Source organism: Flectobacillus longus (assembly GCF_030056705.1).
In the GTDB taxonomy this organism is placed as follows: Bacteria; Bacteroidota; Bacteroidia; order Cytophagales; family Spirosomataceae; genus Flectobacillus; species Flectobacillus longus.
Map to the genome: position 1 here is coordinate 115,343 of NZ_JASHIC010000012.1, position 93,671 is coordinate 209,013.

76 protein-coding genes and 1 other RNA gene (1 of these 77 cut by a window edge) are annotated in these 93,671 nt (G+C 36.8%); 30 read left to right on the top strand and 47 right to left on the bottom strand.

What is annotated here, in order from left to right; translation table 11 throughout:
* A protein-coding gene (locus QM491_RS10310; RefSeq protein ID WP_283327411.1) for a murein L,D-transpeptidase catalytic domain family protein crosses the window boundary here: on the bottom strand, positions 1-159 show its 5' end (the start). It extends 423 nt beyond the left edge of the window; only the first 159 of its 582 coding nucleotides appear in the window; the start codon lies at positions 157-159; its stop codon lies off the left edge, out of view.
* Between the two features lie 328 nt (positions 160-487).
* On the opposite strand from QM491_RS10310, the gene QM491_RS10315 reads away from it, so the two are divergent.
* From QM491_RS10315 to QM491_RS10345, 7 genes are all read left to right on the top strand, one after another.
* Complete coding sequence (locus QM491_RS10315) at positions 488-1,240, top strand: LOG family protein (protein WP_283327412.1); 753 nt, start codon at positions 488-490, stop codon at positions 1,238-1,240.
* A gap of 71 nt (positions 1,241-1,311) precedes the next feature.
* A complete protein-coding gene (locus QM491_RS10320) occupies positions 1,312-2,133 on the top strand; it encodes a universal stress protein (protein WP_283327413.1) in 822 nt (273 codons plus the stop codon).
* Between the two features lie 162 nt (positions 2,134-2,295).
* A complete protein-coding gene (locus QM491_RS10325) occupies positions 2,296-3,750 on the top strand; it encodes an APC family permease (protein WP_283327414.1) in 1,455 nt (484 codons plus the stop codon).
* Positions 3,751-3,928: 178 nt separating this feature from the next.
* The gene (locus QM491_RS10330) at positions 3,929-4,414 is read left to right on the top strand and encodes a YchJ family protein (RefSeq protein WP_283327415.1); all 486 of its coding nucleotides are present in this window, start codon (positions 3,929-3,931) and stop codon (positions 4,412-4,414) included.
* Positions 4,415-4,610: 196 nt separating this feature from the next.
* Positions 4,611-4,895: a putative quinol monooxygenase gene (locus tag QM491_RS10335; RefSeq protein WP_283327416.1), complete on the top strand. Its 285-nt coding sequence runs from the start codon at positions 4,611-4,613 to the stop codon at positions 4,893-4,895.
* Between the two features lie 78 nt (positions 4,896-4,973).
* A complete protein-coding gene (locus QM491_RS10340; protein ID WP_283327417.1) occupies positions 4,974-6,230 on the top strand; it encodes a serine hydrolase domain-containing protein in 1,257 nt (418 codons plus the stop codon).
* A 105-nt stretch (positions 6,231-6,335) separates the two neighbouring features.
* Positions 6,336-7,043, top strand: coding sequence for an SDR family oxidoreductase (locus QM491_RS10345; protein WP_283327418.1), 708 nt, complete (start codon positions 6,336-6,338; stop codon positions 7,041-7,043).
* An 83-nt stretch (positions 7,044-7,126) separates the two neighbouring features.
* Here the strand turns inward: QM491_RS10345 and QM491_RS10350 are convergent, their stop codons facing one another.
* The 5 genes from QM491_RS10350 to QM491_RS10370 all read right to left on the bottom strand — a co-directional run bounded on the left by QM491_RS10350 (position 7,127) and on the right by QM491_RS10370 (position 14,072).
* Positions 7,127-8,707 carry a hypothetical protein gene (locus QM491_RS10350; protein ID WP_283327419.1) on the bottom strand — a complete coding sequence of 527 codons (1,581 nt, stop codon included), beginning with the start codon at positions 8,705-8,707 and terminating at the stop codon, positions 7,127-7,129.
* Between the two features lie 246 nt (positions 8,708-8,953).
* Entirely contained in the window at positions 8,954-10,543 is a 1,590-nt protein-coding gene (locus tag QM491_RS10355) for a glycosyltransferase family 39 protein (RefSeq protein ID WP_283327420.1), read from the bottom strand.
* Between the two features lie 178 nt (positions 10,544-10,721).
* Positions 10,722-11,906 (bottom strand): class I SAM-dependent methyltransferase, encoded by a 1,185-nt coding sequence (locus tag QM491_RS10360; protein ID WP_283327421.1) that lies wholly within the window; start codon positions 11,904-11,906, stop codon positions 10,722-10,724.
* Positions 11,907-12,002: 96 nt separating this feature from the next.
* Positions 12,003-12,923 (bottom strand): alpha/beta hydrolase, encoded by a 921-nt coding sequence (locus QM491_RS10365; RefSeq protein WP_283327422.1) that lies wholly within the window; start codon positions 12,921-12,923, stop codon positions 12,003-12,005.
* A gap of 243 nt (positions 12,924-13,166) precedes the next feature.
* The gene (locus tag QM491_RS10370) at positions 13,167-14,072 is read right to left on the bottom strand and encodes an EamA family transporter (RefSeq protein ID WP_283327423.1); all 906 of its coding nucleotides are present in this window, start codon (positions 14,070-14,072) and stop codon (positions 13,167-13,169) included.
* Positions 14,073-14,226: 154 nt separating this feature from the next.
* Between QM491_RS10370 and QM491_RS10375 the strand changes: the two genes are divergently transcribed.
* The 3 genes from QM491_RS10375 to QM491_RS10385 all read left to right on the top strand — a co-directional run bounded on the left by QM491_RS10375 (position 14,227) and on the right by QM491_RS10385 (position 19,327).
* Positions 14,227-16,659 carry a zinc-dependent metalloprotease gene (locus QM491_RS10375; RefSeq protein ID WP_283327424.1) on the top strand — a complete coding sequence of 811 codons (2,433 nt, stop codon included), beginning with the start codon at positions 14,227-14,229 and terminating at the stop codon, positions 16,657-16,659.
* 344 nt (positions 16,660-17,003) lie between these two features.
* Complete coding sequence (locus tag QM491_RS10380) at positions 17,004-17,744, top strand: DUF6515 family protein (protein WP_283327425.1); 741 nt, start codon at positions 17,004-17,006, stop codon at positions 17,742-17,744.
* 311 nt (positions 17,745-18,055) lie between these two features.
* Entirely contained in the window at positions 18,056-19,327 is a 1,272-nt protein-coding gene (locus QM491_RS10385) for a sterol desaturase family protein (protein ID WP_283327426.1), read from the top strand.
* Positions 19,328-19,395: 68 nt separating this feature from the next.
* Here QM491_RS10385 and QM491_RS10390 read toward each other — a convergent pair whose 3' ends face one another.
* The gene (locus QM491_RS10390) at positions 19,396-20,694 is read right to left on the bottom strand and encodes an acetyl-CoA hydrolase/transferase family protein (protein WP_283327427.1); all 1,299 of its coding nucleotides are present in this window, start codon (positions 20,692-20,694) and stop codon (positions 19,396-19,398) included.
* Positions 20,695-20,907: 213 nt separating this feature from the next.
* Between QM491_RS10390 and QM491_RS10395 the strand changes: the two genes are divergently transcribed.
* Together QM491_RS10395 and QM491_RS10400 are read left to right on the top strand one after the other, a co-directional pair.
* Complete coding sequence (locus QM491_RS10395) at positions 20,908-21,132, top strand: hypothetical protein (protein ID WP_095162737.1); 225 nt, start codon at positions 20,908-20,910, stop codon at positions 21,130-21,132.
* Positions 21,133-21,135: 3 nt separating this feature from the next.
* Positions 21,136-22,233 (top strand): serine hydrolase domain-containing protein, encoded by a 1,098-nt coding sequence (locus QM491_RS10400; RefSeq protein WP_283327428.1) that lies wholly within the window; start codon positions 21,136-21,138, stop codon positions 22,231-22,233.
* Between the two features lie 4 nt (positions 22,234-22,237).
* Here the strand turns inward: QM491_RS10400 and QM491_RS10405 are convergent, their stop codons facing one another.
* The gene (locus QM491_RS10405; RefSeq protein WP_283327429.1) at positions 22,238-23,083 is read right to left on the bottom strand and encodes an AraC family transcriptional regulator; all 846 of its coding nucleotides are present in this window, start codon (positions 23,081-23,083) and stop codon (positions 22,238-22,240) included.
* Positions 23,084-23,381: 298 nt separating this feature from the next.
* On the opposite strand from QM491_RS10405, the gene QM491_RS10410 reads away from it, so the two are divergent.
* The 3 genes from QM491_RS10410 (at position 23,382) to QM491_RS10420 (ending at position 27,370) form a co-directional block, all read left to right on the top strand.
* Positions 23,382-24,644: an MFS transporter gene (locus tag QM491_RS10410; protein ID WP_283327430.1), complete on the top strand. Its 1,263-nt coding sequence runs from the start codon at positions 23,382-23,384 to the stop codon at positions 24,642-24,644.
* 27 nt (positions 24,645-24,671) lie between these two features.
* Complete coding sequence (gene treF, locus QM491_RS10415) at positions 24,672-26,174, top strand: alpha,alpha-trehalase TreF (RefSeq protein WP_283327431.1); 1,503 nt, start codon at positions 24,672-24,674, stop codon at positions 26,172-26,174.
* Between the two features lie 242 nt (positions 26,175-26,416).
* A complete protein-coding gene (locus tag QM491_RS10420; RefSeq protein ID WP_283327432.1) occupies positions 26,417-27,370 on the top strand; it encodes a hypothetical protein in 954 nt (317 codons plus the stop codon).
* Positions 27,371-28,280: 910 nt separating this feature from the next.
* Here QM491_RS10420 and trmD read toward each other — a convergent pair.
* The 18 genes from trmD to fabG all read right to left on the bottom strand — a co-directional run bounded on the left by trmD (position 28,281) and on the right by fabG (position 46,561).
* Positions 28,281-28,967, bottom strand: a complete 687-nt coding sequence (gene trmD, locus QM491_RS10425; RefSeq protein WP_283327433.1) for a tRNA (guanosine(37)-N1)-methyltransferase TrmD — start codon at positions 28,965-28,967, stop codon at positions 28,281-28,283.
* An 18-nt stretch (positions 28,968-28,985) separates the two neighbouring features.
* The gene (gene rimM / locus QM491_RS10430) at positions 28,986-29,513 is read right to left on the bottom strand and encodes a ribosome maturation factor RimM (RefSeq protein WP_283327434.1); all 528 of its coding nucleotides are present in this window, start codon (positions 29,511-29,513) and stop codon (positions 28,986-28,988) included.
* 140 nt (positions 29,514-29,653) lie between these two features.
* Positions 29,654-30,175, bottom strand: a complete 522-nt coding sequence (locus QM491_RS10435; protein ID WP_283327435.1) for a 30S ribosomal protein S16 — start codon at positions 30,173-30,175, stop codon at positions 29,654-29,656.
* Between the two features lie 233 nt (positions 30,176-30,408).
* Positions 30,409-30,805, bottom strand: an RNA gene (rnpB, locus tag QM491_RS10440) — RNase P RNA component class A.
* Positions 30,806-30,878: 73 nt separating this feature from the next.
* Positions 30,879-32,291: a DUF4403 family protein gene (locus QM491_RS10445; RefSeq protein WP_283327436.1), complete on the bottom strand. Its 1,413-nt coding sequence runs from the start codon at positions 32,289-32,291 to the stop codon at positions 30,879-30,881.
* Between the two features lie 37 nt (positions 32,292-32,328).
* Complete coding sequence (locus tag QM491_RS10450; RefSeq protein ID WP_283327437.1) at positions 32,329-33,321, bottom strand: Smr/MutS family protein; 993 nt, start codon at positions 33,319-33,321, stop codon at positions 32,329-32,331.
* 123 nt (positions 33,322-33,444) lie between these two features.
* On the bottom strand, positions 33,445-34,329 hold the full coding sequence (locus tag QM491_RS10455) for a DUF2279 domain-containing protein (RefSeq protein ID WP_283327438.1): 885 nt from the start codon (positions 34,327-34,329) through the stop codon (positions 33,445-33,447).
* Between the two features lie 117 nt (positions 34,330-34,446).
* Entirely contained in the window at positions 34,447-35,517 is a 1,071-nt protein-coding gene (leuB, locus tag QM491_RS10460) for a 3-isopropylmalate dehydrogenase (RefSeq protein WP_283327439.1), read from the bottom strand.
* 62 nt (positions 35,518-35,579) lie between these two features.
* Complete coding sequence (locus QM491_RS10465; RefSeq protein WP_283327440.1) at positions 35,580-35,939, bottom strand: four helix bundle protein; 360 nt, start codon at positions 35,937-35,939, stop codon at positions 35,580-35,582.
* Between the two features lie 74 nt (positions 35,940-36,013).
* Positions 36,014-37,528 carry a hydroxymethylglutaryl-CoA lyase-like TIM-barrel protein gene (locus QM491_RS10470; protein ID WP_283327441.1) on the bottom strand — a complete coding sequence of 505 codons (1,515 nt, stop codon included), beginning with the start codon at positions 37,526-37,528 and terminating at the stop codon, positions 36,014-36,016.
* 89 nt (positions 37,529-37,617) lie between these two features.
* Complete coding sequence (leuD, locus tag QM491_RS10475) at positions 37,618-38,214, bottom strand: 3-isopropylmalate dehydratase small subunit (RefSeq protein ID WP_283327442.1); 597 nt, start codon at positions 38,212-38,214, stop codon at positions 37,618-37,620.
* A gap of 73 nt (positions 38,215-38,287) precedes the next feature.
* Positions 38,288-38,638: a four helix bundle protein gene (locus QM491_RS10480; RefSeq protein WP_283327443.1), complete on the bottom strand. Its 351-nt coding sequence runs from the start codon at positions 38,636-38,638 to the stop codon at positions 38,288-38,290.
* 64 nt (positions 38,639-38,702) lie between these two features.
* Positions 38,703-40,106, bottom strand: a complete 1,404-nt coding sequence (gene leuC, locus QM491_RS10485; RefSeq protein ID WP_283327444.1) for a 3-isopropylmalate dehydratase large subunit — start codon at positions 40,104-40,106, stop codon at positions 38,703-38,705.
* 714 nt (positions 40,107-40,820) lie between these two features.
* Entirely contained in the window at positions 40,821-41,225 is a 405-nt protein-coding gene (locus tag QM491_RS10490) for a hypothetical protein (RefSeq protein ID WP_283327445.1), read from the bottom strand.
* Positions 41,215-42,363, bottom strand: a complete 1,149-nt coding sequence (locus QM491_RS10495) for a hypothetical protein (RefSeq protein ID WP_283327446.1) — start codon at positions 42,361-42,363, stop codon at positions 41,215-41,217. Before QM491_RS10495 ends, QM491_RS10490 begins: the two co-directional genes overlap by 11 nt.
* A gap of 29 nt (positions 42,364-42,392) precedes the next feature.
* Positions 42,393-42,758, bottom strand: a complete 366-nt coding sequence (locus QM491_RS10500; RefSeq protein ID WP_283327447.1) for a hypothetical protein — start codon at positions 42,756-42,758, stop codon at positions 42,393-42,395.
* A 685-nt stretch (positions 42,759-43,443) separates the two neighbouring features.
* Positions 43,444-45,528: a vWA domain-containing protein gene (locus QM491_RS10505; RefSeq protein WP_283327448.1), complete on the bottom strand. Its 2,085-nt coding sequence runs from the start codon at positions 45,526-45,528 to the stop codon at positions 43,444-43,446.
* Positions 45,529-45,814: 286 nt separating this feature from the next.
* Positions 45,815-46,561, bottom strand: a complete 747-nt coding sequence (gene fabG, locus QM491_RS10510; RefSeq protein ID WP_283327449.1) for a 3-oxoacyl-[acyl-carrier-protein] reductase — start codon at positions 46,559-46,561, stop codon at positions 45,815-45,817.
* A gap of 428 nt (positions 46,562-46,989) precedes the next feature.
* On the opposite strand from fabG, the gene QM491_RS10515 reads away from it, so the two are divergent.
* On the top strand, positions 46,990-48,855 hold the full coding sequence (locus QM491_RS10515) for a WG repeat-containing protein (protein ID WP_283327450.1): 1,866 nt from the start codon (positions 46,990-46,992) through the stop codon (positions 48,853-48,855).
* Positions 48,856-48,973: 118 nt separating this feature from the next.
* Here QM491_RS10515 and QM491_RS10520 read toward each other — a convergent pair whose 3' ends face one another.
* Positions 48,974-51,520, bottom strand: coding sequence for an ATP-dependent Clp protease ATP-binding subunit (locus QM491_RS10520; RefSeq protein ID WP_283327451.1), 2,547 nt, complete (start codon positions 51,518-51,520; stop codon positions 48,974-48,976).
* A 95-nt stretch (positions 51,521-51,615) separates the two neighbouring features.
* Positions 51,616-52,224, bottom strand: coding sequence for a WbqC family protein (locus QM491_RS10525; protein ID WP_283327452.1), 609 nt, complete (start codon positions 52,222-52,224; stop codon positions 51,616-51,618).
* 216 nt (positions 52,225-52,440) lie between these two features.
* On the opposite strand from QM491_RS10525, the gene QM491_RS10530 reads away from it, so the two are divergent.
* Positions 52,441-53,286 carry a lysophospholipid acyltransferase family protein gene (locus tag QM491_RS10530; RefSeq protein WP_283327453.1) on the top strand — a complete coding sequence of 282 codons (846 nt, stop codon included), beginning with the start codon at positions 52,441-52,443 and terminating at the stop codon, positions 53,284-53,286.
* A gap of 74 nt (positions 53,287-53,360) precedes the next feature.
* On the opposite strand, the gene QM491_RS10535 is transcribed toward QM491_RS10530, so the two are convergent.
* Both QM491_RS10535 and folP read right to left on the bottom strand, forming a co-directional pair.
* Positions 53,361-54,605 (bottom strand): tetratricopeptide repeat protein, encoded by a 1,245-nt coding sequence (locus tag QM491_RS10535; protein WP_283327454.1) that lies wholly within the window; start codon positions 54,603-54,605, stop codon positions 53,361-53,363.
* 98 nt (positions 54,606-54,703) lie between these two features.
* Positions 54,704-55,540: a dihydropteroate synthase gene (gene folP, locus QM491_RS10540; protein ID WP_283327455.1), complete on the bottom strand. Its 837-nt coding sequence runs from the start codon at positions 55,538-55,540 to the stop codon at positions 54,704-54,706.
* 214 nt (positions 55,541-55,754) lie between these two features.
* Here folP and QM491_RS10545 point away from each other — a divergent pair, with 214 nt between their 5' ends.
* The 3 genes from QM491_RS10545 (at position 55,755) to QM491_RS10555 (ending at position 58,308) form a co-directional block, all read left to right on the top strand.
* Positions 55,755-56,315 (top strand): DUF1599 domain-containing protein, encoded by a 561-nt coding sequence (locus tag QM491_RS10545; protein WP_283327456.1) that lies wholly within the window; start codon positions 55,755-55,757, stop codon positions 56,313-56,315.
* Positions 56,316-56,648: 333 nt separating this feature from the next.
* Positions 56,649-57,749, top strand: coding sequence for a BT_3928 family protein (locus tag QM491_RS10550; RefSeq protein WP_283327457.1), 1,101 nt, complete (start codon positions 56,649-56,651; stop codon positions 57,747-57,749).
* A 34-nt stretch (positions 57,750-57,783) separates the two neighbouring features.
* Complete coding sequence (locus QM491_RS10555; RefSeq protein ID WP_283327458.1) at positions 57,784-58,308, top strand: shikimate kinase; 525 nt, start codon at positions 57,784-57,786, stop codon at positions 58,306-58,308.
* A gap of 51 nt (positions 58,309-58,359) precedes the next feature.
* Here the strand turns inward: QM491_RS10555 and QM491_RS10560 are convergent, their stop codons facing one another.
* Together QM491_RS10560 and QM491_RS10565 are read right to left on the bottom strand one after the other, a co-directional pair.
* Positions 58,360-60,012, bottom strand: coding sequence for a hypothetical protein (locus tag QM491_RS10560; RefSeq protein WP_283327459.1), 1,653 nt, complete (start codon positions 60,010-60,012; stop codon positions 58,360-58,362).
* Positions 60,013-60,178: 166 nt separating this feature from the next.
* Entirely contained in the window at positions 60,179-61,258 is a 1,080-nt protein-coding gene (locus tag QM491_RS10565; protein ID WP_283327460.1) for a hypothetical protein, read from the bottom strand.
* A gap of 431 nt (positions 61,259-61,689) precedes the next feature.
* Between QM491_RS10565 and proS the strand changes: the two genes are divergently transcribed.
* The gene (gene proS, locus QM491_RS10570) at positions 61,690-63,168 is read left to right on the top strand and encodes a proline--tRNA ligase (protein ID WP_283327461.1); all 1,479 of its coding nucleotides are present in this window, start codon (positions 61,690-61,692) and stop codon (positions 63,166-63,168) included.
* Positions 63,169-63,433: 265 nt separating this feature from the next.
* Here proS and QM491_RS10575 read toward each other — a convergent pair whose 3' ends face one another.
* The 8 genes from QM491_RS10575 to QM491_RS10610 all read right to left on the bottom strand — a co-directional run bounded on the left by QM491_RS10575 (position 63,434) and on the right by QM491_RS10610 (position 76,334).
* A complete protein-coding gene (locus tag QM491_RS10575) occupies positions 63,434-65,041 on the bottom strand; it encodes a family 16 glycosylhydrolase (protein ID WP_283327462.1) in 1,608 nt (535 codons plus the stop codon).
* Positions 65,042-65,162: 121 nt separating this feature from the next.
* Positions 65,163-66,743 (bottom strand): PKD domain-containing protein, encoded by a 1,581-nt coding sequence (locus tag QM491_RS10580; protein WP_283327463.1) that lies wholly within the window; start codon positions 66,741-66,743, stop codon positions 65,163-65,165.
* A gap of 28 nt (positions 66,744-66,771) precedes the next feature.
* Positions 66,772-68,271, bottom strand: coding sequence for a RagB/SusD family nutrient uptake outer membrane protein (locus QM491_RS10585; protein ID WP_283327464.1), 1,500 nt, complete (start codon positions 68,269-68,271; stop codon positions 66,772-66,774).
* A 47-nt stretch (positions 68,272-68,318) separates the two neighbouring features.
* Complete coding sequence (locus QM491_RS10590) at positions 68,319-71,768, bottom strand: SusC/RagA family TonB-linked outer membrane protein (protein ID WP_283327465.1); 3,450 nt, start codon at positions 71,766-71,768, stop codon at positions 68,319-68,321.
* A gap of 247 nt (positions 71,769-72,015) precedes the next feature.
* Positions 72,016-73,128, bottom strand: coding sequence for a FecR family protein (locus QM491_RS10595; RefSeq protein ID WP_283327466.1), 1,113 nt, complete (start codon positions 73,126-73,128; stop codon positions 72,016-72,018).
* 107 nt (positions 73,129-73,235) lie between these two features.
* Positions 73,236-73,898: an RNA polymerase sigma factor gene (locus QM491_RS10600; RefSeq protein ID WP_283327467.1), complete on the bottom strand. Its 663-nt coding sequence runs from the start codon at positions 73,896-73,898 to the stop codon at positions 73,236-73,238.
* A 396-nt stretch (positions 73,899-74,294) separates the two neighbouring features.
* The gene (locus tag QM491_RS10605; protein ID WP_283327468.1) at positions 74,295-75,038 is read right to left on the bottom strand and encodes a LytR/AlgR family response regulator transcription factor; all 744 of its coding nucleotides are present in this window, start codon (positions 75,036-75,038) and stop codon (positions 74,295-74,297) included.
* A gap of 165 nt (positions 75,039-75,203) precedes the next feature.
* A complete protein-coding gene (locus QM491_RS10610; RefSeq protein ID WP_283327469.1) occupies positions 75,204-76,334 on the bottom strand; it encodes a sensor histidine kinase in 1,131 nt (376 codons plus the stop codon).
* A gap of 724 nt (positions 76,335-77,058) precedes the next feature.
* On the opposite strand from QM491_RS10610, the gene QM491_RS10615 reads away from it, so the two are divergent.
* Positions 77,059-79,260 carry a carbohydrate binding family 9 domain-containing protein gene (locus QM491_RS10615; RefSeq protein ID WP_283327470.1) on the top strand — a complete coding sequence of 734 codons (2,202 nt, stop codon included), beginning with the start codon at positions 77,059-77,061 and terminating at the stop codon, positions 79,258-79,260.
* A gap of 85 nt (positions 79,261-79,345) precedes the next feature.
* On the top strand, positions 79,346-79,702 hold the full coding sequence (locus QM491_RS10620; protein WP_283327471.1) for a glyoxalase: 357 nt from the start codon (positions 79,346-79,348) through the stop codon (positions 79,700-79,702).
* Here QM491_RS10620 and QM491_RS10625 read toward each other — a convergent pair.
* Positions 79,678-80,532, bottom strand: coding sequence for a DMT family transporter (locus QM491_RS10625; RefSeq protein WP_283327472.1), 855 nt, complete (start codon positions 80,530-80,532; stop codon positions 79,678-79,680). The genes QM491_RS10620 and QM491_RS10625 overlap by 25 nt on opposite strands.
* A gap of 120 nt (positions 80,533-80,652) precedes the next feature.
* Here QM491_RS10625 and QM491_RS10630 point away from each other — a divergent pair, with 120 nt between their 5' ends.
* Positions 80,653-81,687 (top strand): threonine aldolase family protein, encoded by a 1,035-nt coding sequence (locus tag QM491_RS10630; protein ID WP_283327473.1) that lies wholly within the window; start codon positions 80,653-80,655, stop codon positions 81,685-81,687.
* A gap of 84 nt (positions 81,688-81,771) precedes the next feature.
* Here QM491_RS10630 and QM491_RS10635 read toward each other — a convergent pair whose 3' ends face one another.
* Positions 81,772-82,809, bottom strand: coding sequence for a UDP-glucose--hexose-1-phosphate uridylyltransferase (locus tag QM491_RS10635; protein WP_283327474.1), 1,038 nt, complete (start codon positions 82,807-82,809; stop codon positions 81,772-81,774).
* 83 nt (positions 82,810-82,892) lie between these two features.
* Positions 82,893-84,044 carry a galactokinase gene (gene galK, locus QM491_RS10640; protein WP_283327475.1) on the bottom strand — a complete coding sequence of 384 codons (1,152 nt, stop codon included), beginning with the start codon at positions 84,042-84,044 and terminating at the stop codon, positions 82,893-82,895.
* Positions 84,045-84,431: 387 nt separating this feature from the next.
* Here galK and QM491_RS10645 point away from each other — a divergent pair, with 387 nt between their 5' ends.
* Positions 84,432-85,439: a LacI family DNA-binding transcriptional regulator gene (locus tag QM491_RS10645; protein ID WP_283327476.1), complete on the top strand. Its 1,008-nt coding sequence runs from the start codon at positions 84,432-84,434 to the stop codon at positions 85,437-85,439.
* 178 nt (positions 85,440-85,617) lie between these two features.
* On the opposite strand, the gene QM491_RS10650 is transcribed toward QM491_RS10645, so the two are convergent.
* Positions 85,618-86,253 carry an AlbA family DNA-binding domain-containing protein gene (locus QM491_RS10650; RefSeq protein ID WP_283327477.1) on the bottom strand — a complete coding sequence of 212 codons (636 nt, stop codon included), beginning with the start codon at positions 86,251-86,253 and terminating at the stop codon, positions 85,618-85,620.
* 311 nt (positions 86,254-86,564) lie between these two features.
* Here QM491_RS10650 and QM491_RS10655 point away from each other — a divergent pair, with 311 nt between their 5' ends.
* Positions 86,565-87,530: a phytanoyl-CoA dioxygenase family protein gene (locus QM491_RS10655; RefSeq protein WP_283327478.1), complete on the top strand. Its 966-nt coding sequence runs from the start codon at positions 86,565-86,567 to the stop codon at positions 87,528-87,530.
* A gap of 171 nt (positions 87,531-87,701) precedes the next feature.
* Here the strand turns inward: QM491_RS10655 and QM491_RS10660 are convergent, their stop codons facing one another.
* The 3 genes from QM491_RS10660 to QM491_RS10670 form a co-directional block, all read right to left on the bottom strand.
* Positions 87,702-88,595 (bottom strand): exonuclease domain-containing protein, encoded by an 894-nt coding sequence (locus QM491_RS10660; protein ID WP_283327479.1) that lies wholly within the window; start codon positions 88,593-88,595, stop codon positions 87,702-87,704.
* Positions 88,592-88,912 carry a hypothetical protein gene (locus tag QM491_RS10665; protein WP_283327480.1) on the bottom strand — a complete coding sequence of 107 codons (321 nt, stop codon included), beginning with the start codon at positions 88,910-88,912 and terminating at the stop codon, positions 88,592-88,594. Before QM491_RS10665 ends, QM491_RS10660 begins: the two co-directional genes overlap by 4 nt.
* 126 nt (positions 88,913-89,038) lie before the next feature.
* Positions 89,039-89,428 carry a helix-turn-helix domain-containing protein gene (locus QM491_RS10670; protein WP_283327481.1) on the bottom strand — a complete coding sequence of 130 codons (390 nt, stop codon included), beginning with the start codon at positions 89,426-89,428 and terminating at the stop codon, positions 89,039-89,041.
* 98 nt (positions 89,429-89,526) lie between these two features.
* Between QM491_RS10670 and QM491_RS10675 the strand changes: the two genes are divergently transcribed.
* From QM491_RS10675 to QM491_RS10690, 4 genes are read left to right on the top strand one after another with little or no spacing between them, the layout of a single operon-like run.
* Complete coding sequence (locus tag QM491_RS10675) at positions 89,527-89,820, top strand: hypothetical protein (RefSeq protein WP_283327482.1); 294 nt, start codon at positions 89,527-89,529, stop codon at positions 89,818-89,820.
* A 15-nt stretch (positions 89,821-89,835) separates the two neighbouring features.
* Positions 89,836-90,132 (top strand): hypothetical protein, encoded by a 297-nt coding sequence (locus QM491_RS10680; protein ID WP_283327483.1) that lies wholly within the window; start codon positions 89,836-89,838, stop codon positions 90,130-90,132.
* The gene (locus QM491_RS10685) at positions 90,129-90,401 is read left to right on the top strand and encodes a hypothetical protein (RefSeq protein WP_283327484.1); all 273 of its coding nucleotides are present in this window, start codon (positions 90,129-90,131) and stop codon (positions 90,399-90,401) included. The genes QM491_RS10680 and QM491_RS10685 overlap by 4 nt, the downstream gene beginning before the upstream one ends.
* Positions 90,402-90,403: 2 nt before the next feature.
* Entirely contained in the window at positions 90,404-93,382 is a 2,979-nt protein-coding gene (locus QM491_RS10690) for a primase-helicase family protein (RefSeq protein ID WP_283327485.1), read from the top strand.
* Positions 93,383-93,671: the final 289 nt, after the last annotated feature.

Consider the following 93,671-nt stretch of genomic DNA (forward strand, 5'->3'; position numbering starts at 1 on the left):
AATACAAGCTATTTTCTTCCCTCGGATTCTAGCATCAGACTGTTGCATTTGCTGCAATTTTTCAGCGACAATTTTAGGAAGTAAAAAAGTATGTTCATCTCTTTTAGCATCAACTTTTCCCCAATTTAAAAGCAAGGTCATCAACAAAAAAACATTCATAGATATGAGTGGTATATAGTAAATATAAATCTGATTTTCAGCAGGTTATTCTTAGCTAACTAGCGCAATCTTACTCTTCCTTTCTATAAATACTAAAACGGATTTCGGAAATTGTAATTTTGCTCGATTACTAAATTACATAACGGAAATACACTACCTTTCATTTACAATCATCAAAGTTTTTCTACAAATAATGATATAAATCAACTCAACTATTGACTGCAATCAAGAACAAGACTGAGAGATTAAGATATTTTTGACAAAAGGCAATTAGAAAAATTAAACCCAGATCCCTAAATACTCTATTTCACTCATAAAAACCAATCCCATGTCAAAATCTGAACATTGTTTTCTGACCCACAAAAACTCACGATGGCATGAGTTAAAATATGTTTTGAAAGTACTTGCCGAGTTTATTAGAGGCTTTCGAGTATTACATTTTGTAGGTCCATGTGCTACCGTATTTGGCTCTGCTCGCTTACAAGAAGGTACGCCATATTATGAACAAGCTCGTAAAATTGGCGCTATATTAGCCAATATGGGCTTTACTGTCATGACTGGCGGAGGTGGTGGAATCATGGAGGCAGCCAATCGTGGAGCCAAAGAAGCGGGTGGATTATCCGTTGGATGTAATATCATACTGCCTCACGAGCAAGCCCCAAATCCTTATCTGGATAAAGTGGTCGAGTTTGATTTTTTCTTCGTTCGAAAAGTCCTTTTAAGCAAATATTCATATTGCTTCATCGTCATGCCAGGAGGTTTTGGTACACTCGACGAAATGTTTGAAGCTATAACTTTGATACAAACTCATAAAATGAGTCCATTTCCGATTGTACTATTTGGCAAGGAGTTTTATCAAAAACTTTATGAACAAATTGTAGCAATGGAAAAAGCAGGCACCATTTCGCCAGAGGACCTTTCTCTATTTTTAATTACAGATTCTTTGGAAGAAGCTCAAGCACATATCCATCAAAATGCGGTAGAAGCCTTTGGTTTAAATACTTACAAACATCTAAAACCTTGGAGTTTATTGCTTGAAAAAAGAGTTAATCGCATAAAAAATCATGACATTAAACAGTAAGGCTCCTAACGAGCCTCATTCATAGAAAGCCAAAATCTTGTCAAATTTGTATCAACAAAACAACAAACTCTATGAAAACAGTTGTAGTACCTACCGACTTTAGTGATACAGCTCAAAAAGCGCTTGTATTTGCTAGTACCGTGGCTCAAAACCTTAACCTTGACTTGGTGCTATTGCATGTGTTTAATCTTACTGGGTCTTTGCCTTATGAATCCCCTTCTCAAATCGAGCAGGAAATCCATGAAGCTCAGAAAGCCTCAGATAAACAGTTAGTCACGGTCAAAAGTCAGTACTTAAAGGACTTCAAAAATGAAGTAAAGCTTTTGAGTATCTATGGCGTTATTTCAGATGTAATAGAGCAGGTAGCCCAACAGGTAAACGCCGAGTTTATCGTTATGGGCACTAGAGGCGCTAAGGATATTTGGAGCAACATCATAGGAAGTAATACTTTTCAGGTAGTAAAAAATTCAATTTGCCCTGTATTTGTCATCCCAGATACTGCCCATATCCAAGACATGAAGCATATTATTTATGCCTCAGATTATACGAATAATGAAGTTACAATTGTCAGAAAAATTATTGATATAGCAGAACGTTTTAAAGCCAAAACTAATATTCTTCACATACATGATGTTGAGGAATCTAATTTGGCAGACGACGAAGCCTTAGGGGATTGGTTATTGACTTTTTTTGAAAATGAAAATATCGAAAGCCACCTTACCTTGGGTAGTAATCCCATCGAAGGAATTGAGAATTATCTTCAGAAAAATCAAGGAGACTTGTTGGTATTGGCCATGAAAGACCGAGGCTTCTTTGATAACCTTTTTCATACTAGCGTGACAAAGCATTTTATTCAGGACTTTAACATGCCCCTGCTAGTATTACCTAAATAATTCATTTTGTTGCATTTCCTTACTTTGTTCCCATAAAATCTATAGCTCATTTTGGCATATTTGTCGGAATGAGCTTTTATTTTGTCGAATAAGACACCTATCTATACGTTTTGGCGGTATAAGCCCTCTTGTTTGGTTGAAGGTTTTTTCTTTTCTTTGAGTATGGAAAAAAATCAACAACTAAAGAAAGAAATAGGATTGCTAGATGCCAGTATGATTGTGATTGGCTCTATGATTGGTTCGGGGATTTTCATCGTTTCGGCAGATGTAACTCGCAACCTTGGTTCGCCAGGATACCTCCTCCTCACTTGGATTATTACTGGTATTATTACGCTCATTTCTGCCTTATCGTATGGCGAACTCGCAGGCATGATGCCCAACGCTGGCGGACAATACGTATATCTTCGTGAGGCATATAATCCCTTAGTAGGTTTTTTGTTCGGATGGACTACCTTTTTGGTTATCGAAACTGGTACGATTGCCGCAGTGGCAGTGGCTTTTGCCAAATACACTGGCGTACTCCTCCCCGACCTGATCAACGACCAACCTTTCTTGGGTTTCTTTAGTACACAACAATTCTTAGCTATTGCGCTTATTGCATTTCTTACCTTTATCAATCTCAAAGGTGTTAAAAATGCTAAAATCGTCCAACTCATTTTCACTGTAACCAAAATCGGTGCTTTGCTTGGCTTAGCTGTCGTAGGTATTATCGTAGGGCTAAATCCAGACAAAGGCGTATGGGCAATTAATGCGATCGACTTCTGGAGTCCTGTTAAAATTATTTGGGAAAAAGGAAAAATCATTGACTACGAATATCTATCGGGTATTGGCCTTTGGTCTGCTGTTGGTTTGGCGTTGATTGGACCATTATTTTCATCATCAGCATGGAATAACGTTACTTATATCGCTGGCGAAATGAAAAATCCTAAAAGAGATATTCCTCTCTCTTTGCTATATGGAACTTTGACCGTGAGTGCTCTCTACATTTTAGCCAATGTGGCCTATTTGATGTTACTGCCAGTACAGGGTCATCCAAATGCACCTGATACACTTTCAAGAGGTATCATGTTTGCCACCAACGACCGAGTAGGAACGGCTGCTGCCGAGATGATTTTCGGGAATCCTGCCGCTATTATTATGGCAGTATTCATCATGATTTCGACTTTCGGGTGTAACAATGGTATCATTCTTTCGGGTGCTCGTGTATATTATGCCATGGCAAAAAATGGCTTATTTTTCAAAAAAGCAGGCGAAATAAATAAAAATGGCGTCCCAGGATTTTCATTAATTATTCAAGGAGTTTGGGCATCATTATTATGTTTATCAGGCACTTATGGTGATTTATTAGATTATACAGTATTCTCGATTCTGGTATTTTATATCTTGACTATCGGTGGCGTATTTATTCTAAGAAAAAAACAACCAGATACTCCGCGTCCTTACAAAGCTTTTGGTTATCCATTGATTCCTGCAATCTATTTGGTTTTTGCAGCAGGACTTTGTATTAACTTATTGATTTACAAACCTATTCCTTCGTGGGCGGGTGTTGGTATTGTAGCTTTAGGCATTCCTGTTTTCTATATTTGGAAAAAAATGGAAAAGAAAACGGAAGAGTAGTTTAAAAATTCCTTTCGAAGAAAATTGAAGCGCCATAGGTATGACAAGATACAGTTGATTCTGTGATTTGTGATATCTATGGCGCTTTTCGTATTTCTAAAAACATCTCGATACCTAGTCATAAAATCTCAAGGGATACTATCTTTGTATTTATTCAAAACATATTTCCATTGCCCCAATGTCACTAGCCGAATTATGCCCTTGCGGCTCTCAAAAAGCATATACTGAATGTTGCGAGCCTTTTATTGAAGGTAAAGAATTTGCACCGACCGCAGAACAATTGATGCGTTCCAGATATACCGCTTATAACAAAATAAAAGTTGACTATCTTGTCGAAACCACCCATCCAAGCCGAAGAAGTGATTTTGACCCGTCGTCAATTCGTGAATGGGCTACCGAAAATACTTGGATTAAACTCGAAGTACTTTCTACCAAAAACGGAAAAAGTACTGATACTCAAGGAGAAGTGGAGTTTAGAGCTTCTTTTAAAGATGCTGATGGAATTGCTCGCACGCATTACGAATATTCAAGTTTTGTAAAAGAACAAAATCGCTGGTACTACGTATTAGGTAAATTTCAACCACCTGCCAATCAAAAAATCGATCGTAATGCACCATGTCCTTGCGGAAGCGGAAAGAAATATAAAAAATGCTGTGGAAAATAGATAGAAGTGCAAAATTATGAGTTGTGAATCTACATTTTTTAATTGTCAACACTTTATATCTGTAATTGATTTTTTTGTCTGATTGAGCTTTCGGCAAAATATTCCCATTCTTTCTCAGGAACACTTTTAAGCATTTGGCTTAGGGCATAAAGCCTACAGCGTAGAAATACAATTTTACTAAAAAACCAACCAACTTATGTTAACCGTTATCGCAAAAATTACTGCACAAAAAGGCAAAGAAGAAATCGCTAAACAAGCTTTATTGGGACTTATTACTCCTACTGTTGCAGAAGAAGGATGTATTGATTATGTATTGCACCAATCTAACGAAGATGCTACGATTTTCTATTTTTACGAAAACTGGGAAAGTCAAGAGCATTTAGATAAACACTTGGCAAATACCCATTTAGTAGAATTTGGCAAAACATCTGGAGAGTTTTTGGCAGGTCCTGCTGAGCTAATTTTAGCTACAAAATTATAATTTATTGGTCAAAGAGATTTTCTCTTTGACCTAATTACCTCTCACTAAATCAAACACATAATCTCTCGATACTATAACATGAAAAAGCTCTTCTTTTTTTACCTATTTCTCTTTACAATTACTGTTTTTGCTCAAAAACCTCAACAATTTACTTCGGGTATAGCTCCCGAAAAAGTAGGAATGTCTACTGAGCGTTTAAATAGAATAGAGCAATTACTCAATCGAAAAATCGCAGAAAAACGCATCCCTGGTGCAGTGGTATTAGCCGCTCGTCATGGGCAGCTGGTATTACATAAGGCATACGGAATGAATGATATCGAAGCCCGAAAAGTCCAAAAAACGGATGATATTTTTCGTATCATGTCTATGTCAAAAGCAGCCACTTCGGTGGCAGTCATGATGCTTTATGAAGAAGGTCTATTTAGCTTAGACGACCCTATTTCTAAATATATTCCTGCTTTTAAAAATGGTCAAATTGTCGACCAAATCAATCCTCAAGATAGTACTTACACCGCTCATCCTGCCAAAAAAGAAATTACGATTCGACATTTATTGAGCCATACTGCGGGTATTCCTTATCAAAATGCTTTGTACGGAAAGGCTAAAATTCCTTATTATTTTTCTACTCAAAACGAAACGATTGCCGAAACAATGAATCGCTTGGGGGCTTTACCTAAGTTTCATGAACCAGGTGAAAAATTCACTTATGGACTCAATACCGACGTTTTGGGCTATTTTGTCGAAGTCGTTTCAGGAATGCCTTTTGACCAATTTCTGAAGAAAAAAATATTCGAGCCTCTAGGCATGAATGATACGGGTTTTTATATCGACGATGCCAAGAAAAATCGACTAGTGACAGTTTATGAAGAAATAGGAAAAGAAAAAGGCATTACACCAAAGCCTCGTTCACAATGGACTGATTATCCTATTTCGGGCGAAAGAAAATACTTTTCTGGCGGTGCTGGTTTAACTTCTACGGCTTTAGATTATGCCAAACTTTGCCAAATGCTCTTGAACGGCGGTACTTTTAACAACACTCGCTTGTTGAGTCGCAAAACCGTCGAGCTAATGACTACCAACCAAATTGGCGAACTAAGCATCAGAGATAATACCAATAAATTTGGCTTAGGATTTGAAATTTATACCCAAAAAGGAAAAGCATCTTTGCCAAGTTCGGAAGGAGCCTTCGAATGGGGCGGTATGTATTACACGCACTATACCATCGACCCAAAAGAGGATTTATTATTGGTTGTAATGTTTCAAGTTTGGCCGAAAAAAGACGGAGGAATTGAAAAACAGGTACAGCAAATGATTTATCAGTCGATTATTGACTAAACTATTTTGTCGAAATATCAGTTCTAAAAGGGTTATCACACAAGGTTATTGGGTAGTGATTTTATTACGAGAAGCTACCCAAAAATCTATATCCCAACAAAAATTATGTCTGAAATCAAAACTGCATTTATTACAGGAGGTTCGAAAGGTATTGGCTACGGAATCGCCGAAGTATTAATCAAAGAAGGTATCAAAGTTGCTATCACCAGTCGTTCGTTGGCTGGCGCCGAGGAAGCTGCCGCAAAACTAAACGAAATCAAAGAAGGATACGCACTGGGCTTGGAATCAGATGTAAGAAGTCTTGCCTCACAAGAATCCGCAGTGGCGAAAGTATTAGCCACTTGGGGAAGAATCGACTATGTAATTGCCAATGCTGGTGTAGGTCACTTTGCTCCTGTTCAGGACTTGACCGAAGAACAATGGCAAGAAACAATTGACATCAACTTGACGGGTGTATTCTTTACCACAAAAGCTACACTTGAGGCCTTAAAAGTTACACAAGGATATTTTATTTCTATTTCGAGCTTGGCAGGAACTAATTTCTTTGCCAAAGGAACCGCTTATAATGCCAGCAAATTTGGTTTGGTAGGATTTACACAGGCGCTTATGATGGACGTGCGCAGCGAGGGTATCAAAGTGACAACGATTATGCCAGGGTCGGTAGCAACGTATTTCAATGGTCATACACCAAATGAACAAGATGCTTGGAAAATCCAACCAGAGGATATTGGTCAAATCGTTGCAGACCTAATCAAACTTCCTGCACGTACTTTACCAAGTAAAATCGAAGTAAGACCAACATCACCGAAGTAATATTTAGTGATTGAGTGTTTGAGCGAATGAGTGATTTTTTAGTTATTCACTCAAACGCTAAATCGCTCAATCACTCAATTTATTTACCAATTCGTCTCCACGGCTTTTCTATTATCAGCCTCTATGGTAACGCTCTGCTGAGTATTCAAAATACGTTTTTGAGTATCTTCGACTGCCAAAATAGCTAGTTTATAAGTACCTGCATCAAATTCGAATGTTGGAATTTGGTTTTCAAAATAAGGCCCAAAAACTGCATGCCCTCCTATCAATAACCTCGTACCTGCTTTTACCGAACGAAGTGGGAAAACATATACTCGTTTTGAAGACTTAGCAATCAAATACACTCCATTATCAGGGTCGAGCCAAGGAAAATGAAAATCGCCAACACCACGAATCACGACATTGCCATCTTGCACTTTGGCTTCTTCTAATTTGATTTGTGGATCATGACTAAAGTCGTTGGCCAACAAAATAGGCGTTAAACTACTAAATACTGTCTCAGGATTATAGTATCTAAACTGCGTTGGACTATTAGTTTTCCCTGACAAATCTTCATACGTCCAATTGAACATACTGCAAATCAACCCCTTGTAATGATAATCTATTTGTGAAATGCTCTGCCAAAATCCGTTGACATAGGTCAAAATTGAAAACGGAAGTGCTAACAAAAACATACTCCAACGATGCTTTTCTTCTAGCACTCGCAACAGCCAAACATACATCGTAATCACAAACAAAAGACTGTAAATCTTGTATCTGCTCGTCAAGATGGTTGGCATTCCGTATCCCACAACCCTCGTCCATGCGACCATAAAAGATGATAAAACAATCAATAATATGGTTGCTAAAACAAAAACAGGCCAGTTTTTAGGAGTAGAATATTTTTTCAATCTAAAATCAAAAGGAATATTTCTGACAACACAAATCAACGCTAGCATTAACAAGATACCTCCCAACAAAATCGCCTTTATAGTTCGTGCCGAAATCGTTGAATCGAGTGATACATCAGCGGCACTTCCAGCAAAAGAAACAAAAGCTAAAAGTACCTTTTTCAAGTCTGACAAGGTAGCCGAAGGTGTTGCTGGAGGTTTCTGGTAACTCGCAAAATAGAGATAAGCAAGCCCTAGTCCTACCAGAACCAAGATTCCAAAATTTTTCCACTGCTGTTTCAACAATAAAAAACCACCCATAATTGCTAAGGTAACAAAGCCATTTCCACTGGTAAACACTGAAATCGATACCAATACCAGCGCACTGATGAGTCTTTCTTCCTCTAATTCCCAAAATGCCCAAAGACTTAGGAAAACAATTCCAAAATTTTGGATAGAAGCCATTCCCCAATAGGTATTTTCCTGATTAATCGAGGTTAATAGTATCCAAGGAAGCGGTAAAAAGTACAAAAGTGATATTTTATTTTTCTTGAAATAAGCAGCATATATCCCCAACACACCGACTAACAGGATATTGCCAAACCACATTAACCATTTGTAATTAATACTTCCATAAATCCCATAAACCAACAAAAACCAAATACGAGTAAGTCCAATTCGGTGTTCGTTATGTTGTGCAAAAATGCTAGCAACTCTTTCTGTCCAAGTTTTACTTTCTTGGAATTTTACTAAAAAACCCTTCAGTCCGTGGTCGTCCACGTAAGGTATATTCATGCCATAAAGCTCAATCAATAGGAAATACAGTAGAATGGGTAAGATTAGTAAACCCCAAAACCAAAATTTCGACAGGACTTTTTGTTCTTTCACTATCTATAAATTTTAATATTTTGAAAATGCTTTCTAAGATAAAAGGGTGATTAATTTTAGTAATTATACAACTGTTGCATTTTATTCTGAATGTAAAATATTGATTATCGAAACTACACTCATAATTAACAACTCAAAACTCATCACTACTGCTTAGTATCGGTATTTCATGCCCTCAAAATTGAACAATACGATGGTTTGTCCATTTCTTTTCAATAAAACTCTATCTGTTTCTTCAAAGGCAATTCGCTGGGTATAGGTTGCATCTTTGGGAAGATATAAGTTTACCAACTGTGCATCATGATTATCAAACTCGCCCTTAGGACGGTCAATAGCCTTGCTAAAGCCATTTGCATAGACCGAAGGGTAAACAATAGTATCGCCAGGCATATACATCGACTTGATTTTATCTGCTACCATGATATAAGGATTCGCCCCACGATTGTGCGAGCTCGTGTACTTTTGTTGTCCGTCGGCATAAAAATGCTTAATAATTCTAGCAAAAGAATACAATTGCATCAATAATATAACAGCAAAGCCTGTCAGTAGTATTCTATGGTTTTCAAACATTTTGACCAAAAACCAAGCCATCAAAATCGATACAAATGGTAAACCAAAACTGGTATATCTAAAATAAAAACCTGTCATTACACCTGCTTTATAGGCAGAGACTACAGAGAAAACGAAAGGAATAAATACAATTAATCCTACAAAGATAAACAACTGACAATCAATCATTTTAGCTTTTTTCAAAATCACAAATGTAACTACTAACAAAAAACTAATAACTAATATTACAGCGACTTTATTACCAAATTTTTCGTACCAACCATTCGTAAAAATAAAATAGTCTGACACAATTGAAGTTCCACGGGTAAATAGATTTTTGGCAGAAGCCAAATCAATAAAACCTTGATAAGAAGCAGCAAGCTTAGGATTTTTCAGAATAGAATTGTACAAATTAGTAGCATCCTTAATATACAAAAGTGCATATTGACCAGGTCCTTTGGTCATCCAAAGTCCAAAAGGAATAGCCATAATACCATAACAAATCATAAAACTACGAAGCTTCAACCACGTGCGGTCGGCTATGAGCCAATACAAACCATGCACCAGAAAAACTGTGAAAGTGAGGTAGTTAGAAAATATAGTTAGGATAATCGAAACGGTATAGGCAACATAATACTTTAGCGAACTTTTACCATTTACCATAATTTGTAAAAAGTAATAAGACGCCATTGTACCAAAGAAAATACAGGTAGTATAAAAGCGAGCTTGCTGACTAAAAATAATGTAAAACGGTTCGATAGCCGCCAAAAATGCAGCAATCAAAGCGATTTTATCATTCTTAAAAATATTGCGTCCAATCAAAAAGATAAATAGAATTGTGAGTAGGTTATAGATAGCAGAAACACTTCTTAAAGCACCATCCGAATGACCGAACAAATGCCCAAAGATATTCATCGTGATTAAATGAACCGTTGCGTTTCCGCTGGTATCGCCACGTGCGTTGGCATCCAACAAATCAGCAATAGTTTTAGGTTGCCAGAAATCTCGTGGTGTAAATGTTTTGTCAGGTGCCATCAAGGCTTTTTTCCCGCCAATGTTTACATTTCCGACGGCCACCATGATTCCTTGCTTTTCATCGCCAAAAATTCCATAGTTATTGATATGGTAAAAGCGTAGGACTGTTGCAAAAACAAAAATGAATAGGAAGGCGATATTTGCAGTATTCTTAGACATTTATTTCTATTTTGAGGTCAATGGATTTTAATTGTATGGGTAATATATTTAATAACACAGGAATGCTGTAGGCTAAAAGTTGAAAAGTATTTCTCATGAAATAATTTAAGTTTTTTTGCCTAATGCCTACGTCTTAAAGCCTAAAGCATATTAATGTAATTTTATTTTGCATTAATGCCTATAAACTCAATTGAGTAAGCTTTTCTAAATGGTGATAATCGATACCAAAATAGGCTTTGGTCTGCGCAATTTCTTGCAAAATTTCTTCTTGACGTTTTGGATTAATACCAGATTTAATACCTACAACCAAAACGTTTTTGGGCGTGTGTGCATCTGAGATAAATTCAAAAACTTTGGTTTTGTAACCAAAATATTCTAAAATCAATGCACGAATTCCATCTGTTACCATTTCGGCTTGTCGTTCGAGAAAGATGCCGTATTTGGTCAAAAACTTCAATTCATTTTGTGCTTTGTTTTTTTCTATTTCTCTTCTGATTTGTTTGTGGCAACAAGGTGCTACAACAATCAACTCGGCACTAGATTGTAATCCTTTATAAATGGCATCATCAGTAGCGGTATCACAAGCGTGTAAGGCTATCAACATACTGATGTCTTTTTGCTCATAGTCCAAAATGGTTCCTTGTGTAAAACTCAATCCTTCAAATCCTGCTTTATGAGCAAATTGATTGCATAAATCAACCATATCCTGACGATATTCCACTCCCTGAACTTGAGTTTTTAAGCCTAAAGTATTGTGTAAATAATCGTACAAAGCAAAGGTCAAATACCCTTTTCCTGAACCCATATCTACCACTTTGTGTAAGTTTTCGATAGCTGAATCTTTAATCAAAGAACTCAAAATCTCTACATAGTGATTGATTTGACGGTATTTATCTTGAGCATTTTTGAAAACATTACCTTGCTCATCTGTAATTTTCAAATCTACCAGATAGGCTTTTTCTGTTGGCTTTATCAATCTTTTCTTTTCTTTGTCATGCTCCAAAGATGGTTTTGCTATCACACTTGCTGCTTTTTGCTTAAGGATAACTTTTCCATTTTTCAGTGCCTCATATTGCCAATCAGACTCGGTACTCATGAGTGTTGCTACTTTAAAACCTTCTTCCAGCCATTCAGCAATGGATTTGTAGCCCTCCGCCAAATCGAAGTTTTTAACAATATCCTTGGTTTTATATCGAAAAGTAAACGCTAGTTTTTCAATGTTTTTAATTAAAACTAAACGTATATAAATGTTCTTCAAAGCAGGCTCATTGCCCTGATAATTGCCCAAAGAGACTTTTACCAAAGACTTTTGCTCAACTGCCTGTTGAATTTGTTCACAAAATTGTGCTATCTGATTTTTCACTAGAATCGTCTTTAAACTTTCAAAGTGCAAAGATACAAAAATAGCCTCGGATTGAGGCTATTTTTGTACTTATCAAAGAAGCTGTTTGATAAATGGTTATTTTTTCAACCATCCATTTGAATCCATCCAACTTTTCAAACGTTCAAACCATTTATCTGGAGTAGTTTTATTATTCAGTCCAAATCCGTGTCCACCTTTAGGATAAATATGTAGTTCGGCAGGGACTTTCTTTTCTACCAAAGCATCATAAAATCTCAAAGAATTCTGCACTGGAACACCGCCATCGTCTTGCGCATGAACCAAAAAACACGGAGGCGTTTGTGGTGTCACCTGCAATTCGTTAGAATACAACGCAACCAAACTTTCTGATGGATTTTTGCCAATCAATTGTTCCTGTGAACCTCTATGTCCAAAAGGTTTCATTGTGATTACAGGATATAATAATACTGCAAAATCAGGTCGTACATTGCTTTTATCAGCTAATTCGCCTACAGGTTGGGCAAAATGTGTTGCTGTTGTTGCTGCCAAATGTCCACCTGCCGAGAAGCCTAAAATACCCACACGATTGGGATTAACACCAAAAGATTCAGCCTTCGAACGCACGAATCTCAAAGCTTGTTGCGCATCCTGTAAAGGAGCAATTGTTCTGTCGACCTGTTTGGTTGAATCAGGAATACGGTATTTTAAAACAAAGGCTGTCACGCCAATTTTGTTTAACTCCTTTGCCACATCAGAGCCTTCGTGCGATGCAGCCAAAATACGATATCCTCCGCCTGGAAACACAATAACAGCTGTCCCATTGTCCGTTTCTTTTGGCGCAGGATAGACAGTGATAGAGGGTATTGAAACCTCTGAAATCCTCAAAATACCGTTTGCATCAGTTGCTGAGCTTTCTGTGTTTTTGTGGGGTTTGGTATTTGGAACCTTTCCTTCATACAAAGGAAACTCCTGAGTTTGTGCTTGTGCCACTTGCATCATGGTCGCTAAACAAATAGAAAATAAAACTCTTTTGATCATAGGTAAATGAAAGTTATTGGTTAACGGATTATCAGTTATCTGAATAGACTCATAATCAAAATGATTCAATAAATAGAAGTACAGGATTATTATTAATTTAATCTACCCTTAAATAAATGTTTGAGGAAATAGCGGTAAGGTTAGTGAGCGCCTATACTCTGGCTTTCTATCTATCTTTACCAGTATTTTAAACGATATTTCATATAAAATCTACTCGTACTTTTTGCCTTCAGAAAAGAGAAGCTATTTTCTTTTTGAAGTAGTAATCAATGCAACTGCTGTTACAATAATTCCACCTGCGACAATCATCAAAGGATGTAACTCCTCTCCTGCTAATAACCATCCCAACAACATTGCTACCAACGGATTGACATAAGTATAGGTAGACACTAAAGTTGGCGGAGCCACCTTGATAAGCCAATTAAATACGTTAAAGGCTACGATTGAGCCAATGACAATCAGATATAGTAAAGCAAAAATAGCCGTTGAGGTCACTTCTATTTGAGCAAAATGTTGAAAATCACCTAAAAAGAAGCTTATTATTAAAGACAAACCTCCTCCAATCATCATTTGAATACCAGATACTTGTGGTGTAGAATAAGGCAATTTGGCTTTTTTGAGAATGACCATACTCGCGTTAAAAGCGATCGTTGCAATAAACATCAATACGACGCCATACATATAATATTGCTCGTAACCTTTGAGCGCCAACTTTTTTAGACTAATCAAAATACCCACCCCAACGATACCCAATAGCGAGCCTAAAATGACTTTAGGCTGTGGTTTTTCAATATTAGAAAACCATAACATTAGCACCAACACCACAGGACCTAATGCTGAAAACAGCGCCGCATAACTCGACGGAATCCATTTGCCTGCAATCGTAAAAAACCCATTTCCCAAGGTAATCATTAATGTACCTGTGAGTGTCATGGTGAGTAAGTGTTTTTTACTAGGCTTAGTATATTTTTTAGTAAGTATTGCCCAGATAAATAGAATCGTTCCAGCACACATGTTACGAATGCCCGAACCCATAACTGGTGGAAAACTTTGCACCATGAAACGAATTGCCAAATAGGTAGAGCCCCAAACAAAATAAAGGATACCCAACCCTCCCCAAATTTTTAGCTGTTGATTTTGTTCTTTCATCTTGCGAAGTTGGTGATTTTTCTGGAAAGTTTGTGAATTCTTATGCTGGCTGTTTATATTTACTCAAATGAATTTTTTCAAGAACGCCACTTCGCTAAAACATTCATTTGGTCATTACCTGCTAAATTGTATTTTTCAACAAACTACCTTTCGCATGAAAAAAATTTCACTATTGAGTATTTTATTGTTTCTAGTAAGTTTTACTTATTCGTCTCTTGCTCAAAAACTTCCGAGTATCTCCGAAAAAACCAAAGGTCTTAAGAAATATGAAGGCTTCTTACCTTTTTATTGGGATGAAGATGCAGGAAAAATCTGGTTACAAATCGACAAGTTCGATAAAGAATTTTTGTATTATTCTTCGTTGCCTGCTGGATTAGGTTCTAATGATATTGGCTTAGACCGTGGATTATTAGGCGATGAAAAAGTAGTATTTTTCCAGAAAATAGGTCGTAAAATTCTGCTTACGCAACCAAACTACAAGTATCGTGCGCTAACCAATGATGCTAACGAAAAACGTGCCGTGCAGCAATCATTTGCTTCATCAACTATTTGGGGATTCGTGGCAGAAGCAGAAGAAGATGGAAAAGTTTTGGTTGATGCCACAGATTTCTTAATGAGCGATGTTACGGGTATTGCCGACCGTATAAAAGGAATGAAGCAAGGGAGTTATTCTCTTGACAAATCTCGTTCTGCGATGTATTTGACCAATACAAAAAACTTCCCTCTCAACTCTGAATTTGAAGTTACCATGACTTTTGTAGGTGGAGAAGATGCAGGAGAGTTTGTTCGCTCGGTTGCCCCAAGCCAAGAAGCATTGACATTACGTGTGCACCATAGTTTTTTGCAATTGCCTGATTCAGACTATAAGCCAAGAGTATTTGATCCTCGCTCAAGCTTCAATGCTATTTCTTATTTCGATTATTCGACGCCTGTATCTGAGCCCATCGACAAGTATTATATCGTTCGTCATAGATTAAAGAAAAAAGACCCGAAAGCTAAAGTTTCAGAAGCGGTTGAACCCATCATTTATTATCTCGACAACGGTACGCCAGAACCCATTCGTTCTGCCTTGATGGAAGGTGCACAATGGTGGAATCAAGCGTATGAGGCGGCTGGTTACAAAAATGCCTTCCAAGTTAAATTATTGCCAGACGATGCCGACCCAATGGATGCACGTTATAATGTCATCAACTGGGTACACCGTAGCACTCGTGGCTGGTCTTATGGTGCTTCTATTATCGACCCACGTACAGGTGAAATTATCAAAGGTCATGTAACATTAGGCTCATTGCGTGTTCGTCAGGATTATTTGATTGCACAAGGTTTGTTATCTCCATTTGAAAAGGGTGAAAAACTCGACCCTGAAAAAGACCCAATGCTCAAAATGGCATTGACTCGTTTGAAGCAATTAGCTGCGCATGAAGTAGGACATACCTTAGGTTTGATGCACAACTACTCGGCAAGTATCAACAACAGAGCTTCGGTAATGGATTATCCTCACCCAACAGTCAAACTCAATAGCAAAGGAGAAGTAGACCTTTCTGATGCTTATGCTTTGGGTATCGGTGATTGGGATAAATATTCTATTACGTTTGGGTACCAAGATTTTCCTCAAGGTACAGACGAAAAGACGGCTTTGAACAAAATTATTGATGAGGCAAATACGAAAGGATTATTGTTCTTGACAGATATTGACGCTCGTCCAGCAGGAAGCCATAGCCCTACGGCTCACCTTTGGGATAATGGTAAAAACCCAGTTGATGAATTAAACAATACCTTGGCTGTTCGTCAAAAAGCCTTGAGTTCTTTCGGAGAAAATACCATTCGTAAAGGCATGCCAATGTCTCATTTAGAAGATGTTTTGGTGCCAATTTACAATTACCACCGCTATCAAGTCGAGGCAGCTGCCAAAATTATTGGTTCAGTAGATTATCGCTATGCTTTGCGTGGTGACGGACAAAAGCCAAATACTTTGGTTAGTAAAGAAACACAGCAAAAAGCGTTGGATGCCGTATTACAGACTCTTTCATCCGAAACCTTGACAATTCCTGAATCTATCATCCAATTGATTCCTGCACGTCCTGCTGGTTATTGGCCAAATCGTGAACTGTTTAAAAAACGTACAGGTCGTGCTTTTGACCCATTGGCAGCAGCAGAATCAGCAGCAGATTTTCCACTTCAATTCTTACTACAGCCTGAACGTGCTAGTCGTATGGTCGAATACGAAGCAAGATATAGTAGTTTGGGATTGGAAGAAATGTTAAATCAATTAGTTGAAAAAACTTGGAAAGCGCCCAAAACCACAGGTTTGGCTCGTAAAGTACAATTTCAAACCGAACAAATCGTATTAACGCATTTGTTGGCATTGAGTGTAAACGAAGCCGCTAATTATCAAGTGCGTGCGGTTTGTGGCAAAGCTATCAAAGATTTGAAAGCCTATATCGAGTCTCAGAAGAATACAAAAGAAAGTGACTATGCTGCTCACTTGGATTACGCTGTTGAAAGAATGAAAAATCCTTCTGCTGCAAAAGTAGCTACTCATAAAGAAATGGCTCCTGGTGCTCCAATTGGTTGTGATGAAGAATAAGGTTAATAAATACTGAGTATTAAATTAAAGTGCTGAATCACTAAATCTCATTCAGCACTTTTATATAAATTTTAGCTTAGTAACTAGGCTATTTTCCCATAATTACCCAAGCTCTGACAGAAATGTTAGGGCTTTTTCTTTACCCAAATAATCATATTCAAAACTTATATTTTACCCATAGACTCCGCTGAGTGCAGAAAATTCTCTTTTTGTTAATGATTGTTAATGCTGAGCCATTCACTAAACCCTAGGCTTTTTGACATATCAAAGTGACAAAATACAGCGTTAGAGAGCTAAATATCTCAAAATTAAAACAAGTAATAATCCATAATTTTTATAAAGCCATGACTCCAAACTTTGTTAAAATTGTAAAACCTACAGTAGGTAAGCAATCTATCTTAAAACCTATTCTTACTTTTGTTTTAACTGGTGCATTGATGAGCACCTTGGCTACAGCTCAAGCACAACGTGGTCATGAAGATCGTCGTGATTCTGATTATCGCTACGACAAAAAAGATCGTGACAATCGTGGAAATGATAGACGTGACGATAACCGCCGAAACGACAATCGTCGCGATGAATATCGTCGCGATGAATATCGTAGAGATGACCGTCGTGGACCAGACCGTGTGGTTGTAGTTGACCGTGCCCGTCCAAACTGGCAATATGCTAATATTCCTAGTCGCAATGCACATTACAACGCATTGCCTACAGGTCATTTGAGTATTAACTTTGGTGGTATTCGATTTGCTTATCATCAAGGGGTATTTTACAAACCATACAATTCAGAATACGTAGTATGTCAAGCGCCAGTTGGGATTCGTGTCAATGTATTACCAAGAGATTACCGTAGAGTCGTAATCAGAAATGTTGACTATTACTATTATAATGGAACTTACTATCGTCCTTATGGTAATGAGTACGCTACCGTAGCCCCTCCGATCGGTGCGTTGGTGGAGAGTATTCCTGGTGGATACGAAAAACTCATGATTAACGGTGAAACCTATTATGTAGTAGATGGCATTCAGTACAGAGCAGTTTTAAACCGTGGCGAAATCTGGTACGAAGTAATCAAAATTATGTAATAGTGATGCTGTAGGTGTATGTAGTAGGCAAAAAAGTTCTAAAGAAGCCCAAACATTCAAGTAATCGTGCAAAATAAAATTTAAGTGATGGTGAAAACAGAGTGTTGAAAATTGAAATCTTACATTCATAACTCTGCATTAATACTTTATATAACGAGGCAGTCTTTCGAGACTGCCTTTTTTATTTCTCTAAATCTCATTTTTTCCAACAATCCAATAAGTAGTAAAATATTATGAAAAACTTTAACTATTCTATAAATTAGCGTTTATTCACTAAACATTGTTCATCAACGTCCTAACAGATAATAATTATGGAAAGGTATGGTCAGATTTTGAATATCGCAATGCCCATTTTTTTATTGTTGGTATTATTAGAAAAGACTTATGGCTGGCTCAAATATAAAGATACTTTCAAGCCAATGGATATGCTTTCGAGTCTAAGTTCGGGATATACAAACATTATTAAAGATGTTTTGGGAGTTAGTATTTCCATTATTACCTATGAATGGATGGTAAAACATTGGGCTATCTATCATCTAGAATCCACTTGGGCGATTTATATTACAGCTTTTATTGCCTTAGATTTTACAGGGTATTGGGGACATAGATTGAGCCATCAGATCAATTTTCTGTGGAATCAACACCTGATTCACCATAGTAGTGAGGAGTTTAATTTGGCTTGTGCTTTACGTCAAAGTATCTCGACATTTATCAATTTCTTCACCATATTTCTATTGCCAGCCGCACTTTTGGGGGTGCCAAGTATTGTGATTGCCACAGTAGCGCCTTTACATTTGTTTGCTCAATTTTGGTATCATACGACCTATATTAATCGTATGGGATGGATAGAATATATTTTGGTAACGCCTTCTCATCACCGAGTTCATCACTCAATCAATCCTGAATACATTGATAAAAACCATTCGCAGATTTTTATTTTTTGGGATAAAATGTTTGATACTTTTCAGGAAGAATTACCCTCTGTTCCATGCGTTTATGGCATTACTGTTCCCGTTCGGACTTGGAATCCCATCAAAATCAATTTTCATCATATCTGGATTTTGATACAAGATGCTTGGCATACAAAAAATTGGATAGATAAAGCCAGAATTTGGTTTATGCCTACAGGCTGGCGCCCTGAAGATGTAAGAGACAAGTATCCATTAAACAAAATTGAAGATGTTTATCATTTTCAAAAATATACTCCTGAGACTTCTAGTAAATTAATTACTTGGTCTTTTATTCAATTCTTTTTCACCTTTGCTCTAATTGTATATTTCTTTGGACATTTGGCACAAATAGGCTCGCCTTTGATTTTTGTGTACGGAGGTTTTATTTTTCTAAGTGTGTATGCTTATACCGAAATGATGGATTTGAATCCACATTCTTTTTGGTACGAATCGTTCAAGAATATTATCGGACTAGGATTAATCGCCTATTTAGGAGATTGGTTTGATATGAATCAACACTGGACAGGAGTAGGATATTTTGTAGGTATTTATTTCGTATTATCTACCGTAATTACGGCTTACTTGGTATATTCAGAGAAAAAAGTTTTTCAGCAAAAAATCTACGCTAACTAGCTTTCAGATTTTGTCTATCAGCTTTCAGGTAAAGAGACTTTACTCGAAAGCTGATAGACAATAACCTACTAAACATACATATATACTCCTTGAGAATATTGATGTTTAAAACGTTCAAAAGCCTCTTGCTCCAAACGTTCCTGATGGTCGGGATGAGCCACTTTAATTAACTCTTTAGCTCTTTCCACCAAATTCTTTCCGTATAAATAAGCAATACCAAATTCGGTAACAACATAATGTACGTGAGCACGGGTAGTCACTACGCCTGCACCCTCTTTCAAATGTGAGACAATTTTGGATTCTCCGTCCTTTGTACCTGCTGCCATGGCAATTATAGGTTTTCCTCCTTCTGATAAACCTGCCCCACGCATAAAATCCATCTGTCCACCCACGCCAGAGTACATTCTGTAACCAATACTATCCGCGCAGATTTGTCCTGTAATATCAATTTCGATAGCGCTGTTAATAGCAGTAACTTTAGGATTTTGACGAATAATGGCAGTATCATTTACATAATCAACTGGTAACATATTAATCAAAGGATTATCATCCACAAAATCATACAGCTTTTGAGTACCACAAAGGAAAGTCGACACAATTTTTCCTTGATGCTTTTTCTTAAAACGACCTGTAATAACCCCTTTTTCAACTAATGGAATGATGCCATCCGAAAACATTTCGGTGTGAATTCCTAAATCTTTATGATTCTCTAAAGCTGCCAATACAGCGTTAGGAATACTCCCAATACCCATTTGAAGTGTTGCGCCATCCTCCACTAAAGAAGCCACATTATTTCCAATTCTTTGTTCAATATCCGACGGTGTCCCCCACGTTACCTGATGTAGCGGTTGGTCAAAAGGCACCAAATAATCAATTTTGCTCACATGAATTTGACTATCGCCTAAGGTTCTAGGCATAAAGCGATTGACTTGCGCAATGACAATTTTGGCAGATTCGAGCGCTGCTAAAGTTGCATCAAGAGATGTCCCTAATGAACAAAATCCATTTTTATCAGGCGTTGAAACCGTGATAAGAGCTACATCTAGATTGATTATTTTTTGACGAAATAATCGAGGAATTTCAGACAAGAAAACGGGGATATAACTACCACGTCCTTCGGCAATAGCTTTACGAACATTTTTACCGATGAAGAACGCATTGGTATGAAAAATCCCTTCAAATTCTGGTCTCGTATAGGGTGCATCGCCTTCGGTATGTAGATGATATATTTCAACATTTTGGAGGTGATCGGCCAACTTCACCATTTCTTGAAGCAGGTGTTGTGGCGCTCCTGCCACACTATGCACATAAACTTTATCACCAGATTTAATAACTTTGAGAGCGTGTTCAGCAGATGTAATCGACATAAGTATGTAATTTTGAGGTTGGGATAGAAATTAATTTTGTGACGGCAAGTTGGAGGAATAGTTTGGTCTTCAGAATGACTTTGGTCATTTAAAATACCTTTTTCTATCAGCTATTTTTTGTACAATTCCGATATTTATTTTACCTAACAGCTTAATTTTGAACCTATTCGCTAATTTATTATCAATAAATAACCAAGAAACCGTAAATTTGACATGGAAACCAACTACATGCCCTTACATATCACTCGCCTTTGGAAGAATATTGCTGGTCAAGGTTCAAGAAGAAAAAGGAATCGTTTTAGGGAAATGTATAAACTTCATTTGGGAATCACTTCTGATGAATACTTCTACCAAATCATGCGTGGAGAAGTAAAAATTCCAGAACCCGATATTCAATATTGTGAAACTTTAATTCGAAATATTAAACAACAGCGATAGCCTATGAGATTCATTCTACTTCTATGTTTTTTATTTACTCAAAATATCTTGGGTCAATCTTTAAAAAAAAGTTTGGATTCTACCATTTCGAAACACTTTGAAGGAAAAGAAGTGGGGGGGGCATTCTTGATTATTGAAAACAATAAAGTGCTTTATGAAAAAGGATTTGGTTTGGCTGATTTATCTCAAAAACTCGCCAATACACCTTTTACCAATTTTCGACTAGCTTCGATGTCAAAACAGTTTACAGCTGGAGCCATTGTTTTATTAGAAAAAAAAGGCTTGATAAGTTATGAGGACAAACTCAGTAAATTTTTTCCGCAATTTGATGGAGTAGTTTCTAATCGTATCAAAATCAAACACCTTCTTACTCATAGTTCTGGTATTTTAGATTATGAAAGTTTAATTCCTCCCAATCGTCAAATGCAAATTAAAGATGCAGACGTGGTGAGTTTATTGGCGACAGAAAACAAACTTTACTTTGAGCCTGGTACAGAATTTAGATATAGCAATTCTGGTTTTTGTTTATTGGCACAAATTATTGAAGTGACGACTGGAATTCCTTTTGATTTATTTGTTACAGAAAATATTTTCAAACCTCTCAAGCTCAAAAATACCTATTACTATAATGTTCATTCCAAAATGCCTCTTCGTGCGTTGGGATACGCCCTCAACCCAAGCAATCAAGTGATAGGTGCCGACCAAAGCGTCACAAGTGCTACCAAAGGTGATGGTTGTATTTATACCAACTTAAGAGATTTTCAACTTTGGAATGAATCTTTGGTCAATAATACCCTATTTAATTTATTTGAAGAACTACAAAAAGTACAAAGCAATACTATTCCCAATAGCCCTTTAAAATATGGTTTAGGTTGGTTTTTTACACAACAAGATAAAAATTGGGAACTCTATCATTCGGGTAGTACTTCAGGCTTTAGTAATGGTGTACTCTGGTTACCTCAGAAAAAATTTCTGATGGTATATCTAACTAATTTGGCTGACAATCATGTTATTGAAGAAAAAATTATGCAAGTCCTTAAAGTTCATAAAGTTTTAAACTACACCTTTGATTTTCGTAAAGCACTTTCTCTCACTAGATAAAAACTTATTTTTGTAATACAAACTGTGAAGGTTGTACATGTTTCAGCTTTTTGAACACACGTCCAAAATAGGATACATTATTAAATCCGCTTTCAAAACAAGCATCGGCTACCGTACGCCCTTCATTGAGTAATTTACAAGCATAATTCACTCTGTATTCATTCACGAAATCGGTAAAAGTTTGATTGAGATTTTTCTTAAAATAATTACAAAAAGCAGGTACAGTCAAATTAGCTAATTCGGCTACTTTTTGAATTTCTATTTCGGCAGTAAAATTTTCTTCAACAAACTGATATATTTTACGTAATCGTAACTGGTCTCGCATACCAAAATCGTACCTAGTTTCTCTTTTATTCAATAGTTCAAATTCTTGTGAATTAGCCAAAAACTCTAATAAACTCAACAAATAAACCATACGCTGAAAGGGTGGTATCTCATTTATTTTTCGAAGCTCGTCCGAAACTATCTGTTTGGTTAGTCCTTCAAATTTGATACCTTGCAATCCACGTTCAAATAACTTTTTGATATTTTTCATTTCAGGTTTATGCAAAAACTCCTCTCCTAAAAAATCAGGCATAAACTGTATCACGACTTCCTGATGCTCACCAATTGCACCAAAACCAAAGCCTCCATGGGGTACATTTGAGCCAATCAACACTAAATCCCCTTCCTGATAATAACTTAAATGGTTACCCACATGACGACGACCATTTCCGCCATATACACAAACAATTTCGATTTCGGGATGGTAATGATAGTCCCATGCAAAATCTTCTGCTTTTACTTTTTGATGTAATATTCTGAATGAACTCCCTTCATCTGCCTGTATTCTTTCGTAGCCTGTCTTCATTGGTTTAGTATTAATTTTTACAGAAAATTCATTTTTCATTCTTAAAGCACTCATTACCAAAGCATAATGCAATAATATATCTACTATCAAAGAAGAATATATCCATTCAATAAAACCTAGTTATTCACCATTTCTCAAAATTATATATAAAAATATTAATACAGTACTAATAGTGCGTAATAAAAGAGTAGTTATAGGCTAATTATTCAAGCTAAATTTGTACGTCATTAACCATTTATATAATTTATCTAAGAAAGCGGATTCACAGTCCGCTTTTATTTCTCAATCAAAACGACTAATGGCTCACTGGCGACTCAAACTCTCTCTGTTTATTAACTACTTCTTATTTGCGATGCTACTCAACAGTGTGGGTACGGTAATTTTGCAGGTACAATCTACCTATCAAATTTCCGAATCCTCTGCTGGTATTTTAGAAGCTTTCAAGGATTTGAGTATCGCAATTATGTCATTTGTAATGGCCTCTTTTATTGGTCAATTGGGTTACAAAAAGGCTATGTTATTGGCTTTAGCATTAGTTGCAGGAGCAAGTATTGCGATGCCACTGATGAATACTTTTTGGATGACAAAATTATTATTTGCCACTGTAGGTATTTCATTCGCCTTAATTAAGGTTTCGGTATATGCCACTATTGGTTTGGTGACAAAAGATGAGGGAGAACATATCAGTTTTATGAACTTCATCGAATCTTTTTTCATGATTGGAATTTTACTTGGCAACTTCATTTTTAGCCTTTTTATAGATGATACCAATCCTGAGTTAAGCTCATGGACACAAGTCTATTATTGGTTAGCAGGCTTAGCCATTATTGCTTTTTTGCTATTATATACAACCACGGTTTCCGAAGCAACAAGCAGTGGTTCTCAAAACGAGGCAAGTTCTTTTGGCGAAATGTTTCGATTGGCAATTGTACCTGTGGTATTAGTGTTTGTTGCTAGTGCATTTATCTATGTACTTATCGAACAGAGTATCATGAGTTGGCTACCAACATTTAACAATAAAGTACTTCATTTGCCAGCGACCCTAAGTGTTCAGATGGCGAGTATTCTTACAGCTTCGGCAGCATTGGGACGTTTTTTAGCAGGGATTTTATTAAGAAAATTTCCTTGGTTATTGGTTTTAACTATTTGTATCATAGCAGCAGGTAGCCTCGTGATTTTAGCATTGCCTCTTGCACAAAACTTAGGAAATGAAGCTATCACAGGTTGGGGAAATGCGCCTTTAGTGGCATTTGTTTTTCCACTGATTGGTTTTTTAATAGCACCTATCTATCCTGCTATCAATTCTATTATTCTAAGTACCTTACCACAAAAACAACACGGGCTTATGTCTGGCCTTATTGTAATTTTCTCGGCACTTGGCGGTACAACTGGTTCTTTTATTACTGGACATATCTTCGAGGCCTTTGGAGGTCAGACAGCCTTTTACTTTTCACTTATTCCAATGGGAATACTGATTACATTACTATTTTTCTTCAAACGAATACAAGCACGCTATCAAAGTTCACCCATTGATTTTGGTAAAAGTAGCGGTGGACATTAACCATTTTTTATAAACAATACCTTTAAAATGAATACGCACGCAGAGTATCTAGAGTTAAGTGCGTTCGAAGAGTTATTCGAAGACGTGCAATTAAGTGGGATTTTTCCTGATTCCAAAACTTTTAATGATTGTATTCCTCGGTTCAATAAAGATCAAATTTTAGAAGCATACCGAGACCACAAACTATCGTTACAATTTGATTTAAAACAATTTATTGAGCATAATTTTTTCCTAACCCCTCAAAAAGCAACTGAGTACACTAGTGATTCCGAAAAGCCTATCGAACAACACATAGATGGGCTTTGGTCGGTTCTTACACGACAACCCGACCAAGTGGGAGGGTCTTTAATTCCTTTACCTTACCCTTATATCGTTCCTGGTGGACGTTTTCAAGAGATATACTACTGGGATTCATATTTTACCATGTTAGGACTTTCTGTAAGCGGTCGTTTTGATTTGATAGAAAATATGGTAGATAATTTTTCATTTCTCATCAAAACTTTAGGGCATATTCCGAATGGTAATCGGGCCTACTATATAAGTCGCTCACAACCACCTTTTTTCACCTTAATGGTAGAGCTACTACAAGAAGACTCTCATGACGATTTGTACTTAAAGTATTTGTCTTCTATAGAAAAGGAATATAATTTCTGGATGGAAGGGTTTGACTCTTTGACAAATGAGTGGCAGGCACACCGCCGTGTCGTAAGAGGACCTAAAGGAGCGATTTTGAATCGTTATTATGATGATTTGGACACTCCACGACCAGAAGCTTACAAAGAGGATATCGAAATAGCACATGCCTCTTTTAGAAAATCTTCGGAAGTGTACCGAGATCTCCGTGCTGCCGCCGAGTCTGGTTGGGATTTTAGTAGCAGATGGCTAGCTGATGGAAAGCATTTGGAACAAATCATTACAACTCAAATCATTCCTATTGACTTAAATTGTTTGCTTTATCATATTGAAATAGTTCTTGAACAAACTTATCAAAAATTAGGTGATTTAGAGCAACAAGAAAAATATAGTATTCGAGCTCAAAATCGTAGAAATGCCATTTTGGAATTATGCTGGAACCAAGAAAAACAACTCTTTTTTGATTACAATTTCTATCAACAAACACAAACACAGGTAGAATCTTTGGCAAGTGCTTTTCCACTTTTCTTTAGAATAGCTACTCAAGACCAAGCTTCAGTCATGGCATCTAGTTTGGAAATAAAGTTTTTAAAAGATGGTGGACTTGTAACAACAACTTTACTCACTGGACAGCAATGGGATTCGCCAAATGGTTGGGCTCCACTTCAGTGGATTGCCTACAAAGGTCTTAGAGTGTATAGGTACGATGCTTTAGCATCAAAAATTCGAGAAGCTTGGCTTCGTACCAATCAAAAAGTATATACGCAAACAGGTAAAATGACTGAAAAGTACAATGTCGTAAATACTACATTACTTGGTGGTGGTGGCGAATACCCCAATCAAGATGGTTTTGGTTGGACCAACGGAGTATTCCTAAAACTTCTCAATGACATTTAAAAAGCAAAAGCCTCGTTCTAATCGCGAGGCTTTTGCTTTTTACCGTTTACAAAATTTTCAATAATAGAAAAGTCTATACAACGTTGGTTTAAGAGAAAGATAAATCTTTATAATCAAAGATTTTTGAATAAACATTCTTGTAGTTGTAATCTGAAACCCTTTACAAAATCAAAAACTTTTTGCTTGTTTCTTTGTCAAGAAAGTCACTATTTGCAAATTGGAAAAACTTTAAAACTTTAAAAATGAAAAAAGTACTATTTATTGGTAGTATTTTGCTACTATCTGTAACCACATTCGCTCAGAAAAAGAAAACTCCTAAAAAAGGCAATTCCAAAACCACTGTTGCTGTAGACTCAACCAATTTATTAAATGTAAACCCGCTGAAGCCAAGTCAATCTCAATCGGAAGATTATATCACGGCGAGCCTTATTTCGAAGGATTTGTCTTCGAATAAAAATGGGCAAAAGCAATACTATGACTCTTACAAAATTACGTTACATGCTGGTGAAGAAATGATTATCGAACACCAATCAAGTGATTTTAGAGTTATGTTAGGACTCAAAAGCCCCAACAAGTCAGTCAATACTGAATTTAGTTATGATGCTAATCCTTTTAGTGGAAATAGCTTCAATAAATTTCATTTTACTGCTCCTACAACAGGCACATATACGTTACTAGCTACTTCGATGGACGCTGGTCAGGTAGGACGTTATTCGATTCGAAAAACAATCTATGCTCCCAACGCTCTAGAATCAAAGGTAGATGCAACACTTTCTAAAAACTTTAAAGCTTTGTTAACTTCAAAGAAAGTAAAATTTAAAGATATTTTAGAAGAGAAAATTAAAGTGGCTCGTAAAGAAAAAGCAATGGATAAAGCTACAGGTCAAGATAAATATAATACAAAAGCCGAGCTGATTCCGGGCAAATCTGGGATAGTAGTTCTAGAGAACGAAGGTATGAATGCTAGTTATAAATCCGTTCTCTGGGAGTCGGAAAATGAAGACGAAGTAAAAAGTCAGTTTCAACAATTAGTAAAACAATTCCAGATTTTAACAAGAAGTTGGCTTGAACAGCCATCAACTGATTTAAGTTATAGTGCTTCTACCGACCAAGATATTGTTTCATTGAGTATTAGCACAACAGAAGATAAAAAGAAGAAAAAGAAATTATACCAGCTTAATTTTAGTCTAAACTAGTCATAATAAGCACTTTAAAACTTCTTCAAATGAGCTAAATAAAAAAAGGTAGAAAATTCTACCTTTTTTTATTTATAAGAAATCCAAAATACATAAACAATCGTATATCTGTTAAACAGGAGCTAATAATGATAAATACCATTTTGTTTTGGGTCTGGCTTGCATGGAGTTTACCCATGAGTATCTATAGAAGTCAATTCAGAAAAATAGTTTACCAAGACAATCATTGGAGTATCAATATTAAACCTTACTTTTTAAAAGAGCTAAAGGGATTATTCGGTAATATCTATCCCAACAACCCAGAGTATATTCACAAAAGAAACTTTTATCGATTTTATTTAATGATATATATCATTTTAGGAACAGGGTATTTTTTGAGCAAAACCTAATAAATACAAACAAAAAAGCCCGACACTACGAGCATCGAGCTTTCTGAATTATAATCCTTACTTTGTTTATTTTTAGTACTTTATATAAAAAAATTATATTCCTTGATAAAACAGTGACAGAGCTCATAAAAATGCTGACTCTCTCACTAATTGCTATTATTTACGATGCAATATACTAAATAACTATGAAATAAAAATAATTACCTATAAAATTTCTAGATACACTCTTCTTTATGTTTTTTAAACTATCATAGAAAAATCATGCTACATGCAGAATTATTGGTAGAATATGACATATATCTCTAATTTATACGTCTAAATACACTTATTACTACTCCATATCCTAAAGCTAGAATCAAAAAAACATGCTTCTTGTTAATATTTATCTAATTGACATTAACAAGAAGCTATACAGATAGGTATAATTACGCACGATTGGAGATTGGAAGTCAATTTTATTACTTTTAAGTAACAATGACGTTATATTTATAGCAATAGTCGTGCTAAACTTTTTGGGGTAATTAAAAAACCGAATCATCCAATAAATCAGGGCGACGCTGTTTGGTTCTCTCAATGGCTTGTTCAAAACGCCATTCAATAATTTTTGCTTCATGACCCGACAATAATATTTCTGGAATCTGATGGCCTTCAAATTCTGCTGGTCGAGTATATACTGGAGGAGCTAATAAATTGTCTTGAAATGAATCTGTAAGTGCCGAAGTTTCATCATTCAATACTCCAGGAATCAAGCGAATAATGGCATCAGCACAAACTGCTGCTGCTAATTCACCTCCCGAAAGCACAAAATCACCAATAGAAATCTCCTTAGTTACAAACAAATCTCTCACACGTTGATCAACACCTTTATAATGTCCGCACAGGAAAATCATATTACCTTTTAACGAAAGTGTATTGGCAATACGCTGATTAAAGGGTTCGCCATCGGGTGTCATATAAATTACCTCATCGTAAGTTCTTTGGCTTTGTAAATGACGAATACATCTTGCAATTGGCTCGATACTTAACACCATACCTGCTCCACCCCCAAAAGCATAATCATCTACTTGACGATGCTTACTTAATGAATAATCTCGTAGGTCGTGTAATACCACTTCTACGTGCCCAGCCTCAGCACCTCTTTTGATAATAGAATGAGCAAAAAAGCTTTCCATTAACTTGGGTACAACCGAAATAATATCAATACGCATGATTAGTAAGAGTTTGGGTTAGTCATTCAAATACACATCCAACAAGCCTTCTGGAAGATTTACTTGTAATGTTTGTGCTTCTTTATCAGCGCCTAAAACAATTTCTGGGTCTACAGGAATTAGCACTTCTTTGTTTTGATAAGACATTACTAACAAATCTTGTGCTTGCATAGCATAAACTGTCTGCACCAAACCAAGAGGACCGAGTTTTTCGTCAATTACCTGAAACCCGATTACTTCATGATAATAGAATTGCTCGCCTTCAAGTTCTGGCAATATCTCTAATGGCAAAAATGCTTGAAGGTTCAACAACTCTTCAGCTTTTTCGAAAGTATCACAATCTTCAAATTTTACGATAGCACGATTACCTCTCAATTGGTAGGAATCCATAAAGAAAGGTACTAATTCACCTCTTACTTCAAGAAATACGCTATCCATTTCCTCATAATCTTCGGGAAAGTCAACGTCTAGCCACAAAATAACTTCTCCTTTTACTCCGTGAGTTTTGGTAATTTTACCTAATTCAAAACAATCTTCTTTAGTCATTGTCGTATTTTATAGTAGGGCTAACTCGTGCAAACTTTAAGTTTATCGTTAGCTTTATAATCAGTATAAACAAAAAAATGATACAAATCTAGAAAAATAATAGATTTGTATCATTTAATATAGGTAATGTCTTTTGAGAATTACTCTGCAGATTCTTCAGCAACTTCTTGAGATGCTTCTTCAGTTGCAGGAGCTTCTTCAACTACAGCATTTTTCTTTGCAATAGCTTCAGCACGAGCAGCATTAACTTTAGCTTCATCAGCTAAACGAGCAGCTTTCTCAGCTTCTTTCTTAGAAAGTAATGAATCAGCTTTTCCAGAGATTTTAGAATCTTTAACATTCTTCCACTCATTGAATTTAGTATCAGCTGTTTCTTGAGAAATAGCGCCTTTGTTAACACCCACTTGCAAATGTTTTTTCAACAATACGCCTTTGTATGACAAAATCGCACGAGCAGTATCAGTCGGCTGAGCACCATTCAACACCCATTGCAAAGCTTTATCATCATTAAGATTGATACTTGCAGGGTTAGTGTTTGGATTGTATGTACCGATTTTTTCGATGAAACGACCATCACGAGGAGCTCTAGCATCTGCTACTACGATATCGAAGATCGCTAATTTTTTACGTCCGCGACGTGCTAATCTAATTTTAACAGCCATTTTTTATTTACTTTTTAGTGAAGGAACCCGTCCTTCGGTTATGGTATTTGTAAATTGGAGTGCAAAGATAATCAAAATTACGCAGTTAGCAAGGTTCTTTAGTAAAAATCTCAAAAAAGTATTCAAAATTATATAAGATAATCTCAACAAAAAAAAATTATCCTCAACAAAGTCCTTTTTTGCCAAAAACGTAGTAAAAAAGCTACTCGAAGCAAGCTCCGAGTAGCAATAAGACCTAAAGTAAATCTATAAGCCGGATTCTGTCAGTCGCAAAATGTCCAATTTTGCGCTGTCTTATCATTTATCTCGACGAATCGTCACCGATACGCTCTATCAACCTACCCACTGACATCGGGCGAGCAGCCCTTTTTCCAAACCCGAAGGTTTTTCTCGCCAGCCTATTTGGTCTTTCAACTCATGAGGTTTACCTCTGCCTCGCTTGTCACCAAACGAGCGGTAGGCTCTTACTCTACCTTTTCACCCTTACCCTTGCAGGCGGTAATTTTCTGTGGCACTAGCTGTCACGTTTTCGTCGCCAAATCCGTGCCTTCCCGTTAGGAAGCATGATGCTCTTTGTTGTCCAGACTTTCCTCCCCTACATAAAGCAGAGGCGATAAGACGACTTACTTCGCCACAAAGGTAGCGAAATTTATGGATTGTTTGCAAAAAGCTTAAATCCGTAAGCGTTTTGTCGTACTAAATACTATAATCCGTCAACTTTCAGGTTTAGTTTGCCTTTAGCAAAAATTACTGCTACAATCGAATTAGGTGTCAAATACACTTTGTCTGGATTCAAGTCTGTGATATTTCCATTCAAGCTAATTCCCTTGCTTACTTGTTTATTCAAATTTGCCTGAATCTGCTTCTTCATATCGTCCACTTGACCACCAATTTGAAACGTCATCGCATTTTTCATTACCGAAGTAAACTTTCCTTGAAAAATCCAACTAGCTGTTCGGTGCAAAAGATTCTTCGTTTCTAAATCATAGTCAAAATGATCTAAGTAAACAGACTTTGTTTCGGGACTGTAGGTTGGAATACCTTTATAATAAATATTGCCATTTACACTACCCTTTAGCCCTGCTTTGATAACTACTTTTTCATTGCTTCCATAAATGTCCAAGGCAGTTACACCTACATTATATTTACCTTCCTTAAATGAAAAATTTTGTCCAACCAAGGTGTCAGCGGTAAGTCTTGCTGCTTCACTAAATGGAATTTCGGCAATGATTCCCACTTGGAAATCTTCAGGAATTTGTTGTACAACCTTCAAGTCTGGAACTGAGGTTACAGGTTGCACTGTTGGTTTTGTTCCAGTAACAGTTTCAGTATAAGCCTTAATCGCAATGGTTGATTTGATACTATTTCCTGTAGTAACTAGCGGAGTCATTTGCAATTCTACAGGATTGATTTTCAACCATGTACGATATTTATCTGAAAGTAAATAGGGTTGCATAGAAGTATTCCAAGCTTGTACTACGTACTTTTTAATATCCACATTTTTTCGCACAGCATCATCCAAAGCTTTTAGGATAGTTCCTTGTTTAGACGTTAATGCTTTTTCGACCAAAGATGTAACATTGATGTCGTACCCAGCTATTCTAATAGTTGGCTTTTTGATCCAATCATAGCCCATAGGAAAACTCTGCACATTGGCTTCCCAATTAGGATTGATAGAAAATTTTGAACCAAATTTTACATTAAAATCAAACTGTAACTCTTGTGCTGGCAGTTGCATTCCCATCACCTTGTATCCTACTTTTACCCAAACTTTGAGTGGTACCGTAAAATTAAAGGTTTCGTTTTGGGCAGTTACAGTAATATCTTCACGCTTCCAGACCTTACACATGAAATTATCATAATTGTTGTCGTCCATGCTATTGTCCTCAAATACCAAATCTTTCACATTGGTATTAATCTGACGAGATACATCTGCCATTGTAATCTCGAAAGGTATTCCTAAGGTAGATAAATAGCGTTCCACTTGTTTCCCTTTTACATTATAAGATTCCGTTGGTGCAGTTGGGTTTGCGGTACTAGCACCTGTATTATTTGAACTTGCGCAGCCTTGTAAAATTAGGATTCCTAAAGCAAAGGCAGCAATCAATTTTTTCATTGTGAAATTAGGGTTAAATGAAAAATGTTTTTAATTCTTATTTGATTTTCACTTTGGTTGCACCATAACCAAACTTCTCTTTTTGTGAATCTTCAAAATATTTGACGTTTTTGTGTCCAGAAAGTTTTTTGTGTAATTCATTTCTCAAAACGCCATTTCCTACGCCATGAATAAAAATAATTTCGTCCATACCGTTTGCTATCGCAGCTTCAAATTGCTTTTCGAAAGTACTTAGTTGCAATTCTAACATTTGTCTATTTGACATAAATAGATAGTCATCCGACAACTCTTCGATATGCAAATCTACTACTTTTGAGGGCTTGGGTGGTATCACAAGCGCAGGCGTAGATGATGACTTCTCGAACATTTTCTCAACAATCTTTTCTGGTTCAACTTTTACTGGATTTACAGAGTCTTCAATATCTAATTGAAACAAATGTGCCTCTTGATTAAGAATTGGTGCTTTTTGTTTATTCTTGAAAAATGTATTAATTCTAAACTTAATCGACTTTATCAAAGGTTGTTTCAACTGCATAAAAGCAGGGCGATAATAAAACGCTTGGAAAGTAAATGTTCCCCAATTTTCGAATTCTGGTACTAATACATGCTGTACCTTTTGTTGTGTTTTGGGTTTCAATATCCCTGAAGCCAAGCCTTTATGGTGAGGATCTGTACCTACCGAAAGCATAAACGGCAAATCCCAATCAGTATTGTTGATAATATACTGAGAAAGTTCACGGTCATTGACAGGGACAAAGGCCATATAAACACCTTTGTTTGACAAAACGTCAGAAGTAGTTGGCCCAACACGGTCATAAATCGAACGTTGAGGCTCGAAAGTCGGTGTAGAAGCAACTGGCGCTTTGAATACCTTTTGCTCTAATTCCGAAATCACAACAGCTTCGTTCCTTTTTACTGGGATACGAAAACCGTCTTCAATCTCCACTTCTATGATATTATTGGGTAAAATTTTTGTTACAATTCCTTCTTCACGTCCGTGTACAAGACGAACTCTATCTCCTATATTCATTTTAAAATTGTTTTCGTTGGTTGAATGACAGCGCTGCTATCTATTTTTTTACAATATTACAGACAATTTGAATAACGAAATGTTATTTTCTCTTAAATCCTATTTCGAGGATGTTGGTTCATTTTAAAAATAAATAGGATGAAAAATCACTCCTTTTTTAGTGTTAAATTCAAGCGTTGGAGCTGGAATTTTGATTTGGTCTACAAGAAATAAAAGACCTTTTAAAAATTTAGATTTTGTTTTGATATGGCTTAAATTAAAATCTAAAGCCAAATAGTATTGACGGTATGGAAAAAACCCATTTTGCTGACTATTAGTCACTTCTGCATTGACCATATCTTGAATCCCATAACCTACAGCCAGATTGAGCCATTTGGGAAACTTGTTTTGTTTCGGCAAAAAACTACTGATATTTCCAGAAAACCAATACGTTTGCCCATTGTAATCTTTGAGCCATTGTTCACTCATTGATTTACCCAAAAGTTTAGGATTTTGACTAGCAAGACTTGTATTATGAAATGACCATTTGGGTTGTATTCGGGTTTCTCCCCACAAATATTGCTGCCCAACATAAAGACTCGGACCAAGAATATTAGCAGTCATATCGCCCCATGAAAATCCATAATCAGGCTGAGTACCATCAAGTATTTCGATGGTTGTCATGAAAGTTAAACTAGAAATACCTGCCCATAATGCTGCCTTTTGTGGAGATAAGCCCGCCCACCTGAAGGCTTGTGCATTAACTCTAGTCAAATGATAATTGGTATAAAAATGCCCTAATTTATCAATCTGAAGCCATTCAGAATTATCATCAAAAAAGCGAAAACCCTGCGCTTTTTCTCCATACCAAGCCGAACTTAACCCTGCAATTGCTCCTGTATAAGCTACAGATTCAGTTATAATTAGATTACGAAGTCTATGTGTATGAAGTGTATCTAATTGAGCAGAAAGCTGTTTTGGGCCAATTATAAGTAAAAACAATATATGTATTTGAGAGCGAAAAGACATAGCCTTAAATTATTAAAATACAAAGCTACTGGGATTTTTAGTTATCTATCTTGTTTTCAAATAAAAAAGGGGCTGAATCCTCAGCCCCTTAATATAAAAGATGTTAATGAATAGGAATTAGATTCTATTCAAAATCTCTTCGCCAATTGCATCTGTTCCTAAAATCATATCTTTAGGAGTATCTTTTGTAGCGATGTCACCTGTACGGAAACCAGCTTTCAATACTTGGTCTACAGCATTGATGATTACATTTGCTTCTTCTTTCAAGCCGAAAGAAATATCCAACAACAAAGCTGCTGACAATACAGAAGCCATTGGGTTAGCAATACCTTTACCAGCAATATCGTGTGCAGAACCGTGGATTGGTTCATAAACACCTGTACTGTCACCTACCGAAGCAGATGCCAACATACCCATAGAACCTGCGATTTGAGAAGCTTCGTCAGTCAAAATGTCACCAAACAAGTTACCTGTTACTACTACGTCAAACTGCTTTGGATCTTTGATTAACATCATCGCACATGAATCCACAAACTGGTGTGTTACTTCTACCTCTGGATATTCTGGTGCAATTGCTTGTACAGTTTCTCTCCACAAACGGCTAGATTCTAATACGTTTGCTTTGTCAACTGACATTAATTTTTTACCACGAGTCATGGCTGCATCAAATGCTTTACGAGCAATACGTTCTACTTCGTATTTGCTATAAATCATGGTATCATAAGCCGTATTTCCGTCTTCGATACGCTCTCTTTTTCCGAAATATACGTCACCTGTTAATTCACGGAAGAACAAAATATCTGCTCCTTTTAAGATTTCAGGCTTGATACTTGATGCTTCTAATAACTCATCAAACAATTTGATAGGGCGTAAGTTAGCGTATAAACCTAACTCTTTACGCATTTTCAATAATCCTTGCTCTGGACGAACTTTTGCATGTGGATCGTTATCATACTTGATGTGTCCTACAGCACCAAAAAGGATAGCATCCGAAGCACGCATTTTCTCCAAAGTCTCCGCAGGAAGAGGTTCACCAGTAGCTTCGATAGCCACGTGACCGATAAGTGCTTCGTCATAAGTAAAATCATGACCGAATTTCTCAGCGATTTTCTCTAAAACTTTTTTACCTACAGCGGTAACTTCTTGTCCGATGCCATCACCGGGAACGACTAAGATATGCTTTTTCATTTTATTTCTAAGGAAAGGAGTTGTTAGGCATTAGGCAAAAAGTCTAACCTAAACAAATCCTTTCAATTTATTTTTTTTATAAGAGAATACAACATTTTATCTAACTCTGTACTCATGCTATCTATCTCAAAAAAAGCATTTTCTGTCAGATAGTTTAACCTTTTTGCAATTTCTATTTGGGTTTGTAGTTCATACAATGACCCTAAAGCCATGTGTAAAAACCTTTTATAATCAGCAGATGAAGATCGACCATAACCTTCAGCGATATTACTTGGAATTGATACCGCACATCGACGCATCTGGTTAGTCAACCCATACTGTTCTTCTTTAGGAAAAAAAGAAGTATAAGAGTAACATAATGTAACTAGATCAACCCCTTTTTGCCAGACTTTTAAGTCTCTGTAGCTTTTTATAAATCCCATAATTTTAATTGTAGAACCTTGAGTTTGATACTGCTAATAACCTAATGCCTCTTTGCCTAAACCCTCTCTCCTAACTAAATAATATTCAACATCTTCTGTGTAGCTTTGATGGCGGACACAGTCTGGTCTGAATCTAGTCCTCTGGTTTTAAAGTCTTTACCTTTATGATCCCAAGTAATAATGGTTTCGCAAAGGGCGTCGGTTTTACCACCAGGAGGAATACGTACTGCATAGTCGGTTAGATTAGGCAATGAAATCCCCTTAACACAGTAGATTTTCTTCAAAGCATTCATGAACGCATCATATTGCCCGTCACCTTGAGCACTTTCCTCATAAATTCTCTCACCCACTTGTACTTGTACAGTAGCAGAAGGTTTGAGGTTTTTAGAATGTGTCAAAACATAATTCACGACGACAACTTTTTCTTCAATGGTATTGCTATCGAGTACGTCAGAGATAATATATGGTAAATCTTCACGCGTTACCACTTCTTTTCTATCACCTAATTCGATAATACGTTGAGTAATCAGCTTGAGATCGGCATCCGCTAATTTGATACCTAACTCTTGCAAATTTTTCTCAATATTTGCCTTACCTGACGTTTTGCCCAAAGCATATTTACGCTCACGACCAAAACGCTCTGGCATCAAGTCATTGAAATAAAGATTCTTCTTGTTATCACCGTCGGCATGAATACCCGCAGTTTGTGTAAACACGTTTTCACCTGTAATAGGCTTGTTGACAGGAATACGGAATCCAGAGAAAGTTTCGACTAATTTACTAATTGTATATAATGAACTTTCGTTGACAGAAGTTGTAGCCTCTTCCTTCATAAAGTCATTAATTACCGCAATGGCACTCGACAAAGGTGCATTTCCAGCACGTTCGCCCATTCCATTGACAGTCAAATGCAAGCCATGAGCACCCGCTTTGATAGCTTCCATCACATTGGCGATACTCAAATCGTAGTCGTTGTGTGCATGAAAGTCAAAATGCGTAGTTGAATAGCGTTTCACCAACAAATCGATATACTCGAAAGTTTCTCTTGGAGTTAGGACCCCTAAAGTATCTGGCAAAAGGACTCTTTTGATGGGTTGTTTTGTCAAGAAATCAAGGTATTGTAAGACGTAGTTCTGAGAGTTACGCATACCATTACTCCAATCTTCGAGATAAACATTACAAGCAATACCTTTTGAACCAGCGAGTTCGATAACCTTTGCAATATCAGCAAAATGTTGCTCAGGTGTTTTTTTGAGTTGGTGGGTTAGGTGGTTAAGGGAACCTTTGGTAAGTAAATTCATTACCTTGGCTCCCGCTTCTAGCATCCAATTCACTGATGTTTCGCCATCGACGAATGTCAATACTTCTACTTTATCGATAAATCCATTTTCGGAAGCCCATTCTGTAACTTTTTTTACAGCTTGAAATTCACCTTCGGATACTCTTGCAGAAGCAATCTCGATTCTATCAACTTTAACTTCTTGTAAAAGTAGTTGAGCGATTGTTAGTTTTTCAGAAGCGGAAAAAGATACACCACTGGTTTGTTCTCCGTCACGGAGAGTGGTGTCCATAATTTCGATATGTCTCATATTTTGCCATAGGCAATAGGCTGTAAGCTATAAACTCAGGGTAAATACATAAACCCTTAGAGCTTACAGCCTACAGCCTACAGCATCTCTTAGTACAAACTCTTCTCTGCGAATGTTTTGATTTCTTCTTTCATTGCTTGCAAATAATCAATGTCATCAAAACCGTTCAACATATTATGTTTCTTGTATCCGTTGATAGCAAAGCTTTCGCTTTCACCAGTTGCAGCAATAGAGATTGTTTGAGCTGGAAGGTCAACAACTAATTCTGCTTTAGGATCTGCTTCGATAGCTTGGAAGATTTTGTCCAAAAATTCTGGGCTAACTTGTACAGGAAGAATACCGATATTCAAGGCATTACCTTTGAAAATATCTGCAAAGAAGCTCGAAACTACACAACGAAAACCGTAGTCATAAATAGCCCAAGCAGCGTGTTCACGGCTAGAACCACTACCAAAGTTACGACCACCAACCAAAATTTTACCTGAGTAAGTTGGGTTGTTTAGTACGAAATCTTGTTTCAGAGAGTCGTCACCATTATAACGCCAGTCACGGAAAAGGTTATCTCCGAATCCTTCACGTTTTGTCGCTTTCAAGAAGCGAGCAGGGATAATTTGATCCGTATCCACATTTTCCAATGGCAACGGAATTGCTGTTGAAGTTAATATTTGAAATTTATCGTAAGCCATTTCTGATTGGCTTTGGGCTTTAAGCAATAGGCCATAGGCTATTATTTAAAACAAATACCAAAGCATTAAATATTTATACTAATTTTCGACTTAAATGGAATAACTTTTTCTTTATTACATTTATTTTTTGTGCAAGCTCATCAGCATAATCAGGACTGATATACATTAAGTCTTTAGAAAGTTGAATAAGGTACTCAACCTCATGAGAGGATCCCTGTGCAATTTGAAGAAATCGTCTAAAATCTGCATCAGTATCTCGCCCGCACCCTTCACAAATATTAGTAGGAATAGAAAGTACTGCTCGTCGTATTTGTCCTGTTAATCCAAAAGATTCCTCTCTTGGAAAAGTTTTGGTTACGCTATAAATTTCTAAAACTAAACCATGGGCTAACTGCCAAACATCGTATTTTCTAAAGTCTCTCATAATATTAAAGTGAAGGTGTAAACTAAAATGCTTATTGCCTAAAGCCTAGAGCTTAAAGCTATAATTACAATAGCTCTCTAGGGTCGGTAACAACACCTGTAACTGCTGCGGCTGCGGCTACTAATGGGGAAGCCAATAGTGTGCGTGAACCTGGGCCTTGACGACCTTCGAAGTTACGGTTTGATGTACTTACTGCATATTTACCAGCTGGGATTTTGTCGTCGTTCATTGCCAAGCATGCTGAACATCCTGGCTGACGCAACAAGAATCCTGCCTCTGTCAATATGTCTAAGATACCTTCTTCTTTGATTTGGGCTTCTACAATATGAGAGCCTGGTACCAACCATGCAGTAATATTATCAGCTTTCTTACGTCCTTTTACGATTGAAGCAAATGCACGGAAGTCTTCAATACGACCGTTTGTACAGCTTCCTAAGAATACGTAGTCAACTTGTTTACCAATAATTTCCTCATTTTCAGCAAATCCCATATAGTTCAAAGACTTCTTGTAAGACGCTTCGCCATCTTTCACAGCTGATGCTGTAGGGATTTTTTGCGTGATACCTGTACCCAAGCCTGGGTTTGTACCATAAGTAATTTGAGGTTCGATCTGTGAAGCATCGTAAGTCAATTCATAATCGAATGTAGCACCTTCGTCAGTCTTCAAAGTTTTCCAATAAGCCAAAGCATTTTCCCAAGCTTCGCCTTTTGGTGCCAATTCACGACCTTCTAAGTAGTTGAAAGTCGTTTGGTCTGGAGCAATCATACCACCACGCGCACCCATTTCGATAGAAAGGTTACATACAGTCATACGACCTTCCATTGACATATTTTCGAATACCTCACCAGCATATTCTACAAAGTACCCGGTAGCACCCGATGCCGTAATTTGTGAGATAATAAATAAAGCAACGTCTTTTGGTGTAACACCTTTACCCAATGCACCATTGATGGTAATACGCATTTTCTTTGGCTTAGGTTGCATGATACATTGCGAAGAAAGTACCATCTCAACTTCAGAAGTACCAATACCAAAGGCAATAGCACCAAATGCACCGTGCGTAGAAGTGTGAGAGTCACCACAAACGATAGTCATACCCGGTAGAGTAATACCATTTTCTGGTCCTACTACGTGTACAATACCGTTTTTAGGGTCACCCAAGCCCCAGTGAGAGATACCATACTTTGCTGTATTTGTTTCCAAAGCTTTCAACTGATTAGCAGAAAGTGGATCTTCTACAGGTAAGTGTTGGTTAATTGTTGGCGTGTTATGGTCAGCAGTTGCGAAGGTTCTTTCTGGATAAAGCACGCTAATGCCTCTCGTTTCAAGACCCAAAAATGCCACTGGGCTAGTTACTTCGTGAATGAAGTGGCGGTCAATCAAAAATACGTCTGGACCATCTTCAATTTTGCGAACAACGTGTGCATCCCACACTTTGTCGAACAAGGTACTTGCTGAATTACTCATAAACTTTATTGTAAAAAATAATATGTAACAAATAGAGAATAATCGGTGGGTCTTAGGTAGAAAAACGCATGATTTAGTCTATTTTCAAAATATAAATCAGGATAATTTTCTTCGAAAACTAAGAACCAATGGCAATTTAAAGAAAAAACCAAATAAGATTTGGGTATTCCTCTGAATCACACAACAAATTACCACAAAATAATCCAATAACTCATAACGCCATGAGTTCAAACTATAGCGATTTTAGACCAAATGTATCTATTTGGCTAAAATTATTTATTTTAAGTGAAAATACTTATGGACGGTGATTACTAAGAATGCTGAGTAGTAAGTTGGATAAAGATCTATATTTCAAAACCTTGGGGCAAAAAAAGAAGCTCCTTGAGAGAGCTTCCTTTTTGACGTAAGATTACAAACCATATTTTTCTTAATTACTTTTTACAGTTATGTATGTATCAACCCAATTAGGATATTCTTCACATTCATCACTAAAAATAAAATCTCTCCCATTTAAAACTTTAGCAAAATAAGCAGCTTTTTCTCCGTCGCCTGAGTTATCAAATAAATATGCTTCATCCTAAATTTTAATAGCTTCGTACAACAAGTTCATACATCGACTATATCGCTCAATTATTTTCTCTCTAGTTACTGTATGACCGCCTTTTCCTAAGTCCTCTCCTTCTGCTACACCTAATTTAGTGGAATAGTTTATTGCTAAGGCTTGTAAGTCCAATTTCTTTTAACTGCAATATCTCTCAGTTTACCAGCTTTCTTAAGCTTTTGATTTTTACTTGTAACCGAAGAAAAATCAACATAGCAGTGACCGTCAAAAGGAATATTATCCTCAGTTGACGACAGTGGAGGAATAGATTCCACTTCTTCAACGGTTAACGACAAAACTCCATGGGATTTAAAATTAGTAGTATAATGTTCATACGCGTCTTTGGCGCTAAACTTTTCGCCGTTATAAACAGATAATTTATCCTCATCTTTTTCTGTAGGATTAAAGGCGCCAGACGAAATAGTAAGAGTATTTTCAATAAAAGCCTGATTAGAAACGATATCATTCACTACAAATGATGGGTTAATTTGTCTATGTAATAAAGAATTATCTTTCATTCAAAGTAGAGTAAATTAGAGTATTTAGAGAATCCCATCCAGCTTTATCCTGAAGGGACATTTTCGCTTCTTTTTCATCAGAGTCATCAGAATCATTATAATAGAAAAACTCAACTGATAAAGAAGCTAGATTTACGTCGACTACAATATTCCTAATATCTTTTTTCCATTCTAGCTGAATATTCCCATCAATCTTAGGGAAAATTGCAGGTAGTGATAATTTGTTATCAAAATAAGAATTAAACAGATTTTCAAACTTAGCCAATTGCTCTTTGTTTAATGCTTTTCCTCGTCCCTCAAACCAATTATTCTCTAATTTTAAAAGATTGTAGATACGGAGAGAAACATCAAGTGGATCTAATACATCTATCGATTCCACCTCAGTAATCATCTGAATTTTGTCGTCATTCGAATTGAATAGAGCTGTTGCTTTTAAAGAAATGTAAGTATTATTTTTATATTCGTTGAAAGCAATAAAAACATTATCTTTTATATGCTCTTTTAGAGGACATTTAATACTTCCAAAATCAGTTTCAATTTGGAATGTGCCATTTTTCTGATCAATTTCTGGAACTAAAGCATAAAGTTTCTGGCTGCCTAAGTATTCCGTCTTTTGTTCACTGAACAATAACAGCTTTTTTCTAGTAGCTTTATTTAGTATAGCTTTAGAACTTGATTTTGACTCATAATCATACCCAAAGTCTATAGACTCATCATCTAATAGATTTTTACCAATTTTATTAAAATAAGAAAGGAGTTTATAATCTTGCTCTTGAGATAATTCATTATTATTTACAGATTCAACTATTGAAACAATTTTGTCTTTTGCCTTTTCAAAGTATGTAAAATTGTTTAAAGTCTCCAAAGGTAAACTTGATGTCAATGAAAAAGCACTCGCAATAGCAAACTTCGCAATTGAACTACCCTCTTCAATTTCTACAAGCATCAAATATACTCCATCAGAAAAACCTTTTGGCACGCGCTTCCTGTTAAGGTTTTCACTTAAATAAATTTCTTTTGCAACTTCAATAATTAAATCTTCAAGTGCAGAGAAGTCTTCAAGTATATTTACAGGTAAAGAATGGTCTTCAAATCGAGAACCAACCAGCCTAGGTGCTATAAATATTTTATCGTTCATTTTACTATTATAGTTAGCAAAGGTATTACTCACTTTTGATTTTTCTTATTGGGCGAGTTTATGTTTAGAGTTCTCGTTATTGCAGAAATATAAGAATTGATATTTAGTTCTACATCCAAAAATAATTTATTGTCTTGCAGATGTATCTTTTCTAGCCAATCAGGATTAGATACTTTTATGTTTAAACCATGACCCCTACAAAAATCTTTAAAGGAAGCTTCTTCTATTTCCCAATTAATCAAAGAATTGAAACTGAAACATCTATTCTCTCTTAGGGATTTTTCAATATCGTCAGCATTCAAATAAACGCCTATATCAAAGTCACTTCTAATACTTTCAGTAATAGTGCTTTTACCAGAGCCATTTGGTCCTGCAAATACAAATAATGTAGCCAATTATTTAAGTGTAAAGGTTCTAGATACTATTTTTTTTCTCGGAATAATCGTTTTGAGAATATTGGTTGTGCCATCAGGAAACTCTTCTACAATTTCATTACCTCTCAATACACAGACGGTCAATCCTTTGTCCTTTGATTCTTGGTAAGCATTAGCGAGACTCTTATTTGCTATTTCAAGAATTCCTTGAGTTGAATTTTGAAGTGCGCTTTCAACCTCTTCTAAACTCTTTGCATGGTGTGAAGGACGCTCACTATTATACTCTAGAATCTCAATAGTTGAGTTCGGACTTTCTTCTTAAACTTTTTCAACAATTAATATCAAGTCGCTCTTACCTCTTACAGGAAAAGAAATAACACCTCCTTCAGAAAAGTAAGGTTTTGTATAATACTTTCGGTAAGCCTCTATTTTTTGAGAAGTACTTTTTAAGATATTGTGTAAACTCCTGCCTCGATTAACCCTTTTGTGTTGAATATTTCTATTACTTAGTTGTATGTTTTGTTTGGTGAGATGTTCATACTCCTAGGTAAACGAACTATCCAGTTATCATCAGAGCGTCTCTTTATTATTTTTATATTTTCCATATCAATCCGCTTGTTTACAAATCATTATAAATATACAATTATCATACAGAAAACGAACAAATATTATTACAATTGTGATACGAATCATCCTCATTATTAACCTAATACCCGCCCATATACTTTCTCACAACCCATTCAGTAGTCAGCAAAGCAATGATTAAGAAAAATACCCATTTGAGGTTAACAAACTCTTTGAGGTCTTCGTTGGCTTCGATTTTTTCTGGAGCTTTGTGCGCTAAAATTTGTTTTTCGAGCTGTGCAAGCTGGCTTGCTGGCAAAAACTTCCCTCCTGTTTGTGCGGATAATTGTCGTAGCAAATCAAAATCTGCTGTAGTATTACTTAATTCTACTTGTAAATCTTTTACGATAAATTCACCAGTACTTTGTTCGTTTTTACCCAACACACTTGCATTGGCTTTGTACTGATACACGCCCGCAGGCAAGGCACTAATTTCAAACTTCGAGTTATCAGCAGATGGTGTATAATTGTATTTTCTCACACTACCTTTTTCATCTTTTAATTCGAGTGCCACAGGAATATTGTACATTTTCTCGTAAATACCATTGTATATTTCCGTTTCAAAAACAACTTTATCGCTTAACAAAAACTCGTTTGATATGGGATAAACTCTTAATTTACGTTTATCATCTTTGGCAGAAAGGAATTGTACGACTTTCAAGAAAACATCATCTATGACCTCTTGTTTTTCGGTCAAATCAAATTCTTCCAAACGCCAAGTCCAGAGACCTTCTCCTGCAAAAATAGCAGATTTTTTAGACCCAGTATTAATGGCAAATAAAGGCTTCTGTGTTTGTAATGAACCTATTTTCTGATAAAGAATTACCTCTGAATTAGGCAATAGAGTGATGTCACCGAAAGGTACCGAAACCTGTGGAAATTGCTTGATTAAGTCCAAAGACTCAGCTTCAAAATTGAGTGACTTAAAATTCTCGTTATAATATCCAGTCACTTTGTCGGTCTGACCTGCTTGAGAATTGATACGCATTACTTGATTCAACTGATTGAGATAAGTTGTGCCCGTTTGGTTTCCCAACACAAACAATGTAGGTATTCCTTTATCAAGTAATGGTTTATAGATATTTGAATAAGAATTGAAATAATCTGGTAGCTGATGTAAAATCAACACATCATAGTTTTTGTTTGACAAATCTGGAAATGGATTTTCGGTCAGGATTTTGACATCTATTTCAAAATTTTCATTCTTATCCAACATGCTTTTGATGGCCTTGATATCTGGATGTGGTGAAAGCGCCATCAATAAAACTTTTTCTTTTCCATCAATCACCTCCACGTAGACATCTTGCTGATTATTTTTGCTACTAAACTCGCCACCAAGTACATCTACCTGAATTACAAAATGTTGCACTCCTTTTTGCGAAGCTAAAGTATTAAACGAAACAGTTTTAAGGTCATCCTTTTGTTGAAAATTAATGACTTGTTTCTCTAACGTTTTTCCGCCTTGTTTTAGATAGACACTTACTGTTTTTCCCTGAAAACCATACGAGCTAATATCTGCCTGAACAGGAAATTTGTTTCCTAAATAGGCAATTTTGTTAGCGTAAACAGACTTAACGGCAATATCTTTTTTGGGAATAGTATCGCCAAGCCCAACGGTATGCACAGCAAAAGTAAACTTTTCGCTACTAGGGTTTATACCTTCATTGACAATACCATCTGTCAATAGCACCACATCTGAAAGATTATTTCCTTCTTGCGCATTCTTTATTCCAGAAAGTAAACTTGACAGGTTAGTACTTTTTTGATTAAACTGAATATCTGATGCCTTCTCTGGATTTAGTCCATCCAATGTTGTCCAAGAGATCTCAAAATCTTCTTCCTGCAATTTTTCTTTCAAAGATTCTAATTGAGAAAGCACTCCATTCAAAACCTGTTTGTTTGCAACCCCCATTGATTGCGAATTATCAATAGCTAGTACCAAAGTACGTTTTTGAACAGACTGGGTTATTTGGCGAATTAAGAAATTGAGGAGTAACAAACAAATTAGGCTAACACCAATAAAGCGCAAGGCTGCCAATAAACGATTGGTAGATTTGGTCCAAGGAGTTGGCGAAATTTGGTATAAAACGAATGCGTAAATTGCTCCTGCTGTTAAGCAGAGCAATATAAACCAAGGAGATGATTGAAATAAAAAGTCGAATTTCATAGAAACAAAGTACTAGGCAAAACTCACAATGTCCGTTAGCAAACAACGAGCCTTAGTCATCTGACCACATTTTAGGAATAGGAAAAGTAATACGTCTATCAAGCAAACGACGTTCCACAATTGATATTTTACTCAAAATAACCTAAAAAGGAAGATTTTGCAAAGTTACAGCCCGACAAATGGTGATTTAGAGTAAGAATACTTTTAAAATGTGGTAAAAACAAAAAAGCAATAGATATTCGAATTTGAAAACCTATTGCTCTTTATGGTAGGATTGGGGTATTTCCTACGTCAACATACCACCGTCAACTTGTAATACTTGACCAGTGATATAACGAGACATATCTGAGCCTAAGAATACGCAAGCATCAGCTACTTCATCTGCCTGACCTCCACGTTTCAAAGGAATTGATTTCTTCCACTCTTCGGTAGCCGCAGCATTCAATTCGCCAGTCATTTCGGTTTCAATGAAACCAGGAGCAACAGCATTTGAACGAATATTACGTGAACCTAACTCTAAAGCTACTGATTTTGTAAAACCAATGATACCAGCTTTGGAAGCTGCATAATTAGCCTGACCAGCATTACCACGCAAACCAACTACAGAAGTAAGGTTGATAATAGAACCAGATTTGGCTTTCATCATTGATTTTGTAGCTGCCTTTGTCAAGTTAAATACCGACTTCAAGTTTACTTGAATTACAGTATCCCACTGTTCTTCAGTCATACGCATCAACAAACCGTCTTTTGTAATACCAGCATTGTTTACCAAAACATCTATTTTACCGAAGTCGGCAACAACTTGATTCATCAAATCTTCTGCTTGTTGATAATCAGAAGCATCAGAACGATAACCTTTTGCTTTGATACCCAAAGCGGCCAACTCAGCTTCCAAAGCTTGCCCTTTTTCTACTGATGACAAATACGTAAAAGCCACTTGAGCTCCTTCTTGAGCAAAACGAGTAGCAATTGCTCGCCCGATACCTCTAGAAGCCCCAGTTACTAAAGCTACTTTATTTTCTAGTAAACCCATTGTTGTTGAATAATTTAATGAAAATGAATGTTTGCCGACAAATGTCAGATTGTCAAACACATCCAAGTTTTTTGAATTCCAAAAATAGCAGAACCAAATAAGATGACAAAATAAATCAGGAGAATAAGGTGACTTCTGTAATTTTAGCTCGTTTACTTTTGATAAGATTTTTATTGTAAAATCTGGTAAAACATTCTATTTTTGAAACTTCTGATACCGCCGTTCACTTCACTTAGCTATTATTTTCAACAATTCTCTTTTTAACCGCACCAACATTTATTAAGTATTTATGTCATTTTCTTCAATGCACATAAAGTACTATACAATAATTCTGCTATTGGGTACAATGGCATGAAATGTGTGCAATTTTTTATTAGTGAATCTAACAAACTTTTAATTTATACCTTGCTTTTGTATAAGACATTATTATGAAAACTTATTTTATAACACAAAAATTACGATTTAATACTTACCCACTATCCAGAATTCTCTCTGTAATTATGGCATTTTACTCTATGTCTATTATAGCTCAAAATAGAGATGGAAGCAAAAATGCTAATGCACAAATGTGCTTCAACAATAAATCTGGAATAGCCCTAGTAAACTCTAAAGATTTAGATGGCAAAGATATTTTAGCTTTTCCACTAGACAGATTGCGTAGCAATGTTAGATATGGCTTTATTGAGAATTATCGCCAAGGAATGGCGCGTATCAAGAAAGATCAAGTTTGGGGATTCTTAAATCTTTGTGGTGAGGAGGTTATTCCTTCGCAATATGAAGACGCCGAGCCCTTCAATGGTGGTAAAGCTCTTGTAAAAAAATACAATTGGTTTTTTGTTGATAATAATGGTACTGAAAGTGATATTTTCGAAAACGTAGTTTCTGCTAAAGCCCTAAGTAATGGTTATAGTTTAGTGAAATTAAATAATGGGAAGTTTACGATTATTGATAATACTTTCGACAAAACAGGTACCTATTTATCGCCGCTTTATGACGAAATGACAATTATTAGCTCTACAAGTTTAGCTGTGAAGCTTAATAACAAGTGGGGTATTATGAAATTAGGCGATAAACAAAGCCCAACTCCAGCTTTCGACTTGATTGCTCCTATTGGTAAAGAGGGTTTGATGAAAGTAAAAGTTGGGGATAAATTCGGAGTTGCAACTATCAATGGAGAAATCATTTTAAAACCAGAATACGGTATTCTTACAGATGCCGATGCTCAAGGTTTTATTAAAGGTATAGAAGAAAACAAACAGCAAATTTTCAACTCTCAAAATTTGCAGGTAAGTAAACCGTTCAAGGCAATTAGCGATTTTGATTCGAGAGGTTTAGCCATTGTTCAAGACGAAAATAATTTATTAGGACTTATCAATAAAAATTTTGTGTCTATCATTACTCCACAATATAATTCAATTGGAAGTTTGGGTGAATTTGACCTTATTCCTGTGAGTAAAATCGTAGATGGCAAAGGAGCTAAATTTGGTTTTATCAATCTACAAGGAAAAGAAGTAATTCCTCTAATGTATGAGGCTGTAGGAAAAATCAACAAAAAAGGACTTTTGGTTGTAAAAGAAATTGTGAGCTGTAACCTTGATGCTAAAGGAAGTAAGATAGGTACTTGTAAGGCTGATAAAGTAATCGATATTAATGGTGGTATTATTGTACAACCAGTAACAAAATATCCCGATGCTGGAAAAATCAGCTATGCAGTTACTGATTCTATCATGCAAAACATGAATATTATCAAAACATTTAGGACTGAAGATAAGGGTAAAAATGCAAAGATTATTCTTGTAAGAGAAGATGATTTTAAAGTCATTACTCCAGAACCTTACGAAAATATTTTGCCTACAACACAAGGACAAATCTTATTTGTAAAATTAGATGGCTTATGGGGCACACTCGATATTTCGGGTAAATATATTACAAAATGCCAGTTTAAATCATTTGCACCATCTAAAGAAGATTACTTTTTGGTACAAAATATGGAAGGAAAATTCGGATATGTAGACGCCAAAGGGAAAATTCAAGTTAATCCAGAGTATCAATCGCTTGAGCCGTTCAGCAATGGTTTAGCAGTAGCTTCAAAAGGCGTTAATCAAGTTGGTTTAATCAATAAGTTTAATGCAAAAGTAGCCCCTTGTATATTTAGCACAGTAAGCTTAGATTCGGGTGGCAATTACGACCTTACAGACAGTAATCTGAATAAATTTAAACTTAACAAGCAAGGAGACTGCTTGAGTAATTGTGCCAAATTTGATGAAGTACGTAGCAGAGTAAATAAAGAGTAGATTTGAAAATAAAAAACAATAGAAAAAACAAAAGGGGAGCAAGCTCCCCTTTTGTTTTTCTATTAAAGAATCAATACAAACTTCAAAACTCAGCATTCTTAATTCTACTGTTATTTTCTTACTCTTCAGTAGCAGGAGTTGTCGCAGAAGTACGAGTCAATGTTAATGAGTCTCCTTCTCCTGAATAATCAGCCAAGATAACATCGCCTTCGGCTAAATCACCTTTCAGAATTTCTTCAGCCACAGGATCTTCCAAATAACGTTGGATGGCACGGTTCAAAGGACGAGCACCATATTGTTGGTCGTATCCTTTTTCTGCTATGAAATCTTTTGCCTTTTCGGTCAACTCTACGGTATAACCCAACGCTGAAATTCTTGTGAACAATTTTTTCAACATCAAGTCAATGATTGAGTGAATATGTTCACGTTCAAGAGAGTTGAATACAATTACATCATCCAAACGGTTCAAGAATTCTGGAGAGAAGGCTTTTCTCAAGGCATTTTGAATTGTTCCCTTCACAGTTTCGTCTAAATTATCTACTTTAGATTTTGTTGAGAAACCAATACCTGTTCCAAAGTCTTTCAAATCACGAGCACCAATGTTTGATGTCATGATGATGATTGTATTACGGAAATCTACTCTACGTCCCAAGCCATCTGTTAAAATACCATCGTCCAATACTTGCAACAACAAGTTGAATACATCTGGGTGAGCTTTTTCGATTTCATCTAATAATACAACTGCATAAGGTTTACGACGGATTTTCTCAGTCAATTGGCCGCCTTCTTCATAACCAACGTATCCTGGAGGTGCTCCGATTAGGCGAGATACACTGAATTTCTCCATGTATTCACTCATATCAATACGGATAAGAGCGTCTTCTTTGTCGAAAAGGTATCCAGCCAATACTTTTGCTAATTCGGTTTTACCAACACCTGTAGGACCTAGGAAAATAAATGAACCAATTGGTTTTTTCGGATCTTTCAAGCCTACACGAGTACGTTGAATTGCTTTTACCAACTTCACAATCGCTTGGTCTTGACCAATCACTTTGCCCTTCAACTCCTCGTTCATGTTCAACAGTTTCTGACCTTCGGTAGCAGCAACACGGCTTACTGGAATACCAGTCATTTGTGCAATTACTTCTGCTACACTTTCTTCAGCAACTGTATAACGACGACGTTTTGTATCCTCTTCCCAATCACGTTTAGCTTTATCCAATTGCTCTAACAAACGTTTTTCACGATCACGCAATTGAGCTGCCTCTTCGTATTTTTGAGATTTAACTACTGCATTTTTCTCCTTCTTGATATTTTCGATAGCACCTTCCAACTGCACGATATCATCAGGAACAGTGATATTAGAGATATGTACGCGAGCACCTACCTCGTCTAATACATCGATTGCTTTGTCTGGCAAGAAACGATCTGAAATATAACGTTCAGACAATTTTACTGCTTGTTCAATTGCCTCTGGCGTATAAGTTACGTGGTGGTGATCTTCGTATTTATCTTTGATGTTATTCAAGATTTCGATTGTTTCTTCTACAGTTGTGGCATCAACCATAACTGTTTGGAAACGACGTGCAAGTGCACCATCTTTCTCGATATATTGACGATACTCATCTAGAGTAGTAGCTCCGATAACTTGGATGTCGCCACGAGCTAAAGCTGGCTTGAACATATTTGAAGCGTCCAAAGAACCAGATGCACCACCAGCTCCTACAATTGTATGAAGCTCATCGATGAATAAGATTACATCTGGAGACTTTTCGAGCTCGTTCATTACCGCTTTCATACGTTCTTCGAACTGACCACGGTATTTTGTACCAGCCACTAAAGAAGCCAAGTCAAGAGTAACAACACGTTTGCCAAAAAGCACACGTGATACTTTTTTCTGAACGATACGAAGAGCCAAACCTTCAGCAATTGCCGTTTTACCTACCCCAGGCTCACCAATCAAGATTGGGTTATTTTTCTTACGGCGAGACAAGATTTGAGCTACACGTTCAATTTCTTTTTCACGACCTACAATTGGATCTAATTTTCCAGCTTCAGCGATTTTGGTAAGATCTCGACCGAAGTTGTCCAAAACTGGAGTTTTAGACTTCTCAGCTCCTTTGTTGGTCGTTGCACCACTACCCATGCCCGAGCCACTCGCAAAAGATCTTGCGTCATCATCGTTATCGTCTGTATCTGACGGTCCCGATTTGATATTTGGGTTAGATTGATATTCGACCATGTCCTTAATCATATCATAGTTAATTTGGAACTTTTCCAAAATCTGGCGAGCCAAGTTATCCTCATCTCTGAGAATCGCCATTAACAGGTGCTCAGTTCCAACAAGATTCGTTTTAAATATACGTGCTTCTAGGTAAGTCACACGAAGGACTTTCTCTGCTTGACGAGACAAAGGTATATCCTGTTTGTTTTTAATGGTGTAATTAGAGCGAGCCACTCCTTGAGTAGCCTTTTCGATGGTAATACGTAGGTCTTCGAGATTTACCCCACACTTCTTGATTAATTCGAGTGCAATTCCTTCGCCTTCACGAATCATACCCAAAACGAGGTGTTCCGTGCCTATGTAATCATGTCCTAACCTGATCGCTTCTTCGCGGGCTAGAGAGATTACCTCCTTAACTCTGTTTGAAAATTTTGCCTCCATGCGAAAGAGTTTCTGTTTTTCTGGTTCATAGTTTAAAAGCAATGACAACTGAGACTTCCAAACTACCTAAATAACACTAAATTCACCAAGTTTGTTCATTTGAGAATTGATAGCTCAAGTATCTTTTTGGCTTGATTTCCCTGACAAAACAATAAGTCGAGGATTGACAAGTTGGGCTCAAAATCACTGCCAAAATTCTGCCGATACGCTACTGGCTCATAAATATTATTTTGGCTGTAAGACCTTTTAGGATGTATTTGCCCTCTGTAATCGTTTTGAGCTACTTTTTCGTATTCATTCGTAAATATAATATTTTTTTCGACTTTTAAAAGTTTAAGACAAATTGTCAGCAACTCTATATTCAAATCGAACAAAAAGTCAGGTTTTTTTTCAAATATTCTTGCAAAATAATCTGCATAGTATTCAAAAAATGGCGCTTTCCCATAAGCAGAGTAGATAGCACCCCAGTGACGACGTACCCAGTCTTGATGATACTCTACTTTAATATCTTTCACAAGAATCTTCGAGTTACCATTTTGTACTGGAACAGAAAGTACATCAATTTTATTTGAAGCAAGTATTTTACAACGATTTCGGTAACTTTGCTTTTCGTAATGTTCGTAAGCCTCAATCTGAATAGTATCATGTTGCAATATGCAAGCAAAATATTCTAGGCTTGGCAGATAATGTAAATCAATAATCATTTATCTAAAATAATGAATTTGGGGTAATTTTTCAAATTTTAAGCAAGCATTTGCCGATTTTTTAAGTTAAAAAATCTTTTTTCGCAGAATTCCCCAATGTTTATTTGGAATTTATTATTTCAAATAATCACATTACAAAAGGATTTATCTTGATGATATTATCAGGTATTGCTATCATAAAACAGTAGTATCCTGAATTTTACCAAAATCAAACTTATGTTATTCTTCAGACTCCTTTCAAGACTTCCAATGCCAGTGTTGTATGTTTTTTCGGATTTCTTATTTTTTGTAAGCTATTACTTAATTAAGTATCGTAGAAAAGTAGTAATAATGAACTTACAAAATTCTTTTCCCGAAAAAACAGCCAAAGAACACCAGATGCTCGCCAAGGCTTTTTATCATAACTTGTGCGATGTGATTGTTGAGTCTTTAAAATTACTCACAATTTCGGTAAAAGACTTAGAGAAAATGGTGGAGATAAATGGTCAAGAGGTGATTGATGAATGCTTGCGTAACAATGAAGTCATGTTGATTATGTCGAGTCATATCAATTGTTGGGAACTTGTACCGCCAAGAACAACACAAACAGGCGTACCTATCGATGTGATTTATAAACCACTTTCGAGTCCATTTTTTGACAAATTAATGTACACGATTCGCTCTCGCTTCAATATTACGCCCATTCCGATGAAGCAAACTTTTCGTGAAATGGTAAAAAAGAAAGGACAACCTCGTATTGTGGGTATTATTTCAGACCAAGCTGCCGAAACACCAGATTTGGCTTATTGGACTACTTTTTTACACCAAGAAACAGATTTCTTTTTGGGTACTGAAAAAATGGCTCGTAGTTTCAACTATCCCATTTTGTATGGAGAAATGGTTCGCAAGCGTCGTGGAAGATATGTAATCAATTATTCGCTACTAGTAGAACGACCTTATGAGCAATATCAACTAGGTAAAATCACGGAAATATATGCCCGAACTTTAGAAAAATCTATTCTAGAAAACCCATCTGACTGGCTCTGGTCGCATAGGAGGTTTAAGCATAAGAGAAGTAAATGAGGGGTAAGGCACTAGGCAAAGAGGGATTGAACAATAACCTCGTTGCCTATCCCCTTTTTGCCTGATGCCTTTTTTTAATGATCCTCCACTTGCAATGAATCCGAAGTGTCTATTCTTAATGAATCAGCTTTTACTCCTTTCATATCTTGTGCGTAGATTTTGGGTACTGGTGCTAGATTGAGTTTTTGTAACGCTACATTTAGATTGACACAATCTATGTTTTTCTTATTTTTTTCTAATTGACAAGTTCTAGCATATTCTTGGTAATAGATTTTACTTAATTCTGTATCTTTTAAATATTTCTCCTGAAGTTCAGCCAGTTTAAAAATGGCTTTCGGACGCTGATAGGTATCGATAATATATTTGTAATCTTTCGCAGCCCAATTATATTCTTTCAATCGTACATTGGCATCAGCAATGGCTAAACGATAATCTGAAATTTTATCGGAAGTTCCAAGCTTTATTGCTGTGAACATATTGTTGGTTCCTTTGATAATCATATTTTGATCTGTAGTAGCTAATAAGGCATATCCCAAGCCCGCACGAACCAATTCATTATCGTCTCCCCTTTCTATCAGACGATTGAAAAGAAATATAGACTGAGCCAAACTATCCAAATAAAAATAGGAAGTTGCTAGTAAGCGCTGATACAAAACAGTAGAATCACCTTTTGAGAGGGTGTACTTCAAATCCTTTCGTACTCGTTCGTAATCAAAGTTCCGATAAGAATATCTAGCACGCAATTGTCGCATCTTAATAGAGTTACTATCCAATGCTATTCCCTTTTTGATGTAAATAATCGCTTGATTATCATGCGTTTCATTCAGTAAAAGATTAGAAATATCCGCCAAAGCATCTATATCGGAAGAATCCAACTTTATAGCTTTTTGAAGCAAGGCTATTCCCTCCTCAATTTTTCGTTGCTTTACCAGATTTCTTGCCACTTCCTTCAAATAAAAATGATTAGTTGTATCAAGTGCCACCAGTTTTTGGTAATAAAGTAATGATTGAGAAACATTAAATTCTCGGTCTGAGATGCCAGCTAGGCTCATCAAAAGCTCTTGAGATTCAGGAGTTTTTTCCAATAATTGTAAATAATATTTTTTGGCCTGAGGAAGATGTCCCAGTTTTTGATGGCAAAAAGCCAAGGTCATCAAATTACCTTGAGTAAGGGTATCTTCTTTGCTAGACAAAAGCTGAATAGCCTTAGTATATTGCCCTTTTGAAATAAATTCTTGCCAAGAATTTGCTCCACTTTGACCAGTGGTCAAGGTATGAAACAGAAGAATAAAAAGAGGGAGTAATAGGAGTTTCTTCATAGTAGTTCGAAGGGTAATAAGGTTTATGATATTTACCCTTCGAATTTATAACTAAATTTTTAATTACAAAACTAAATAAATAGTTTTATTTAAAAGCTTTATCTGGCTTTCACAGCGTCAATCAATCGAATCGTCTCTATCGCTTCTTTTACCTCGTGCACTCTTAGAATATTTGCTCCTTTCATCAAAGCTACAGCATTAAGGGCTGTTGTTCCATTGAGTGCCTCGGAAGCTAAAATATCTAGTTTTCGCCAAATCATAGATTTTCTAGATACCCCTACTAACATTGGTAAATTCATCACTTCAAAATCTGGTAAGTGATTGAGCAATTCATAATTTTGGTCAAGGTTTTTAGCAAATCCAAAGCCTAAATCCAAGATAATATCACGTTGGTTGAATGTTCTTAATTGGGCGACTTTTTGTTGCAAGTCATCCAAAACATCTAGAACTAGATTATCATAATGCGTAAACTGCGTCATGGTTTCGATGGTGCCACGCATGTGCATGAGGATGTAAGGCACATCGCCAAAACTGGCTACAGTTTCATACATTTTATCATCCAACAAACCACCTGATACGTCGTTGACAATCACTGCTCCTGCTTCTACACAAGCTTTGGCGACATTGGAACGAAAGGTATCAATAGAGATTAATGCTTCGGGAAAATGTTTTAGGATAATTTCTGTGGCAGGCAAAACTCTTTTGATTTCTTCCTCCTCCGACACAGGCATAGCTCCTGGACGAGTAGAATGTCCTCCCAAATCTAGAAAAGTAGCGCCAGCAGAAAGCATTTTTTCTGCTTGATTTAATATTTCCTCCTCGGTATGCACACGACTTCTTTCAAAAAAAGAATCAGGAGTAATATTCAAAATCCCCATTACACGAGGTTGAGCAAGATCTATCAGTTTGCCACGGCAATTAATTAAAGTCGTCATCACATATAAAATTTAATGAGGCAAAGATAAAAGCAATTCTAAACTTGGCACCACAAAGGTATCCTTAAACTAGATTCTAGTACTGATTAAAAGAATATTGTTAGAATTTTGAACTGAATGCGGTATTTTTGCAAAAACATTTCACATAGATAACCCATCTGTATCCAGCTAAGATTCAATAAATGGCAGATATTTAGCAACAGATTTTCCCAAAATGACAAAAACAGAATTTGAGTATCGTCAAATAATTGCGATTTGTAGAGAGCTTTTCCAGAAAAAAAATAAAGATTATGGCACTTCTTGGCGTATTCTTCGCTTGTCGAGTCTGACTGACCAGATTTTTATCAAGGCACAGCGTATTCGTTCTATTCAAGAAAAAGGAGTCCAAAAAATTGATGATGGTATCGAAGGCGAATTTATCGGTATTATCAACTATTGTATTATCGCGATGATTCAAAAGCAATTAGAAGGTTCTGCACAAATGGAATTTTCTGAGCATGAATTAGGCGATTTATACGATGAACAAGTAGCAAAGACCTTGAATTTGTTATTGAACAAAAATCACGATTATGGTGAGGCGTGGCGCGATATGCGTGTAAGCTCAATGACAGATTTAATTTTGATGAAAATCTTCAGAACGAAACAAATTGAAGATAATCAAGGTCAAACTTTAGTTTCAGAAGGCGTTGAAGCCAACTATCAAGATATGTTGAATTATGCTGTTTTTTGTCTTATTCAAATGGGTATGGCGCAACAGCAACAACAGCAACAGTAGTTTCTCTAAATTTGAAAATGTGAAGATTTGATAATTTGAAAATGATTTTAATATTTGTACAAAAACAAGACTATTAACTATCATCTCTTTAAAACTCTATAATCTTCTCATTTTCATTTCCATTTTAACAGTTCATTAACAGTTTTATGTAATGAGCTGTCTTAATTTTGTTCTTTCATCTAGAAAATAATTGAAATGTATTTTGGTTGAATACTTGTATATTTAGCTATACTTTCAAAAATGGCATATTTTTGGTTGTTTTAAAGTTTTCTATCCAATCTAACATTTCACATTTTAGCCCTAATATATACAAGAAGCCCCTTTTTATCTATCATGAAATTTCTCGCACATTTTTCCCGAATCTTTGTTGGTGTAATATTTATTTTCTCAGGACTCATCAAGCTCAACGACCCTATTGGTACCGAAATTAAGCTCGAAGAATACTTCGATGTATTTGCGACTGATTTTCCTTGGATGGCTGGCTTTTGGCATTTCTGGGTACCTTTGGCATTATATGTATCTATTTTCTTGTGTACACTAGAGTTAGTATTAGGGGTATGCTTGCTTGTACAATACAAACTTAAAAGCGCCTCTTGGATATTATTAGCCACAGTTGTTTTCTTTGGATTTTTGACCTTTTATTCGGCTTATTTCAACAAGGTAACCGATTGTGGATGTTTCGGAGAAGCCATCAAGTTGAAACCTTGGACTTCCTTCATCAAGGATATGGTTTTGATGTTTTTCATTTTAATAATTCTATGGCAACGTCATGTTTTTGCTGATAAAAAAACAGGTTGGGCTGTTGCACTATCTTTGGTTTTTTGTTTGGCACTAGGAACTTATGCAGTTAATTACCTACCAGTAAATGATGGACTTCCTTATGCTATTGGTGAGAATATCCAGAACAACATGAAGCCTGCCGAAGCGCCTAAGTTTAAGTATATCATGGAGAAAGATGGCAAAGAGCAAGAATTTATGGAGTATCCAACAGATACAACTTGGAAATTTAAGCAGATGATTCAGTTGAATGAAGATGCAGCCAAAGCTCGAATTACAGATTATAACCTTTATCGCACTGGTGACTCTATCGACTACAAAGCTGAAAGTTTTGTAGGTAAAAAACTGATGATTGTGAGTCCATTTGTGGAAAAAGCCAATACAGAACATATCGAACAGATCAGACAGTTGGTTAAAGATTTGAAAGGCTCGGATGTGACAGTATGGTTTGTGACATCTTCAACTGATGAGGGTGCGCAAAATTTCATGAAACAAAATCAATTAGATATACCTGTATTAAACGCTGATGTTAAAGTATTAAAAACCATTGCTCGTGCCAACCCTCTAATTTGGTTATTGCAGGATGGTACTGTAAAAGGCAAATGGTCGAGTAAGGTAACACCTGATAAAGAAGAAGTTTTTTCAAAATTACAATAGCTGTTGGCCGAAAGGCTGATTGATGTTAACCAATATGAAGAATATATTTTTAGTGGGAATGCCTTCCTCAGGAAAAAGTACGCTTGGCAGACAATTAGCCAAAGCAATTGGATACAAATTTGTTGACATGGATGAATTAATCGAGCGTCATGAAAACCAAACAATTCCTGAAATTTTTAAATGGAAAGGTGAAAACCATTTTAGAGAAGTAGAAAGCGTAATATTGAAACAATTCACGCCCAACCAAAAACTAGTGATTGCTACTGGAGGTGGAGTTCCGTGTTTTTTTGATAATATGGATTTTATCAAGGCTAATGGAACAAGTGTTTTTCTAAATGTTCAACCAGAAGATTTATTTAAAAGAATCAAGCTTTCTGACGCGAATAATCGTCCGTTAATTGATAAAAGTAATAATAATCAAGCTTTGCTTGAAGATATTAAAAAGCGTTATGACACTCGTCTCCCTTTTTATATGAGAGCCGATATCAAGATAGATGGAAACATCGAAGTGCAGCAACTACTTTGGTTGCTAGATGAAATCAACGAAAAACAGCTTTAAAAAAAAAGCGTCCTCAGTCATACTGAGGACGCTTTTTTTTAATATAATATCTTAGAAATAAACCCCAAATGTTAATACTCCTCTTATCCAACTTTGATTCATAGTTGCAGTTGCATATAAAGCTGAATCGTTCAACACATACGGATTATATGCTTGTTGGGTCTTGCCATACAATCCTGTCAAATCAACATAGAATGTTCCAGTTTTGACACCAAAACCCGCAGAATACACCATCATTGCACGATTGACTGCATCGTTGTCAAAGTTTGAATTGTAGGGATTTTGATAGTAAGCAATACCTCCACGAGCAGCAAACAAGCCCATTCGGTATTCACCTCCTACTTTTACGTTCAAAACATTTTTATAAGTATTCTGAATAGACTTTGTATAAAAATCTAAATCTCCCTTAAAATACGCATCATTCATATTAGTACTAAGTTTCATACCCTTGTAAGCAACATATTCTAAGTCAGCAGAAATAAAGCCTTTTTTGCCAAAGAAATATGCCATGCCCCCACTAGCCTTGAAAGGAGTACGAATTTCATAATTTGAGCTTACTGGTTGAGTAGATAGTTTAGGAATACGAGTGATATAAGAGGTACCTCCTGTATTAGAAATTCCATATCCAAGCGAAACCAACTTACTACCAACAGAATTACTACCTGACAGCACATCTGACGAAAGCTGAATACCTCCAGTCTTACTAGCATCAACATCAACACTCAGAGTAGACGAAGTAGTTTCATCTACCGAATACCATGTTGGCGTAGTAATAGTAGCACCGATACGGAAATTATTAGTAGGTTTAATAATTGTACCAACTGTCAGATTGATACCTTGACCAGTAGTAGTTAAGTACTTAGAAAACGCAAAGGAACGAATGGCATCATAGTTTACGATATTCTCACTAAAATCGGTTTGGGTTTCGTATCTAAAGCTTGGTAACCCCAATGAGAACCCAATATAAAACTTCTCATTAGCGGTTCCACCATACCCAATAGTCCACTGACTTGTTCGACCCGATGCTTGAAAATCGTATCTTTGATCAACTGATTTTCCTCCTTCTGCACCAACAAATGGGTCAGAGCTAGTCCCATTTGGATTAATCAAAAATGACCAATAGTACATATCTGTTTGATAATAAAAATTCGGTGCATCATTGGTTAAGCCATCTTTAAAATCATTCAGTGTTAAACCATTATCTCTAATATCACGGTTCGTAATTTCGCCAAAGCTATCCATCATAGAACTTTGGAGATTACGCCCAGAAAAACTCACTTTATTATACAAGGAGCTTTGTCGATTATATGAAATAGACCAACTGCCTCGCCAACTATCTTTGTACATAGGTTCTTGTCCACCAAACACAATACCAATATTAGCAATATTAAAATTGTCAGTATTGGCATTTGTTTTTTTGGTATCTATATAACTAGCTACATTGGAGTTTAATTGAAAAGAAGGAGAAATCGAAAATTCAGACCGAGTATAAAAACCCAAACCCGCAGGGTTACTTGATGTCGACGAAATATCAGCACCAAGTGCCGAGTGACTTCCTCCCATAGCCTGAAACCTAGCCGAACCACTTGGGGCAGTTTGTGAAAATAAACGAGCTAAAGCATCATAATTGTTATCTTGTGCAAAACCAGCGCTAATAGAACTCATACATAGCGACGCAAGCAATACTTTACGAATATTTTTCATGGTAATCTTACGGTTTAAAATCATATTCTTTATAATAAGGACAGCTATATTGGTAAGACCCCTCATCATATCGAGGTAACCAAACGGACTTTGTTGCTAATTTAACGTAAAAAAGCCTCACAAAGTACAACTCTGCGAGGCTTCGAGTGTTAATCATTTGTTAATATTATCTTGGACCACGAGAGCGACCTCCGCCTCCACCGCCACCTGAGCTACCACTTGAAGAACTTCCACTTGATGAATTGTTCCAAGTTGAATTTGTAGTAGAATTGGTTGATCTGTTATTGTTATTAGAAGACCAATCCCAAGAATTATTACGTCCGTTTGAATAGCTACTATTTGCACTTCTCGATGAGTTTGTAGTTGTTCCTGTATTGTAGTTGGCACTACTACCATCTCTTCTTGGACGTGAATAATAATCTGAATTAGAGTTTGAATAATCTGCGTTTGTACGACTTCCACGGTTGTAAGCAGCACCTCGATTATTATTGAAGTCTGAGTTGTACGCAGAAGAAGCATACGCTGGTCTTGAACGATATTTGGCTGGAGTTTCAGCTCCTATAACAGAACCTACATAACTATTGTAATTGTTATAATAACCACCATAATACCCTCCATAAGCTAAAGCACCATAACCGTAAGGGCTATAAAAACTATTATATCCAAAAGGACTGTAGCCATATCCAAACGAATTGCCATACATCCAACGGCTACTTGACCACCCCCAATATGGATCATAAAAATTAGAATACAATGGATCGTAGTATCCCATAGTTGAATAACCAAATGGAGACCAACGACTATATCCAAGTCCAAATGAAATAGCTGGGTTTGAATACCAATTATTTAGTCCATAATTGCCATATCCGTTGTTTAAACCATTAGCAAAACCATTGTTGTAGCCATTATTATAACCCACAGAATAGTCGTCTTGGTTTTGATAAACAGAGCGAGAATTCAACCAATTTTGTGAATAATATTCGTTGGTACCCTGTGCTGAATTGTTTGTAGAATTACCGTTACGATATACAGGAGCTTGATAAGTAGACTCATCGTAACCTTGCTCATTGTATATTCGTCCACCCAAAGTAGCGGGTCTTACATCACTTGTCGAAGCGTACAAGTCATCGTAAACTTCACTACCTGAGCTTTTGGAAACAATTGCTTGTTTGGAGGTATTACAACCCCAAACTAAACCTATCAACGCTATAGCTGAAAGGTGCTTTATTGAATGCTGAAGGCTCATAGCTGTTCGAATTTTAGATTGTAGGAGTATTTTCAATAAAATAAAAATATATTAAAAGGTATCAGCAATCAGTGAGTTTTTTAAGTTTTTGTATAATTGCAAATGCTATATTAATAGCTCATTATTTTGTATTTTTCTAAGACAAAATACATAGATTAATAACTTAGCCAAAATTTCTTGTAACAAACTTACTACAAAAACTTATCTTTGCAAGATAATTAACACAACATTAACAAAATTAAATCTTTAAATGTTCCAATTGTCCAATACTTTGAAAATGAACTAAATAAGGCTATTTTACATTCATTTTTTTATATTAAGACTATTAATAGAACGTTTTCCCCTATTAGTTTTGTACATTTTTCGCCGATTTAGCGTTATTCTAATCTTATTCTAAGCTAAAAAGGCATTAACCAACCATAAAACAACCCATGAGCAAAGGCTTACCAAAACGTAGCGAAAATTATTCTGAGTGGTACAACGAACTTGTTAAGCGTGCCGATTTAGCTGAAAATTCTGCCGTTAGAGGCTGTATGGTAATCAAACCTTACGGTTATTCTATTTGGGAAAAAATGCAACGTGCTTTGGACGATATGTTCAAAGAGACAGGACATACAAATGCTTATTTCCCACTTTTTGTACCGAAAAGTTTATTTGAAGCTGAAGAGAAAAATGCAGAGGGTTTTGCCAAAGAATGTGCTGTAGTAACTCACTACCGTTTGAAAAATGACCCTGATAATAAAGGTAAATTAATCGTTGACCCAAATGCTCGCTTAGAAGAAGAACTCGTTGTTCGACCAACGTCTGAGGCTATTATTTGGAGTACTTATAAAAACTGGATTCAGTCATACCGTGACCTTCCACTTCTGATTAACCAATGGGCCAATGTTGTTCGTTGGGAAATGCGTACACGTTTGTTTTTACGTACTGCTGAGTTCTTGTGGCAAGAAGGTCATACAGCGCATGCTACTAAAGAGGAAGCAATTGCTGAAACTGAGCAAATGTTGGATGTATATGCCACATTCGCTGAGGAATTTATGGCTGTACCTGTTATTCGTGGTAAAAAAACTGCCAACGAACGTTTTGCAGGTGCTGATGATACTTACTGTATCGAAGCAATGATGCAAGATGGAAAGGCTCTTCAGGCTGGTACATCTCACTTCTTAGGTCAAAACTTTGCAAAGGCTTTTGATGTAAAGTTCTCTAACAAAGAAAATCAACAAGATTATGTTTGGGGTACTTCTTGGGGTGTATCTACTCGTTTGATGGGTGCTTTGATTATGGCACACTCTGATGATGAAGGTCTTGTATTACCTCCAAAATTGGCTCCAATTCAAGTGGTAATTGTACCGATTTTTAAAGGTGCTGAACAATTGGAAGCTATTTCTGAGAAAGTATTACCTATCGTTAAAGCTTTGAAAAAATTGGGCGTTTCTGTCAAATTTGATAACTCAGACAAACAATCTCCAGGCTTCAAATTTGCTGAATACGAATTGAAAGGTGTTCCAGTACGTTTGGCAATCGGTGCTCGTGACCTTGCCAATGGCACTGTTGAAATTGCACGTCGTGATACCAAAGAGAAAAAGACGTATGAAATCGAAGGCGTAGTAGAGGTTATCCAAAATCTATTGGAAGAAATCCAAGAAAATATTTATAACCGTGCTTTGTCCTTCAGAACAGAAAATACCCTTGAAGTTGACTCATGGGATGAGTTTGTAAAAACGTTGGACGAAAAACCTGGGTTTATATCTGCTCACTGGGATGGTACGCCTGAAACAGAAGAAAAAATTAAAGAATTAACCAAAGCTACCATTCGTTGTATTCCTTTGGATGCAAAAGAAGAAGAAGGCAAATGTATTTATACAGGAAATCCTTCATCTCGTCGTGTAATCTTTGCAAGAGCTTACTAGGATTTAGTAAAATGCAATTGAGCAATCAGTAATTATCTTCAGTTAAATTTTATTTGTAGAAACGTATTGAGTTGCGTCTAAAGCGTTGATATTACCCAAAAAGGCGGTCGAAAATTATTTTTCGACCGCCTTTTTTGATATTACTATGCTTGATAGGACTCTGTTTTAGACGTAAAGTATTACGTCTCTACGGCTAGAATACTAATTTTAACATAATTACTCATCCGCTCAATGAGAAATGACATCGTGCTACTGAATCTTCCTTTTACTGGTAAACTCTAATATAATCTACCTCCATTGTCGCAGTAGTAAAGGCTGGGTCGATGGTTCCTCCCAAATTTCCTCCTAGTGCAATATTCATAATAAAGAAGAAGTCTTTATTAAATGGCAATGAACTATTATTGGCAAAAGTGTAAAATAATTTATCATCAACATAAAACTTAATGCTGCTTGCCGACCAATCCAAAGAATAGGTATGAAACTCTGTGGAAGCATTTGTAATAGTTGTACTTCCGCCATCAGCATTGCCCCCTGAGTGATTTGGATGATGAACAGTTCCTAAGATAACATTAGGTTTGTTACCAACCATTTCCATAATATCAATTTCACCGCAAGCTGGCCAACCTACTGTCTGAATATTAGATCCCAACATCCATAATGCAGGCCAAGTACCTCCTGCTGATGGTAATTTTGCACGAATATCAACACGGCCGTAAGTAAAAGAATACTTATTGAGCGAAAGTAAACGTGCAGACGTGTAGTTTGAGCCTTGATAGGTTTCTTTTTTTGCTGTAATTTTCAAAACCCCACCTTGTACTACTGCATTATCTGCACGATTTGTGTAATATTGAACTTCATTGTTTCCCCAGCCATTATTATTGCCCAAATCATATCCCCATACGGCAGGATTCGGAGCGCCATCTGTATTGAATTCGTCCGACCAAACTAGTTTCTTTTCAGTGACTGGCGTCGTAGCTGACTTAGGTTTTAGTTTCATATACCACGCATTACCATCAGAGCCGATACTTCTGAGCGTTATGCTGTTTTCTGAAAGTGCTAAAATTTCATAACTGGTACCGCCTGTTCCAAAATTTACGATTCCATTTCCTGGTACTTTAAACTGTACTCTTGTCGAGTTTGATGAGGTGGAAGCAGACGTTGCTGGAGAAAAAGTTAGCGCTTTTGTACCTCCTGTACTAATATCATAGCAACCATCTGGTCCTGAAACACCGTAGAATGAAGTAGCTGCTCCTATCAATGAAGATTGACCTTTGTTATTGACATTCAAAGTAATTTGATTATTGGCAGTTTTGGCAAAAGTAATTTCGTCATCATACAAACAAGCGGGTCTTTGGTTTGGCTCGGCAGCATACCAACTTGGGGTGAAACCATCCGAAGGACCTACCCCCACATGACCTATTGCCTCATTATCTGTAATCCAAACTTTTGAACCCGTACCAGTCATTGCCGTTAAAATGTTACTCGGAATTTCAAATGCCACAAACACTTTTACCTTTTTACTAAGTGTTGTCATAGCACCGCCAGTCCCAATCGCATTTACTGAAACCACATATTCGTTAGTTCCAGGAGTTGCATATTTGTAAGCAACTTTCCCAGAAGGAATCATTTGGGAATTGCCATCGCCAAAATCTATCTTGTAAGAAAGTGCTTGCCCTGCTTGTGCAGCGATATTAACACTTCCTGTTCCATTACCATTTGGATTATTAGCATCTACTCCAATCACATCAGCGACTACAGTCAAGTTGCTTGGAGTAATAATATCACCAAAACCAAATTCTGTTTGCTTACAGGCTGTTAGACCAAGTGCGCTTGCAAACAAAAGCGTTGTGATTGATTTTATTGTATATTTCATAAGAGTCAAAATCTAAACATGAATAAATAATTCTAGAAAATTAGTCTAATGAGTAATAGTGGAAATGATGTATTGCTCATGTCGCACTATTACTCTGACATTTTTCTTTTTTTACTCCATTTTATTGAAGAATAATATCATCAAACCAATAAGTAAAATTGGCTGACCCATCTCCCATTGTTCCCAAATCAAAAATCAGCACTATTTTTTGATATGACTGACTTGCATTGATACCACTATAGTCGAAGGTTAGTTCTTCCCACGCATTAGCTTTGGTGGTGGTTACTTCTTTTTCAAAACTGACTGCTCCATTGGTTAGATTTTCTACTTTCAAAAGGACTTTAGCTCCTACTCGTGGAGAATATACCTTCATTTTAAATGTCTTTTTAGCAGAGAAATCAATTGGTGACTCTAAAGTAATAAATGAGCCTCCCCAAGTTTGTCCAGCAGATTTAACCATTTTACCAACCTTCAACGAAGTATTAATCCCTGTCTTTTGTGGGTTGTCAACAACACTCGTATTTCCTCCATCAAAATTGACGAAATCGTATTTTAAGCTAGAAGATTCGAATGTCAACGGCACCGTCAGACTTTCAGCCGTGACTGGCTTGTACAAACGAATATCATCAAATAAGAAAGTGTAATTGGCTGAGCCATCACCCATTGTCCCTAAATCAAAAATGAGTACAACTTTATGGTATGACTTCGTGGTATTGATAGCACTAAAATCAAAACTGAGGTCTTCCCAAGCATTGGCTTTTGTGGTCACTACTTCTTTTTCATAACTAATGCTTCCATCAGTAGCATTTTCAACTTTTAATAACACCTTCGCACCCACTCTTGGAGAGAACACTTTCATGGCAAAAAATTTATTCACAGAAAAATCCATCGCACTTCCTAAGGTAATCAAACTTCCACCCCAAGGCTGACCTGCATATTTAATCATTCTAGCCACTTTTGAAGAAGTATTAATACCACTTTTCTGAGGGTTATTGATAATGCTTACAGAACCTCCATCGAAGTTTGAGAAAGTATATTCTTGTCCAGCAGTTTCAAAATCTAACGGAAGCATCACAGGGCTCACAATCGATACATTTTGGGTAACAGTCGTGCTAGCAGCACCGCCACTCAACGCTACTACTTTGATGGTAAATGTGCCAACAGAGTTGTAAGTATAGCTTATGGTTTGCCCTTCGTTGAATGAAACAGGCACCTCGTTTGCAGTTTCACCAAAATAGGCTTTGAAATTAGTTTCGTACAAACCTTTAGCTGTAACATTGACCTTTTTAGGATTAGTTGGATCAATGGTGGCAGTCATTTCGACGTTTTCTGGAGCTTTGAAAGATACCGTTAATGGTAAAGTCGTTTCGGTGCTTTTTCCTCCTACATTAAATCCTTTCACTACAACACTATGATTGCCTTCAGGATATTTCCACTGAACTTTTCCACCAGGGTTGACTGTAGCTGGTGTAGCACCTGCTAAACCCGAAGCAACCGAAAAGTAGGCAACTCCTTCGCCATTAGGTGTTATGGTTACCATACCCGTATTATCTTGGGTGATTTCAAATAAAGCCGAAAGCTTACTTGGGGCACTTGCTTTATCCACAAATGCGATATCATTATAGAGTTGGTCTTGACACGATGGCAATACGAATACTGCCAATGCCAATCCAATGCTGGATGCTATATTTTTAAGATTCATGTTTTTCAAAGAAAAATGGAGATTGAGATTAATAACCAGGATTTTGCACAAGACCAGAAACTTCTATTTCGACTTGAGGAATTGGGAAAACTTCATTTTTACCCACTTTAAAACCCGTCAATTTTGTAGCTGCTTGGCCTGTTCTTACGAGGTCAAAAAAGCGATCGCCTTCCATTCCAAGTTCGAGGCGGCGCTCTTTCCAGATGGCATCACGTAGACTTGTGCCAGTAGCCGATAAATTGTGGTTATTATCGCCAAATGCTCTTTGACGAACCTTATTTAGATATACCAAAGCCGTTGCATCGTCTGGAGACGCTTTGCGGTTTAGTGCCTCTGCATACATCAAATACACATCCGACAAGCGAATGATACGCTGATTATTCAAATAGTTCAATTCAATTTGTCCGCTCGATTCTCCTTTGCGTGGAAGGTATTTCTGATTATACAGACCTGTATTTTTGTATGGAGCCACTTGATAAGTAATATTCATACTTGGATTAGCAGCCTTATATGCCTCAATATCTAAACAGGTAACTGCCTTACGGGTATCACCTGCTTCATAGGCATTCGCCAAATCTTGAGTAGGCAAATTGGTACTCCAACCAGCAGCGTAAGGGCTATTGCCAGTCAATCCACGAATACCACATTGTTGTACTGCATAATTACCTTGTCCACGAGTAGTACCACCCCAGTTGTAGTAAGGAGAAGCATTAGAATATTGAATTTCAAATACAGCTTCAGAACCATTTTCACCAGATTGCAAGAAGATATTTCCGAAATTACTGACCAAAGTATAAGGACCCTCAACCACGCTTTTGAGAACTGGAAGTGCTGCATCAAACTTATTTTGATAGAGATATACCTTACCAAGAAGTGCTTGAGCTGCATATTTGGTAATTCTGCCATTCTTTGGGTCAGTAGTTGGCAATACCGCAATGGCATTGGTCAAATCCTTTTCAATCTGAGCATAAATCTCGGTAGGTTTAGCTTGCTTGAGCGTTCTTGAATCAGCAATGCCCAATTTTTTATCTACAAAAAGTGGAACATTACCAAACACTTTAACCAAAGTGAAGTAATAATAGGCTCTCAAAAATGCCACTTCACCATACAATGCGTCTTTTCCAGTAAAGTTGACAGCTTCGCCTGATGGATTGGTATCTTTATATTGATAGAGATAATTAGCACGGTTTATTCCTTCATAAGCAGCCTTCCAGATTTCGGTTAAAGTTCCGTTTTGACTGTTTACTAAAAAGTCATCAATTTGTTGTAAGCTCAGTACGTCAGAGGCATTCTCACCTCCCGCAACCGCATTATCAGAAGCGATATCTCCAATTGGAACTACCTGATTTAGCCATTGAATTGGTGTGTAAACACTTACGCCCATGCTTCTATAGTCGGTTTCAGATTTAAGATAATCGGCATCTGTTACCTTGTAATCGTCCTTTGGACTGTAGTCAACCCATTGGGTGCATCCTCCACAAAGTGCCCCAATGACCAAGAATGTATATATGTATTTTTTCGTATTCATAATCCAGTACCGAGTTATTGTTCTCAGTGTTTTTTAATAAGATTAAACTAAAATTTCAAGTCAAGTCCCACTGACCAAGTACGTGCCTGTGGATATACCCCACGGTCAACACCTGTATCCAAAATTCCTCCTGGGATTTCTGGGTCAAATCCTGAATATCGAGTAAATGTGTAAGCATTTTTTACTTGCGCATAAACACGAATCTTACTAAATACTTTGTTAGATACCCAACTTGTTGGCAAAGTGTATCCTACCTGAATATTTTTGATTTTTACAAAAGAACCATCCTCCACGTATCTGTCTGACACACGGATATTGCTATTGGCATCTACAAAAGAAAAACGAGGGAATTTGGCGTCATTTGTTGAGCCTTCGCCAGTCCAACGACCTAAAATGCTTCTATCTTTATTTGAGTAAATAGCATTTCTTTCGTAAGCACGATATACATCATTTCCAACAGAGGCGTAAGTAAACATTGTAAAATCAAAGTTTTTCAAACTTAAACTAAGGTTCCAACCCATGGTAAAATCTGGAAATGGATTACCAATTTCTGTTTTATCTAAGTCTGTAATCTTGCCATCTTTGTTTACATCCACAAAACGGATATCTCCCGGCACTGCTCCTGTTTGAGTTGGTGCTTCACTGATTTGAGCTGCATTTTGGAATAAACCTGCTGTTTTATATCCATAGAAATACCCTGGTGCGTAGCCTTGTTGGAAACGTGTAACGCTTTGAGATTGACCGTTGAAATAATTCCCTCCTGGAATAATCGCAGTACCGTCTGAGTTAGTAGCAGTTACTAAGTTTTTAGCCGTGGTAAAAGTAATATTCGTGCTAAACTGCCCTTGTTTCGAGATAGGATAGGTAAAACCTAAGTTCAAATCAATACCATTACTTTTCGTAGAACCGATATTGGCTGTTGGAGGTGCGGCTGTTCCAAGATATAACGAAACAGATGGGGTAAACAAAAGACCATCCACAGATTTATCGAAATAATCAGCAGAAAGTGACCAGTATTTACCGAAACGAGTATCAAAACCTACGTTACTTTGAATCTGTTTTTCCCAACGCAAAGTAGTATTGGCATAAGAACCAACTGTTGACCCACTCACAAAAGAATTTCCGAAGGTATATCCATTACTGTTGGCATCGCCAGCGTAGCTTGGTCCACCCGAAATAATTCCAACATATTGAGGGCTTACGTTTTCGTTCCCAATTGTACCGTAACTTCCTCTGATTTTGAGGTAATTAATAAAGTCTACATTGAAAAAGTCTTCGCTAGAAACAACCCAACCCAACGAACCAGCATAGAAGTTGGCAAACTTATTATCGACACCAAAAGCATAAGAACCATCACGACGAGCAGAGAATGACACCAAATATTTGTCTTTCCAATCGTAGTTGATACGTCCAAAATAAGAAAGGTTTTTACGGAAATATTGACTATTTCCCATCGTAATAGCATTTACATTGTCTGCTGTATTGACACCAGTTGCGGCAGTAATATCAGCAAACTCCCATGAGTTAAATGGCACATCTTGACGAGAACCATTGGTTTCATCACCAGATACTTTCGCTAAGGAAATACCTGCAACAGTTTCAAAATGGTGTTCATTTGGTAAGGTAAAATTATAGGTCCCGAAAGTTTCGAAAGTGTAAGTATTATCAGTACGTTTTGATTCATAGACGCTATTATGACGACCTGTCACGGTTGAACCATCGGCATTCATGGTGTTTTCAACGTTGAGTGGACCGTAGAAAGCCAAAGGAGTAAATGATTTGTAAGTATTATTCCAATTAGTATAGCCAAATCTAGAAGCAAGCGTTAGGTTTTTGATTACCTCATATTGCAACTCTAATTTTCCGTACCATTTGTTACCATTGCTTTGGTTGTAGTTATTGTCAAGTTTTGTCAATGGGTTAAAAATCTCCGATAACAACAAATTACTAAATCCATATTTTCCCATGGTATTTGGCACTATATTCAACACAGGAACAGTTGGGTCAAAATTGAGTGCGCTACCAATAATAGAGTTAAATGAGTTTTCTTGAACACCTACACTTTGAATATTGACAAAACTAGTATTTGATAATAACTTAACTTTTTTACTAAGTTGAAAAGTCAAATTAGAAGTCAAATTCAAACGGTTGAAATTGGAGTTTTTACCCCCTCCTACAATACCATCTTGACCCGTATAACCTCCAGAAACAAAATATTGAACCTGTTCGCTTCCACCACGAACTGTTACATTGTGCGATTGTAAAGCGGCTTCTTGAAAAATTTGCTTTTGCCAATTTGTTCCAACACCTACACTTGATAAGTCTTTGAAAATCAAACCTCCACCTGCCAATGTACTTCCCTCGTTGAGGATAGCTGCATATTCTGTGGCATTAAGCACGCCAATGGTTTTCATCACTTGTTGTACTCCGTAGTTTGAACTTACCGAAACTTCAGCTTTTTGATTTTTAGCTCCGTTTTTGGTTGTTACTACGATTACTCCATTACCTCCTTTTACCCCATAAATTGCGGTAGTGGCAGCATCTTTCAATACGTTCATTGACTCAATATCTGCTGCATTGATAGCATTCAAATCATTTAATGTTTGCGGAACACCATCGATAATTACTACTGGGTCGGTACCCGAGAAAGAAGGAATACCACGAATCAACACGGTTGGCTTTGAACCTGGAGAACCATTGGAAATAATCGTTACACCTGAGGCACGCCCTTGCAAGGCATCTTCAGGACGTACAGGACGAAGGCGCTCAATATCAGCACCTTTCACTGTGGCAATAGCCCCAGATACATTTGTTACCTTTTGAGTACCATATCCAACCACCACTACTTCACCCAAATTTTGAGTATCGGGATTTAGGCTAATGTTTACCGTAAATCTATTACCAACTACTACTTCAGCTTTGATATACCCTACTGAGGAAACCACCAAAACGGCCTTTTCATCAGGAACAGTCAAAGTGTAATTACCTTGTTCATCTGACACCGTACCTTGATTAGTTCCCTTTATAGCAATACTCGCCCCGGGAATACCATCACCTTTTTCGGCGTCGGTAATTTTTCCTTTGATGGTTTGAGCTACGCTTGTGGTAGCCTTGTTTTCTAAAAAACCTCCTAGCTCTGTACGTTTTAGCAGAATTTTTCGATCTACAACTTCGTATGATATTTTAAGAGGTTTCAGAAGACTTTCTAGCAACGTAGAAAGCTTTTCTTTCTTAGCTGAAATAGAGACTTTTCGCCCAGAAGCAATAAGCTGAGGGCTATACATGAATTTCACATGAGCTTCTTGCTCAAGTGTTTCCAACACTTTTTCAAAAGCCTGATTAGTAGAGACAATGCTCACTTTTTGGTCGAGTAAATCTTGAGCTTTTACATTCCCAGCATTGGCAATTGACATGCACAAAACTGAGACAATCATCTGCACGAAGGAGATTCGCATAATCTTGATTGGAATCTTAGTGAATTGTCGTTTTTTTGACATAATTTTGATTGGTTGGTTGAAAAACTGACATAAAGCATCCTGTCCATCAAGAATCTTGATGAAAAGCCTGAGAAACTTTCGGATGTACATTATTAAGTCGATGGTGTTGGTAGCACCGTCGGCTTTTTTTTGAATAGATAAATCCTATCTACTCATAGGAGGTGATTTTGATTTATAGAAAAAAGGCATTTAGAGTATTTATTAGGTTTTTAGATTGTTTTTCTTTGTTAAAATAGTTGATGGTGTACTAATTACAAGGTTTACCGTAAATTGTTACTTGTTGGTCTTGCACTTCGTAGGTGGCTTCTATTACCGAACAAATCAGACGTATCTTTTCGGACAAAGGCTCATCGCCAAGGCTAGCCGTAAGCTCACATGCTGACATCAGTTGTTGATCATAGTTGATTTTTACATGATAAGTATCTTCCAACATCTTGAATACTTCCGATAATGGAGTATGTTTAAATTCAAAATTTTGGGTTTGGATACTCGGTAGTTCACGAATCATTTGTTCTGAAACATTTGCCTTTTGTAAGGCTAATTTTTCTCTGAGTAAAGTAATTTGCTGATTAGGTATCAAGATAGCTTGGGCAGTTATTGCCTCTATAGCTTGAGGTTGCTGAGCGTCCTTTGCAGTATATACCCACACTTTACCTGTCTTTACAATTACCTTTACTTGTGTATCATTGGCAAATGCTTTAATAGTAAAACTCGTTCCGAGCACTTTGGTTATTAATTCGTTGGCATATACTAAAAAAGGTTGTTGAGGATTTTTGGCTACCTCAAAAAAAGCTTCTCCAGACAACACCACTGCGCGCACAGAATCATCAAATTGAGAAGGATAACTTAGTCTACTTTTGGGTTGTAAAATTACCGAACTGCCATCTGGTAGAGTAATCACCATAGGCTCGGAGGACTTATTGAAGGTTTCGAGCATTTTGGGAGTGCTTACCACGGTAGCCACCGTTTTGGTATATAGTTCCGATGGTCTATTGCCCCAGTAATCATAGGCATACCAAGTAAGTCCCACAACGGCAATAATACTGGCAGCCCAACGGATTAACTTCGTGGTAGACCAAATTGGGCGAATGACAGGCTTGCTTTGCGCTTCTCGCTGATTGGCAGCAGCTACTATTTGCGCCACAGCAAGATCTATCTCATCTTCAGAAATTTCCTCTTGAGCATTTTTTAGTGTGATTACAATTTTTTGAGCCTTCTCAATTACTTCTGATTTTTCTGGATTTTGCAATAACCAGTTTTTCCAGAACGCTGAAGAATCGGGCGTAGGCTTCAATACCCATTCCCGAAAGAATGCGTCCATTGCAAAATCATTAGCTGAAAAGTTTTTGTAATCGAACATAGAATATCTTGTATTTTTCGCACTTTGCTAGTAATAGCCTTTGCTCATACTCAGATACTCACTTTGGAAGTTATTTTTTTGAAATATTTTTTCTAAAAAAGAAAAAACTATTGAAGTCTAACGTTAAAGTACAGATAATAAAGAAGATAGACTGCCAATTGCCAATTTTGTTTTAGGTTATGAATCGCTCTTTGCAATAAATTAGAAACAGATTGCTTATTCATATCCATAATTTCAGCAATTTCTTCGATGCTTAGTGTTTCGTAGAATTTGAGAAAAATTACTTCTTGCTGACGTTTAGGGAGGTTATTCAAGACACTTCTTACTTTTTGCTCATTTTCTGCAAAAAGCTCCAACGCAATAATGGTAGACTCTACATTGGTATTTTCCGAAAAAGGTGACTCCGTATCAAAATCATCTAAAACCCATTTCTTTTCTTGATTGAGTTTTTTAAAAAGATTGTGTTTCAGCGATTTAAGCAGATAAACCGTCACAAAAGGTGAAGATTGTAGATTTTCACGCTGATCCCAGAGGTATAGAAATAAGTCCTGAATACAATCTTTGATGAGCTCTCTATCCTTTGTAAACTTCGTCGCATAGTTGTAAAGTACACGGTAATGCTCACTAGCTAACTGCCCTAGTGCTTCACTATCGCCACTTTTAAATGCCAACCAAAGTTGTGTATTCCTTAGATTACTATCCATAGATTCCTCTTTACATCCCAGCGCAAAACTACCAGTAAATTGTATAATAACTGCAATTAGTGTCACTTTTTTAAAGAGCTTATCCTGCTTTTAGAATTGAGTGATTTGTGATTTAGTGATTGAGCGATTATGCTAAATTTTGTATTATTGTTGTAGAAACGCAACACTTCACTTCTTGAGAAGATTCATATTCAGCGTTATACCATCAAAACATGGGTCATTCCTAATTGAGTGAGTTGAGATTGAGAGAATTATAAAAATTTGTATTCTAACAGTAGAGACACAAAGATTGCGTCTTAAGCGGTGTCAGATATAGCGTAGTAGTATCAAAAAAGCGGTCGAAAATTGTTTTTCGACCGCTTTTTTGATGAAATGGACAGAATTATCTATTTCTGATGTTGTATTTGGGAAGTGGATAAAAATCGAGATAAATTATGTTTTTTCGATAATACATCTCAAGACTTACTTCACTGCCAAAACTCCTGTTTTATATATTTTCTCAAGAATATCTTCTCTAAAACTTCTTCCAATTGGCAATGAGCGATTGTTGACAATCAGGTCATTAGCCTCAATAGAAGTAACTTTATAAATAGCCACAATAAAAGATTTATGAATACGAGCAAAGTCATCTTCTGGTAGTATCTCTCCAATCCCATTCATGGTTTGATACGTTACATACGATTCGGTAGTCGTGTGAACGCGTATATAATCTTTTAAGCTTTCGATAAACAAAATTTCATTGAAATATACTTTTACAATACGTTTATCAACCTTTATAAACATCGCTTCGGGCTTACCCGCAGGTGCTTGTGGTTTAAAAGCATTAGCCTCCGTAACTAAGTCTATTTCTTCAGATTTTTGTTGAACTTTATTTACAGCTTTCACAAATCGCTGAAAAGGAATCGGCTTTACCAGATAATCAATCACATCTAATTCATAACTTTCTACTGCGTAATCGCGGTAAGCAGTTGTAATAATAACCTTTGGAGGGTTATGTAAGCTTCTTAGTAGTTCTAATCCATCCAAGGTTGGCATTTCTATATCCAAAAACAACAGGTCAACACCTCCTTTTTGAAGGAGGTTAAAGGCTTGAATACCGTTTTCGCAACGCCCTACAAGCTCCAATCCCTCTACCCGCTGAATAAAAGTCTCAAGCACATCAAGGGCTAGTGGCTCATCATCTACAATTAGCGTTTTTAATTTCATATAATTCAAATCTAGTTTTGGGAAATATCTTTAAAGCTTAAGGCGCAGAGAGCAATAATCAGTCAACGGCATATCCGTTATTTGGGTTAAACTCATTGGCTCTAAACCCTAGACAACAACCTAGAAATCAAGCAATTATTTTATAAAAATCCCTACAGAATACCCCTAAAATCCTATCTGAGATTGAGATTCATTCAATACTGTTGGCTCAAAAGGCAATTCTAAACTAATAGAATACTCCTTGGCTGTTGGTAATATTTCTAACTTATAGTTGTTGCCGTACAAAAGATCAAGACGGCGTTTTACATTTTTCAGTCCTAAGCCTTTATGTTTTTTTCGAGAAGACTGATTATCAAAACGTGGATTTGTAACCCCAAAAACCAGCTTATCAGCATCTATATTAAGCAGAATTTTCAGATGTATTTCACCCGTTTCGTGCGAAGTACCATGCTTAAACGCATTTTCAATAAATGGTAATAGCAACAAAGGAGGTATCTTCTTTTTATCTACTTCGCCTACAATATCAAATGCTAAATGTAGCCGTTTTCCAAATCGCAGCCCTTCCAAATCCAAATAGTTTTTGATATGTTCTACTTCCTTCCGAAGAGTAGTTTCCAAACTATCTGACTCGTACAACATATAGCTCATCAAATCAGAAAGCTTTACGACAACCTCTGGCGCAAGGTCTGATTTTTTCAAGGTCAATGAATATAAATTATTCAGGGTATTGAAAAAAAAGTGTGGTTGAATCTGCGATTTCAAGAACTCCAATTCGTTCTTAAGATTCTGTTTTTCAAGGTCTTTAATCCTTTCTTGATGCCCAATCCAATCTTTGGTCAACTTAATACCAGTGGTCATCCCAAATACCGAAATCATATCAAACATTCTCTTGACAGTGGGCTTGGGGTCAAAAAGAATATCTGGACGATACCCTACTGGACAATAATTGATATAAATCAAATGATTAATTAAAGTTTGAAAAAATGCCACAGCAACAAAAGTTGACCCAGTAAGCAAAAAGACATATTGGAGATATTTGCCTTTTAGCAAAAACTTTGGAATAAAATAATAGATATTAACATACACCAAAGTCAAGTAAAAGGGAAATTTTACGGCAAATTCAAAAAAGGCTTCTGAATAGTCATCTTTCAGAAAACCTAGATAAAGCGTATTGTACAAGCTAATTACTATCCAGAAAAGCGTATGATAAACAGCTCGTCTGGCCAGAATTTTCTTTAGCGGGATGTCCTGTAAAATAACAGTGCGTGTATGATTGAGAGCGGCTGATGTTTCCAAAATATTATTTTAATATGTGTAAACAAGAATTTTTGATAAAATCCTGTATTTCAACTTCGTATAAAAATCCAATTCTATTTTGTCTGTATCCAAAATCTCACCTAAGGCTATTTCTTGGTAATCTTGTTTATCAAAATTAAGAATAATCCTTTGTGTAAAAAATGCCCTAGGTCAAAAAATAAGAGCTTTTTCGACAAACAACTCCGAAGGAATGATAAGTGCCTTCTGGGCTCAAAACGTCATTGGTCGAGTACTTATTCAAGCTTGGCGAATAAATTTAGCGGTTAGTCCTAATAATATGATTTTTGCAAGAAGTTTTTTGGTTACACTTCGTTTAACAAACTTGTTGAGGTTCTTCTGAACGTAGCGAATGGACTGGTGAGACATCCATTTTGTGAATCTCAACTTTGGTTAAAAGATTAAAATTAATTTGGTTAGGGGTTAGGGACTTTGCTTTGCTTTGTCCCTAATTTTATGCGCAATTGGCATATAGCTGAAGGGAGTTAGCCTTGAGCAATGGGCATGATTTTTCTTGGCTAGTTATAGCTTTACGTATGCTACATTCAAATCAAAAAAAGAGCTAGTACGTTAATTGACAAACGATTACTCCTCTATTCTAATTGCCATTCAACACAAATTTGAATCGTCTTTTAATCAGTTTTCAGAACTTTGCTTTTCCAAAAAATCAACCTCTTTCTTCCATCAACAAGTAAATTTTATCAGTATGTTAAAGCTTTTACAGCTAGGAAGCCTTTTGCTTCTTTCATCATGGGCATTGGCTCAAAATACCTTCACGCCACAACAACCTCGACAAAAAACCATCGCAAAGAGTATTGTCAAACCCTTAAAAATAGATGGTAAGCTCGATGAAACAGAATGGAGTGAAGCCCCCACAGTAAATCTTGAATTTGAAGTAGAGCCACATCAAGGACAAAAAGCCAAACAAAACACTTCTGTCAAGTTACTTTACAACAAGGACTTTCTGTATATCGCTGGTATTTGTCATGATTCTTTAGGAAAAAAGTTATTACGAGCACCTGATTTTCGTCGAGATTTTGAACCTCGCAATCACGATTCTTTTGGTATTACAATTGACGGTTTCAACGACAAACGTAATGCCATGACAATGATTACCAACCCTTATGGTACTCAGCGTGACTTGCTTGCCTTCGACGACCGTCTTTATGATGTAGACTGGGATGGACTTTGGCGTGTACGTACCTCACGCTCCGACTCTGGCTGGGTGGCCGAAATGGCCATTCCTTGGCAAACACTTCGTTATCCTAAAAATCAACAAACGCATTCGTGGGGAATTAACTTTTTCAGAAATCGTCGTTCGAGTAATTCCACGTATTCTTGGTCGCCATATCCTCGCTCTTTTTCGGTCAATCGCATGGAATATGCTGGGGTTTTGGATAGCCTCTTAGCACCTCCACCCTCTGTAACTAATATCCGAGCGATTCCCTATATGCTCTATGCTTATGACAATTACAAAGGAACGGGCTATGAAAAACAAGGTGGTTCTGGGACTTTTAAACCTGGCGGAGAAATCAAATGGGCGATTAATCCCAACACCGTTTTGGATTTAACGTTTAATACTGATTTTGCCCAAGCAGATGCCGATCGACAGGTCAATAATGTGACACGTTTCTCTGTCTTTTTTCCTGAAAGAAGACAGTTTTTTCTCGAAAATGCTTCTCTATTTGGCGTAGGCTTATCGCCAATTGAAGATTTAGCGGGTGGTGCTATGCGTATTCAACCATTTTTTAGTAGAAGAATAGGCTTAGATGCCAACGCACGTCCTGTACCAATTGAAGTAGGTGCAAGAATGGTATATCGCTCTGAAAAAAGGAATTTTGGTGCCATCGCAATCCGTCAGAACGATGGAGGAAGTATTGGTAATACCGATTTTTTTGTAGGAAGATTTTCTGAAAATATTGGCTCTCAAAACCGTATTGGAGCGCTTTTTACCCTCAAAAATACCAACGACTATAACAACCTGACAGGTGCTGTAGATGGCTTTTTCCGTCTGTCCAATGTACTTTCTTTGAGTTCGATGGCAATGTTTTCTAAAAACTCCAATGAATCAAATACTGGTTTAGCAGCGTATAATCAGTTGCATTATCGCAATAATCAGGTGGTGGCATGGTACACACAATCGTACGTCAGCAAGGAGTATAACCCTGAAATGGGTTTTGTGTCTAGAAACGATGTATTGAGCAATACCCCAGGATTTTATTTGACCGTTCGTAAACCTTGGTTGCCTAAATGGGTACGTAGCTTCGAGCCTGGTGTGTTTATCGAGTATTATCATAAAGCATCAACAGGTACTTTACAAGAGCGTCAACTTAATTTCAATCCTATTTGGGTCAATCTTCAATCTGGTGGATTTGCGGGTATTTTTTATGCCAACTATTACCAGCGACTTGACGAATCTTTTGCTCCTTTGGACATCGAAATCAAACCTGCTGAATACAATTACAATCGCTACACACTTTATTTGGGTAGCGACCAGTCGAAAAAGATTTCTTATTTCCTAAATCACGAACGAGGAGGATATTATGATGGAAGTTTGAACTATACCTCTTTTAGCTTGAGACTTGCGCCTTCTCCTCATTCGTCCTTTAATTTAGGTTTTGAAAACAATGATTTTAAAGAAGTGGGTATTCTCAAAGAATCTAAAAGCGTGCAGCTTTATAGCATAGAAGGACGTTTGGCGTTGAATCCACGTTTGCAATTGATTGGTTTTTATCAAAAAAATACCCAAAACAATCGAGATACTTTCAATGTTAGATTTTCGTGGGAATATCGCCCACTATCATACATTTATTTAGTATTCAACCAAAGAGGCTTTACGGGCACCGATTTTACCAATCAGCAAGAACAACATTTGATTAGTAAAATATCTTATTTGAAGCAGTTTTAGGTAAAATTTCAGGGAGAAAAATTAGCTTTTTCTCCCTAAATATTAACTAGCAGTAAAGACTCTTTGGAAGTATAAAAAAGTACTTATGCGTCCAGAAATCATCACACAACCCAGCGAGTCTGTTGTAGAAAATTTTCAAAATCAAACACTCAGACCTATTCTAAAACAACAGAATGAGCTGTTATTAGCCGTTTTTCGACAATATGTTTCGGTTAGAAAAGGTACTTTTTTCAAACTGTCCGAAACAGAACAACTAGAATATATTAGTCATTCGGTGAAAAGAGATATGAAGTTTAAGCACTATCTCGAAGGTATTATTGCAGGGCATTTTACGTTAGAGGAATATCAACTTTTTCTAGAAAATGAAGAAGAATTAACCAAACGTCTTATCAATCTTTTGGTTCAAAGATTACAATCTCAACTACGTTTGTTAACTAAGTAAATACCGAGCATTACTATCAAACCACCCACAATTTGTTCAGTTCTTAAAACCTCATCGAGTAAAAAATAAGAAATAATAGCAGTTAATACAGGTTGAAGTAATAAGGTTGGCGACACTACTGCCGCAGGAATGTGCCCTAAAGCGTAGTTGATTGATAACCAGCCAATCAAGTGACATATTACCCCCATTCCGACAAAAGACCACCATGTTTGGGTATCAAAATGGAGTAATTGCCAATCGCCAAACCAGCAGATTCCCCAAGAAAGTATCATACAAGGAATGAGTGACCAAGCCATAAAATTGACGGTATCTATGCCTCCTCTGACTTTCTGCGTCACCAGCATATACCCTGCATAGAATACCGCCGCCGTTATCGCCATTAAATGTCCAATGCCCACGCTTTGATTCTGCGCTAAATCTTTTCCTGCCACAATAAAAACACCTAGCAAAGAAACTCCTAAGCCAAACCAATAGCGTCTTGAAAGGGATTGTTTGAAGAAAAACATAGCCCCCAAGCCCACAAAAACAGAGGCATTATTGGCTAATAAAGTAGATACTGAGGCAGATGTTTTGAGAATAGAGATATTCCAAAAAGACATATCGAGCACAAACAAAAGACCGCCCAGCCCAATCCAACTAAGTGTTTTGGTAGAAGGTACTTTCACCCCCTTGATAAACCAAATAGGAAGCAGTCCTACAAAACAAAAAAAGTAGCGGTAAAAACCCGAAGTTAGCGCTGGCGCATGAGCCACTTTGACAAATATTGCCGACCATGCAATACAAAATACGCCCAATAATAGGCATAGATAAGCTTTAGTAAGTTGATTCAAGGTATTGATTAGTTTGTAAACAGAAGTTGTAATTTTTTCACTTCTCCAAAATTAAGTAAATTGCCGAAAATCCAATTAGCAATTTTTGTAAACAATTCATTATCATCAACTACATTCACCATGAGTCAATTAAGACCTTTAGAATTACGAAGCGATACTTTTACCAAGCCCACTCCAGCCATGCTCGAAGCCATGTTTAGCGCAGAAGTTGGCGATGATGTTTTTGAGGAAGATTATACCGTCAAAAAACTAGAATCCAAAGCTGCTGAAATGTTTGGTTATGAAGCTGGTTTGTTTTGTACGTCGGGCACTATGACCAACCAAATTGCTATCAATGTCCACGTCAACCAAGGTGATGAGGTGATTTGTGATGCCCTTTCACATGTGTATTTGTATGAAGGCGGTGGTATTGCCTCCAATTCATCGGCATCTGTGAATTTGCTTCATGGCAATAGAGGACGAATCACTGCCGAGCAAATTATAGATGTGATTCAGCCTGACAATTTACATCACCCTGTTTCTAGATTAGTATCTTTAGAAAATACAGTAAACAAAGGTGGTGGTGCGTATTACGATATTCAAGAGATTGCCAAGATTAAAGAAGTATGTACTGCTCACAACATGGCATTGCATTTGGATGGAGCACGTATTTTCAATGCCTTAGTCGAAACAAAGGAATCTCCCAAGCAATATGGTGAACTGTTTGACTCTATGTCTATTTGTCTTTCTAAAGGACTTGGTATTCCTGTAGGTTCTGTTTTATTGGGTACTAAAGACTTTATCAAGAAGGCTCGTCGTGTGCGTAAGCGTTGGGGAGGCGGTTGGCGTCAAGCTGGCTATTTGGCGGCAGCTGGGATTTATGCTTTGGATAATCATGTTGACAGACTCACTGAAGACCATCAGCGTGCAAGAGCTATTGGCGCATTGATGTCTCAAAAATCAGAGGTATTGGAAGTATTACCTGTGGATACCAACATTGTCATTTTCACTTTGGACAATGGTATTCTATCTTCTGACTATGTCAAAAAATTGGCTGATGTAGGTATCAAAGCTGCTACTTTTGGCAAGCATCAAGTCCGCTTTGTGACGCATTTAGATTTTACAGACCAAGATTTAGAAGAGTTTTCTGCAAGAATTAAAAAGGATATTTTGTAAATAAAAAGGCACGAAGTAGCATAGAGTTCACCATGAATCTTTGCTACTTCGTGCCTTTTGACTTAAAATATTTGGCTCAATTTACTAAATACTTTTATAATGTACTTCTGGTAAATCTCTTAGGATTGCTGCGCTTTTTTCTGCTGAAATATCTCTTTGTGGATTGGCTAACATTTCATAACCTACCATAAATTTCTTTACAGTTGCCGAGCGTAGCAACGGTGGATAAAACACAAAATGCCAGTGCCATTCATCGTGAGGCAAACCATCAGTTGGTGCTTGGTGAATACCCGCAGAATATGGAAATGATGTTTCGAAAAGATTATCATATTTCACAGTCAAACGCTTGTAGGCATTTGCTAAAGCATCACGCTCCTCAGAAGTCATCTCGCTGATACGTGCCATTTTACGCTTTGGAATCAACATAGCTTCAAAAGGCCACACCGCCCAGAAAGGTACCAACGCAACAAAATGCTCGTTTTCGAACAATAAACGGTCTTTTTTCTCTAATTCTTTTTCCAAGTAATCAGCCAAAAGTGAACGATTATGTTTTGCCCAATATTTAGCTTGAGCATTTTGTTTCTTTAGGGGTTCGTCAGGAATTCCACTTTGTGCCCAGATTTGTCCGTGTGGGTGTGGGTTTGAACATCCCATGACAAAGCCTTTATTTTCAAAGATTTGAACGTAATTGATAAAATCCTTTGCACCTAAAGTATTGTACTCGTCAACCCAAGCATCAACTACAGCACGAATTCCCTCTTCTGACATTTCTGGAACTGTAAGGTTGTGAGCAGGTGAAAAACAAATCACACGACCTACACCTCTTTCTGTTTTTGCCAAAAATAATTCGCCATCTTCATACTTTTCGTCTGGCGTATCTTTTAGCAAAGCTGCAAAGTCATTGTCAAAAACATACACTTGCTCATAATTTGGATTTACTTCGCCATTGGCACGCGTATTTCCTGCACACAAATAGCAATCAGGATCATGTGCTGGACGTTCGTCATTAGCTAATTTTTCTACCTGACCCTGCCAAGGACGTTTGGCACGGTGCGGTGACACTAATACCCAACTTTCGGTAAGTGGGTTATATCTACGATGTGGATTTTCGTCGAAATTCATAAAGGATATAAGCTGTTAGCAAAATGCTTTAAGCTTTTTTGTTTTTTATCAAGTCGAAATTTTACTAATCGACAAGACTGATTTTAAACTAATTCTGTTCCGTTGGTGAGTGCTACTACATAATACACCAACTCACGGTTATATTCTTTTTGATATGCTTCTGTTAATTGACTAATCAGAGCGTCTAATTGCGTTTTTTCAACAATATTAACAGTACAACCACCAAAACCACCTCCCATCATACGTGAGCCAATGACAGCAGGGTTATTTTTAGTTTGGTCTACCAAAAAGTCTAATTCTGGGCAACTCACCTCATAATCATGTTGTAAACCGTGGTGGGTTTCATACATTTTTTGTCCAAAAGTTGCCAAATCATATTGCGATAGCGCTTCACAAGCAACCTCCACACGTTCGATTTCTCCAATTACATATTTGGCACGACGATATACAACGTCAGTCATTGAAGCTTGTACCTGTGCCAACATATCGAACGAAACATCTCTCCAAGATTTAATACTAGGGAATTGAATTGCAATCAAGCGTAAAGCCTCTTCACATTCCAAGCGACGAGTATTATATTCAGAATCTCCCAAAGAATGTTTTACACCAGTATTACACAAAACAACAGCATGTTCAGGCAATGCAATCGGGAAATATTGGTAAGAAAGGTCACGGCAATCCAAACGGATTACTGAATCTTTTTTACCAAACATTGAAGCAAACTGGTCCATAATACCACAGTTTACACCAACGAAATTATTTTCAGCAGCTTTCGAAATTTGCACCATTTGCAAAGTAGATAAGCCCAATTCGTAGATATAATTGATAGCAAAAGAAAGACCCGTTTCGACAGCCGCAGATGAAGAAACCCCCGCTCCCAAAGGAATATCGCCTCCGAAAACCAAATTAAAACCACCAAACTGCTTACCTGCTTTTTGAAGCTCGTCTACCACTCCAATCAAATAATTACACCAAGAATACTCAGATGCGACAGGATTATCGACCGAAAAAACGGTGGCACTATCCAAATCGAAAGCAACTACATGGCATTCATTGTCTGTACGTGGAGAAATAGAAAAGTAAATAGCTTTGTCGATACTGGCAGGCAATACATAGCCATCGTTATAGTCGGTGTGTTCGCCAATGAGATTGATACGACCAGGAGCACGAACTGTAATCGTTGGTTTAGCCGAGAAAGTATCGATAAATTTTTTGATGATTGATTCCGGATACATGTTAATTTGTTTCAAAAAGATTGCATAAGGTAAGATGACATTTGGTTGGTACTTTTCGGTGATTTCAAAAAAGACTAGACCTTCTAAAAACAACACACTTGTCACCGTAGGCCAAACAGTACGAAAAAACTTAAATGTAAAGTCTTTTTTATCAATTGGCACAAAAGGATATTCAAAGAAATTAATTTTTCGAGCAAAAAACTAACATAGCCGATTGGGGAGACTCTCATTTTAACAAAACTTGAGTAAAATGGGCTATAAAGGGTATAATCAAACATTTGCACAGATTTGCACAATTCAGAGAATCGTAAATCCTACTAAGACTATTGCAGGAATGTTTGTAATTTAGCAGTTCCATAAGCTAAGGCTTGGGACTTCCTGAAAAATATGCAAAAGACACAAGTTACAATCAAACATATAGCGCAAGCACTGAATATTTCTATTTCAACGGTTTCACGCGCATTACAAAATCATCCACGAATTGGTTTGAGAACAAAAGAAAAAGTTTTTGAGATGGCACAAAGACTCAACTATGTTCCAAATCCTGCGGCGATTTTACTCAAAAAGAATAAAACCTTTACCATCGGAGTAGTGCTTCCTCATTTACAAGAAGAGTTTTTTTCGCAAGCTATTACAGCCATTGAAGATGTTATTTCAGCAGAGAACTACAATGTAGTCGTTAGCCAGTCACGTGATAAATTAGAAAGAGAAAACAGAGCTATCAAGTCCTTTATCAGTAGTCGTGTAGATGGTGTTATTGCTTCCATTTCGGCCGAAACTACTCAGTATTATCAGTTTAGAGAATTAGAAAGATATGGTATTCCTATTGTGTTTTTTGATCGTGCTCCCAAAGATGTACCTGTCAACAAAGTACGAGGAAATATAGCAGATGCGGCCTTTGAAGTAATTGATTTTTTGGCCAATAAAGGAATAAAAAAAGTAGCAATTTTGAACGGCCCAGCCAGTTTAGAAATCTCTGATGAACGCTTAATGGGTTATTGGGGAGCTATGAAAAAGTTTAATCTTCCAATTATTCAAAACTATATTAAGTCTACAGATTTGAGTAAAGAAGATACCACTAAAAAAATGATTGAGTTGTTGAATGGAGAAGAATTGCCAGAAGCCGTTTTTTGCTTCAATGACTATGTAGCATTGTATGCCATGCAAGCCTGCAAACAAAAAGGTCTTGTACCCAACAAAGATATTATGTTTGTAAGTTTTGCAAACCTTCCCATTACGACCTATCTAGATAATCCTCCGCTGGCATCGGTAGAGCAATTTGCCTATCAAATGGGAGAAAAAGCAGCACAACTGCTGTTAAAAATTATCCATGCAGAAAAAGAAACACTTGAACCTGAAGACATTGTAGTCAATACCAAGCTGATTATACATTGAGTTGGGCTTTAGGCTGTAGGCATTAAGCAAAAATGTAATCATGATTTCATTAGAAACACTTTTATACTTTTCAGCCATTGTTGGTCAAAAGACCAACAATGGCAAAATCCTACTAACTTATTTCCGAAATCAGAAATGCCAAATCAGAAATAGTTGGATATTTGTCATAAGGCACAGTTTATTGTTGTTTTAAGACAAACTGTGGAGGGCGCTGTTTGGACAACATCAGTAAAATGCCTTCATATGTTAAGGTTTCCAACATTTTTTTAGCACGGTATTCCGAAATATTGACCAGTTTGGCATATTCTCGTGCCGATACTCTTTTATTTTTCTTCAAAAATACCATTAGGTATTTTACATTTTGCTGCTCCAACAAGTTACTTTCTACAGTTTTGTCGGTTTTATCCAAGATTTGAGACATTTCTTTGGATACAGGAGTAGTTTGGTCATTGGCTCGAACATAAACAGTTCGATTACCTTTTTCATCCAAAGCTTCGTGCGGTTTATCAGAACTTTCGTCAATCTCTACGACCAAAACTTTTTTCCTGTTTTCCCACATAATAGCGCGATAACGAATATCGAGAGGGGGAATTATCAAATGTTCGGCAGCCTCAGCTAACTTAGTCATTTCTTCCAACTCGGAACACCCTTTTACGGTACGGTCATCGTTAATGCCAATCAAAAGGGTACCTCCCGCAGTATTAGCAAATGCCGAAAGTGTACGTGCTATTTTAAAAGGGCTATCAATTTTACTTTTAAACTCTAGCTGAGAAGATTCTCTTTGCGTTAAATATTTGGTTAAGATTTCTGACATTTTATCAAATTAAACAAGCCATATTCTGCTGTTTACAGAAAGTTAATTTTCTTTAATCTATTTTGAACTTTTGAAAATCGTTTTTTAACACGAAGTATTATTTTATGCAAAGATACATATTAGCATCGTCTATCAGTTCGAAATAGTTGGAAGCAAAGTAGTTTTTCAAAATTTCGAAAAAATAAGCTATCTTGTAAAGTCTTTTCCTTCTAAGCTAATCCACACATACATCGAACGCCATCAGAAGGACCTATAAAAAAATCTTCCATTATAGATTGTAGTTTTATCAAATTTTATAAATCATCTATGTTATGAATTTACCTTGGGTAGAATCACCTTTTTTTAACGAAATCCTCAAAACCAAGAATCTCACCGAAGAAGAGAAACAATTAGCAACCGAATATCACAAAAATGGTTTTGTTGTATTAAGAAATGTTTTTTCAGAGGAAGTAATTGACCAAGTAAAAGCCGATATGAATCAAAAAGGCTTTAACGAAGACTTCCCAGTAACTGTTTACCGTGATAAAACTCGTATTCAGGATCTTTGGCAATACTCAGATAGTACCAAGCAAGTTTCGTCGAACGACACTATCATGAAAACCTTGGAAATGCTTTATGACCGTGAGCCTATCCCATTCCAAACGCTCAACTTTAAGTTTGGTTCTCAACAAAGAGCACACTCTGACACCATTCACTTTAGTTCGATTCCTGCACGTTATATGTGTGGCGTTTGGGTGGCTTTGGAGGATGTAACTCCTGAAAATGGTGCAGTATTCTACTACAGTGGCTCACACCGTATGCCAGAATACAACTTTGCACACATCAAAGATGCTCCAGAAGATACGACGTACAATGACTACGTTCAGTATGAAGATTTTATGCAGAGTATCATGAACGTTTCGGAGTTTGACAAGAAATTCTTTTATGCAAAAAAGGGAGATGCTTTGATTTGGTCTTCAAATATTATTCATGGAGGCTCAAAAGTAGAACTAGAAGGTAGCACTCGTTATTCGCAAGTAACACACTATTACTTCAAAGATTGTATTTATTATACGCCGATGTTGTCAAACATGGTTACCAACGAGCTGTATTTACGCAACGGATTCAAGAATATCAAAACTGGAGAGAGTGTCGAGTCTAATTTCAATGGGCACGTGATCAATCCATTACAAACAGCAAATGACAAAGCAATTTTGAACAATCGATTGGATGATGTGAAAAAAATCTTAAAATTGATAAAATTAAAAGATAAGATTGTTAAGAAGTTATTCAAATAAAGCAAAAACGCCTCTCGAAAATGTTTCGAGAGGCGTTTTTGTTGGTGGAGACGGAGAGATTCGAACACCGAAAAGTTACCACTAATACCGCTTATTTTAACGTATGGGGCATTTTTCTCGTTGACGTATAGAGAATTTCCACTGCCACTCAGCTTTTTTTGTGATTATTTATTAAAAATTTAATAGCTCTATAAACTCCGATTCTATAAGCACCTGAACATCTAGCCCTTTACTAATCATTTGTTCTACTTTCTTCATTTTTGAGGATTTCATTTCTAATCCCACTTTATACAAATCTTGCTGTCCAACTACTAAAAACTTGGTATTTGACGTAACTCCATCTTTAGGCACTCCTCCAATTTTAGCTACTAATTCTCGTCCTCCTTCTTTAGTAAAAGCCGAGAAGGTTCCAGAAAAAACCACCTCCTTACCAAAAAATGGATGTGCTTCATTTTCTGTCAATTCTATATTTAGTTTTCTTCCTAGTGGAGTACTGGTTCTAAATCTATTGGAGAGCTTGAAATAATTTGTATCTATAAAATCATTGATTTCTTCTAAAGACTGAACTGCGGACTCCTGAAGAATATTCTTGAATAAGAGTGCTGTAACTTCCGCATCTTCTAAGGCATTATGATGATTAAATTCAACACCTAATTTCTCACTTACCAATGAGGCTAGATTATAAGCTAATTCATTTGGCCAGATTATTTTTGATAAATCTAACGTACAATAAGTGGTCATTGGAATGTTTTCTAACTCATAGTGATTTATCAAATGAGCAAGAACATTGAAGTCAAATTTCCCGTTATGTGCAACCAAGGTTTGGTTTTCTAGGTATGGCTTTATCTCGTGCCATAATTCTTTAAAATCTGGCTGGTCTGTCAACATATCAAGCTTTATTCCATGCACTTTATATTGCATGAATCCTACTTCTAATGGTGTAGGCTTGATTAACCAGTATTTTTTTTCAACGATTTGTCCGTCCTCTACCTTCACAAGTCCCAAAGAACAAGCACTCCTCCGAAAGTTATTTGCAGTTTCAAAATCTATAGCGGTGTAATTCATTTTAGATATGCTTTAGCAGGTGAATTTGATATAATTTCTAAAAACTCTGTTGTAGTAAGTTTTTGCATACTTGCCAGTCTAGCATTAATTAGTTTATCCTTATTTTTAGCTAGAGTAATAGAACTTAGATAATTACTGATTAGAACTTTATCAGAGTCAAAATCCTCAGTAACAATGAACTTTACATTGTCACCTAAATGCTCGTAATACTTTGTTCCTATTCCAGAACAGTAACCTACAAGTTGTCTTAGATAATGATTGGAATCTGGTATTGATTCTCCGAAGAATACCAACTGATTTGAAAATGGGTTCGTCATTGTCGGTGTATATAGGTTGATTATTGGTTGAATTATTCACTTATATATAGAACTTTATCAATAGGAGAAGCCAACAAAATGGGCATTTCATCGCTTCTCGACTAATTTCTATTAAGCATAAATGTTTTAATTAGGTACAGAAGTCGGATTTTTTGCAGGGGAGCCCCCTTTAATTTTCTCTGCTTCCAAGTCCTTGATTTTTTCTTTTCTTAGCTCTGCTAATTCGCGTAACAGCTCGTTTTCTCTTGTTAAAGCCTGCTGGAATCTATCATATTCCACTTTACTAATCACAACAGTATCAAGCTCTTCACTCTTTTCTGTTTCGTAAAGTTGATTTTGAGTTACTTCGAGAACCTCAGCCAAAAGCAACAGTCTCTTTCCCGTTGGCATAGTTATTCCTTTCTCCCATTTCTCGACCGATTGAAATGACACTCCTAGTTTTTCCGCCAGTTGTTTTAATGTCAGTCCTTTCGCTATTCTGATTCTTCTAATATTTTTTCCGAATTGTGATTCCATAGTAAAAAATTCACTTTTTATTTGTATAATTCACTTTATAGGTGAATATTTGCACAGTACAAAAACACAGTAATTAAGCACAGTAAAAATACGTAGTTATGCAGTTAAATCAAATCTTATCGAAAGAAGAGGAGCGTATATTATTGAATGGTCGGATAAATGCTATCAAACCAATCCTCATATCTATTCCAAAATGGAGACGCAAGCTTTACGCTAAAAATCCGATTTATCAGGCGAAAGAATTCCATGTTCAAAATGTGCTTAGGAACAAAAGCACGAACCTTGAACTTACAGATCTATTGGAACAAATTGTGACTGAATACCTTCAAGAAAAAGAAGGACAGGAAGACAGAAATGAAGATATACGCTCTCGCTTAAACATCAAAATGTAACCCCCATTTACAATAATGAACAAAGCTACGTCTTTGCAAACTCCACGGACGATTCAGGAGTTTGCCAGAACCTTTATGGCCTTTTCGCAGGGGTCTGAGGTAAATATCAAACACCTAGGTGGTGGATTCTGGGAATGTGAATTTACTGTTTATCAACAATTTAACTGGGGCGACCCCTCGCACTGGAACTCGGTTAAGGATTGGCCATCGGAACTATATTCTTATGCCTTTTTCTCCGATTATATCTGGAACCCACAGTGTAATTCTTTTCAACGTATTCATACCATCGGCTTTAATTTCCAAATACAATGACTGTCACCTCACATACTACTAGCTATCAATTGTTGCGCCTTTATCTGGCGGGGCAGCTCTCTCCAGACGATTGCCCTGCGGCTATCAAGATTTGTAAAAACAAGTTGGACTTTCTAGCCACTTGTATCGGCAGAGCCCATCAGGATAAGGCTTGGGGCATTAGTGGAGCAGAAGAAGATTTGGAGATATGGTTGGACTATAAACAACGCTTCGAAAATATGCTTGAGCACTTAATGCAACTTTCTGAAACACAACAAGCCCCTATCTGAAAATGTCTTATATCACAGTAAAAGAGTACTATCAACATACAAACGGAGGTCTCGATATCATTGTAGAACTTTTCCCTGAAGCTGAAAAAGCTTCAAGGGAAAAGAACCATAAGTTTAGCATTAGAGAAGAACGCACCCCAAGTGCTACTTTATATTTCCCTGAGGGCCGTGACCATTACTATGTCAATGATTTTGGCGATAAGATGTATAGTCCTATCGACTTGGTAATGATTGAACAAAATCTTGACTTTAGGGGAGCATGCAGATGGATAGAACAAACTTTCAATATAGCCTCTAAAACGCTGGGTGTGGCCACCTCCAAACCCAAACCTGAGTACCGCAAAACAAATGCTGAGGAATCAGATCCAATCGGTAAACGCTCGTGGGTAATTCAGGAAAAACCTTTATTGAGCCACCTCAAGATTCTTTTTTCTAAGTATGTATGGAGCTATTTGCAAAAGCAGGATTCCAAAAACGACGAGCAAGCCGACGATACCGCCTATCGTAACGCTATGGTACTACTTGAGCGTTATAATTTGTTTGTATTGGAGTCGTCGAGCCTTGTGGGGCGTGACAAGGAAACTGGCAAGAAGGTAGTGCATACTTTCTACTCTACGGAGTCCTACCCTATTTTTATGTACAATGAGGGTACATGGCAAAAGTTTTATGAACCGCTTAAAAGTGACCCTTCTCGTAGATTTGTAAGCTATGGGGACAAACCCCAAAACTATATGTTTGGGGAGTCTCGTATTGCGAAAATGTACGCCAATGTACAGCGCTATGCTAATAGTGAGGACGAAGAAGAGGTAAAGCTTCAGGATATTATTATCTGTACTGGTGGTAGCGATGCCCTCAATGTGGCAGCGCTAGGGTTTGAGGTGGTGTGGTTCAACTCCGAAACCGTAAAGCCCTGGAATATTGATATCAAAAAGCTGAAGGGATGGGCTCATAGGGTGTACAATTTGCCAGACATAGATGCCACTGGCAAATCAAAAGCTTTTGAACTGGCCATGTATCATTTGGATATCCATACAATTTATTTGCCCGATAGCTTACGTCTTATCAAAACAGGAAATTTTGACGAAGAAAACCGCCCCAAATACTGCAAGGATGTACGGGACTACCTGAACCATTACGGAGCCAATGACTTCCGTAATCTTTTGAATGTATCCTATCCATTTAGATTTTGGAATAAAGTAAAGGCTTTGGACTCGAAAGGTTTACCCAAAATTGTAGAGGGTAAAGAGGTCTATAAATACAGTGGTCGCCCCAAAGTATTGTTAAACTTCTTATACCGCAATGGCTTTGCTCAGATAGCCACCAGAGCTGGCGTATTTCAGTATGTCAGAATAGACAAGAATATCGTCAAGTCGGTAACAGTCGAAGAAATCAAGGAGTTTATTGATAATTTCTTGGAAAGCATTCATGCCGAACCTGAACTGTTGGATGCCTTTATCCGCTCGAAGGACATTAGCGAATCTACATTTAGTCGTCTACCCAAAATCACTTTGGAGTTTAAGGATCACGACCGCAATACCCAATTTATGTTCTTCAAAAATGAGGTTTGGCGAGTTACCAAAAACGATATAGAGGTTATCAAAGCCCAAAAAGCTGATAGATATGTCTGGGAAAATGAGGTAATAAAACCTTTGTGTTTTGACGAAGATGGTAACGATTTGGAGCTGGAAGTAAAACGGACTGACCCCTTCTTTAAAATCCGTAAAGACGAAGAAGGAGACTTAGTAATCGACATTTTGCGAAACGATAACCCATTCTTAAACTTCTTGATTAATACCTCCAGAATCTATTGGCGCAACGAGCTGGAAGATAATCTTGACCGCTCAGGCTTGGACAAAGAAGCCTATCGTAAAAAGCACCAATTCTCAATAGCTGGTCCATTATTAAAACCCGAACAGCAAAAGGAACAGATGCAACACCTCATAGCCAAGCTTTGCGCTTACGGGTATTTTTTGCATCGTGAAAAGGATGATGCCAATACCTACTGTGTGTGGAGTTTGGACTATGTCATGCGTGATTCCGAAAAATCGCAGGGTGGTACTGGTAAATCTATTTTCGGTAAAAGCCTTATGCACCTGATGCAATACGAGACCCTAGATGGACGAGAAAAAGACCTTACCAAAAACCGACATATCTATGAAAATGTAACGGAGCATACCGATTACCTCTTGGTAGATGATGGTGCGAAGTACTTGGATTTCCCGTTTTTCTTCGCCCTTGTTACCACCTTTATGAAGGTAAACCCCAAGGGTACCAAGTCCTACAACTTGATGTTTAAGGATACGCCAAAGCTCCATATCTCAAGCAATTTTCCACCGATGGATTCAGACGACAGTACACTTCGTCGATTGTGGTTTTTAGCGTTTTCGGATTACTATCACTACAACAGTACTGGCGAGTATAGGGAAGTACGTAGACCTATTGATGAGTTTGGAAAAAGCCTTTTCCAGCATTTTAACCGTGACGAATGGAATGCCTTTATGAATATGGCAGCACAATGTATTCAGGCATTTATGGAGTATGGTAAAGTAGAGCCTCCCATGTCTGAAATCATGGCTAATACCTACCGAAACAAATTGGGACCGAACTTCTTACAGTGGGCTAATATGTACTTTCAGGAGGATAACGAAACGCTTAACTGCTATATACCAAGGTATAAAATCTTTGAGACCTATAAAATGGAAGTAAGCAGCGATATCACAGCAGCCACCTTCAAAGACAAGATTGTGATGTACTGTAGAATGAAAAATTGGACATTGAACCCTCTCGATGCCAAACATATACAGGAGGATAGAAGGATTAATATCAAGTGTGCTACCAGAGAGGTATATGATAATAAGATAAAGTCCTGGTCTACCATAGAATTACCCAAACCGCAGTCAATAGAACATTTCTATATACAAACGCCTGGTACCGATATTACAGGCCGAGGATTACCAGAGAAAAAGAGCTTACCATTCTAGTACAGTATGATAAGAAGTAGTGGCCAATGCTGAGGAGTCGAAATCTTGCAGGACAAAGCTCCACAGCATGGCCACTCTGATTAATAATTATTAACCAAACCAAAGTTAAGAAAATGACACAAGACGAAAGAAAAAAACTCAGAGAGCATTACAATCTATTACCAAACATCTGTAAGCTTCCCCAAAAATAGTACGGATTAAAAGTTTAAAAAGTGTGATATTTTTTAACTTTAGGTAAGTATTATGAAAAGGAGCAAATTTAGTCCGACCGAAATTGCCAAGATTCTTA

What these genes read in the sequence shown, in the direction of transcription:
- QM491_RS10315 (WP_283327412.1), top strand. Translation starts at nt 488, where the DNA reads ATGTCAAAATCTGAACATTGTTTTCTGACCCACAAAAACTCACGATGG.
- QM491_RS10320 (WP_283327413.1), top strand. Translation starts at nt 1,312, where the DNA reads ATGAAAACAGTTGTAGTACCTACCGACTTTAGTGATACAGCTCAAAAA.
- QM491_RS10325 (WP_283327414.1), top strand. Translation starts at nt 2,296, where the DNA reads ATGGAAAAAAATCAACAACTAAAGAAAGAAATAGGATTGCTAGATGCC.
- QM491_RS10330 (WP_283327415.1), top strand. Translation starts at nt 3,929, where the DNA reads ATGTCACTAGCCGAATTATGCCCTTGCGGCTCTCAAAAAGCATATACT.
- QM491_RS10335 (WP_283327416.1), top strand. Translation starts at nt 4,611, where the DNA reads ATGTTAACCGTTATCGCAAAAATTACTGCACAAAAAGGCAAAGAAGAA.
- QM491_RS10340 (WP_283327417.1), top strand. Translation starts at nt 4,974, where the DNA reads ATGAAAAAGCTCTTCTTTTTTTACCTATTTCTCTTTACAATTACTGTT.
- QM491_RS10345 (WP_283327418.1), top strand. Translation starts at nt 6,336, where the DNA reads ATGTCTGAAATCAAAACTGCATTTATTACAGGAGGTTCGAAAGGTATT.
- QM491_RS10350 (WP_283327419.1), bottom strand. Translation starts at nt 8,707, where the DNA reads ATGAATATACCTTACGTGGACGACCACGGACTGAAGGGTTTTTTAGTA.
- QM491_RS10355 (WP_283327420.1), bottom strand. Translation starts at nt 10,543, where the DNA reads ATGTCTAAGAATACTGCAAATATCGCCTTCCTATTCATTTTTGTTTTT.
- QM491_RS10365 (WP_283327422.1), bottom strand. Translation starts at nt 12,923, where the DNA reads ATGATCAAAAGAGTTTTATTTTCTATTTGTTTAGCGACCATGATGCAA.
- QM491_RS10370 (WP_283327423.1), bottom strand. Translation starts at nt 14,072, where the DNA reads ATGAAAGAACAAAATCAACAGCTAAAAATTTGGGGAGGGTTGGGTATC.
- QM491_RS10375 (WP_283327424.1), top strand. Translation starts at nt 14,227, where the DNA reads ATGAAAAAAATTTCACTATTGAGTATTTTATTGTTTCTAGTAAGTTTT.
- QM491_RS10380 (WP_283327425.1), top strand. Translation starts at nt 17,004, where the DNA reads ATGACTCCAAACTTTGTTAAAATTGTAAAACCTACAGTAGGTAAGCAA.
- QM491_RS10385 (WP_283327426.1), top strand. Translation starts at nt 18,056, where the DNA reads ATGGAAAGGTATGGTCAGATTTTGAATATCGCAATGCCCATTTTTTTA.
- QM491_RS10390 (WP_283327427.1), bottom strand. Translation starts at nt 20,694, where the DNA reads ATGTCGATTACATCTGCTGAACACGCTCTCAAAGTTATTAAATCTGGT.
- QM491_RS10395 (WP_095162737.1), top strand. Translation starts at nt 20,908, where the DNA reads ATGGAAACCAACTACATGCCCTTACATATCACTCGCCTTTGGAAGAAT.
- QM491_RS10400 (WP_283327428.1), top strand. Translation starts at nt 21,136, where the DNA reads ATGAGATTCATTCTACTTCTATGTTTTTTATTTACTCAAAATATCTTG.
- QM491_RS10405 (WP_283327429.1), bottom strand. Translation starts at nt 23,083, where the DNA reads ATGAAGACAGGCTACGAAAGAATACAGGCAGATGAAGGGAGTTCATTC.
- QM491_RS10410 (WP_283327430.1), top strand. Translation starts at nt 23,382, where the DNA reads ATGGCTCACTGGCGACTCAAACTCTCTCTGTTTATTAACTACTTCTTA.
- treF (WP_283327431.1), top strand. Translation starts at nt 24,672, where the DNA reads ATGAATACGCACGCAGAGTATCTAGAGTTAAGTGCGTTCGAAGAGTTA.
- QM491_RS10420 (WP_283327432.1), top strand. Translation starts at nt 26,417, where the DNA reads ATGAAAAAAGTACTATTTATTGGTAGTATTTTGCTACTATCTGTAACC.
- trmD (WP_283327433.1), bottom strand. Translation starts at nt 28,967, where the DNA reads ATGCGTATTGATATTATTTCGGTTGTACCCAAGTTAATGGAAAGCTTT.
- rimM (WP_283327434.1), bottom strand. Translation starts at nt 29,513, where the DNA reads ATGACTAAAGAAGATTGTTTTGAATTAGGTAAAATTACCAAAACTCAC.
- QM491_RS10435 (WP_283327435.1), bottom strand. Translation starts at nt 30,175, where the DNA reads ATGGCTGTTAAAATTAGATTAGCACGTCGCGGACGTAAAAAATTAGCG.
- QM491_RS10445 (WP_283327436.1), bottom strand. Translation starts at nt 32,291, where the DNA reads ATGAAAAAATTGATTGCTGCCTTTGCTTTAGGAATCCTAATTTTACAA.
- QM491_RS10450 (WP_283327437.1), bottom strand. Translation starts at nt 33,321, where the DNA reads ATGAATATAGGAGATAGAGTTCGTCTTGTACACGGACGTGAAGAAGGA.
- QM491_RS10455 (WP_283327438.1), bottom strand. Translation starts at nt 34,329, where the DNA reads ATGTCTTTTCGCTCTCAAATACATATATTGTTTTTACTTATAATTGGC.
- leuB (WP_283327439.1), bottom strand. Translation starts at nt 35,517, where the DNA reads ATGAAAAAGCATATCTTAGTCGTTCCCGGTGATGGCATCGGACAAGAA.
- QM491_RS10465 (WP_283327440.1), bottom strand. Translation starts at nt 35,939, where the DNA reads ATGGGATTTATAAAAAGCTACAGAGACTTAAAAGTCTGGCAAAAAGGG.
- QM491_RS10470 (WP_283327441.1), bottom strand. Translation starts at nt 37,528, where the DNA reads ATGAGACATATCGAAATTATGGACACCACTCTCCGTGACGGAGAACAA.
- leuD (WP_283327442.1), bottom strand. Translation starts at nt 38,214, where the DNA reads ATGGCTTACGATAAATTTCAAATATTAACTTCAACAGCAATTCCGTTG.
- QM491_RS10480 (WP_283327443.1), bottom strand. Translation starts at nt 38,638, where the DNA reads ATGAGAGACTTTAGAAAATACGATGTTTGGCAGTTAGCCCATGGTTTA.
- leuC (WP_283327444.1), bottom strand. Translation starts at nt 40,106, where the DNA reads ATGAGTAATTCAGCAAGTACCTTGTTCGACAAAGTGTGGGATGCACAC.
- QM491_RS10490 (WP_283327445.1), bottom strand. Translation starts at nt 41,225, where the DNA reads ATGAAAGATAATTCTTTATTACATAGACAAATTAACCCATCATTTGTA.
- QM491_RS10495 (WP_283327446.1), bottom strand. Translation starts at nt 42,363, where the DNA reads ATGAACGATAAAATATTTATAGCACCTAGGCTGGTTGGTTCTCGATTT.
- QM491_RS10505 (WP_283327448.1), bottom strand. Translation starts at nt 45,528, where the DNA reads ATGAAATTCGACTTTTTATTTCAATCATCTCCTTGGTTTATATTGCTC.
- fabG (WP_283327449.1), bottom strand. Translation starts at nt 46,561, where the DNA reads ATGGGTTTACTAGAAAATAAAGTAGCTTTAGTAACTGGGGCTTCTAGA.
- QM491_RS10515 (WP_283327450.1), top strand. Translation starts at nt 46,990, where the DNA reads ATGAAAACTTATTTTATAACACAAAAATTACGATTTAATACTTACCCA.
- QM491_RS10520 (WP_283327451.1), bottom strand. Translation starts at nt 51,520, where the DNA reads ATGGAGGCAAAATTTTCAAACAGAGTTAAGGAGGTAATCTCTCTAGCC.
- QM491_RS10525 (WP_283327452.1), bottom strand. Translation starts at nt 52,224, where the DNA reads ATGATTATTGATTTACATTATCTGCCAAGCCTAGAATATTTTGCTTGC.
- QM491_RS10530 (WP_283327453.1), top strand. Translation starts at nt 52,441, where the DNA reads ATGTTATTCTTCAGACTCCTTTCAAGACTTCCAATGCCAGTGTTGTAT.
- QM491_RS10535 (WP_283327454.1), bottom strand. Translation starts at nt 54,605, where the DNA reads ATGAAGAAACTCCTATTACTCCCTCTTTTTATTCTTCTGTTTCATACC.
- folP (WP_283327455.1), bottom strand. Translation starts at nt 55,540, where the DNA reads ATGACGACTTTAATTAATTGCCGTGGCAAACTGATAGATCTTGCTCAA.
- QM491_RS10545 (WP_283327456.1), top strand. Translation starts at nt 55,755, where the DNA reads ATGACAAAAACAGAATTTGAGTATCGTCAAATAATTGCGATTTGTAGA.
- QM491_RS10550 (WP_283327457.1), top strand. Translation starts at nt 56,649, where the DNA reads ATGAAATTTCTCGCACATTTTTCCCGAATCTTTGTTGGTGTAATATTT.
- QM491_RS10555 (WP_283327458.1), top strand. Translation starts at nt 57,784, where the DNA reads ATGAAGAATATATTTTTAGTGGGAATGCCTTCCTCAGGAAAAAGTACG.
- QM491_RS10560 (WP_283327459.1), bottom strand. Translation starts at nt 60,012, where the DNA reads ATGAAAAATATTCGTAAAGTATTGCTTGCGTCGCTATGTATGAGTTCT.
- QM491_RS10565 (WP_283327460.1), bottom strand. Translation starts at nt 61,258, where the DNA reads ATGAGCCTTCAGCATTCAATAAAGCACCTTTCAGCTATAGCGTTGATA.
- proS (WP_283327461.1), top strand. Translation starts at nt 61,690, where the DNA reads ATGAGCAAAGGCTTACCAAAACGTAGCGAAAATTATTCTGAGTGGTAC.
- QM491_RS10575 (WP_283327462.1), bottom strand. Translation starts at nt 65,041, where the DNA reads ATGAAATATACAATAAAATCAATCACAACGCTTTTGTTTGCAAGCGCA.
- QM491_RS10580 (WP_283327463.1), bottom strand. Translation starts at nt 66,743, where the DNA reads ATGAATCTTAAAAATATAGCATCCAGCATTGGATTGGCATTGGCAGTA.
- QM491_RS10585 (WP_283327464.1), bottom strand. Translation starts at nt 68,271, where the DNA reads ATGAATACGAAAAAATACATATATACATTCTTGGTCATTGGGGCACTT.
- QM491_RS10590 (WP_283327465.1), bottom strand. Translation starts at nt 71,768, where the DNA reads ATGTCAAAAAAACGACAATTCACTAAGATTCCAATCAAGATTATGCGA.
- QM491_RS10595 (WP_283327466.1), bottom strand. Translation starts at nt 73,128, where the DNA reads ATGTTCGATTACAAAAACTTTTCAGCTAATGATTTTGCAATGGACGCA.
- QM491_RS10605 (WP_283327468.1), bottom strand. Translation starts at nt 75,038, where the DNA reads ATGAAATTAAAAACGCTAATTGTAGATGATGAGCCACTAGCCCTTGAT.
- QM491_RS10615 (WP_283327470.1), top strand. Translation starts at nt 77,059, where the DNA reads ATGTTAAAGCTTTTACAGCTAGGAAGCCTTTTGCTTCTTTCATCATGG.
- QM491_RS10620 (WP_283327471.1), top strand. Translation starts at nt 79,346, where the DNA reads ATGCGTCCAGAAATCATCACACAACCCAGCGAGTCTGTTGTAGAAAAT.
- QM491_RS10630 (WP_283327473.1), top strand. Translation starts at nt 80,653, where the DNA reads ATGAGTCAATTAAGACCTTTAGAATTACGAAGCGATACTTTTACCAAG.
- QM491_RS10635 (WP_283327474.1), bottom strand. Translation starts at nt 82,809, where the DNA reads ATGAATTTCGACGAAAATCCACATCGTAGATATAACCCACTTACCGAA.
- galK (WP_283327475.1), bottom strand. Translation starts at nt 84,044, where the DNA reads ATGTATCCGGAATCAATCATCAAAAAATTTATCGATACTTTCTCGGCT.
- QM491_RS10645 (WP_283327476.1), top strand. Translation starts at nt 84,432, where the DNA reads ATGCAAAAGACACAAGTTACAATCAAACATATAGCGCAAGCACTGAAT.
- QM491_RS10650 (WP_283327477.1), bottom strand. Translation starts at nt 86,253, where the DNA reads ATGTCAGAAATCTTAACCAAATATTTAACGCAAAGAGAATCTTCTCAG.
- QM491_RS10655 (WP_283327478.1), top strand. Translation starts at nt 86,565, where the DNA reads ATGAATTTACCTTGGGTAGAATCACCTTTTTTTAACGAAATCCTCAAA.
- QM491_RS10660 (WP_283327479.1), bottom strand. Translation starts at nt 88,595, where the DNA reads ATGAATTACACCGCTATAGATTTTGAAACTGCAAATAACTTTCGGAGG.
- QM491_RS10665 (WP_283327480.1), bottom strand. Translation starts at nt 88,912, where the DNA reads ATGACGAACCCATTTTCAAATCAGTTGGTATTCTTCGGAGAATCAATA.
- QM491_RS10670 (WP_283327481.1), bottom strand. Translation starts at nt 89,428, where the DNA reads ATGGAATCACAATTCGGAAAAAATATTAGAAGAATCAGAATAGCGAAA.
- QM491_RS10675 (WP_283327482.1), top strand. Translation starts at nt 89,527, where the DNA reads ATGCAGTTAAATCAAATCTTATCGAAAGAAGAGGAGCGTATATTATTG.
- QM491_RS10680 (WP_283327483.1), top strand. Translation starts at nt 89,836, where the DNA reads ATGAACAAAGCTACGTCTTTGCAAACTCCACGGACGATTCAGGAGTTT.
- QM491_RS10685 (WP_283327484.1), top strand. Translation starts at nt 90,129, where the DNA reads ATGACTGTCACCTCACATACTACTAGCTATCAATTGTTGCGCCTTTAT.
- QM491_RS10690 (WP_283327485.1), top strand. Translation starts at nt 90,404, where the DNA reads ATGTCTTATATCACAGTAAAAGAGTACTATCAACATACAAACGGAGGT.